The organism is Actinopolyspora biskrensis (genome assembly GCF_013408175.1).
Taxonomy (GTDB): domain Bacteria; phylum Actinomycetota; class Actinomycetes; order Mycobacteriales; family Pseudonocardiaceae; genus Actinopolyspora; species Actinopolyspora biskrensis.
In genome coordinates this window covers 458,160-573,502 of record NZ_JACBYW010000001.1, presented here as the reverse complement: position 1 = coordinate 573,502, position 115,343 = coordinate 458,160, and the positions used below count along the sequence as shown (strand labels likewise).

The following is a 115,343-nucleotide window of genomic DNA, read 5'->3' as shown; positions in this document are numbered from 1 at the left end:
GGACCTCGTCGCCGATCTCGCCGATCGTCGAAGCCGGCTGGATGTTCTCACCGCAGAGCAGGACTCCTCGACCACTGCCCGCACCGTGTTCTCGTGGTCGTACGACCAGCTCGACGAGCAAGCCGCACGAGCATTCCGGATGATGGGTACTCACCCTGGCCATGACCTTGACACCCATGCCTTCGCAGCGCTCATGGGAACCTCCCCTCGCTCGGCGAGCCGTCTCGCGGACACGTTGGTGCGCGCCCACCTGGTTGTTGAAGTCGGGACGGGGCGTTTCGACATGCACGATCTGCTGCGGGCTTACGCGGCAGAGCTCGCCGAGGAACATGGCAGCAGCGCGGAGCGCTCCGAAGCGCTGCACCGGTTGTTCACCTACTACCTGCATGCAGCGGACAAGGCTGACAGGATCATCACGCCACACCGCTACCGGATTCCGCTCGATGGCGAACCACCGTCGCTGCCAGAACTTGCGAGTCATGCTTCGGCGCTGTCGTGGTTGGATTCCGAACGGCACAACGTGCGGGCGATGTTCCAAATGGCGGGGCCCGATGTGGAACCGAACTTGTGGCAGCTCGCCTACACCCTGCGCGGGTACTACTTCCTCACCAAGCAGTGGAAGGATTGGGAGCAGACCCACGAAGTCGCCTTGGACAGCACCCGTCGAGACGGGAACCAGTACGCTGAGGCACAAACTCGCAACAACCTCGGGCTGGCTCTGCTGGAGCAGGGGCGTTGGGATCGCGCGGCTGAGCACTACGAGAAGGCCCGGGAGCTGTTCGAGGTGGTCGGGGACGTCCACGGGGTGAGCAATGCGCTGGCCAACCGGGCCACAGTGCTGCACTACCAGGGCCACCACGAGTCAGCGCTGCGGGAGAACGAACGTGCACTGAGCTCCTACGAACGAACAGGGTCGACCCGCAATACCGCGATCACGCTGCGCAGCATGGCGCTGGTCGAGGTCGATCTCGGGCGCTTCGGCCAGGCCGTCGTGCACCTCCAGCGTGCCTTGGAGAAGTTCCGTGAACTCGAACTGCACCTGGACGCAACCATGGCTCTCAACGGCCTCGGAGAGGTGCACCACGCAGCGGGCAGGCCCGCCGAGGCACAGCATGCTCACGAAGAGGCGCTCGCGCACAGCGTGGAGTGCGGCAGCCAGTTCGAACGAGCTCGCGCTCGCCATGGTCTCGGCCGCGTGGCGAGGATTCGAGGACGAACTGATGAGGCGATGGTGCAGTGGGAGCTGGCTCTGCAGGACTACACGGTGCTGGAAGCGCCGGAAGCGCGCCGGCTCGAGCGTGAGGTGGAGCAGATGCGTTCTGAACGGATCATACCGTGGCAGCGACAAAGCACTCAGCCTGATCAATCACGCCGGGATCGCACAGTGTAGGCCCGATCTCCGAGAACCCCGGTTGGGATTCCCGGGGCGGGCGCGGGAAATGCCTTTGCTTGTGAGCGCAGTGACAGCTCTGGGCTGCGTTGTCGACCGACTTCCCGTCCTGCAAAACCGCGTACGATCGTTTTGCCCCCGGCAGTAACGCAGGGGTGTCAGCGGTGCACCAGGCCTCACGAGACCGGATTCGCGTCCAGGAAGAACGAGCCGCGCACCCGACGACTGACCGTCGACCCCAATCGGCACGAACCGCGGAGACCGTGGACCGCTTTCGGGCCGACGGCGGCCCCACGAGACGTTGCCGAGCTGAACCACCTCCGAACTGGGCCTCACCGTCGCGATCGTGGCCAAACAAACCGGGTACACCCGATCCACTGCCCTCCCCACCTTGCCGACGACTCGGGAGAACGCGCCTGCCCGTGTGGCAATGTCCGCCCAGCCGCTGCTCGAGGCCGGTGCCAGCAGCAGCGTGCAAGTATCCGCCCCTGCCCAGCCCTGATTCCGGAGGACCGCACATGAACGCCTACCAGTACGTTGATCCAGGTCCGACACCACCGGCCTCGTCCGCTGCGACGACGAAGGTGATGCGCAGGATGCGACGCCGCGACACCGGCCCGGAGCTGCGGCTGCGCAAGACGCTGCACCGCCGGGGACTCCGGTACCTGGTCGACGTGGCGATCCCCGGTGGGAACAGGCGCAGACGAGTCGACGTCCTGCTACGCGGACCACGGATAGCCGTCCTCGTGGACGGGTGCTTCTGGCACTCGTACCCGGAGCACGGCCTCCTCCCGAAGAGCAACCGCGATTGGTGGCGGCGCAAGCTGGAAGGCGTGGTGCGACGCGACCAGGACACGGACGCCGAGATCACCGCCACAGGGTGGCTCGTCGTCCGCGTGTGGGAGCACGACGACCCCGAAACCGCCGCAGGGCGGATCGAACGACTGGTCAACGAGCGAAAACGGGGCACGCATTCTTGATGTTGCACCAGAAGAAAACTTGGAACAAGTCCCGGTTCCCCAGATCCGTGCTCGATCCCCGCCGACAACGGGTCGACTCCAAGGCGCCCCGATCGGCACCCGTTCTCGCCTCGAACACTCACACGAGTTCGGGGCAAACCGCAGGGACTTGTACCCACACGGTGTCGGAGGGGCGAGCTGCGCACTATCCACCTGGATCCAGGTATCTGAAGGCGGATGACACGGCGGCCGTGTGTTCACGTTATGTGAAGCTTGCAGGCTTATCAACGGCACGCCCTTCGTCCCACTACGTTTATGCTGGTCTACGACCAGTAGCCAACGCATCGTCTTCTGAGATTTAGCCATCAGCACCCGCTACTCAACCGATGTGGCATACTACGAATCGTAAGGATGAGATCAAACTCTCAGCTCACTACGGTGTAGCTGAGCAATGGAGGAAACATGGCGTCAAGTGGCACCGAGACATTAGTCCGCACTATTTTTGACCAATGGCGCGAAACTAATGTTTCAACGATGGGCAAAGATGACGCATGGGAGGTATTTGTTTCGTGGCTATTGCTAAAAGAATACAATGTCACGTTAGATGACGTGCAGGACGGAGTTGTAGACGGAGGTAATGATGCAGGAATAGATTCTGTCTACACTTTACTGGAAGACACTCTGCTGCAACACGATTCTGACATAGTAGAGAAAAATGATGTCGCAAAGGAATATCGAGAGGGGCTCAACCTAGAACTCCATATCGTACAAGCTAAGAATCGAAACGCATTCAGCCAAAACGAAGTTACTAAACTCCAAAGTATTCTTCCGCAGGCGCTTGACTTGAGTCAAGAATTGAGCGAACTAAAACGAGAGATTCGAGAAGAAACACGAGAACGCCTAGAAATATTCCGACAGACACTCACCAATTTACTTACGCGCCGACCAAACTTGTCGATTAAGGTATGGTTTGCATCACGTGGTTTAACTGACAATATAAACCCAAATGTCACAGATAGAGCCAAACGACTCAGAAGAAACCTGGAGGAAGTCCTACCAAATGCGCGAGTAAATGTAGAATTCACCGGGGCGGGCGAGCTATGGAAGACATACGATAGCCGCTCTCCTGACACTTTGGATCTCCATTGTGATGAAATCATGACCAGCGGGGAATCATATGTTGCATTGGCCCCGCTTGAAAATTACATATCTCTCATTTGCGAACCCGGGTCAGATTTTTCAGTCCGCCGTCACCTCTTCGATGCAAATGTTCGTGATCACCAGGGAAACGTTGCTGTCAACAAAGAGATCATGAGCACCCTTGAAGATCAATCGAGCCCCGAATTCTGGTGGATGAACAACGGGGTTACGATATTGTGCGATGAGGCACATAGCGTCGGAAAAAGATTCGCATTGAAAAACATCCAAATCGTCAATGGGCTTCAAACTTCTTACACGATTGCAAGCTGGTTCAAAAAAATAAATGAATTGGATGGAGATAGTCAACCTTTGCAGGAGGCACGAAACCGCAAAATTTTGGTTCGCATCATTGTGGCCGATAATGATATAGTGCGCGACCGGATAATACGGGCAACTAACCGACAGACACCCGTTGCTGATGCTTCGCTACGGGCTACCGATAGAATCCAGCGTCAAATCGAACGCTATTTTGAATCTAATGATCTCTTTTATGACCGACGAAAAGGGTACTACAGGAATCTGGGGAAGGATCCTGGTAAAATTATCAGCATTTCGTACCTAGGGCAGGCTATGTACGCTATCGCCTACGGTAAGCCGGAGGTTGCGAGAGGAAAGCCTAACTCGTTGCTTGCCGAGGAGGCGCGATATAAACAAGCTTTCGATCCTGGCGCAGGACTTCAAATCTTCTACTGGGTTGCTCAAGTGTTGAGGTCAGCGGACGCGCATCTGCAGTCTGTTTCTCAGGCACGGTATCCTGAGCGACGCTATTTGGCTCCTTTTGTCGCGTATGCCGCGGTAACGAAGGAACTTGGCTATGCTTCGAATCATTGGAATAAGCTATCAAATCTAGTTGAATCAGGAAGGAAATTTTCAGGGGACGAAATCGAGGAAGCGGCAAGGCTCGTGAAGGATAGCCTGGACCGGTTTACTGAAGTAAACAGCACCACCGCAGCGGATGCAACAAAAAGGCAAGCATTTACTCAACACCTAGCTGAGGACCTGACTAAATAGCATTCTAGCGATCCGGATGGAATTCTCTCTGGCACAAGGAATACAACCGGCCCTCGCCGGCGAATGGTGCCGCATAGTGGGCAACGCGTTGGGGCTCCGCCAACGGTACCCAGCTTACATTGAAACCATTGCATCACCGGCTGACCTCCTACGGCAGGAAGTGGCCAGAGTCTCCTTTTCGGGGACCTTCCGGTTCTGGATGCCTTTCAGAGGGTCTCCGGCGGCACCAACGTTGAGGAGGTCGGGTGCCGCCGGACGATCGTGTGATCACTCGTCGACGGTTCGTTCCGCACGGTGTTGAGGCAGCAGATCAAGCATCATTAGCAAAGCAAATCCTCGAAGAGTTCGGCAAATACGCGGAGATTCGTCCCGGGGACAATGAATCGTTAACGCTAAGCCCCAGACATCTACAACTCCTGGCCTCAGGGCAGAGCCCGAAGAGACAACCGCTCGACACGATTCGACCGGCGACCGCGAAACTACCTGAAAGCATCTTCGTCCTGGGGTATCGACAAACTATTCGCATAGCCTTCGCCAGGGAGAACCTTGGGCAAACGATCGACACCTGCTAAGAGGGTGTCTTGATAGGTGATGTGGCGACGTCTACACCGGGCCGTGCTCGACGAGTTCGGCGCCGATGGCGAGCTCGATGGGGCCCGAGCGATCGTGGACGGGGCCAGCGTTCGTACGAAAAACGGGGATCTGCCACCGGGCCGAACCCCGTCGACCGAGGCAAAACCGGGGCGAAGTTGCACATCCTGACCGAGCCCGGCGGACTGCCACTGTCGGTGGCGGTCTCCGGGCCCAAACACCCACGAGATGAATGCCCTCACACCTCTCGTGCACGCGGTCCCGGAGGCGTTCGCCTCGCTGACCACGACGTCGCAGGCCAGCGAAGCTGCACGCAGACACAGGTTACGACTACGACGAACTACGTCACTGGCTGCACCCTCGGAACATCGTGCCGCGCATCGCCCGCACCGACGTCGAAGGATCCCTCACCCCACCACAGCACTGGCCTGCTACAAGAACATCCCCCAACGAGACGCACTCTAAATAACTCCATTTGATGCAAGGATTATCACAGTTACCAACACAGCAAGCACGCCCAACATGAAACCAACTAAACCAAACTTCCAACGTTGTTCGTGATCAACGTAAACTGGACGCTCACCAATGTCGATCAATTTAGATTTCTTCTCAATTTCAGCCACCACAGCCTTGCCAGCTGACTCGATTGATCCGTTGATATCAGAAATCGCGGAACGCCCCGCGGATTCAATTGAACTACTAATATCTGATATGTCAGGCGAGTTTCTAATCACGCTTGCGTAATCATCATTAAGCTGCTCCAGCTTTTGAGAAAAACTCAACAACTCACCTATATCTATCGATGATATTTTATCAGCTGCATTGATCATGGCATTCGAGTTTGACTCAAGATCCCCAAGATTCACTGACGCCTGGTGCAGCTGCGCGGATCCCTCCTCAAGAAAACTAAGCCTTTCTGATGCCATATAAAGCATTTCAATAGAATCTGAGTCAATATAGTGATTTTCGATTTCTTCAAAAAGACTGCGCAGCAGTTCTGCGGCACCCTCACTGACATCTTTTAAATCTTCCAAAGAGGCCAATATCTCATCTTTTGTGGACTCTGCTGCTGTTGTCAGCATCTCATTCAGACGTTCTTCAGTGAGACGATCAATTCCATCTATTTTACTTCTGATCCCTTTTTCGTTTTCCTGTTTCCATTCACGAAGCAACTCCTCTGTGTATTCATGCTCATTTGATTTTTTATCCACCCGCGGGTGGTGCCCCCCACAAAGAAGGATAAGGTTTTCGAAATCATCCCGATCGGCCTTACTTATGGGGCGATACCGAGGACCTTCAGGTGAAACTGCTACAATATGAGCAATTTGCACATTTTTCTTTTGAGTATTATCACCAAGAAAACTCACGCTAGGAATAGTGCAACCTGGATAGTAACATTTGAGACTAACTGCAAAAATTGCTGCTTCCGTCGCAGCGCTATAGCTACGATCTCCCATGAGAAGAACCTTTTCGCATCACCATATACACGTACAGTGCTGGTGATCATACCAGCAGAGATCAGCAGGTAGATAATATCAAAAAATGGGATGACAATGAGGGTGGATATAGAAACGAAGAGTCCTTGTGGGATCCACTCTTTCCGAGATCTCGAATGAGCACCGTATAACCAGCTGCCCTCCGCAGTTGTCCCGCGCCTCCGGCGATTCCTATACGGGACAGGCTTACTGGGACAGCGGCGCAAAGCTAGTGATCTGCAAAAATGCCCCGCATGTGCTGGTTGGCGGGAGACACTTTCCGGGTGTCCCAGCCGTCCCAGTCCCCCGGTACAGAGCACGGGGACGGCTCTTGAAGCTGGGACGGGACAGCGGGACACCTCACCGCGCGCTACGGCCGGAGACCGCCGTTACAGACGCCGCAGGCCGTCGAGGACGCGCTTCATCAGGGTAAGAGAGGGTGCGTAGAGGTCACCGCGGAACGCGGTCACGTAGCCGACAGGATCGCTTCTGACATGGTGCTTGCCGCTCGTGTTTCTCCTCGTTTGCGAGATCAACGGTGCTCGTCTCCGATAGTTTCGCGCATGAGCCGAGACAACTCTTCGAGAATTTCCACCAGCTCGCTCGCCTGCGCGGTGCTGTAGCGGCCACCGCTGATATCGTGCGCAGCGTCGTCGAGCAACCATTGTGCCTTGAGCATCGATATGGCGAGCACGGTTTTCGGCGGACATTCCTCCGCTGCTTCCTCGGTGGCAATTACCGTGCTCACCGTTCCGGCAGCTTCCGCAGCAGAATCATCGGGCACATCGCCGCACGAGGATGTAGGCGCATCATGTGCTTCGCCGAGTTTTGTTCCGCTGGCAGCTCCATCGGCAGTGGCGCCCATGACCAACATCAGGCACGGGACACACGGCGCACCCGGCATTGCTTGTTCCGTCTCCGGTACGGCACCGGGCTCGGCGACTTCTTCCACCTCCGTGGGGCTGAACTCATGGCGACACCACGACCACGTCCCTCCCCCAGCGGACTGATCCTCACAGTGCGCAACACGGTGCCGCTGCCCCGCTACACCGTTCCGGTACTGGAACCACCGCATCTTCGCGTCCACAATTGACCTCCACTCGCAACGGAACGCGGGCGGAGCCGAGAACCGAAGGGTGCTCACCGGCTCCGCCCGCGACCGGATGTCCGGCAGCGACGCGACAGAGGCGGAGAGCGCCGCTTCCGGACGATTCATGCGGACCGCTCCTGGCGCGGTCCGTGGCAGACTGACGACAGCCTGTCAGCGGCGACGGAGCACCAGAACGACTCGCGCACGACATCGCGACGACACGAGACCGACCGGACAGCACGAAGGAGAACGACAGTGCGGACTTTTCGGACCGTGCTCGAACAAAGAATCCGGGAACGCCGACAAACCCTCGAAGAGTTCGCCGAATACGCCGAGACGTTCGCCCGTGAGCACGGTGAGCCCGGAACACTTGGGCTACGTCATCTGCAACGTCTCGCATCCGGCCGCGGAACCGGCGGAAAGCCACTCGGCCCGGTTCGCCCGGCCACGGCTCGACTGCTCGAACGCATCTTCGACGAGAGCATCGACGACCTTCTCGCCGAACCATCGAACCCCGTGCCCTCCAGCGAGGTCACGAGCGGCCGTTCTCAGCTCAACGCAGGGCAACTCCCCAGCACCACAGGGACAGCCTTGCGGGAGCACTCCACGAACGCCGGACTGGAGACGGCCTGCGACTGGCTCGATCAGCGCGCGCAGTGGTCATCCCGGACAGCAGAGCAACAAGTACGGTCACAGCTCGCCCAGTCTCCCCCGACGGACCTGCACGATTGGCACGCGCAGCGGGCCAAGGTGGGCCGTAGCCAACTGGTCGACGCACTGTCCGAGTACTACGGACCCGTGGAGACACGGCGGAACACGTACCACGTGCGATGTGACGATCGCGGGATCGCGACCAGCATCCTCACGCGCCCGGACTGGCTCGACCTGGCGTGCCCACTAACTCCGGACAACGACCGATTGACGTTCACAACCACCAGCGACCACGCTGCTCCCGGCGAGTTCGATGCGACTCGCGCGGTGGACCGGCTCACCGAAGCAGCCGCCCTGGACGTGCAGGTCTCCAACGAGCCGCTGTACCGGTTGCTGGACATCGACATCAAGCCGGGCTCGATCGACGGCACGGTTTCCCTGGTCCCGTTCGTCGAGTACGCGCTGACGGCGGACCTCCTCGAAAGTGAGCTGATCAAGACAATCGGTTCCGACAGCGGCGCTCAACGGCACAACTTGCCGCTGCGCGACAGGTACCTCCCGGATCTCGCTTCGGTTCTCGACCTGCCCGGACGGCTCTGCGCGGGCGGCACACTCGCCCTGTGCGCCATCGCCCGCCCAGCCAGCCCCTACCGCGGCGAAGCCGACTACGCCTTGCTCGTCCAACAGCGTTCCAACCAGGTGATCAACGCCGCCGAGAGTCTGGCCGTGATCCCCAAGGGTTTCCACCAGCCGCTGAAGGAGTTCCGCGCCGACGCTTCGATCGGGGTAACCCTCCGCCGCGAGCTGGAGGAGGAGCTGTTCGGTCGCAGCGAGGTCGACAGCACAGCTGGTCCGCAGCGCATCGCGGCCCCGATGCATCCGAGCCGGCTGTCCGAACCGATGCGCTGGATCACCGAGCACCCCGAGTGCGTACGAACGGAGTGCACGGGGTTCGGCTTCAACCTGGTCAGCGGGAACTTCGAGTTCCCCGCCCTGATCCTCGTCGAGGACGAGGAGTTCTGGAAGCAGTACGGTGGACAGCTCGAAGCCAACTGGGAGACGGCCGGACTGCGCCTTTACTCCAGCGCGGACCGGGACTTGGTGAACGAACTGTTGTCCGACGAGTCCTGGAGCAACGAGGGGTTGTTCGCGATGCTCCAGGGAATCCGTCGGCTCGGTGAACTCGGGGACGAGCGGGTCGATCTTCCTGCCGTCGATCCGGCGATGCAGGCGTGATCAGGTCGAGGAGGGCCACCGGACGGTGATCACGACCGAATCGGTGAGGGCTTCCCAGAAGTGGTCGATCCCCGGTCCCCACACGACGTAGTCACCTTGCCGTTCCAGTGTGAAGCTGCCTTCGGTGAGCTCCAGGCGGAACCGTCCCTGAACCAGCAGCAGCAGAGTCGTTCGCTGGTCGTCGGCAGTCCACCCGGAACGCTTCTCCCCCGAGGCGTGGTGGCCCCACTTCACTTCGAGAGCCTCCGTGGCGCGCACGTCCTCGGGAGGGTCGATGAAGTGTCCGAGCAACCATCCCCTGGTGTCCTGCCCGTCGTCGGAAGCGTTCCCGCTGTGCCAGTTGGTGCCCACTACCGCATCTCCCATTCGACGTCCGGCAACGCAACTCTCTCACCACCGAGTTCCGACAACCGCCGGAGCCCCTGCAGGAACGCGAACAGCCCTTCGTTGCTCCAGGCCACGTCGTGCACCAGTTCAGTCAGCAACTCCCTGTCCAGGCTGGAGTACTGGCGCAGGTTCGACGACTCCCAGTTGGCCTCGATCTGCCCGCCATAGCGCTCCCAGAACTCCTCGTCCTCGACGAGGATCAGGGCGGGGAACTCGAAGTTCCCGCTGACCAGGTTGAAGCCGAACCCCGTGCACTCCATTCGCACCTGAGCGGCCTCGTCCAGCAGCCAGCTCATCGGCCCGGACAACCTGCTCGGGTGCATCGGATCGGCCTTGCGCTGATCGCCGACCGTGTTGTCGATCTCCTCTCGCCCGAACAGCTCCTCTTCCAGCTCGCGGCGGAGCGTGGCGCCGACCTGCGCGTCGGACCGGGGATCGGTCAACGGCTGGTGGAAGCCCTTGGGGGTGACCGCCAGGCTGCGCGCGGCGTTGACGACGTGTCCTGAACGCTCCTGCACCAGGAGAAGGTAGTCGGCTTCGCCGCGGTAGGGGCTGGCTGGGCGGGCGATGGCGCACAGGGCGAGTGTGCCGCCCGCGCAGAGCCGTCCGGGCAGGTCGAGAACCGAAGCGAGATCCGGGAGGTACCTGTCGCGGAGGGGCAGCGAGCCGGGTTGGGTCGCGTTACCGGACGCGAGCGCGTCGACCAGTTCCCCTTCGAGGAGATCCGCGGTCAACGCGTACTCGACGAAGTGGGCGATACCGACCGAACCGGAAATCAGTCCCTTGCTGATGTCCGTTCCGAGGAGCCGGTACAGAGGCATGTCGACGAGTCGGGTTCCCAGCGTCAGGGTCTCGGTCAATCGTTCAACGGCGTGTTCCGCGGCTTCCGCGTCCAACGATCTGCTGGAATCCATCGCGGCTTGGGTGACGGTGAGCCGATCATTGGCCGCGACCAGTGAAGCGTCGAGATCCAACCATTCGGGGCAGGTGAGGACACTGCTGGTGATCCCACCATCGCGACCGCAGGTAGCGCCGTAAAGGCCATAACTTCCGGTTGTGTCGCCGTAGTACTCGCTCAGGGCTCGCGCGATGTCGCGTTGGTTCACGCGTCCGCGTCGCTTTCCGCGATCCTGCAACGAGTGGGCGTTCTGACCAACCAGCCTCGCGGCGGTCTTCCGACGAGCCGTTCCCGGTTGCCAACCGGCCTGGCGGTCGAGCCAGTCCAGCGCGGCGACGATGTTCTGATCAGAGCTGAGTCGCTGCTCAGCCTCGGTTACCGCTTCGTCGCGCTCCCCGTCGCTTCGAGCGCGCTCGTCGTCCGATGAGCCGGACGTGAGGGCTGCGAACCGCTCCCTGACCGACGGGGAGGCTTGTTCCAACGCCGTGTCGAGAAGTTGTTGCATCTCGGACTTCGGTCGCAGATTCGGCTTCTGATGCCACGTGGCAACCGTCCTGACGGCGATTCCCAGGCGTTCCGCGAACGACTCGTTACTCAGCCGCGAAGCGGCCTGTAACGCGCAGGCACTACGTCCTGTCCAATCGCTCGTCTGCTCCATGCCTCACGCCTCCACAAATGCGTCGTGCATCGAATCTGCACCGCTCGTGCACCGGAATTGCGTCGTCGATTCATGGGGATCAACGCGAATGTCGGATGAAATCAATGGCATGGAAAAAGCCAATTCCGACACAGAAGCAAAACCGGCGCTATCGAGTCGTTCGGACATGCTCGACCACCGTGTTCAGGTCGGCTCTCAGACCGTCCACGCGCTCGGTGAGTTCGGACAGCCGTTGTTCGATCCCGTCCAAACGAGCCCTGAGGGCGTCATCGTCGTCCTCGGGTTTGTCCGGTTCGGGTGGCCTGCGTCCGTGCAACACGGCTTCGAGGTGCTTGGGATGCCAACCAAGCGTGACGGACAGCGACTCCAACGTCCGCTGACTCCGACGCCGTTCGACCGTGTGGTGCTGGATCTCCCGGACTATCGCTTGCGAGACCAGGGAGCGATCCGCGAGTTCCCGTTGACGCCACCCCAACGCTTTTACGCGCTCGTCGATGGCCGCGGCGACTGCCGCCCAGTCTTCTGACACTTATTCCTCCGCGCTCCGCCTCAGCGCCGAGGCTAACGGTTCTCTTCCAGCTCCACGTAACGACATTTCATTCATCGCCCCGTGGATCACACGTCATTCCACAAGCACGCTGAAATCAGCGGAAAATCGCTGAAATCATCAACCAGCTAAGGATTCTCATGCGTTTCGCCATGTCCGAAGTCAGGCGTTCGGACTGCTACACGATCCGAGAAGTCGCCCTGATCCTCGATGTCGATCCCTCACGGGTATCGCACGCGATCCGAGCCGGGAGCCTCCGCGCCGTGCTGCGGAGCGGTCGGCTGCTGATTCCGGCCAAGGCGCTCATGCAGGCACTCGACGGTCCGACCGACGGCGGGGAAACCAGCACCGGAAGCAACCGACGGTCCGGAGGTGGTCTGTGATGACGAATTCGTACGACGACCTCCGACTGATCGGCATCGCGTGGCGGTTGGACCGGCTGCGCTGGGTGCCACGTGCCGCACTCACCGAGCTCGTCCAGCGCGACGGTTCCTGCATGTGGCCCTCGCCCGCGAATGAGCAGCCACCGGGCCACGAGCACCCCCTCACGGACGCGGAACTCGCCGCACTGCTCTGCGCGGGCTGTCCGGTGCAGGACGAGTGCCTGGAGCTGGAGTTGCGCGCGGAGGGCGAACACACGCTCGGGGTTTGGGGAGCTCTGTCCCAGGACGACCGCCGAGAACTCCATCCGCACTGGCTCCGCCGTGGAGAGCGCGCCGAGGACACCGAAGGAGGTGATGCGTGGTGACCGTGCACCTGACCCCCACTCAGGTACTCGCCGCTCTCGGTGTCCTGCTGACCCTGGTGTTGGTGCTGGTCCTCTCCTGGCGCTTCAGCGTGCGGGCCGCCCGACGAGCCGCGGACACCGCCCGGACCGGTACGCGCCTCATGTCGCTGACCGGGCGAACGGCACTCACCGCCGCGGGGATCGTGGGCGTGCAGTGGACCGTGATCACTCACCCCGGGAACACGACGTTGTTGCTGGTCGTGCTGGGACTACCGGCGGTGATCGCGTCGTACACGCTCACCCGAGCTCTGACGGTGCTGACGGAGGAGACCCCTCGTTCGAGGCGTGATCGACGATGAGCGAGCAAGACAGGAGCCTTCGCACCACGACCACCTCCGCGGAGATCGAGCCGCACGTGTTCGAAGGCGAGCTGGTCGAGGACGCTTCGGGGATTTCGGCGTCGAGGCTGTGGCGGCAATTCGTGAATCGGTGGCAGCGTTCATCACGCGTACCGGCAGCTCTGAAGTCACGACAGGCCGCGAAACAAGCGGTTCAGGATGCCACGGCGTTCGCGCTGCGAGCGCCGTGGCGGTTCACCACCACGGCAGGTCGGGGACTGTTGGCGGCCGTACGCGGTTGGCGTCGGTGGGTTCGGGTGCACGACTACCGGGAGGCCGCCGAGCACTCGGAAAAGCTCGCCGACAAGTTCACCGAGATCCGCGCCCTGACGCTGTTCCGCTGGAAGGTCACTGTGGCCGTGACGATCACGGCCGCCGTGCTGGTCGCCGTGGCCGATCTCGTCTACGGCTCTGCAGCGCTGTGGATCACGGGGAGCTGTTGCGCGGTCGCGCTGGCGTTCCTCGGTCGTCGCAAGGACGGATCACCGGGGCGGAAACCGTCCCTGTCCGGACCGAGGACCTTGGCTTGGACGATGGATCCGCAACTCCTCGTCGATGCCTTCCGCGACGCGAAGTTGATCGGCAAGGACGAATCGTTGCGGCTGGTCGAGCGAGCCGCGCACGACGGAGCGGGGTGGGCGGTCACCGTCGACCTCCCGGCTACCCGCAAAGCCGCCGATGCGATCAAGAACCGGGAGGCGCTGGCATCGGCGCTGGCCGTGGACGAGATGCAGCTCATCGTTGAGCGGGTACGCGGCCGCGGCGGGCACGCGGGGCGGGTCTTTCTCTGGATCGCCGACGAGGACCCGTACTCGGGACCGCCTGTCCGCTTCCCACTGCTCGACGCGAAACGGTGGGACGCGTGGCGCCCGATCCCGTTCGGGCAGGACGCGCGGAACCGGCGAATCGACCTGCAGCTGGTGTGGACGTCTTTGGTGGTGGGCGCGATCCCACGACAGGGGAAGACCTTCGCCGCACGGCTTCCGGCCGCCGGACTGATCCTGGATCCGTACACACGGCTCTACGTCTTCGACGGCAAGGGCGGCAAGGACTGGGAGGCGGCCGGGGCCGTCGCGCACCGCTTCGTCTGCGGTGACGAACTCGAACACGTCGAAACCGTCCGTGACCGTCTCGTCGAACTGGTCGCCGAGGTCCAGTCCAGGTTCACCAAGATGTCCGCGTTGGACGACGCTGTCTGCCCCGAATCGAAGATCACACCGGGCATCTCCCGAGATCCCGAGCTCGGAATGCCGATCACCGCCGTGATCATCGACGAGGTTCAGGTCTACTTGGAGAACACGACGCGGCAGGACGTGGGCGGAAAGAAGACCACGCTCGGCGCCTACATCACCGACCTTCTCGCCTACCTCGCCCGGAAGGGACCGGCGGTCGGGATCGTGGTCGTCCTCGCCACCCAGCGGCCGGATTCGAACACGATCCCTCCGCGACTGCGCGCCGTGCTCGGTTCCCGGTTCGCGCTGCGCGTCATGGACTGGCGGGACTCCAACATCGTGCTCGGGGAACAGATGAACACCCGCGGCTACGACGCCTCTGGGCTGCTTCCCAGACACAAGGGAGTCGGCATCCTCCGCCCGGACTCCGAGTCCGACACCGGCTCCGAGTTTCTCGCCGTGACCGTGCAGACCTACTACATGGACAATGCCGAGTGGCGGAGCATCTGCACCCGCGGCCGAGCGCTCCGCGAAACCGCCGGAACCCTGAGCGGACACGCAGCCGGGGACGACAGCCTCCAAACCGTCGACCAGAGCAGCGTCGTCCAAGCTCTCGGCAGCGACACCGGCGCAACCGGCGGCTGGAGCGGACGCGAGTCCCTGGAACTGACGGAACCACTGGCCTCCGTCGTGAACTACCTCGGTGGTGATCTCGATCCCGGGGTACGTGAGTTCGTCCCCACCGCCGAGCTGACCGAGACGCTCGACGCGGAACCGAGCACGTTCGCCCAGCGGATGGGTGAGCTCGGCTGTCGACCCGTCCGGCATCGCGTCCAGAACGAGGACGGCGACACACGCCGGGTGCGTGGTTATCTCACGGCCGAGATCCGCGCGGCCGTCGAACGTGCGGCGAACGATGAAATCAGCTCTCCTGACGACGGGGACAGCGATCCGTCATGAACAGCGCTGATCGAAAGGAGCAATCCCCAACTGTTCACTTACCGGAGGAACTTCCTGTACTCACCCCGGCGAGAAGCCGCATACTGCTTGCCGTGCTGATCGAGCTGACCGAGACGCAGCTACCGCACGAAAGCACGGAGGAGGGATCACATGACCGCTGATATCAGCCAAGACCCGTGGGCGACGCTCGATGGCCTGCTCGGCGTCGAGGTCGCCGAAGCCGCGGACACCGGTCTCGGAGCGGTGGCCTTCTACGGCCGTTGTTCCACTGAGGACAACCAGGACCCGGAAACCTCGTACAACTGGCAGCTGAGCAACGCCCGCAAGTTCGTCGAGCCGCTCGGCGGAAGCGTGGTCGCCGAGTTTTTCGACATAGGACAGTCCCGTTCCGTGCCGTGGGAGCGACGCGAAGAGGCCGGACGACTGTTGAGTGCTCTGAAGGACTCGGACCGGGGATGGGACGCGGTGGTCGTCGGGGAGGGGACACGGTGCTGGTTCGGCAATCAGTTCTCGCTGATCGCCCCCAAGTTCGCCGCGCACGGGGTGGACCTGTGGGTCCCGGAGCTGGGTGGCAAGTTCGACTCCCACAACCCCTCGCACAAGATGCTGATGAGCGTGCTGGGCGGGATGAGCGAGTCGGAACGCCAGCACATCCAGACCCGGGTCCGGGCCGCGATGGATGCCCAGGTGCTCAACGAGGGGCGCCACCAGGGAGGCCGGGCTCCGTACGGGTACGTCGTCGTCGACGGTGGTTCTCACCCCAACCCGCGCAAGGAGTCCGAGGGCTACCGGCTGCGCGTGCTGGCCGTCGACGAGTCCGCGGCCGAGGTGGTGCGCCGGATCTTCGCCGAGTACCTGTCCGGTCAGGGTGATCGGGCCATCGCCAACGGCCTCAACCGCGAGGGCGTCCCCTGCCCCTCGGCACAGCGGCCGAGGCAGAACCGGCACCGGCTGGCCGACGGCTGGCAGGCCAGCACCGTTCGCGCCATCCTGGACAACCCGCGCTACACCGGCTACGCCTTCTTCGGACGCTGGACCAGGCACGAAACCCTGCTCGACCCCGACGACGTCGCCGCCGGGCACGTGACCCGCTTCCGCCGCTCCCAACCGGACCGGGTGGTCCGCTCCCGACAACCGGCCCATCCGGCCCTGATCACCGTGCAGGACTTCACCCAAGCACAGCTGCTCCGCCGGTCGAAGTCGACCGGCGGACTGCGGACGGCGCGGAAAGCCGAGCGCGGCGGGCGGCCCACGAAGCGGACCTATCTGTTCCGCGGTCGGGTCCGGTGCGCGCTGTGCGGCCGCAAGATGGAGGCCAGTCCCCGCAAGCACGCGATGTACTACCGGTGCCCGGCCCGCACGCTCGCCCCGAGCTCACCCGCTCTGGAGTCCCATCCCCCGGCGGTCTATCTCCGCGAGGACATGATCCGCGACGAGATCAACGGATGGCTCGCCGACCTGTTCCACCGCGACAACGTCACCCGAACCGTGAAAGCGCTGGCAGCCTCTCAGGACCAGTCCGGCGCGTCCAGCAGCCGCGAGGCCGCGCAGAAACGCGTCACCGACGCCGAGACGCGGATCCGCCGGTTCCAGGAGGCCATCGAAGCGGGCGTGGACCCCGCGGCATTGGCCGAGACGATCAACGAAGCCCAAGCCGAACGAGCGGCGGCCAAGGCCGAACTCGACGCCACCCCCACGAGCAGCGCCCTGAGCGAGGCCGAGATTCACGCACGGATCGACTCACTCGGAGAAATCGGCCCAGCACTGGCCAACACCAGCCCGGAGAAACTCGCGAACCTGTACACAGCTGTTTCCCTGCAGATTCGCTACCAACCCGATGACCACGCGGCCGACGTCACCATCGAGCCCGTGGGCCGGGTGAATAGTAAGGGTGTCGGAGGGGGGACTTGACCCCTCCATCCGGGGAAATTTCCCCACCTTGGGGAAATCATACCGAGACCGTAACAGATCACCGGCCTGGCGCACACGAGGAACACCGCTTCCGAAGTCGAACGCTGTGTGCTCGTACGTCGACACCGTGGGCTCAGCACCAGAGGTGTCCGCTGTGGAGAATCCGCTGCCGTGGCGGAATCCTGCGAAGGTCTCGGATCACTTCCGGGACTCGGCCAGAGGATGCTCCTCGCCGGTGAGTGCCGCCAAGGCGGTGGCGATATCGGCGAGATCGGCACGAATATACGTGGTGGTGGCACTGGCGTGACTGGTATCGGTGTGCCCGGCCCAGGCACGAGCGGTGGCGTAGCCGAAGTGGCGCTCCACCCACGTCAGCGTGGTGTGCCGCAGCCAGTGAGTGCTGATCTGCTGGGTGGCCACCCACGGCAGATGTTGCCCCAGTCGGCGCCACAGGTGGTCATAGCGCCGCCGCGTCAACGGTTTTCCCGAGCGATACCGCAGCAGAGCATCACCGGAAGCCTCGGCACCGCGCTGCTCGGCGTGCTCCCGCAGATGCCGCATCAGCGTCGGCGAGACAGGCTGCCAGCGCACGGTATCGTTCTTCTCCCGCAGCAGGACCACACACTGATCCGGATCCAGGTCGGCCGAGGTCAATGCCAGCGCGCCTCCCCTGCGGCAGGCGGTTTCGGTGTGCAACCGCAGCAACAGCGTGTCCAGCATCGGATCGTTGCCGGTCTGGCCGGCCACCCGGTTGATCGCGGCCATGCTCTCGTCCGACAACCCCCGCCGCGTACTCGGCAGCCGCCGGGGCTTTCGCACCCGCAGGGCCGGGTTGTCCGCCTCGTCGAGCAACCCGTCGGCCACCGCGTGACTGTAAACGCACCGCAACGCCGCGATCAGATGCTCCACCGCGCAACGACCGCCCCGGGTGTTGCGCCGGTGCACGACTTGGCCGCGAACGTGCTCGGCGAGCCGGCGAATCTCCGAAGGAGTGGGTTCATCCAGTCGACGCTCTCCCCACTCACGTACGACCCGATTCCAGTACGATCGATACGCCCGACAGGTCCCCACCGACACCGCCTCGGCCACCCGGGGGACGTACTCGGCGAACACAGGCACCGTTTCCCGCTGACCTCGTACGTTGACGAGCTCCTCCGGAGAAACGCCCATCCGGGTCAACACCAGCCGCGCTGCCTGAATATCAGCCGACCGACCACCGGCGTCCGGGCTGAGAGCATCGCCCGAACTCACAACGCCTCCCCCGACTCCTGACCGTTACAGGCGGCATGATGGCGCGCGAGCATCGCCTCCACCGTCGACATCGTGTGCACGATGAGCACCCCGTACTCGGCAGAACCCGCCAACAACACACGATCCCCAGGACGAATCGCGCACCGCTCACGCAGCAAGCTCGGAATCGGCACTCTCCCCCGTTCGGCAACCGCGAGCTCACCGTCCACACAGCTCCGCACGATCACCGCGTTCCGCGAACACCACACCCGAACACGGTCACCGGTTCGCCACCCCAAAGCCCGCAGCACACCACGTTCACTCACCCGGCCACTCGCATCAACGGCCGCGATCCCGTAGGTCATCGAGGCCGTACCGGTCGACGACAACGCCGCCACCGGAAGCCGCGGGACCCGACCACCAATCGGTCTTCTCACCGGAACGAGGCCCTCGACAACACACTCCGCTCGGGACTTCGACGACACGACATACCCTCCGCAGCACACTCGCTATCGCGCCCCTGCGGGTTCACCATGTCCGCAACGGGACCAACCACGCGCCGAGCGAGCGTGCCACACGCCCTGCGGCCACGTCCGATTTTGCTCCGGAGACCACCATCAGTTCCGCGGAGCCTCTCCGAGGCTCACTAGCATCGGTTCGAGCCTCTGCTGCCGGTATGCGCTGCCAGTAGACAGGCCCGAAGCCGTTGTTGCTCGCTCAAGAGTGTAAGGAGGCCGTTCGTGTGATCCACCGGCGTCCAGAGAGATGAGCTGTGCAGAAGCTGTGATTCGGGCCGAGCTGAACATGCCGAGCGGGGCAGCTGTTCTCGACATCGCGGACTCTCCCACATCCGCATAGAAAGGACAGCTCGATAACCGTTCCCTTCGCGGTCAAGCGAGGCACAACCGGATCGAAATATCACCTGATCTGCAACGACGTCAGTGCTTCCTTGACAAGGATACTTATTAACGACGCTCATCCGGTCCTGCCACCAGACCGCGTAGCAGCCAGAGTTCACACGCTGCTCGAGGCCAACACGACCATGCGGCTACACGAACTACGCCTTCGCTGGCAAACTAATCGTCGATGCCTCTCCCCGTATCTTCCGACGTCGCGACAAGTAAGCACCCCACAAGATCACAAAACGGTAACGCACTCTAATTTTCCTAGCACAAAAAGGGGTTTCCCCGCGTGAGCGGGGGTGAGTCCAGGCGGGACTTGTGCCGCTCCATCAGGTTGTCGGTTTCCTCGCGTGAGCGGGGGTGAGCCCAGCACGGCCACGTGCGCCCGAGTCAGCCCGAGGATTTCCCCGCTCGCGCGGGGGTGAGCCCCGACCCAGAGCTGGAACTCACCCCCCAGGAGAGAAGTCCCCGCGCGAGCGGGGATGAGCTCCCGGGTTCGACGCAGGTGCGGCACACGTAGGAGAACTCCCCGCGCGAGCGGGGTGAGCCCATGTCCAGGCACGTCGGCAACACCCATAGCTCGAACTTCCCGCGCGAGCGGGGTGAGCCCTCCATGGGAACGCCTTCTGACGACAGGGTTTAGAAGTCCCCGCGCAAGCGGGGGTGATCCCCGCAGTTGTACACGCCGCTAGACCTCCTCATCGGTTTCCCCGCTCGCGCAGAGGGTGAGCCACCCTAGCCCGGTCAGCGTCGGCGTAGTTGTACACACGAGCGCCCCCGGAACTCCGCGGAGCTCCGGGCACTCTTTTCGCATGGGGCCGTTGATTCAGAGGGCGAGGTAGCCCTGCTGCCACTGCACCGTGGTGGGGCGTGTCCCGGTGTGGGTGTATTCGGTCAGGGCCCGGCGGACGTCGGTTTGGGGGAGTGAGGCTGAGGCGGGCAGGAGGTCGGGGCCATCGCAGGCGAACACCAGTTCGGGGGCGTCCTCGGGGGCGTGTGGGTTGAAGGTGTCCAGTACCTCGGCGGTGCCGATCCAGGTCATCGCTGCCCATCCGGTAGGCGGGTGGGAGGCCACCCGAAGGTAGGCCGGTGGGAACAGGGCTCCGCCCTCGTCACGGTCGGAGCGTGCGGGCCGGTCCCAGGAGCAGACGATGGTGGTGCGGCTGTAGTCGGTGTTCTCAGCGAGAACGAGGTTGAGCAGTGTTTCGACCTCGTCCGGGGCGCTGGCTGTGTGGGTGCGCTCGTCTTGATCGAAGAGCACAGTGACGACGGTGGCAGTGTCGATGGTGGTTATGCTTGTCCCTCGATTCGTCGTGGCTGGGTGGCTCCCGGGTTCCCAGACGTCCAAGACGGACCCGCGGGGCAGGATGGTGCGGATCGCTTTCTCACAGTAGAGATCACCCCAGATGGTCTCTACTCGTAGAAGTGCGCGGGGTCGAGCAGGCCGATCGGGATGCGGGCGGTGGTGGTCGTGGGGTGGGCATCGTTCATGCCGCGCAACACCAGGGCCAGGCGGGGCCGGTGATCGAGATGGCGTGCGATGTCGAAGAACACGGCCAGGATGTGCGCGCAGGGACGTTTGCGGCTCCGGCAGCTGCAGGTCGCGGTGATCGAGCCCTGTTCCGGCCCGGGCGTTTGTCCGTTGTGAACGAGGGCGGTGTGGACGGCGTCGGACAGGTCGTCGGAACCACCGGTAGCGACGCGTTGGGCATACTGCAACTGATGTTCGTTCCAGGTGGGCATATCCACCCGCACCTGGTGCGTGCCGTTGTGCTCTACGGTCGCCGTGATCTGGGCCACCGACGAAATCCGCTGGCCTGCGACGACGGATCTTGACAAGACGGGGTTCACCACGCCAATGAAGATTGTTTCCCGTCGTGCTGGTCAGCGGGGGTGCGGACATCTCTCACCGCCGCCCGGAACTCGTTTCCGATATCGCTCGGTCACGCCCTGCCAGCTGTTCACGGAAGGTCTGCCTCGCAGCGGCCAAATCTTCCGTGGCGGGGGGACGGCATGCGCCGGGAAGGGGTCGCGTGGCCCGCGACTGTGGGCCGGGGGCTTGCTGGGGGTCACGGGGAGTGGCAGTGGGTTGCTCCATGTAGGTGACATCGCCTGATTCGTGATCGCGCTGTCAGGGCTCCTTGTGATGATCGTCGCGGGTGGTGGTGCCGTGGGCAAAGGAGCAGCCGCATGACCCAGGCTCGGTGGTCGATGTCTCCGGAGGCTGAGCTCGACACGGGCATGGTGGCGAGCTTGGACGACTTGCTGAAAAACGTGCTCAGCACTCCGGAGATCCTGGAGGCGCTGGACGCGGCGCGTCTGAACCGATACGAGCTGCTGGAGCAGATCCTGCACGATCGGTCGTTTCGGGCGCGGGCGTTGAGCATGTACGAGCCGGTCGAGAAGCGCCGCCAGCAGCTGCGGGAACACCGCGAGCTCAAGCCTTCCTGGGGACTGCAGGACTGGCAGCCCGAACGACGCCACTGGCTGATCGTGCTAGCAGCGGGGTTACTCCCGCCGGTTGCGATAGGCGTTCTGTTCGGCGTTGTCTGGTCGGCGCCCCTGTGGATATGTTTCGGGCTCATGGCAGTCTCCTACTGGGCAGAACTACGTATCCGGCCGCTTTTGGAGCTAGCGAATCTGCCACAGGCCACCTGGGAGCGGCTGCAATGGGGGCGCCGACGGCAAGCGTTGCAGCTCGGGGTTCCCGTCCGGCGGTTTCGGTGGAAGCAAACCGTCCGGGATGAGCTGATCCTGCCGGAGGTGCGCGAACGCATCAACGACAGCCATGCTCCCTCGTTCGAGCATACTCTCACCGTGCGCGACGCCGCGGGTCTGCAGTCGGTCGACGAGGTGTCGTTGCTCATCCGCACCGACTCCATGAGCACACTCTTGCGGGAGTTGCGGCGCCCGCAAGTGGGCGCCATCGCTCTGGCCGGCCAACGCGGAGCCGGCAAAACCACGTTGATCCAGGCGCTGGCTGGAGACATGGTCGGCGACGACGAACCACCACGGCTGACGATTACCGTGGGCGCACCTGCCCGCTACGAGGCGCGGGATTTCGTGCTGCATCTGCATGCTCGGGTCTGTCGCGCCGTCCTGGACCATCTGACTGCCCGCGGCGATGCGGACCACATCAGCGCCGAGCACCAGCGCTGGCAACACCTGCGAGGCCAAGTTCGGCGCCGTCATGACGCGAGCACACTGCTGCGCCGGCTCTGGCGGGGGCTGCGCTGGGCGGTGCCACTGCTGGTGCTGGGCTGGCTGCTGTGGTACCGCGACCTGGCCAGTGCGGTGGATCACTACGTCGCCGACGTACGGCTGCTGCACGCCGCGGGGGCCAACAATGCCGACTCGCCACAGTGGTCTGCTCGGCACCTGCTCGCCCTGCTCGCGGTGACCACGGGCCTGTCCATCGCCGTGGTCAACGCCCTGGGGATTGTAGCGATCCCCCTGGGCAAGATCCTCTGCGCGCAGGGGCGCCACATCGTCCAGTTCGGCAGACAACTGCGCTACGGCTGGCATTCCTCAGGCGCTTCCCGGGCGGTGGGTACCGCGGTGACCCGCGTGTTCGTCGTGCTCGGTATGGAGTCGTTCACCCCACGGATCCGGGCGTACACACCCAAGGCCCAGAATCCGACAGCAGAGAATCGGGCCTTCGATGCTGATATCGCTGCGCTGCGTAAACTCGCCGAAGATCAGCTCCGTCGCGTGCGCTACCTGCAAACCCACACCTCCGGTTGGTCCGGAAAACTCAGCACAAGCAAAGGCGCGGAAATCAACTGGAACCGCTCGCTCCAGCATGCCGAACAACCACTGACACACCCGGAACTGGTCGACCAGCTCCGCGCCTTCCTCGAACGGACTGTGGCGGTACTGCGCGAGACCGGGGACATCGAGGGGCTGGTCATCGCCATCGACGAACTCGACAAAATGGCCAGCCCAACCCAGGCCCACGACTTCGTCAACGAGATCAAAGGCATCTTCGGCATCGCCCACTGCCCGTTCGTCGTGTCCGTCTCCGACGACGCACTCACCGACTTCGAACGTCGCGGCATCCCCGTCCGCGATGCTCTCGACAGCGCCTTCACGACCATGATCTCCGTGCCGCCGTTCACACTGGACGAGTCCCAACGCTGGCTCAGCCGCCGCGTCATCGGCCTGCCGCTGCCGTTCATCGGCCTGTGCCACTGTCTGTCCGGTGGCATCCCCCGGGAGCTCAGCCGCACCGCTACCGCCCTGCATGACCGCATCGACAGCGCAAAACCTCCTCACCTGGAGGAGGTAACACATCAGCTGGTCACCACCGACCTGAGCGCCAAGATCCGAGCCTTCGCCGCCGCGAGCCAGCAGCTCGGTCCCGCAGCCGATGTCGACACCGTCACCCTGACCCTGCACACCAGTTCCTGCGACACCGCCGACGACATGATCGTTCTGGCCACCCGGCTCCTCGAGGTCGTCGAGACCGAGCCCACCGCTGGACTGACGCAACTGCGCTGGCACGCAGCCAGTTATCTCTACTATTGCGCCACCGTGCTCGACATCTTCGACGCCGACCTCGACGAGCCGACTCTGCAAACCAGCTGGCAGCCCGGACCAGGAAGCCTGAGCCAACTCGCCGCTGCCCGGCAAGCCCTGGCAGTCACCCCGGCATGGAGCTGGCAACTACTCACCACAGTGCGCAAACACTGGTCGCTGCCCCTGGCCGACGAAACCGACATCCCAGCACCGATTCCTGCCAATGAAGGGAACTCCATGAGCAGCACCCAGTTCAACACCACACTGATTGAACAGTGGCCAGTCACCAACACCGCGGCTACCTACTTGGGCGCGGCCGAAGACCGCAGATACCACCGGCACCTGGGTACGCAGTTCACCGCGATGGTGGTGCAGGATTGGCGACACGCGGATGGGGCCACCGTCGCGTTTTGTTGGCCCATGCCGGAAATGGAACCGGAGCTGGTCGACATTGCTGACCGGTTCCCCGGCCGAGATGCATATGTGCTGGTCAACGGTATTTTTTGGGGGTCGCATACGCCGGAGCTGCGTGCCACGACAGGGCAGCATCCTGAACAGGACGACAAGGAAGTGGAATGGTCCGCGGTCGCCACCGCCTTGGGTCGATCCCTGCCGTTTTGGCCGTTCTCGCTGCGGATCCCGCAACTCATTCTGGACTGGAAACCCGGTGACGAGCCCGTGTTCTACCCGCCGCACCTGTCGATCAACGTCGACGAAACGGTGCTGCTCCGCATGGCCACGCTCTACCCGGCCGGGCACGCGGTACACCGCACCCTGATCAACGCGGTGCAGGCCGCCCAATACGCTGACATCTCCGACGAACGACTGCTGCGCGAACGTCTCGACGACGGAGGGATCAGCAGCCACCACATTCACCTCGCCGCCGAGCCAGTCGAAACCCCGAAGGTCGAACTGGACGACCTGCCTGAGCACGAGCGCCGCGATGCGTGGCGCCAGATACTGCAACGGTCCGACAAACTCGCAGTCGACTGCGTCCACAATACCGCAGACATGCCAATCAGCGTGCGCGCGGATTTCCCGCACATCTCCACCATCACCATCCCCCACAGCAAGTGGGGGGAAGAGTTCCTCACCCGTCTCGACGCGGTCACCTACCGGGCCGTGTTCGTCATGCTCGACCCGGACAGCGCAGACACCCTCTGGATCGACCCGCTCAGCGACACCCCTGTCACGATCGATCCCAGCGGTGCGGAAGTACGTGCACTGGCGCCCTACCGACTACCCTCGTCCAGCCCCTTGGCTGAGCTGATCCTGGACGGCGACATCTGGGTACGCACCGAAAACGGAACTCTCTATCCCGCACCCCACGACGACTACCATGGCCTGTCCTGGGGGTACGGCGGCTCCGGGCCCACAACCCTCGCGGTGCTCGCGGATCGGCTCCTCGACGACATCACCGTCCCCGGCGCCGACCTCGGCCACAACGACCACCACTCACCCGGCTTGCAGGAGCTCATGCAACACCTCTGGCCCGACGGAACAGTATTGACCCGAGCACAGCTCGAAGACGTACGCAACGCGACCAGCACATAACCCCGAGACAAGCACACCGATTGTCCGCCGCCCCGGGCAGAGCAATGCCCCCATTTCGGGAAGCTCTGCCCGATCGTCACGTCCAAGCGCGACGAAACATTGTGTCGGTCACCCAACACCGATTATGTCGTCGGCCCGATCTGGCCGGGCCGTATTTCCACGCTGTGGATGTGATCGTGACGCGCCAGCGACCGTGCTTTGGGCAGCGCCGGATCCGGCCGGCTCAGTGAAGTGGGCTCGGCCAACGCCACTGGAGCATCGGGCACACCTTCGCCTGGCTGAGCGGCTACCGTCGACTGACTCTGCGCTACGAAAACCGTGCCGACCTCTTCACCACCTTACTCACCCTCACCTGCTACAAAAACTCCCCATATGAGACACCCTCTTAGAAGTTGGAGCCAGTCGTTGATGGCGACGATGGTCGCGGTGTCTTCGTAGCGGACGGCGAGTTTGTCGTATCTGATGACCACGGCACACTGGTGAATGTTCCCGATCTCGCTTCTGGCTCTGAGGCCGCGTATCAGCCAGTGTTCAGACGCTGCTACGAGACCAGCACGCTACACGAACCACGCCATCGCTGGCAGACTGATCACCGATGTTCCTACCCGCACCTTCCGATGTCACGGCAAGCGAGCGCCCTACAAAATCACAAAACGGTAAACCACTCTGATTTTCCCAGCACAAAAAGAGAAGTCCCCGCGCGAGCGGGGGTGAGCCCTCGTCGAGTCCGCCCGGATGCGGGTTGCTCTTGAAGTCCCCGCGCGAGCGGGGGTGAGCCCGCGCCCACCGCCGGCGGGAGCGATCATCTTCGGAAGTCCCCGCGCGAGCGGGGGTGAGCCCCCAACTGATCTTGGGCTGGATCTTGCCCATGCGAAGTCCCCGCGCGAGCGGGGGTGAGCCGCAGCCTGGTAGTGAGGCGTGGTCGAAGGTTGTGAAGTCCCCGCGCTAGCGGGGGTGAGCCCTCTGGGGGTGTGAGATGGGGCGCGTGCGTGAGGAAGTCCCCGCGCGAGCGGGGGTGAGCCGTGGCTGACCGCCGCGGCCGAGCAGGCCCGCATGCTGCTGGGTTTCCCCGCTCACACGAGACGACTAGACTCACCGGGCGCTGCAGCTAGCAGTTTCCCGTGGTGGGAAACCGCTCGAGGACGTGCCAGGTGTAGTGGTGATCGGCGCGGGTGAGTTCGACCAGGCGCAGCTCAGTGATGGTGACCTCGACAGGAGGCAGTGCCCGTGCCCGGCGCACAGAGCGAATGATCTCCTCCGGTGACTGCACCCGATTGCTGTAGGCAATACCCACATGGGGCCGGTACATCCGCAGCGGGTCGATGTCGGCATGGCCCGAGGCCGTCGACACCGCGCGATACACCCCAAGCAGCGGAGACCACGGAGCAACGCTGAACCGCACAGCCCCCGGAGAACCGGCCAACGGGATCAGTTGCAGACGAAACGGCTCGACCCCACGGCAGTGTTCCCCACGGCCCTGGCCGCGGCCCGCAACGTCGGCACGGGCACCTCATCGACATAGCCCAGACGGCGCACGGTCAGGTGCAGACTCTCCGGCGGAACCAGATCGAGCCCTTCCGCGGGCAGCAGCTGCTGACAACGCCGGCTCAACGCGCGGGCCGGTTCCTGCTCGTCCAGGGTGATCATCCAGTGATAGGAACGCCGGTGTGGACGGTCCCAGTGGCACAGCATCCGCTCGACTCGCTCGAACGCGGCCTGATCGTGGACCGCGATACCAACCGGATCCTCGTGATCTTCCGGTGGATCGGCCGGGAACATCGAACTGTACGAACTACCCACACCGACCAGCCTGACCCGCACCCGCTGCTCATCCGTCACCGGGTTGGCCCCCAGCGACATCACACACCCGAGGACCTCTCGTTCCGCGGCCCACAAGTAGCGGTCCGGCAGCGGTCAGCTGCACACCTTCGAATCACGGCCCTCCCCGATGGTGGATGTCGCGGTGCTCGGTCATCACCCGGTATCCGGCGTGGCGCAGCGCGTCCGAGTAGCGTTCGGCGACGGCCACGCTGCGGTCGTGCCCGCCCTGGCATCCGAACGCCATCGTCACCGCGCGACTGTCCCGTTCCCGCGCGGCGCGGATCAACGGATCGACGACATCGAGCGCGGAGCGGAACCAGCCCTCCACCTCGAGGCGTGTGAACACCCACTCCTGCACCGACTGATCCCGGCCGGACAGGTCTTTCAACTCCGCTGTGCGGAACGGGTTCGGCATCCAGCGCACGTCCATCACGAGGTTCGCCACGGGAGGATCACCGTGGCCGTACCCGAAGGACACGACGTACAGCACCGGCGGGACGCTCATGCCGCACCTTCCTTCCGCATCCGTGCCTGCCGCACCAGCTCCGGCAGTCCGGCGAGCTCTGGAACCGACCGGAGTTCCACAGCCTCGTGCGGATACCCCAGACGTGCGGCCGTGTCCCGAACGCGCTCTGCGGTGGTCCCGTTGATCAGCAACGCCCATGTGCCGCTGTCGTGCACGACTTCGAGAGTGGTCGTAGCGACCTGGTACAGCGTGCGTGGCGGGTCTTCCCAGCTCCGGAATCCGTTGACGGCTCGCACCGAGCGATACACCGCCTCGGGATCGACGTCTCTGATGACGGCGCGCCAGCGGTGCGGCTCATTGCCCTGCTGTTGCTGGCTCATGGTGTCGGCTCCTTGTCGATGGTTGGTATCTTGTGGGCTGTCCAGAGTTGACGAGCGGTGTGCGCTCATCGGGATATGTTTCCGATGCTGGCCGCACCGTGCGCGGCCGCACTCCTCATTCCCAGGGTGATCTCAGGAGGGGCCAGCGGCGCAGCTTGTTCAACAACGCGCCGAGATCGTCGGGATCTGCGGATCGAACCGCCGTGGCCGCGCGTCCGGGAAAACCACGGAAACGGTGCTCGGTTCGTGAGCTCGGCGCTATGGCCTCCGCCGGCATCGCTGAACCGCGCCGGTGCGCCGACGCCCTGTGCCCGTTTGTCTCGCACAGCTCATGCCGGTCCGCGGCGACGGCGAGGCATGTCCCGAGTCAGGCTGTCGGGGCGATGTCGACGGCCTCGGCGCGAGCACGTTGGCACAACGAGCACACCTGCCGCGGTGGCTCCCTGTCGCGGGGTGGTGTGCGCAGGTGCGCGGTGCCGCACAGCGACAGCAGCACCACCTCCCGCCGCATCGGGGAGGTAATCGTTCCGGGCATGGTCACCGGTATCCCGTCGCGGAAGCGGGGATAGTGCGCTCCCCGGCCGGTTCGTGACGGACAGGCGGTCTCGGCGGTGAGTTCGTCGAGCGGCATGGACATGGGCGAGCTCCATCGAGAAATCACGGACGGGCCGGCTGCCGCCCGCACCGTCCCGGTCGGGGGGCGAGAGCGAGCACGAGCGGCAGCCGACCTCTCCCCGGCAGCTACAGGGGTGAACTGCCGGGGTCCACCCGCCGTCGGCGACGGACCCCGTTGTCCGTCGCCGACGGCAGGAACCTGTGGGGACAGACGCGCCTCGCCGAATCCGTGAGACGCGTTCGGCGGTGCGGGCCCGTTCGATCCCGTCGGCCCTCGAACCACAGCCCGAGGCCGATCGCGGCACCGAACAACAGCACGGACCCCGCCAACCTCGTCCTGACTGGCCCCAGGACAAGGCCGACCATGCTCACTTCGGGGTGACCGCGTGACCGGGCGGACGACGCGGCAGGGCCGGTCCACAGCAGCGCTGCTGTGGGGCCGATGAGCGTGGCGCGGGGGTTCACGGAGCAACCTTTCATCGCATGTGCGATTTGCTTTGTCGCTTGCCGCTGAGCGTATATCCGAAAGTGCAAAACGACAATGCGATGAGTGCGAGAACTTTGAATCCGACGTGCTCCCGGCGCACACGGGAGTGGGAGGATCACCCCATGCCAACCCCGACAGTGCGACGGCTCCAGCTGGGCAACGAGCTGCGACACCTGCGCGATCGAGCCGGGCTGGAACTGACCGATGCCGCCGAGGTGATCGAACGGAGCTGGAGTGTCGTCTCCAAGCTGGAACGTGGCCTGACCGGCATCCGGCAGAAACCTCTGCGGGAACTGGTCACCTACTACCGCGACCACATCGGCACCCGCGACGACGGGACACCCCGCGACGGCGGTGAGCCGATCGATCCGGAACAGTTCTGCGAGCTCAACAAAGGTTCGGAGAACCGCGGCCGATGGCGCGGGTACCGAGCCACGCATCCACAGCACTTCCGGATCGCGGTCGACCTGGAAGCCGATGCGCAGGCGATGGAGATCTACCAAACAGAGGTGGTCTACGCACTGTTTCAGACCGAGGAGTACATGCGGGCGATGTTCGAAAACGTCCGCTACGGCGACGAGGAAACCGAGCAGCGCATCAAAGCCCGGCTGGAGCGGCAGCACGTCCTCGACAAGGAGGACGCTCCGGAGATCACGGCGGTGTTGTCCGAGTCCGCGATCCGACGCGTCTACGGCGACTCAGCGATCATGCACCGGCAGCTGCGGCATCTCGCCGAGCTCGCCGAACTGCCGATGGTGCATCTGCACATCCTGCCGTTCACCGCGATCCCGGCGATGGCCAGCTCGTTTCCGTTCGTGCGCTTCCGTGTCCCGGCTGCGGGCACGAACGCTCCACCCCTGGAGTTCGTCTATATCGAGCAGTACAACAACGGGGACTACCTCGATGGGGTCAACGACGTGGCCACCTACAGTGGGTTGTGGAACGGGCTGCTGGGAGCAGCCCTCGACCCGGTGGAGTCGAAGGACTTCCTGCTCCGGGTCGCCACCGAATTCGCATGATCCACACCCGAAGGAGCGGCAAGCCATCATGATCTCGATGGACAACATCACAGGCTGGCACAAGTCCAGCTTCAGTGAGCCCAGCGGCAACTGCGTCGAGGTCGGCTACGCGCCAGGACACGTCGCCGTCCGGGACACCAAGGACCGCTCGAAGGGCGCGCATGTCTTCACCGCCGACGCATGGACCTCCTTCCTCTCCAACGTCAGGGACGGCAAGTTCGAACTCTGAACGCGTAAGCACCAGACGCCCTCGGTGACTCCGCCCGTCACCGAGGGCGTCACTCGTTTGGACGATTGATCACTTCTTCTTTGGCCGACAGCATCGAAAGTGCGCTAAGCATGTTCGTAGCGCACTTTCGTTAAAACCTGAGGGGTTCGCCCCCGCTGTCCCCAGAAGGAAGAGGTGCCCCATGGCCGCAGCACTCGCGGGCGAGACGGTCGAGGACGTGTTCGAGCTGGATGTGCAGGTCACGACCGAAGAGGTTCCGTTTCGGGAAATGGCCTGCCAGACCGACGACGGGTGTGACCACACCTGCGAAAAGTCGGCCTGCACCACGACTGCCTGAGCACTTTCCCTGCCCCGGGGTAGGCACTGTCCAGCCCCCGTCTTCTCGGCCACGGAGGTGGGGATGCCTACCCGCGGCTACGCACACCACGGGACGGGGGTGCAGCGCGCCTCCGCCCGCACCACCACCGACCTGCTGCCCCTGCTCGGCGGCAGCGACAACGTCGTCACGGTCACCCACTGCCTCACCCGACTACGCCTGACCCTGGCCGACCACCACGCCATCAACGACACCGCACCGCGCGACCACCCCGCGGTACTCGGACGCCTCCACCGAGACAACGCCCTCCACCTCATCGTCGGCCCCGCCGCAGCCGTGCCCCTCGCCCGCGCCTGCACCGAACTCCTCACCGACCACGCGGAACAACCGCAGCATCGAGTCGACAGACTCGTGACCGAACAGCACTGGGAGAGTGATCACGTGACTACACAAAGAGATCAGGCGCAGGATCTTCGCGAGGCGATGGTGCGCCAGCTGCAGGACTGGGGCGACCTGCATAGTGATTCGGTCGCGGAAGCGCTGCGAACGGTGCCGCGGCACCTGTTCGCACCGGGCGAGTCGCTGGAGGACGTGTATGCGGCGAACCAGGCTGTGGTGACCAAGCGGGACGAGCAGGGGTTGGCCACCAGCTCGCTGTCGGCCACCCACATCCAGGTCACGATGCTGGAGCAGGCTCAGCTCCAACCGGGAATGCGGGTTCTGGAGGTCGGCAGCGGTGGCTACAACGCCGCCCTGCTCGCCGAACTCGTGGGCGAGGCCGGCACGGTCGTCTCGCTCGACATCGATGGCGACATCGTCGAACGTGCCCGCAGCTGCCTGCAGACTGCCGGCTACGAGCGGGTCAGGGTGGTGCACGGGGACGCCGAGCACGGACATGCGCCGGAGGCGCCGTACGACCGGATCATCGTCACGGCCGGCGCGTGGGACATCCCCCCGGCCTGGATCGAGCAGCTCGCGCCGGGCGGGCGGATCGTGGTCCCGCTGCGGATGCGGGGGCTGACTCGGTCGGTGGTGTTCGCCCACGACGAGGACCACCTGGTCAGCACGGGATATCGCCTGTGCGGGTTCGTTCCGATGCAGGGTGCCAGCGCCCGCGAGGAACGCCTGATCCCGCTCGACGGGTCCGAGGTGGCGCTGCGGGTCGAGGAAGAGCAGCTGCTCGACGTCACCGGATTGCAGAAGTCGTTGCAGCAGCCACGATTGGAGCGTTGGCCGGACGTCGAATTCAGCTACCCCGATGAGACGCACTTTTGGATCGCGACGCAAGCGCCGGTGTTCGGTCTGCTCGCGGCACGGCAAGACGCGATCGAACGCGGTCTCGTAACTCGGTCGGCTCAGCGGGGCGTGCCGACGCTGATCCGCGGAGCGTCTTTTGCCTATCGCACGAAACGGCCTCTCGAGGGCGGCGACACGTTCGAGAACGGCGTGTACGCGCACGGGCCCGAGGCAGAGGCTGTGGCCGAGGACTACGTCGAGCTGTTGCGGCGCTTCGATCGCGATCTGCGCGGCGGTCCCGGCGCGCGTATCGAGGTGTTTCCCGCTACGCGGCCGACCAGTGAACTCCCCAGGGGACGCGTCATCGAGAAGAAGCACACGCGTGTCGTCGTCTCCTGGCCGGGAGCGCGGGAGCTCTGACCGACAGGGCCCTGCGGCAACCACGATTGCCGAATGATGGAGGTTGTGTTGACTGTTTCCACCGACTCCGAGGTCACCGTGCCGGGAGTGGCCGAGGCCAACGCCGATGTGGGGGCCGAGTCTCCTGCTGTCGAGGACTTCGACCTCGATATCCGCTTCGCGGAGTCCGGTCCGATCGTCGAGGAGCTCATGCGGCCCACCGATGACGGATGCGGCCAAACTTGCGAGTCGGCCTGCATGCAGACCTGCCCGTAACCCGGGTTGACGGTGACGAACCAGTGGTGATGTCGGGTGGCGGGGCGTTCTGCGTCGCCACCCGGCTTTCTTCTTTGGGGTGCAGTTGTACAGGATGGTTGACGCCGCTCTCGTTCGGGCGGCAGTACTTCCCCACGCTGTGGACAGCGTCGCCTGGCCGGATCTGACCGGAAGTACGGATGCGCACGTGCGGCAGTGGTGTTCGTGGTTACGGCGGGTGTGGGCGGTTGAGGAGTTCGCGGTGGCCGTGGAGCTGGCCAGCCCGGTGCTGGCCGGTCGTGTGCGTGCGATCTGCGCGGGCGAGGAGCAGCGTGTCCGCGAGGTTCGTCGCGCGACGAGTTCGATGATGCGGTATCTGCTGCGTGCCACCACTCGGGCGACCCCGTTCGGGTTGTTCGCGGGGGTGGCCGCCGCCCGGTTCGGCCGCGCCACGACACTGCGCTGGGGCGACCGGCATCGGGCGGTGGCGCGGGTCGATGCGGAGTGGTTGTCGGCGGTGCTGGCGGAGCTGGAGTCCGATCCGCAGCTGTGTTCCCGGCTGTTGGTCGTGGCGAACTCGGCGGCCGTGGTCCGCGACGGCAGGATGGTGCTGAGCTGGCAGCGCCGCTCCGACGAGGCCACCGGGCTGGGGGAAGTCTCGGTGCGCCACAGCCGGGTGGTGCGGGCCATCATGCGGGCCGTGGCCGCGCCGATCCGGGTGTGCGAGGCGGCCGAGAAGGTCGCGGCCGCGGTCAACGCCTCCGCCGCCGCGGTGGAGCCGATGCTGGCGGCCCTTGTCGAGCAGGGATTCCTGATCACCCAGTTGCGGCCGCCCATGACGGTCACCGACCCCCTGGCCCACGTCGTGGCGGCGCTGGACGAGGTCGAGGCCGACACGGCGGCCGGGGTGTCGGGGCAGGTGGCCCAGCTCCGTGCCATCCACCAGGACGTGGTGGGGCACAACACCGTTGGCGCACCGACCCGAGCAGACCAGCGCCGCGCCGGGCTATCGCGGGCGATGACCCGGCTGACGCCGAGCCAGCGGCCGGTCGGGGTGGATCTGCGGTTGGACTGCGACCTGGCCCTGCCGCAGGGGGTGGCCCGGGAGGCCGAGGCCGCGGCCGCAGCGCTGGTGCGGCTGGCTCCGGAGCCGTTCGGAACCCCGGCGTGGCGGCAGTACCACGGTCGGTTCCTGGAACGGTACGGACCACGAGCGGTCGTGCCGGTGGCCGAGCTGGTGGCCGATACCGGACTCGGTTTCCCCTCCGGTTACCGCGACTGCCCGTGGGACGCACCGGAGTCCGCTCCGGCCACGGAGCGGGATGCGGAGTTGCTGGCCCTGGCCCAGCGAGCCGCCTGGGAAGGCCGTACCGAAATCGTGCTCGACGAGGCCACGATCAGTCGTCTCGAGAGCACGGGGACGAGGGAGACAGCGGTCCAACCGCACACCGAGCTGCGCGTGCAGGTGCGGGCCCGGACGCGGGACGCCCTTGATCGCGGCGAGTTCGAGCTGGCTCTGGCCGGGGTCTCACGCTCGGCCGGAGCCACCACCGGCCGCTTTTTCGACCTGCTCGACGGCGAGGACCAGCAGCGTGCGGCCGCGGCCTGTGCCGAACTGCCCACAGTGTGTGCGAACGCGCGCCCGGCCCAGATCTCGGCGCCGGCGCTGTATGCGCGCACCGACAACGTCGCTCGCAGTCGGCAGGTGCTGCCCGCGGTGGTCTCGCTGGGCGAACACCGCGAGTCGGGTCACGACGTGGTGCCGTTGGACGATCTCGCCGTCACCGCCGACGCCGAACGGCTGGTGCTGCTGTCGCTGTCCCAGCAGCGTCCGGTCGAACCGGTGGGCTTCAACGCGGTGGAGATGGTCGGCCACGCGCATCCGCTCGTGCGGTTCGTCACCGAGCTCAGCACCGCCCGTGCCAGGCCGTGCGTGCCGTTCTCGTGGGCAGCGGCGGCTCGGCTGCCGTTTCTGCCCCGAGTGCGCTACCGCCGCACGATCCTGGCACCAGCGCGGTGGCGGTTGGAAGCAAGCGACCTTCCCGGTTCCGGGGCCTCGTGGCAGGACTGGATGCAGGGCTTTCAAGCGTGGCGGCAGCACTTCGCCGTGCCGGAGCTGGTCTCTCTCGGTGACAGCGATCAGCGGATGCGGTTGCACCTGCACACTCCGGCGCACGTGTCCCTGCTGCGCACCGAGCTGGAACGCACGGGAGAAGTCACCCTGCGGGAAGCACCGGCCGACGAGGAGCTCGGCTGGTTCGACGGGCACGCCCACGAGGTGGTGATCCCGCTGGCGACCACCACCACGGCCGCCTCACCGCCGAGGTGGTCGGCCCAGCACCTCGACCGCGAGCACGGGCACCTGCCCGGCAGCGAGTCCTGGCTCTACCTCAAGCTCTACGGGCACCCCCACCGGCAGAACACGGTGCTCACGAATCATCTGCCCGAGCTGCTGTCGAGCTGGGACACCGCGCCGGAGTGGTGGTTCGTGCGCTATGCCGACCCGGATCCGCACCTGCGGCTGCGGATCCGGACCGGCCAGCACGACGAGAGCGCCCCTGCTCTGGCCAGGGTCAACACCTGGCTCACCCAGCTGCGCCAACGGGGGCTCGTAGGCCGCGCCCAGGTCGACACCTACTGTCCCGAAACCGGCCGGTTCGGCGCCGGAACGGCGATGCGGGCCGCCGAGTCGGTCTTCGCCGCCGATTCGAGCGCGGTGCTCGCCCAGCTGCACGCTGTCGAGCACCACGACGGTGCTCGGCCGCTGGCTCTGACCGCGGCGAGCATGGTCCACCTCGTGTGCTCGTTCCACGACGATCCGGCCACCGGAATGCGGTGGCTGATCGAGCACGCCCACACCCCCTCGGGCCCGGCCCCCGAGCGAGTCCTGCGCGAGCAGGCACTGCGGCTGGCCGAGCCACGCGAGGACTGGGCCGCGGTACGCGCCCTGCCGGGCGGCGAGGACCTCGCGGCCGCCTGGCACCGGCGTCGGACAGCGCTGACCGCCTACCGCAGCGCCCTGACCGAGTCCGGGCACCGCGAACCCGCCGGCGTGCTGACCGACCTGCTGCACCTGCACCACGTGCGCATGACCGGCGTGGCGCCCGAGACCGAGCGGACGTGCCTGCGCCTGGCCCGCGCCGCCGCTCTGAGCTGGACCGCCCGCACCCAGGGAGCCCCGTGAACACCCTCAACACCGTCGACGTCCTCGCCGCGGTCGATGAGCTCGCCGAGCCCCTTTCCGACCCGCACACGCTCTACCCGCACGGCGGCGTGGGCCGCACTCGGCCGCAATCGCTGCTCGGCGGCGCGGTCGGCCTCGCGCTGCTGCACCTCGAACGTGCCCGCAGCGGCCGCGGCAGCTGGGACACCGCCCGCGCCTGGCTGACCGCGGCCGCACGCGAGGAAGTCTCCACCGGCCGCAACGCGACCCTGTTCTACGGGGCACCGGCGCTGGGGTTTCTCACCCGCTCGGTCGCCGACGATCCCCGCCGGTGTCCCCCCGTGCTGGCCGCGCTGGACAGCAAGACCGTCGAGCTGACCCGGGCCCGTCTCACCCTGGCCCACGCGCGTCTCGACCGGGGCCAGCGCCCCCTGCTGGCCGAGTTCGACCTCTTCCGGGGCCTGGCCGGGCTCGGCGCCTACCACCTGCGCCACCACCGCCGGCACGCCATCACCCGCGCCGTGCTGAACTACCTCGTCCGGCTGACCGAACCCCTGCCGTCCACCTCGGACGGCCTACCAGGATGGTGGACCGAGGTCTCGCCCAACGGAGAAATCACCGCCGATTTCCCCGGTGGGCACGGCAACATCGGCCTGTCCCACGGCATCGCCGCACCGCTGGCGCTGTTGTCCCTGGCCCTGCTGCGCGGTGTGGCTGTCGACGGCCAGCGCGACGCGCTCGAACGGATCTGCAGCTGGCTCGACACCTGGCAACAACCGGGCCCCTGGTGGCCCGGAGTGATCAGCCGCGCCAACGTCGAGACCGGACAGATCGATCCCTCCCAGCGGCAAGCGCCGCGCTGGTGCTACGGCACCGCCGGGCTGGCCCGCGCACTGCAACTCGCCGGGATCGCCACCGGCGACACCGCCCGACAACGCACCGCCGAGGCCGCGATGCTGGGCCTGCTGCGTGACCCCGACCAGCTCGACCGCGTCACCGACACCGGCCTGTGCCACGGCCTGGCCGGAATCGGCCAGACCGCCTGGCGCATGGCCGCCGACGCCGACACCGGCGAGATCACCGGCGAACTGCCCCACCTGTGCCAGCGGCTCCTCGCACGGCTGTCACCACCCCCGTCGGATCCCGAATTCCTCGACGGATCCGCCGGTATCGCGCTGGCCCTGCACACCCTCGGCACCCACCAGGATCCGCACACCGGCTGGGACGCCTGTCTGCTGCTGGCCTGACCCGACAAGGAGCCATCGCGTGACCCCGTCCTGGCGCCAACTCAACGTCCGATTCGACGACTGGGACACCGTCGAACACACCGCGGTGACCCACCTCGGGCCCGCCCTCACCGAAGCCAGCCACGCCGGACTGATCGAGGCCTGGTTCTTCACTCGCAAAGCCGAACAGGTCCCCGATAGCCACAGCGGCCTCGCCCCGCGCGAAGCCACGCTCCCGTGCTGGCGAGTGCGCATCCAGGCACCGGACGAGGACACCGCCTCCGAGGCGCTCGCCCTCCTCCACACGCACTTTCCCCGGGCCACGCCGGTCATCTACGAACCCGAGGTCCACGCCTTCGGCGGAACCGCCGGCATGGCGCTGGCCCACACCCTGTTCCACCAGGACAGCCACCACGTCCTGACCTACCTCAACCATCTCGGCGCCGCGGAAGGGATCGTAGGGCGCCGAGAGCTGGCGATGCTGCTGTGCAGCCGTCTGTTCCGCGCGGCCGGGCAGGACTGGTACGAGCAGGGAGACATCTGGGCCCGGATCGCACAGAACCGTCGCCCGATCCACGAGCTCCCACCGGAGACCGTGCACGCGCTGCACCCCGCGCTACGTCGCCTGATGACCGTCGACACCGCGCAGCTGGCATGCGACCCCACCAGCGACCTCGCCGTCGCGGCGGACTGGTTCACCGCCTTCGACGACGCGGGCACACAGCTAGCCCGCTTGGCCCGCGAGGGCGTCCTCGAGCGCGGGCTGCGCGCCGTGCTGGCCCACCACGCCCTGTTCGCGTTCAACCGCTTCGGTCTCAGCCCGGCCAACCAGACCCTGCTCGCCCACGCCGCGGCCACGCTCGTCTTCGACTGATCGGACCCCCGCGATGCCTCTCTCCAGCAACGACCACCTCCACGAACGACTCGCCTCGTGGTTCCCGCTCCTGCCACGGCCACGGCCCGCCTGCCGAGCACTCACCGAACGCGTCGACGAGATCAACCACCTCGCCCACACCGCCGCGCACGGCCCACCGGAACAACGCATCACCACCGCCGCCGAAGCCTGCAACAAGGCCGCGCTCATCCTCAGCGACTGCGGCCTGCCCGACCGCGCCCACCAGCTGTGCCGGCGACAATTCGACCTCTTCCACGCCCACCGGCCGCTGGCACCGACAACGGCCAAACTCGCCCTGCAACCCCTGGTCAACCTCGGCCGACTGCACATCCGCAACGGCCACGGCAACCGTGCGCACCAGCTGCTCACCCACGTCTACCAAGCCCTGCGCACGAGAACGGCGACCACGATCGACGGTCGGAACATCGACCTCACCGACCTCACCGACGATCACAGAGCAGCACGAGGCGACCTCGTCCGATTCCTCTGGACAGTGCTGCTGGCCGACGGCACCCGAGCCCTGACCCGAGCCGGACGATGGAACGACGCGCTCGAACACCTCGAACGCCACAAAGGTATCGGCGACCGCATGCTCGACGGCAGACAAGTCGCCGTCCTCACCCGCATCGTCAACGACGACCACGAGCACGCCCTCGACCTGCTCGCACACAGCTCCACCCCGGAAACGTGGGAACAAGCCGTCGCGTCCTACCTCACCACGCTGTGCCTGACCACCGCAGAACGCGACACCCAACCAGCTGACACGGACATGGTCGAGCGCTACCTCGCACTCCCCCACCAGTCCACACCACCGGTGTTTCGCTGCCGCCTCGGTCTATGCGTACTCGACCTCACCAACCACACACCAATCACCACCGACATCATCCGACAAGCCATCACCGCGGCAGACGCCTACGCCGCCCACGACGTGCTCACCCACCCAGCCTGCGCGCAGAACATGTCCGACACCGACCAGCGCGCGCTAACCCACATCATCACCACCGCCGGCCTCCACCACGGCGAGGAAGCACCAGCCGAGCCCCTCACCGAACTCACCGACGCGATAGCCAGAAGCGAAACCAGCCTGGCTCACGCACTCACACGACAACAGTCAACTCACGACCAGCCCCGAAGGAACTACCCCAGCACGACTGCCCCACAACCACGGGGCGGACTCGGCGATGACCTGGCCGGACCGACAGACACGGCAGAGGCAGCGCCGCGAGGGATGCCTCGCTACTAAGACCGTGAAACGGCAGCACGTGGCAAATCCACCCTGGGAGCTGACGTCACTTCCCCGCTCGTCAGCCCTGGGACACGTCTCAGCGACTACACAGCCGTGCCCCGTGACTGGAGAACTGTTGAACTTCTTCTACGACCCCGCCGAGTTGTTCGCCTCGACCGCCCCGTACGACGCCCGCTACCGACCCGGCTAGATGTCGTTACCAGGGCCGACAACGGGCAGCTCGCCCAGTTCACAGACGTCTCCCTCTGCCACGGGTGGGCGGGGCTGCTGCACACCACCTGGCGCATGAGCCAGCACGCCCCGCGCCTCCGCGCGCACCTGCCGATGCTGATCGAACGACTCACGAACCGGCTGGACGAGCACTCCTCACCGGGGGCGGGCCTGCTCACCGGAGAAGCAGGAGCCCGGCTGGCGCTGCACACCGCCACCACCGATCAGGTCCCCGTCACGCGGTGGGATGCCTGCCTGCTGCTGGACGGTTGACACGACGAAGAAGCGAGGAAGGGACACGATGAACACCGAGGCCACCGCCGCATCAGCCGAGGAACTGCGTGCCCGCATGGTCGAGAAAGTCCGAGGAGACGGCTTCGCGACGAACCCGCGCGTGGAACGCGCGCTCCGGCAGATGCCCCGCCACGAGTTCGTCCCCGAGGCCGACCTCCAGACCGCCTACCACCCGTTCGAAGCAGTCATCACCCACCGGTTCGCCGACGGCACCTCCCTGAGCTGCGCCAGCGCCCCGTTCGTGGTGGCGATGATGCTCGACCAGCTCGACGTGCACCCCGGTCACCGCGTCCTCGAGATCGGCGCGGGCACCGGCTACAACGCCGCACTGCTGGCCGAACTCACCGGCGACTCCCAACTCGTGACCACCATCGACGCAGACCCCGAGGTGACCGAGCAGGCACGCCGCAACCTCGACGCTGCCGGACACGGCCACACACACGTCGTCACCGGCGACGGCACCCACGGCGCGCCCGAGAACGGCCCGTACGACCGGATCATCGCCACCGTCTCCCCCTGGGACATTCCCCCGAGCTGGTGGCAGCAGCTCACCCCCACCGGGCGGATGGTGCTGCCGCTGCGCTGGCGCGGCCAAACCCGCGCAGTGGCGCTGGCCGAGCGAGGCGGAAAGCTCGTCTCCGATGGTGTGGAGCTGTGCGGCTTCGTCCCCCTGACCGGGGACACCGAAGGCGAACGAACCGCGCCGATCACCGACGACGGCACCGTGAGCCTGCACTGGGACCGCGACCAGCCGATCAACTCCGCCAAGCTGCGTGGCGTGCTCGACACCCCGCACACCAGTCGCTGGTCCGGGCACATGATGGTCGCCAACGAGCCCTTCGACGGGATCTGGCTGCGGCTGACCGCCGAAGACAGCCGCACCTGCCGCATCAACGCGCACCCGAACGTGCCCCGCGAACTGGTCGCCCCACTGGCACCGATGCGCTCCCCCGCACTCGCCGACGGCGAGTCGCTGGCCTACGTGACCCAGCACCGGCACCGCACCGAAGAAGGGTCCCGCTGGGAACTCGGCGCGATCGGCCACGGACCAAACGCAGCCGCACTGGCCGACCGGCTGGTCGAGGTGATCGGACACTGGGCACACGCCCGCGAGCAGCGGCCCACCCTCATCGCCTACCCCGCGGACTCGACAAGCACCGAGCACGATCACGGCGCCACCATCGAGAAGCGCCACAGCCGAGTCGCCGTCACCTACGCTCCCGAACCCGACCAGCTAGCGGAGGACCACCGGCACTTCTGACGACTCCCCCGCCGATCCCCTGTCGATTCCAGACCCGAAGACGCCTCCCGCACTCGAGGACCCCACTCACGAGACAGGGCCCTGCACAGCGGCTCCCCCGACCACGCTGAGTTCCGGGCCTCTCCGAGTGCCACACCCGCCGAAGACCTCCCCGCCAGCTGCACGGGTTGCTGCCCACCACCGCCGACAGGCACGCGAAACGACTTCGCCACCACCATGGCCAGCCCCGCCGCGAACATCCCGCCGACTCCCGGAGCAGGCTCCTTCGCCGCTGCGACACGGGACATCGGGGAGGCAGCGGCGCACAATGAGGAGCAGACGAGATGACCAACCGCAGCGCGGGCGCACTGACCTCGGCCGATCTCGGTGCGCGAGTTCGCATGATTCGGCGGCGACGCGGACTCGGTCTGGAGGTCGTCGCCGGGCTGGCCGGGATCTCCAAGAGTTACCTGAGTCGCTTGGAGTCCGGGCATCGCCAGTTCGACCGGCGAGGTTTGATCGAGGACCTCGCCAGCGCCCTGGGCTGCTCGATCGCGGACATCACGGGGGCTCCCATGGCGTCGTCCCACGACGATCACGAGCAGACGCACGATGCTCTCGCCGAGATCCGGGCGGTGCTGCACACCTACGACGCCGACGACCTCCCGGACGTGGCCCCCAGACCGTTGTCGAAGCTGGTGCACACCGTGGATGCCGCCAACGCGGATTGCGCGCAGGCCCAGTACCACCGTGCGGCGCGGGAGGCGGCCACTCTGGTGGCCGAATCGCAGGCACAGCTGTGGACCAGCTCGGCAGCCGATCGCCGTACGGCCGTCCGCGCGGCAGTACTCGCCTGCTTCGTCGCCGGAGTGGTGTCCAGCCGAGGAGGCAACATCGACCTGGCGGCCGCGGCGGCTCGACGCGGCCACGATCTCGCGCAACGCGGCGGCGATCCTGGCCTGGCCGGCTTCGCCCGCTGGTACTGGTCCCTGGAACTGACCAGCACCGCCGCCCGCACCCGTGCCACGACAGTGCTGACCGAGGGGATCACCGAGCTGTCCCCGACGGTGCGGTGGTCGAACACCGACACGCTGACCGCCGAGATGACCGGGCTGCTGCATCTCCAGCTCGCTCGTACCGCCGCCCGGCAGGGCGACGGCGAGCAGGCCCATCTCCATCTCGACGAGGCCGACCGGATCGCTGCCCACACCGGCGAACAGGACGGGATGCGTCAGCATTTCGGCCCGAGCAACGCGGCCGCCTGGCGACTGAGCACCGGCATCGAACTGGGTGAGGGCCCGCGGGTCTACGACGAGGTGATGCGCGCGGGGCTGGACGTGACCGCGCTCGGCAGCCGAGAACGCGCCTCGTCGATCCACTTCGACCTGGCCCGGGCACTGACCCAGCACGACCGAACACGTGACGCCGAGGCCGTCCGACATCTCGATGCCGCCGACCGCATCGCCCCGCAACGGCTCCGCCCCGATCCCCTCGCCCGTGAGCTCATCGCCCAACTGACCCGTCGAGCCGCGCGGCCCTCGTGGGAATTGACCAGCCTGGCCCGTCGCTTCGGTCTGCGGTGAGGACGTTGCCAGCGTGGCAACTCCACACGAGCAATCATGCTTAGCGTGATCACCATGACACAGTGCGACGTCACACCACTCCACCTGCCGTCGGAGTCCACCTGGACCGACGCGACCGGTACAGCGCATTACCGGGACTGCTCCGACGAGCTTGAACGCACTCTGTGCGGACTCACCGTGTCCACTCCGGACAAGCCCACCCACGCCGTGCTCGGCTGCGACGAGTGCGTCCGGGCCGACATCACCCGCTATGCCCGGGCACACCTGTGCGGGGTGTCCTGCCGTGACTGACGCGGCCCCGCACCCGTCCGAACTGCCGCAACGGGAACCGCAGACCTCCGAAGGAGCACAGCTCGACCGGCGGCTGTCGTGGTCCGGGCAACTCATCGAGCCAGCCACACCGTGCACCGATGTGCACCTGCTCATCCGCGTCCGGGACCTCCTACGAGCACAGCAGTAACAAGAAACCGCACACCTCGCACACCGGAAATGCACTCGCCTCCGTCCTCCTCCCGTGGCTGCCCATACCACCGGTCACCGGCCACAGCGACCGAACCGCTGTCCCCTCCACTGCCCCGCAGGAACGCCACCTCGCGACACAACACTGGCGGCCTCGACCGCCTACCCACCTGGAACAACAACTCTTCTCCCCCAACAGCCGTTCCCCAGCGGGGTGAGGCGCCTGCTGGTGGTGTTGACCATGGAGCAGCGGACGATAGCTTCATGGCATTCGGACAGACGTTCGTAGCCGCAGAAGCTGCGGCAGTGCTGGTTGGTCCAGCCCCAGGAGCTTTCGACGACCCCATCGGCGCAGGAAAACGATGGAACCAGCTTGACCAGCGATTTCGATGATAGTCGCGGTGTCTTCGTGGTAGACGACGAGTTCGTCGTACCTGACGACCACGGCACGGTAGTGGTGCAGTGTTCCCGAGTCACCCGGCCACGAGATCCGCGTAGCAGCCAGTGTTCACATGCTGCTACGAGACCAGACGGCCATGCTGCTACACCAACCGCGCCATCGGTGGCAGACTGATCGTCAATGCCCCTACCCGCAGCTTCCGACGTCACAACACGCAAGCACCCCACAAGATCACAAAACGGTAAACCACTCTGATTTTCCCAGCACAAAAAGGGGATTCCCCGCGCAAGCGGGGGTGAGCCGACCGGCGGCGGGAACTCCGGCAGCTCTGGCGAGGATTCCCCGCGCAAGCGGGGGTGAGCCGGCGACTCCGTCACAGCTTGAGCTGTGACGGGAGGATTCCCCGCGCAAGCGGGGGTGAGTCTGGCGCGCCCTGAAGGTAGGCACGACGTACGTGGGATTCCCCGCGCAAGCGGGGGTGAGCCCGTAGTTGAGGCGTGAGCGGTTTTCCGTGCTCCGGATTCCCCGCGCAAGCGGGGGTGAGCCCGTCATCCGGCCGTTTTCGTCCCACCATTCCTTGGATTCCCCGCGCAAGCGGGGGTGAGCCGAGTTCCTGGTCCTCGCCCACCGGGCGGGCCTCGGATTCCCCGCGCAAGCGGGGGTGAGCCCCGCGGGCGTTCGGTCTCCTGGCGGGTCGTGATGGTTTCCCCGCGCAAGCGGGGGTGAGCCCTGCCGGTGCACGATCACCGTCAACACCGAGACGGATTCCCCGCGCAAGCGGGGGTGAGCCCCCCGAGTCCCGGCAGGACTGGGCAACCACCCGGGTTTCCCCGCGCAAGCGGGGGTGAGCCGGGCCTGTGGGACGGCATCAAAACAGTATTTCAGGTTTCCCCGCGCAAGCGGGGGTGAGCCGGCATCCTCGCTTTCGGTTACGGCACTCCGAGCGGTTTCCCCGCGCAAGCGGGGGTGAGCCCCGCTCACCAGCGGTGACGAGCATGGTGTCGATGGTTTCCCCGCGCAAGCGGGGGTGAGCCCGCGCCGAGTCGTCCGATGTGGTGGTGGATTACGGTTTCCCCGCGCAAGCGGGGGTGAGCCCAGACCGGCGACACCACCGACGCCGCCGGCACGGGTTTCCCCGCGCAAGCGGGGGTGAGCCTGGATCCGGGGATGCCGTTGTTTACGAGCTACGGGTTTCCCCGCGCAAGCGGGGGTGAGCCTAGCAAGGACTACGCCGAGCGGATCATCGAGCTGGTTTCCCCGCGCAAGCGGGGGTGAGCCCAGCACGAGCTCGATCCTGTTGAGCGCGGCCCGGGGTTCCCCGCGCAAGCGGGGGTGAGCCACCGCAGCATCTCCTGCAACAGCTCCCGCCACGGGTTTCCCCGCGCAAGCGGGGGTGAGCCGGTGCCTTGACCATCCGGACGATTGAGCTGCCCGGATTCCCCGCGCAAGCGGGGGTGAGTCCCGGCCAGGGTGGGAACAGCAGTGGCCGCTCCGGCTTTCCCCGCGCAAGCGGGGGTGAGCTCACCGGACGTAGCAGTGGCGGGACACGATCGCCGGTTTCCCACGACCTTGTCGAGGACTCGTGCTCGATAGCGCGCCCCGTTGCCAGAAATCACTTGCTGGATACCGGAAATGCCGTGCGCAACGAAGGAGCCCCATGTTCGGGCGAACAATGGGCAGTGCGGCCCTTTTTATCGGGTAGGTTCTGGTGGAGGCCATTCGCGAGCAGCCGTCCACAGCGATGTGCCGGGTAGCTACCGCCCAGCATGACGGTCCTGATCGGCTCCTCGTCCGCGAACGAGCCATCCTGCCCCGTCACAGAGATCACTCCGGTCTGCTTGACGTCCACACGAACCACGTAACCCGGTTCGGGTAGGGCAGCGGCGGAAGACTTTCCTGAGGCCGGCGTGTTCTCGGCTGAGTTGATGCCTACGCGGGCCGGTCGTTCGCCTCAAGCCACGCGCGAGTTTTCGTTCGCTCGTTCCTCGCTACCGAAAACATCGCGCTCTGGCGGCTTGAGGCTTCCTCCCGTCCCGCGTCGAGTCGGCATCAGCCGAGAACACAATCACCGGCCACAGCAGGTCGGTTCTCCTGGAGGGGAGAGTATCGATGGACTCATCTTCACGTCCGCACGCGGTTCCCACCCACGCGGAATGGACCGGCCGGAAATGGATCTCCTACGACGGGCTGGACGAGGACGGTTTTCCTGTTTTTCGGGAGTACTGCCCGTCCTGCGGGAAAGAAATGACGATCAGCGTCAACGGACGCTGCCGGGACTGCCATGAAGCTCACCTCCTTCCCGTACCTGAGGACGGGCTGGACGATACGAGCGAGTGCTGGTCGGACATCTATCTCGGGCTCAGCGACGAATAGGACCAGGAACGGCCACCAAGCCGATCCATCCCGCCCCGAGCACGGTCGACTGCGGCCGAGCTGATCATCCGCTTATCAGACCCAGATCCCGACATTCCGGGAATTTCCTGCTCGAAAACCTAGCCCCACGTGGAAATCAGAAATCTCTGTTCCGCATGCGCCACACCACCCCGACCGATTTTCACGCAGTGAAAGTCGCCTCAATCGCGCCCGTAGTTCCGGAATCCACGAGGTCAGCACCGGCGTGAGGTCACCGGTCGATTCCCTACTGCCTGCACAAACAACCGAGTGACGGAGGAAACCACCATGTCCACCGAATCGACGGCGCTCACCGAAATCCTGCGGGTCACGTTCCAGGCATGTGCTCCCGTATTCGAACAGATGAGCTGGAGCGAAGACGAGATCCGCACGGCTCAGCAACGTCACCCGCACGCCGCGGACACACTCCATCACAGCTTCACGCTCCTGCGCCCGACCAGCGAGCGGATGAACACCGAGTTCGTCTACCGGGGACACTGCCGCGAACTGCTCGACCGGGTCGCGACCGGCAAGGACACCCGTCCCGGCACGGCGGCCGAAATCGTCATCGCCCTGTGTGGCGTGGCGATGGCCACGCCGATCAACACAGCAGCCGAAGGGCTGGTCTTTCGCATGTGGGCAACGGCGTTCCCCGAGCAGTCGGAGATCGACACCAACCGGCAACACCGCGAACGACTGCACGGAGCTCGCATCGACGACGCCGAATCCCTGATGCGCACCAAGCTCACCGTAGCCGATCGTGCGCTCGGACCGATCGCATGTTCCGGTCGGCACCACGGCGAACGGGTCACGTGCACCTACGCCGCACAGCCTCTCCCGCGCGACCCCGGTTCCGCTCCTTCCACACCGGCCACAGCGTGAACTTTCCACCTCACGTCGGGAACGGCCACGAGCACGTGATGGCGCTTCCCCGCGGTGGGGCGGACTCGATCAGCCGCCCCACCACCTTCGGTGCGTATCCGATCGAAAGAGGATTCCCATGCCCCAGCAGCACGAGACGATATCGCAGGCCAGTACCGACAGCAGACAAGCACGGAGCGATCCCGAGATTCCCTCCTGAACTGTATTTGGGCTGCGGAACAACGACTGCCCCGACGAGACGCTGATCGCCGGGATCATCGCCGGTCGGGTCAGCTGTCAGGACGCTGACCCCGGTGAGGAGGGCGGCTACCAGCGGGTGGCCACATCCGTGGCCGCTGAGGATGCCGACGAGGCCGAACAGCTGGCCCGGGAATTGTTCGAGGCCGCCCGCAACGACGGCTGACCTACTGGCGACTCGTCGAGATGACCTCGGCACGGCTCGATGTGCTCGGCTGGGCGGTGCCGCATGCTGCCCCTGCGCCGGGGCTGCACGAAGTGCCTCCCACCGAGCACCAGAGCCACGCCGGAAGCGACGCGTGCGAGACCGACCGACTCCGCACGACCGGAAATATCTGTTTTCCGAGCGAAAGAGAACCTCTTCCCCCAGCAGACTAGCGCAATACCCCACCACAACGTGCTGGTGGATGCGCACCTCGTTCCTGCTTGTTCGCCGGGGCACGCCGTCACGCGTGTCCCGGCGTTTTCTTCCCGAGGAGCCCATGATGGACGCTGTCACGAACACGCTGGCCGCGCTGTTGAACGTCGCCGATGAGCACGACGAGGCGATCATCCGCCGGAGGGCACGCCAGGCTCAGCTGCTGTGGGCCTGCCGGTGCCGCCAGGACAACCCGCGCTGGTGGCACACCTGCGACGGGTGCGGTTCGGCGCTGGATGATGTGTGCACCTCGGGCATGCTCGATGCCACCGACGGTGCTCGCGGGGTGAGTCACCACCACCGCTGCGACACCGTCAACCAGGACGGGTATCGCTGCACCCGTACCGCAGGGCACCTGGGACGTCAGCACGTCGCCGGCAACGGCCGGGCCGTGCTCGCGGTATGGGACTGGCACCACGCCGTCGAGGTGTCCACTCCGGAGGGGGCGGCGGTGCTGACCGTGGTGCACATCGAGCGCTCCGTTGACTGCACCCCCACCAGCCAGTTCATCACGCTGGGAGATCGGGCCGTGGTGTGCAGCCGCGTCGACGGTGATACCGATCGCTACACCGTGTTCGAACGCGCCCACGGGCGCCACCACCGCTGGCACCCGGTCGCGACGAACCTGCTCGCCGCCGAGCTGCCCGACTGGCACACCCACCACACCTCGAGCAACGCCACCAAGCCCGCCTGGTTCGAAGCCTGGCTCGACAGCATCGTCCGAGCTGAGAGCCATCCTTCGTCCACATCGGAAGGGCCGGACCACTGAACACGAGCACCGCCGGAAGCGCGGACAGGCTCGTTCGCCCGGACGGGCAGGTGGGTCGCTGTTCTACGGCGGCCCGCTCCAGGGCGCACCGCTGCACGCGCGCTGCGCCTGAGCCCCGAGGCTTCGCCACCACCGTTAAGCCCGTTCTCGGCCGCAGCAGGCAGCGACGTGGACGCCGGCGGGCCGGGACGTGCCGGTGTGCTCGGTGGAGCGGTGCGCACTCTGCCCCACCACCGGGCCGGGGCAAGCGCTGAACGGAGCGCGCTTGCCCCTTGCCCCGGCGGTGGGGCGTCACGAGTGCGCTCCACCGAGGCACGCCACATCCGCCTCGCAACGGAGCGTCGTTGCCGTCTCCTGCGGAAAGAGCCCGCCATGAGCTACTACTCCCTGCCTGCCCGTACAAGCACCGGCGCGAGCGCGGTCACCGTGGGCTGGCACCGCCTGTTCGCCACGTTCGTCATCCACGTACAAGGCGCCAACAAGGCGACTCTGGTCGACCGCGGCGATCCCTACGACCGGATCACCGACCCGCAGGTCGTGGTGACAACCGCCCACCAGTGGGCACTCGTCCCACCGGACCTCGCCGACGAACTGGCCGCAGCGCAACATCACTGCTTCCGCTGAAACGGCGCCACCGGCAGCACACAGCAGTGCCTGCCGGCTCGGCCGCGTGTCGACGGACCCGTGCCGTCGACGCGCGGGCGGGAACCGACCACCCCGCCTCAGTACTTCCGAACGAAAGAGGATGTCTCATGGGTTTCGACATGTTCGTGCAGGGCATTACCGGCCAGCACCCGCACCGCTACCTGCGCCGCTCCGTCTTCAGCATGCTGGCCACTAGTCAGCACATGGTGGATCTGGGCATGGCGTTCGCCAGCGACAGGCCCGAATTCCCCGACTCCTGCCACCTGTCCGGTGAGGACTTCTCCGAGGAGGGCTCACCGGTTACCGAGCAGGCCCGGACGTACCTGGCCCAGCTGGAAGAAACTCTGTCCGCCCACGGCGGCAGCGGCACGGGGATCCCGCTGCACAAGTTCGACTCCAACGACGGGTGGCACGTCACCGCCGCCGAATGCGCCGCCGCAGTGCAGGCCTACGAGCACACGATCGCTGACGGGGCCGCGCATCCGGACGAGTTCGCCGACGACGTGATCCCGTTCCTGCGCACCGCCGCGCGGTGCAACGGGTTCCGCGTGTACTGACCCAGCGCATCACCCCCGACCAGACGGCTTCGGGCACGGGCAGGGCTCGTCCGACGCTGGGTGTTCGCACGCCAGCACGACTGCGGCGAGTCCTCCCGAGACCAGCCATTCGTCCATGTCCACTGCGAACTCGCGCCTCGTCCTCCCTGCGGGGACGGGGTGCTGTGTCTCGACTCCCGAAAACCACAGGAGGTTTGCATGCTCGCCCGAATCCTGCGCCGAGTCCGCCGCACTGGCTCACGCGCAACCACCGTGGAATCCGCAATGGAGTCCGAAAGCTCCGGGACGGAGCCCGTCGATGCCCCGCGGGCACGGGTATTGGCCGAGCTGGCACGCCTGTGCCCGTCCTACTCCAGCGGCGGCGCGTTCCGTCCGATGCTGCGCGTGCACACCCCGGTCGGTGAACTGCTGCACCCGGTTGAACGCGGCGTGCTGTACCAGCTCCGCAACCAACTCGTCTCGCCCTACGCCTCCCATCGTCCGCGTAGCTGGTCGGCCGACGAGATCGAGTCCGTGATCACCCAGTTGCGGCGTCTGGCCGAACTCGACCACCCCGCCTAACCCCTTGCACGCGAGTCACCCCCGCACTGTTGTCCGACGAAAGCAGACCGGCGCGGGCCGCCTTCCGACAGCCTGCCCGCGCCGGGTGATCTCACAGCAAGGAGAGACCATGCCCGGGTTTAGCACACAGCGACTACTGGGACCAGCCGTACTGACCGGGTGGCTGGCCACCACCGCCTGGCTGTGTCGCACACTTCGGCAACTGCACCAGGCCCGCCGCGACGACCTCACCGGGCTGCTGACCCGCGCGGCCTGGTACTCCCGCGCCCGACGAAGGCTCGGCCCGACGGCCGCACTCGGGCTGCTCGACGTCGACGGGCTCAAACCCGTCAACGACCGGCACGGACACGCCGCCGGCGACGAGGTGCTGCGCACCATCGCCGCTCGCCTGACCACCGCGCTGGGCTCAGGAGCTCTCCTCGGCCGCCTCGGCGGTGACGAGCTGGTCTTCCTCATGGACACCACACCGTCGCAGCGGCACCTCGACGTGCTCGTGGCGGAGTTGACCCGCCCGATCCGGCTGGCCGACCAGGACACCACGGTGCGCGTCGGCATCGCCCTGGGTGTGGCACCAGCCGCCCGACGAAGCGAACAGCACCGAGCCTGCGGACTGTCGGCCGCGCTGCGCACGGCCGACACAGCCATGTACCGCGCCAAAAAACACCCCGAGCGCACCTGGCTGTGGGCCACCGAGGCAGCCTCCCCGCGGTCGAGCTGACTACCCCCAGCACCGCGCACCGTCCGTCGCCGTGACGGCGTGGTGACACCGCCCCAGGACCCCGCCCCGACCAGCACGTCTGGTCGGGGCCTTTTCACGCCCGTGCGGGCCGGATCCACGACCGCGTCCGCACCGATCTGCTACTCCGAGTGAGAGGAACTTCTTCCGATGACCACCGTGAACAACGTCAACTTCGACGCCCGCACCGATCGGGCGAGCCTGCTGCAGGCACTGCGCACGGTCGGCATGGCCACCTGCCGCACGCTCCCGGTGCCGAGCCTGGCCGGAGTGCTCATCGAGACCGGCGAACACGGCCTGCACCTGAGCACCACCGACCACCAGTGCTCAGCACGCACGCACCTGCCGGCCCAGGTACGTGCCCCCGGTCGGGTGGTGCTCGACCACCGCGAGGTGACCACCCTGGTGACCGCACTGGGCAAGGGACCCTCCGCCCACGAGGCCGCCGACGCTGCCGGTGGCCCGGAGAACGACCGGCCCGTGGGAGCCCGGCCCAGCTGACCTGGCCGCAGCCTTCCCCAGCCCGGCGGCCGCGCAGGGCCGGCCGGCACAGCCATCGACGTCCCTGCGTGCTCACCGGCGGTCTGATCGCCCGCCCACCGTCGCCGGCGGCGGTGGGGATGGTGCGGACCTTGCTCGCACACCGGCGCCGCCCAGGGCACACTACGACCACGGAGGAGGAATCCCATGTCGTCGGCACCGCAACCGCCCCCCTTCCGGGTCTGCGGGCGGGGGCAGACACCGCGTCTGATGCGCCGCGCGCTGCACACCGCGCTCGCGGGCCATCACGTGGTCCCGCTGTGGCCGCGCAGCAAAAGAGCCGTGTTCTCCGACTGGGAATCGGCCGCCACCACCGACCCCGCCCTGATCCGGGAATGGTGGTCGCAACGGCCCTACAACATCGGCATCGCCTGCGGGCCCAGCGCCCTGCACGTGCTCGATCTCGATGACGCCCACGGGCAAACACCCCCACCGGAATGGTCCGGCACCACGGGCGGACAGGACGTGCTCGCCCGAGTGAGCTCGGCAACCGGGCAGCCCTACCCCGACGACACCTACACCGTGACCACCCCGAACCAGGGGCGGCATCTGTACTTCCGCGCCCCGGCCGCACCGGAACTGCGCTCCACCGTCGCCCGCTTGGGCTGGCGGATCGACACCCGCGGCGCCGGGGGCTACATCGTCGCCGCCGGCTCCGTGCTCCCCGAAGGCTCCTACCGGATGACCAACCCCGCACCGATCGCGCCGCTGCCGGGATGGCTGGTCGAGGCCCTGAGACCACCACCCCCACCGGAGCCGGTGGAACTGAACCTGCCGACTACTCGAGCCGGGGCGTACGTGGCCGCGATCGTCGACGGTGAAGCCGGCGCCGTCACCCAGGCCAACCCCGGCCAGCGCCACGACACCCTGCTGCGCGCCGCCGGACGACTCGGCCGGTTGGTCGGCGGCGGCGACCTCGACGAGCACACCGCCCAGCAGGCACTGCGCACCGCAGCAGCCGTGCACATCGGCCACGACGGGTTCACCGACCGCGAGGCCGACCGCACCATCCACGACGGACTGTCCTGGGGCAGGAACCGTCCCCGCCGCATCACCGCCCCGAGCGAGTAGCCAGCCCCTCACTCGCCCACCACTCGCCTCTTTCCCGGCAGTAGCAGCGCGTCGCGTCCCGTGCGTCCACAGAAACCAAGGAGGACTCGTGTATCCCCTCAACATCCACCAGGCGCTGGCGACCGAGGAGGTGTACCTGCGGGTGCGCCGCGACTACCGCGACCCGTTCTCGGAATGGACCACTCGCCGTGTGGAGAGCATCGCCCCGCTCGAAACGGTCCACGACCCGAACGGCTGGTGGCACCTCGTCTTCGCCGACGACCTGCCCCTGCCCATTCTGCTGACCCCGGCATGGGCACATTACACACGCGTGGAGACCCCCTCTCCAGAGGAACGCGCCCTCTACCGGCGCCAGCACGAACTGAGCCGTTACTCCCTGCCCTGCTGAAACCATGAACAGACGGCATCGACCGAGCACCGCCTCCTGGTGCCGCTGGAGCGGTCGAGGTGCTCTCTCACCTCCACGTCATGAGCTCGCCGCGCGTGGTGCCAGGCGGGGGCTTCGTGCCGCGGGGCTGTCGATCGCCGCGGAGTCCATCAGGCCGCGTCAGCTGGAGCAAGGGCGCCTTCGGCGTCGCTAACGCGATGCGCTGCGCGCACCCGTGCTCCAGCAGCCACGTCCTGATCCGCGCGTCCCAGATCGACAGCCCTTCGGGCACGCACCCGATCCCGGATCGGGGCAGTACGTGCCCGGGCATCGGCGCGATCCGAGAACACCGACTCATCGAGGAGGCCCCTCATGACCGGAGAACCCCAGCCCACCGTGGTCGGCAACCTGACCGCGAACCCGGAACTGCGCTTCACGCCCTCCGGCGCCGCGGTGGCGAACTTCACCGTCGCCTCGACGCCGCGATTCTACGATCGCCAGGCGGGCGAGTGGAAGGACGGCGAGGCGCTGTTCCTGCGCTGCAACATCTGGCGACAGGCCGCGGAGAACGTCGCCGAGACCCTCGCACGCGGAATGCGCGTGGTGGTGCAGGGGCGGTTGCGCCAGCGCTCCTTCGAGACGAAGGAGGGCGAGAAGCGCACCGTCGTCGAGATGGAGGTCGACGAGGTCGGCCCCAGCCTGCGCTACGCCACCGCCCGCATCACCAAAACACCTCGCTCACACACCATCCCCGGTGACGAGCACGGGCTCTCGTCGTAGCGGAATCCATTGACCACTTCGGGCAGGTCAGGCCGGCAGGTCGGACCTGCCTTCTTGCGTATCGATTCGTGTTTGGAGGAAACGCATGTCTCTGCATGTGGTGATCACGCGCTTCGACAACATCATCGACGACCCCCAGTCTCGCGTGCTCTGGCGGGAAACACATCAAGGTGTCGATGCACTGCGGACATTGGAAATCCTTGCTCAGGCTTGTTACAACGTCCTCGCCGAGGAGACCACAGTCGAAATCACGCAAGAAGCCACCGGCCGAGCTCTTACTCGCAACCAGCTGATCCGGGTGGCCTATGCCTGCGCAACGTCGCCGACCACACCTCACTCCTACCGCGAGCGCTTCGCGGCCTGGTTCTGCCTGGCCCTCGGAGAAATTCTGTACCCCTGGGACGACGGAGCCCCGTTTCCCGACCCACCGCTGCAGTACTGGGACCAGGCCGCCTGCTGGATGCTACAGGAACTCGGCCCGGCCGTTGCGCCGTGGCTGACCGAGGCCATAGAGGAAGCCTATCCCGGCGGCAGTGTTCTTAGCTCACTGGTCTCACAGCATGCCGCCGACCCCGTTCCTCCTGATCCCGCGTGCCCCCACTACCGACACCAACGCCACTCGGTGACTGCGTGGGCTTGATTCGGCACCGGTCGAGAACACGCTCACCCACCTCAGGAGGACAAGGACGATGCTGAGCTCGATACCACCGGGCGCCCACGGCGACCCGTACACGCACTACTACGAACGACCTCCGCTTCCGGACAACGCCCACTGGGGACACGCCCCGAGCCACCACGCCGGTGAGTACGTCTACCCCGGCCGGGCGGTGCTGATGCTGCCGGGCCGCCCGTGGGCGGAGTCCCCGGAGCGCTGCACCAATGCCGATCCGCTCGCCAACGATTGGTACGGCTACGACGGCGAGGCCACCATTCTCGTCTGCCGCCGCTGCGGTCTGGACGTGACCTGACCCCGCACCTCCACCTACCGGGCCCGGCATCGGCCGTGCTCATTCCGCTGAGCACAGCTCATCCCGCGCCGGGAGTCATTCCCTAAACCGGTTCCCCGCCTCAGCGGGCAACGCATCGCTCACCCCACGGGCCAGCTCCACACGTGAGGTCTCCCGACGTGGAGCCCGGCTTCTCGACCCAAGGAAGAAGACACCATGGACATGCTCAACAACGTCTCACTGTCCAACTCGGCGGAGCTGCTGGCAGCAGTCCCCCACATGCTGGGGTTCTATCCGGCCGACTCGCTGGTACTCAGCACACTGCACCATCGAGACGACACCACGCAGCTGGGCATGACGCTGCGCGTCGACCTCCCCAGCGCGACACACGCCCACAAACTCGCCGAGTCCCTGCTCACCGGACCTCTCGGAGAGCGTCCCGCCGACGCGGTGGTCGTGTTCCTCATCGCCGACAGCACCACCGACCTGCCACATACCGAGCTGGTCACCACGTTCTGCGACACGCTCAGCCAGTCCACCATCAGCACGGCCGACGCGCTGTGGACCCCAACGATCCGGGAAGGAACCCCGTGGCGGTCATATCTCGACCCCGCTCGCTCCGGCACGCTTCCCGACCCCGCGATATCCCCGCTAGCCGCAGCACAGGCAGTCCGTGGCGCGACAACCTGCCCGAGCAGGCAGGACCTGCACACCATCATCGCCGCTGAGGACTCCGAGGAGGTGCTGTCCGCGAAACTCGCCGGGCTGCGACCAGAATCCATGCATGCCCAGTCGACGACGCTGCCCCAACGCATCCACACCGTCGGGGAGGCGCTTCAGGCCACCGCCGCCGGGAAGGAGCTGTCCGAGGACCAGCTGCTGCGAGCGCTGATCGCCGTCACCGACACCCGCGTCCGCGACCTCGCCCTGAGCGCGGCACTCGGCGACTGGAGCCAGGCCGCCGACGAACTCTGGCGAACGCTGATCCGCAAAGCCCCCACCCCGGAAAGGGGCGAAGTCGCCCTCCTGCTGGCTGTCCACGCCTATCTGCGCGGCGATGGCCCCTTGGCCAGAGTCGTGCTGGAAAACCTCGAGCACTCCCAGCCCGAGCACCGGCTGAGTGTCCTGTTCCACCAGGCGCTCGACCGCGGCATCCCACCAGCTGAGCTGGTCACGCTCGTCAACGACGCGGCCCGCGGCATCCTCGACGAGCTCGGGTGGCACAGCAACCCCTTCACGTCCTGACCCCGGGTCTGCTCCTCGAACTCGACACGAGGAGCAGGCCCTCCCGCACCGCGACCAGGGAAACGTGGACGGTGGCGGTGTGCGCACGTCCCCGGAACTCGAAAGGCGTGCGCACACCACCCCAGCGCGACAGGGACAAACGCATGGTGAACTCTGCTGCTCGTGCCCTGCTGCACTCACGAACGCTCCCGGACGAGCACCAAGGACGCTCGGCGACATGCGACAACGGCGCCACCCCACGTCCGGGCGACATCGAAACGGCGGCAGCCGAGCACGCCGCCGCAGTGACGGAGTCTCCTCGATCACGAGGCCCCACCCGCTCGTGGTGTTCATCCGGTTGTGCGGAGTCACTGGGTTCGGTGTGTTCCTCGGCCTGTCCATCGCGGGTTTGGTCGGGATCATCACCGGTCGCGCGTTCACCGACGGCACCGCCTGGCTGGCCGGGGTTCCCGTGCTCGCCGCGCTCGGGGCGGCTGTCGGAGCCACCACGGCATGGTTGACCCGCCGCTGGTTCTTCCCCTCGATGCCGCGCCGTTGGCTGCTCTTCGCCTCTTCCGGTCTGCTCGTCCTACCGCTGGCGACCGCTGTCGGCCAAGGAGAGGTGGTCAGCGCAGTAACCTTTCCGAGCACGGCTCTCGGCAGTATCACGACCACGATCCTGTGGCGGCGCGGCTGCCGCCGAAAAGTCGCCCTGGCCCAAGCGTCCCCGCACCAACGTCTCGACCGACGGTAAGCACCTGGGCCTCAAGGCCTCAACGATCCGGGGATTCCGGCAGTGAGCCGAGCCGGAGCAGCGCGAACGCGTCGAACAGTCACGCGCCCTGTGCCTCGTCATGCGCGGTAGGAGCTGGGACGAGGTCCGACTGTGCGCGGTGCTGCTGACCAGCGTCCTCGGTCGGCTCAGCCCGTTCCCCTGCCCCATTGGCTGAGATCTCGTGGTCAGCCGTGGTCTCCAACCGGGGCTCCGCCCTTTCCCTCTCATCGTGGTCGGACGGCGGATCGGTGTCCGTACCCGCGGAGAGGGCCTCCCGTCCGGAGGCGATCAGCCGCCGGGCCTGCTTCTCCGAGTCCAACTCGAGCAGCTCGGCCACCTGCTCCACTGTGCGGCCGCCGCCCTCGTGGAGAGCCAGGGCCGCCTGGGCCTGCTTGGTGTACTCGCCGACGACTTTCTCCTCGGAGTCGGCACGCAGTTTGTCAATCTTGCGCTGGTAGACCGCGACCTTGTCCTCGCACCGAGCCTGCTCTGTCGCGATCGCCTCACCGGCTTCGACGAACTGGCGCAGCGCGGTTTCCACCCGTTGTTCCCGCGCGCGCTGCTCGGCGAGTTGCTCCGCGTTGCGCTGCCGCGCCCGCGCCAGCTGCTGACTGACCCTGGTGGAGCGCCGACGACGAGTGCTGCCTGTTCCGGCGGTGGGCTCACTCATGACCTCTCCCTCCCGACGGTGCGACGTCAGTGACAGGCTAGTCAGCACCACAAGTAAGGTCGCCCGTCTCGAGGGAGGCTGCTGCTGATTCGACGGGCCTTCCGCCAAGGAGAGCACACAGTCAGGGCGTGCCCGGCCGAAGCCGGACACGCCCCTGCGTCGCCGCGGAAGCCCCGCAGGACTTACCACCGCATGGATGGCTCCGCCAAGACCGCGTCGACACCACGCCCGGCGTCGCGTAAGGCCCGTTAGTGCCTGTGCCGCCGGACGCATGATCCAGCATAGCCTCCGGTGCCGACACCCAGTGATCCTGGCCGGACAGCCCTGCCAGCTTCTCCCACCCATGTCCCGCGTGGCCGTTGCCGTCAGGATCGGTGAACGAGCGGGTGTGCCGACCGCCAGAGGCGTGACCAGGTGCCGGGTCGCCCTGACAGCCACGGGACTGCCCGCTCTCTCCCTGGCCCTTCGCGGCCGAATTGTCGTGGCGCGCGGAAACGTCGTGTCAAGGACACCCACAATTTTTTCCCGTTTCGATGACATGCACACATTCCGCACACCTCGGAAAAAATCGCGGGACCCGACCTTGACACGACAACCCCGCGCGACGAGAAAGGCCTGTGCGAAGGGCCGAGGAGGGAACGGTCAGACACAACTATTCTCATTATTGTTTTTCATGGATAGACCCCTTCAAATTCGCCAAACATGCAGCGCACGAACCTATTACGCCAATTCGAGGCCATGCAAAAACAACACAATACGCCCCTCGCAAATGTTGCCATTGCTCACAAATTAAGCTAGAATTGAAATTGCAATGAAGCTGGGAACCGCCAAGCCCGGCGAACGCGTAAAACCGTTAGCGAAGGATTTTTCTCATGTCGCAGTCCGGCACGATTTCCGAATCCGTTTCCGCCGTGGCCGCTCTGTTGCGTGCGGGCAACGTGCGCAATGCGCGCCACCAATGGCGCGAGACGCTGACCGAGGCTGACCCGCGCGAATGCGCAGTGTTGGCCGAATGCGGCCGCATCCTCGCCCAGTACCCACGCACTGCCCCCGCTCAGTTGCGCGAACTGTGGAAACGCAGCGACGAGCACGCCCGCGCTGTGATCGAAGCATGCGCACCCGCACCGGACGAGCACCGCCAGCGTCCCGAAGCCGAATCCGACCGCACGCCCCGGTGGAATCGGCGCAACCGCTACCAGGCCCCGCGCGACCATCGCGAAACGGTCGACCCCGAAGCGCGGCGTTCCCGCTCCGAACGCCGCGCCCGCGCCCGCCGCGTAGCGCGCGAGGAATCCGCCACCGTGCACGACTACCTGGACACCCGCGCCGGAACCAACGACGCCCCTGACCGGGGCAGCCAGCCCGACGGCTACGCCGTCGATCACGACGAGTTGGCCGTCTACCCCGACGCACGCGACAAGGAACGCCGCGACCCCCGCGCCACGCCCGCCCGCGAAGGCGAGCGCTGTATTGCGCTCGCCTGCAACCTGGTCACGAGCCACGCCGACGCGCACCAAGGAGATGGACTGTGCGAGGAGTGCCGAGAAGTCGGACGCCCAGGACTAACCGCACCGACAGTGACAGCACGGTGTGCCTATATCGCCGAGTACTACCCCTACCCCACGAAACACTTGCGGGAACTGTGGCAGCACAGCACGCAGAACGACCGTGACGCGATCACCCGGTGGGTAGCCGAGAACATGCCCACCGAACACGCCAACTCGCACGAGCTCAGCCCGTGCGAGCACTGCGGCAACTACCGCAGCCCGCGCGATACCGCCCACGTCAACGCCGACGACGGAGCCTGTCGACGCTGCCGCGCCGACGCCGCAGCCACCCCGCAACCCACCGCCGCTGTGAGCGCCTAACCACCCGCGCCCGCCGCGCCAAGGTCCCCCGGTCACCGACCGGGGGACCCTTTGCTGTTCACGCCGCGCCCGCCGCGCCAAGGTCCCCCGGTCACCGACCGGGGGACCCTTTGCTGTTCACGCCGCGCCCGTGCGCACACCAGCCGCACCCCTGCGCCGCCGTCCCGACCACGCCGCGCCCGTTCGCACACCCCTCCCCTGGGATAGCACCTCTTGCATTTCCCCAACCTCCGGTTCTGAATCGCATCAGATGCACCGGGGAACCCCTTCGCGAGCACCTACCTTGAAGAAGGCAACTGGCACGGACATGTCGTCTGGTGGGGTGCGTCGTGATCGCGGTGCGCAAGCTCTCGCCCAGCGGGCACGAATACCTCACCGGCAGCGTCGCGTGCGGCGACCGCGACCTCGAACCCGGCGAAGCGTTGTTCGACTACTACACCGCCCACGGGTACCCCGCCGGTGAGTGGTTCGGTTCCGGAGCGGTCGCGTTGGGTGTCTCGGGCGAGGTGACCGCGGCGCAGATGAACGCGTTGTTCGGCGAGGGACGACATCCGAATGCCGATCGCATCGAGGCGGAGAGGATCGCCGAAGGTGCGTCGAAGGACGACGCGCTGGCCGAAACCAAGTTGGGCTATCGGTTCCGCCAGCACAGTGGTGCCGACGAACTGCGTCGTAAAGTCGCCGAGGCCTACAAAGCGTACAACCGAGAGCACGGCCGTCCGGTCGACGCGGCGATCGACCAGGAGACTCGCACGCGGATCCGACAGGGCGTGCAGAAGCAGGCCTACGCTGAGGCACACGACGGCCAACATCCCGACGACGCCGAGCTGCACCGGTGGTTGGCCGAGCAGAAGCGGGAGCAGAAAGACGCCACAGCCGGATACGAGCTCGTGTTAGCCCCACCGAAGTCGGTCAGCGTGGTCTGGGCGCTGTCCGATGACAACACCCGCGAGCTGATCGCCGAACTGCACCGCCAGGCGGTGCGCGACACGCTGAGCTGGTTCGAGAACAACGCCGCATTCACCCGCAAAGGTGACGGTGGCTATGCTCAGCACGACTCCCGGGGCATCACCGCCGCGCTGTTCGAACACTGGGATTCGCGTGCCGGGGATCCGCATCTGCACACCCACGTACCGATCAGTGCCAAAGTGCAGGGCCCGGACGGGAAGTGGACCAGCTTGGACGGGCGCACGGTGCTGGCCGCGTCGGTGACCACCTCGGAGCACTACAACTCGCGGTTGCGGGACCTATTCCGCGAACACGGGGCGAGTTGGAGTGAACGTCCCCAGGGCGGTTTCGACCTCAAACGTCCCGTGTGGGAACTCGACGGGGTCCCCGATGACCTGCTGGCCGGGTTTTCCCAGCGGGCCTCTGATGTGGAGGCCGATCGTGCAGCACGCATAGTCGACTTCCGTCGCGAACACGGCCGTGAACCCGGTCCGAAGGACATGCTGGAGATCAGCCGGCGCGCGCAGTACGGCACGCGTGAGGCCAAGCAAGTGCCCCGCTCATTGAGCGAACACGTGCAGCGTTGGCGCGTACAGGCCGAGGAGATGGTCGAAGAGAGCACGTTGGGCGCGGCGCTGAGCCGGCGAGTGTTCCCCGGCGGTGGTGAGCACGTTGCCGAGGTCGATGTCTCCGAGCTGGCCGCGCGCACCCTGGCAACGGTCTCCGACCACTACTCGCACTTCAACACGTGGAACATCGAGGCCGAGGTGCACCGGCAGACAGCGCATCTGCGGGTGGAAGACGGCAGCCGCGAGCAGCTCGTGGACAGGGTGGTCGAGGCGGTCCTGGCGGATCCCGACACGGTCTCGCTGCAACCTCCGCCCGCAGTCGAGGAACCGTCCGAGCTGCGCCGGGCCAGCGGCGAGAGCGTGTTCGTCGAGCACAACGCGCAGCGGTACACCACCCACCGCACGCTGCGCGAGGAGTCGGCTCTGGCCACGTGGGGACGGCGGCGTGACGGGGTGCGCATCAGCGACGAGACGGTGCAACGTGCGCTCGGCCGCGCGCGGCTCAATGCCGGGCAGCAGCGCGCCGTGAGCGGGTTCGCCACCTCCGGGCGTCGAGTGCAGCTGCTGCATGCCCCGGCCGGTGCGGGCAAAACCACCGCCATGCGGGTCTTCGCCGACGCGTGGCGTGCCGAGGCAGGCGAGGTTTACGCGTTCGGCCCGTCCGCCCGAGCGGCCCAGGAACTGGGGCGGTCCCTGCGGGCACGCCCGCACACCTTGCATCAGGTCACCACGGCGATACGACTCGGCACGGCCGACAAGGTGTTCCCGTTCACCCGTGGCGACGTGCTCGTCATCGACGAGGCCGCCATGGCCGGTACGCACACGCTGCACGACGTGGTGCGCTACGCCCTCAACCGTGGTGCCGACGTGCGGCTGGTCGGTGACGACAAGCAGCTCGCGGCCGTCGAGGCCGGTGGGGCAGTACGCTGGTTCGCCCACACCAACGGGGCGCTGCACCTGCGCGAGGTCGTGCGTTTCGCCGACCAGCAGCAGGCGGCGGCCTCGTTGAAGCTGCACTCCGGAGATCCGTCCGGGTTGGACTACTACTTCGAGCAGGGCTGGGTGCGGGAAGGGAGCCGGGAGACGATGCGCGAGGCCGCCCATCGCGCTTGGCGCGGCGACCTCGACGTCGGACGCCCGTCGCTGCTGATCGTGCCCGCCAACGAGGACGTCGTCGCGTTGAACCGCCAGGCTCGTGAACTACGTTTGCAGCGCGGCGACGTCGATGGAGATCGCGCGGTGCGGCTGCACGACGGAACCGCGGCCGGCAAGGGCGACCTGGTGGTCACTCGCCGCAACGATCGACTGAAAACCCTGTTCGGCGGCAAGGACTTCGTCAAGAACGGTGACACTTGGCAGGTGCAGACCGTGCGGCGCAGTGGGGCCCTCAAGGTCCTCCACCAAGCCAGTGGCGGCAGTATCGTGCTGCCGACCGACTACGTCGCCGAAAACGTCGAACTGGCCTACGCGACCACCGTGAACCGCAGCCAGGGCATGTCGGTCACCGGCGGTTCGTCACACAGTCTCGTTCCGCAGGGGCTCTCCCGCGAACAGCTCTACACCCAGAGCACCCGGGCCGAACACGACAACCGGCTCTACGTCGAAACCGTCCAGCACACCATCGACTCGCACCGGGAAACACCACCCGAACGCACCGCCCGCGGGGTGCTCGAGGCCGCGCTGCAGCGCTCCTCGGCCGAAACGTCGGCCACCGAGCAGCTCCGCGCCTGCTTGGGCAAAGCGGAGTCGTTGCGCACCCTGGTCGGGCATCACGACTACGTGGCCCACCTCGGTGCCGAGGAGCGTATCGAGTCCGTGCTGACCGAGCACATCCCTCGACTGCTGGACCTGCCGGCCATGCCGGCGTTGCGACAAACCGTGCGCACCGCCGAAGACTTCGGCTGGCAGGCCGAACATCTCGTTCCCGCCGCCCTGGCCCAAAGCTCGCTGGACGGTGCCGACGATCCCGCCGCGATGCTGCAGTGGCGCCTCGAACAGCGTCTGCTGAACGAGCAGCCACCACCGCGCAGCGCTGATCCCACGATGGCTCAGATCAACCGGTGGCGCGGGATCGTCGAAGTGCACGCTGCGAACGCCGACGTCGAAGAACCCTCGTGGATGCCGGTGTGGCGCCGCGCGGCCGCGGCCACCGCGGACGGACTCGACGCCGAAGCCGCCCTCGACACCACGGCTGTGCAACTCTCCCGGCGCCCCAGCAACGATCCCGTACCCGCCTGCGACTACGCGGCCGACGTACTCGCCGCGGCGCTGGACGAACAACGCGCCGACGGAGCCGGATGGCAACCCGCACTGCCGTGGATGGCCCGGCCCGACTTCACCGGTCTCAGCCGGGAGGTGACCGACTACGCGCGTCAGCTCAACACCGCCGTCGAACACCGTCACCGCGAACTGCGCGAGCAAGTCATCGCCGACCCGCCGCGCTGGACCACCGCACTCGGGCCGCGCCCGCAGGACCCTGCTGCCGCCGAAGACTGGGACCACCTGGTCGGGCTGGCCGCGGCCTACCGCGAGACCTACAGCATCACCACCGACGACCCCGCCCACCCGCTGGGCGAGCAGCCCGGTAGTCAGGGGTTGCGCGCCCACGCTTGGCACGAGCTCATCAACCAGTGGAACCCTGCCGAACTCCGCTCCGCTGTCGAACTCGGTGGTGACAGCACCACCAAGCTCGACCCGGTGGAGCGGATCCGCGCCGAATTCGACGCCGACGAGTTGTCCATCGCCGTCGCGGGCACCGACACTGCCGACACGGCACTTCGCACCGAGGACTCGCTGGCGGTGCTGACCGAGCGCCACCAGCGACTCACCGACACCTTGTTCGACACCGCCACGCAGCACGCCCTGGTCGAACACGCGCCCACCGCACTGGACCAGCCAGCCGAGCCCGCGCTGCGGACCGTGCTGCGCCGCGCCCAACGCGACGGGTGGGACGCTGAGCGACTCGTCGAGACGACCGCGGCCCAAGGAGACCTCGACGCGGTCGCTGATCCGGCCGCTGTGCTGGCACGCCGCATCGAGTCCCACATCGCCGACCGTCATCCCCCGGCCCGCGTGACCGAACCCGACGAGGAGCAGATCCGGCGGTGGCAGATCCTGACCACCTACGCAGCCCCCGATCTGACGGTCACCGACCCAGCCTGGCAGCTGGTGTGGCGCCACGCCGCCGCAGGAGCCGCCGACGGGCTCGACGCCGACGCAGCCGTCTCCACCGCCGCCGAACAACTGACCTACCGAGCCGACGACGACCCCACCGAGGCACACCGCTACGCCGCCCAGCTCGTGGTCGACCAGCTGGACGAGCAACGCGAGCAGAACGCCGTCGACGTACCGGTGCTGCCCTGGCTGGCCAATCCGCACCACACCGTGCGCGCCGCCGATCCCGAACTCGCCGAGCAGCTCGAGCAGGTCACCGAGGCCGCACACGCCCGCCTGGCCGAACTGTGCGAGCAGGTCTCGGCCGAACCTCCTGACTGGACCTCCGGCCTGGGGCCGCGGCCCGATGAGCCGGTCGCCGCCGAGCACTGGGACGAGCTCGCGGGCCTGGCCGCCGCCTACCGCGAGACCTACAACATCCGCAGCACCGACCCCGACACGCCGCTGGGTCCGGAACCCGGCGGGCAGAACGCCAAGGCCGAAGCCTGGCGAGTCATCACCGACGCATGGAGGCAGCCCGTGAGCATCCCGAACGACAACGACCATCCCGACGACACGCTCGCCCGCCTCGAAGCCTTGCGCGAAGCCGTGCTCGACAGCAGCGAAGCCTCCCACCACGAGCAGCTCAAGTGGCGTGCCGATGACCGCGACGACGAAAGCTCCGACGAGCACTACCGCTATGACGACGATGAGGGACTCGACCAGGACAACGACCTGCAGTCCGGTCTGGGGCTCTAAGCCACCGCGGCGAATTCGACGATCAACGACGCTCGCAGCACCCGGCACCACCGCCGGCCAATTGGACGTGCCCGTGACATACCGGCCGTTTCCACTGCTCACAAACCATTTTGCGTTTTTCGCCCCAAACGATGGTGGTGGTCGTGGCAAGATCCAATGAGTTGATCAAGGATGAGCGCAGTGGCCCGCACCGAGCGGCGGAACAGTCCACTGGTTCGGAGGGTGGTCGAATGGGTTCTGAAACGTCGTACCTCCCGGTTACGGCGGCGTGGGCGAAGGCCGGCAACACGTCCGAACCCGTACCGCACCCGTTGGTCTGCCATCTCATCGACACGGCAGCGGTCGCCCATGAGCTTTACGAGGTGTTGCTCGGCCCGAGTGTGCGTGCCGAGTTGGAAGCGGGATTACGTCCGCTGGGACGGCCACGTTCGGTCGTGGCCGTGCTGTGCGGGCTGCACGACCTCGGCAAGTTGTCCCCGGCGTTCCAGGCATTGCGGCACGACATAGCCGCGGCCCGTTTCTCCACCACTGGAAGTGTTCCTGTTCTACGGGCTTTGGACTACGCGGAAAAGAGACACCGAGCCACACCGGAACGGACGGACCTTCCCCACGGCGTGGCCACCGCGGCGCACATGGCGGACCGTTTCCGCAGGATGGGTGTCGCGGGTGAGACAGCCGACGAGATCGCTTCGGTGATCGGCGGACACCACGGGACCTTGCCACAACGTGCGGAAATCCGCGCGGCCCAGCGCAAGGCAGGAGACTTGGGAACGGGACCGTGGCAGGTGGCTCGGGACGAGTTGATGGACACCGTCGCGTCCCTGTGGGACTGCACGTTCCCGGCCACGGGCTGCACCGAAGTCGCGCTACCGCATCCGGCGGGTGTCGGCTTGGCCGGTTTGACGACGATCAGCGACTGGATCGCGTCGAACCAGCGGTGGTTCGAGGCGCACCCCGATGTGTCGGACCTCGCCGAGTACCGGGCAAAGGCAGTGGCGACCGCTCAGCAAGCCATCGCCGAGCTGGGCTGGCAACCGTGGCGCCCCACTGATGTGAGCTGTGCGGGCATGTTCCCCGAACCCGCTCCGAACAGTCTGCAACGGACCGTTGAAGAGCTCGTCGCCGACTGCGACTCCCCCGGCATCCTCACGATCGAGGCTCCCACCGGAGAGGGCAAGACGCGGGCGGCTCTGCAAGCAGCCGCCACGCTGGTTCAACGGCTCGGCCTGTCCGGCATGTACATGGGCATGCCGACGAAGGCCACGAGTCGACAGGCACGCGGCGAGATCGATGCGCTGCTCACACAGCAGGGTTCATCGCTGCGGGCGAATCCCGTGTACTCCGGGGCGACGGCCGAGCGGAGTCCCCACGGGCCACGTATCGAGGTGCGCGAGGTCGGTGTTGATGAGCCGTCGCGGGAATCGGACGGCGCATCCGCCGACTCATCGGCAGAACCCGACTCCGAGACCGGAAGCAACGAAGTCCACGAGTGGTTCGCCAAGAAACGTGGGTTGGCGGCACCGATCGGAGTGGGCACGATCGACCAGGCGCTGCAGGCGGTGATTCGCTCGCGGCACAACTTCCTGCGCATGTCGTGCCTGAGCAGCAAGGTGCTCGTCGTCGACGAAGTGCACTCCTACGAGACGTACACCTCCACGCTGCTGGACCGGTTGTTGTGGTGGTGTGGCCGGTTGGGCATCACGGTCGTCCTCCTCTCCGCGACCCTGGCGGCCACCCGGCGCGACGAACTGATCGATCGATGGCAGTCCGGTCACCGCAATCCCGCTTCTGCCCCTGAGGAACTCACCGCTACCCAGCCTGGCGGATGGCAGGTGACGTGGGCGGACGGCACCGGTCGCAGGCCGCCGAGGGAGTTCGGGGTCAGCGAGCAGAACCCCCTCGTGCTGAAATGGATCCACGAGCGGTCCACCACCTCCCGTGATGACTCCAGGGATCTCGTCGGCTGGTTGCGCGAGAACATCGAGTCGGAAGGCTGCGCCGCGATCATCCACAACACGGTGGCGCGTGCGAAACGGACTTTCGAAACGCTGCAGACCGAGTGCGCCGGCTGGGAAGAACCACCGGAGCTGTTCTTCCTGACGGGCCAGCTCGACGCCAAGGACCGAGCAGAACGCGAGCAGATCCTGCAGGCCAGGTTCGGAGCCGAGAGCGAACATCGCCGTGGCATCGTCGTCGGTACGCAGGTGCTGGAACAGAGCCTGGATCTCGACTTCGACATCATGATCACCGATCCGTGCCCGGTGGACCTGTTGCTGCAACGCGCCGGTCGACTTCACCGGCATTCGCGCTCCGCCCGCCCCGTATCCAAGCGCATGCTGGGACTCATCGATCCCCGACCACCGGCGAACGCGAAGCAGAAAGCGAAGCGGAAGTACCGGTTTCCGGAGTCCGCCGTGTACCGGCAGTACCTCAAGATCTCCACAATGGAGGCCGTGGGCGCGAACATGACGCTGGACATGCCCGCTGCGGTGCCGAAGCTCGTGCAGAAGGTCTACGTCGAGGAAGTTCGCCCGAACGAGGAAGCGCGATACGAACAATGGGACGAATCTCGGAAGCGCTATGAGCGCACCGACCACGTTGACACCCACGAAGGAGAAGTCGCCGCGCTGCCGATGTCGATTCCCGGGCAGAGCCTGAACGAGTTCACCCGCCACACGACCAACCCCAGCCGAACACGCAAAGAACGCGGCAGGAAAGAGCAGCAGCCATGAGTCCGGAAGACGCTCCCGAAGCCGACGAAGCCTCCGATCCCCCCATCGAAGCGGCGATCAACGTCGTCCCCGTGTGGCGCGTCGATTCCGGGGAACTCCACAGCCGAAGAGGAGGAATCGTCGACCCGGAGGCCGAGACACTGGACGAAGAACTGGTACTTGCACTGGCGGATTCCGTGGTCACCCTCTCTGCTCCGGTGGACCTGTCACCTCGTGCGCTGACGGTGCTTCGCGAGCAGCTGCCACTACCGCCTGCGTTCGATCGTTCCGGCTCGCTGCGCGGCCACCAGCTCCTCGAACTCGACGCACAAGGTCGCACGGTGGTGGACGAGGTGACCATCCACCACCACACGACCTTCGGGCTGCTGGTCCGGGATCGTGGAAGATCGCTGGAGTAGCGGCACCGGTTCCGCTCCCCAGTCGGGGGACATCGTTACACGGCCACACCCCCGGAGAGCACACCGATGACGAGCCAAACAACGACCACGAGGACCATAGCTTGTGTCAGGGACAGGTTCAGCTGGACACACACATCAGGCCGCCCGTGAGGACTGACGTACTCGAGGTTTCGCACACGTGCTCCTTCCAATACCGCAGAAGATCCTCTCCTGATCTTGATGTGCAAAGCTACTGGAAGCCGCAGAACGAGTCAAGCAGGTACGCATAAGTATCATTCAGCAATGGAGATGGGCACCTTGGTAGGCTTATGCATGTTCCCAAGCAGCCTTGGGGTGACTCGCAGGTGCGCATCGCACGAGTTATTTCCCCGCGACAGCGGGGGTGAAGGTGGCGTGCCGTGGCACTCGCCGACTCGAAGCCACGGCACGCAACACCGGCCCACGAGGCACTCCTCGCTGAGTCCGGCCGACTCCTTAAGGAACAATCCGTGAAGTTCGACCTGCTTACCGAACCGTGGCTTCCGGTGGTCACGCTCGATGGCGCGCACACCGAGGTCAGCATCCGGGACGTATTCACCCGGGCGCACGAGCTGCGTTGGCTGGAGGGGGAAACGCCGGTGGTGACCGCGGCGTTGCACCGGATGCTCCTCGCCTTCGCCCACCGCTGCTACGGGCCCGAGGACGCCTCGGTGTGGAAGCGACTGTGGACGGGATCGTCGCTGCACGAGCGCTCGGAGGACGAACGGGCCTTCGAGGATTACCTGGCCACCGTCGCCGACCGGTTCGACCTGTTCCACACGACGCGTCCGTTCCTGCAAACTCCGGCGCTGAGCGAGAAGGCTTGGGGAAACGTCACCCAGCTATTACCGCACAGGGCGACGGGCAACAACGCGACGCTGTTCGACCACACGACCACCGCTGACCGCGTAACCCTGTCCCCGGCCCAGGCCGCGCGGTGGCTGGTGACGCTGCAGGCGTTCGACGTCGGCGGACTGAAAACCCCGTACCGCGTGGACAAGTCCTCCGAAGCCGGTCTCGCCAACCGGTTCGCCACGACCCTGCTCGAGGGCTCAACCCTGCGCGAGACCCTCCTGCTGAACCTGCCGATCTACCATCCTCATGCGGGTTATCCGCGGCCGACTTCCGCCGCGGACTGCCCGACGTGGGAGTACGAGCATCCGCCGGGACCGGAACCGGACAAACAAGGACGTGCCCCGAACGGCTGGACGGACATGCTCACGTGGCCGTCGCGCCGCGTGCTGCTGCACCCCGCGCACACCGACCAAGGGGTGCGTGTGGACGGTGTGATCATCACGCCGGGTACCAGACTGCGCACAGAGCTGACGGACTCCGAACTGATGGCCGCCTTCCGGTACAAGACCAAGCGACAGCGCGGCAAGGTCGTCAAAACCGGCCAGGCCCAGCCCGTCGTGCTCGAGGAGCTGCGCGGCGTCTGGCGCCACGCACGTGAACTGCTCGTCGGCGACTGGGAGAACGCGCACCGCGAGCGCCCCCGCACCATCGAACACGTGGCGGAGATGGCCGCTTCGGACAACATCGCCGCCGATGCGGTGTACACGCTGCGCGTGTTCGGACAACAGCTCAATCCCCAGGGCGGGGCAGTTCATGCTTGGCAACAGGAGACGCTGCCCGCCCCCGTGGCGCTGCTGCGCGCGGACCTCCGTCACGAGGCCGTGGGTGACCTGCTCGGTCTATCCATCGGGCTGGCCGATGACGTCGGCGACGCGCTCAAGAGACTGGAACGCGATTTCGCCACGGCACTGTCCGGAGAGACACCGGCTAAACGCCAATTGCTGGCGCAGTGGTACTGGCCTCGGTTGTCCGAGCCGTTCGGCGATTTCCTCCGGGATCTGGGGCGAGCGTTGAACAACGATGATGCCGGTACCCAGCAACAGGAACTGCTGGATGCCGCAGGGCGCTGGAAGAAACGCGTCCAGAGGACTGGCGAGAACACCGCCGATCAGTGGGCTGAGGACCTACCACGACGCGGAGCACGCCAGCTCCAGGCACTGGCGAAGCCTTTGAACGACTTCCAAGGCCTACTCGACTGGCTCTGCCGAACCTTCGACGCGAACACCGCGCGGTACTACGACCCCAGCAAGGAGGAGAATGACTGATCAGGGACTCCAGAATCGACAAGAACGGTTCATCACCGAGCTGCGACGAGAAGCCGCGAACCTGTCCGCTGCGGAGAACCACCTGGTCCGTCAGGCCAGAAAGCGCTTGGCGGAGCTGCGCCGAGGCGTTGGCAGATCCTACCCCGCGCCGGCCGCGTACGACCTCGTGCTGCAGTACGATCCGCCGGAGACTCAGGAGCAAGCATGGCTGCTGACCGCAGGCCTTTTCGCGCTCCACCCGATGAAAGAAGCGAGCGGCAGCCGTTCGCTCGGCAGCTCCCTGGGGCAGCTGCACGGTGTGGGTGCCACTGAGGCGCGGTTGCGGCAACTCGCCACAGTCGACCAAGCTCGGTTGCCACACTACTTGCGACAAGCCGTGCAGTTACTGCGGTCGCACGATGTAGGAATCGACTACCTGAGACTGCTGCGCGATCTCTGCGTGCTCACCAATCCGAAAGTGGACACGCACAAACTGCGGCTGCGTTGGGTACGAGATTACTACCGCACCGTTCATGCCCGAACCGGTAACTCCTCGACGAAAGGAAAAGCAGCGTGATTCTTGAACTGCACCTGTTGCAGTCGTTCCCGACGAGCAACCTCAACCGGGACGACATCGGACAACCCAAATCCGTGACGTTCGGTGGCGCGGTCCGCGGACGTGTCTCCAGCCAGTCGATGAAGCGCTCCGCACGAGGTTTGTTCCAGCGCTACGGCCTGGACAAGCAGGAAACCGGACTGCGCACCAAACGGCTCGTCGAGGGCGCCGGGAAGATCATCGACAATGCCGAAGAACCCAGCGCAGAAACCCAGGCGATCGTCCGCGAGGGCATCCGCAAGCTCGGCTTCGAGGTCGATCAGTACGACCTGACCGAGTACCTGCTGTTCGTCGGTCAAGGTGCTCGGCAAGAGCTGGCTGATTACTGCCTGCGCAACTGGGACACCTTGTCCAAGGCCGCCGCAGGCAGGACGGATTCAGGCAAAACCGACAAGGTAAAACCGACGCAGGGCGACCTCGCGGAAGGCCGGCGCATCCTCAACGCCGAACGGGTCGCCGACGTCGCGCTGTTCGGACGGATGGTCGCCGACAACAAGGACTTCAACGTCGACGCGGCCAGCCAGGTCGCACACGCGATCTCCACGCACGCCGTGGCCACCGAGTTCGACTTCTACACCGCTGTCGACGACCTCAAGTCCGATGACGAGGCCGGGGCGGACATGATCGGCACGGTCGACTTCAACGCCGCCTGCTACTACCGCTACGCCAACCTCGACACCGAACAGCTCACGAAGAACCTCGGCGGCGACACCGAACTCACCGCGCGAGCAGCGCGCGCCTGGCTCCACTCGTTCATCGCCGCCCGCCCCAGCGGTAAGCAGAACTCGATGGCCGCGCACACCATGCCGGAAACCCTGCTGACCGTGGTGCGCGACCACGGGAGTTGGAACCTCGCCAACGCGTTCCTCAAGCCCGTTCAAGGCACCGAGCTGATGGCAGACTCGACCAAGGCGATGCTCGAGCACTTCGCCACACTGCGCCGCTTCTACGGGGACGAGGAGATCCGCAGCGTCACCGGCTCCGCGCTCTCCTGCGAACTGCCGACCCTGGACCCCGCTGATCAGGCCGCCTCCGTGGAGGAACTCGCCGAGCGGACCCTCACCGCAGCGACGACATGACGGTTATGACGACAAGGACGCTCGCACTGCGGATCGACGCCCCCATGCAGTCCTGGGGGATCCGGTCCGAATTCATCATCCGCGACACCGAACGAGAACCCACCAAATCGGGCATCGTCGGCCTCCTGGCTGCCGCGCGGGGGAACGCGCGTCACGAAGAAACCGCCATCGCTGAACTCGCAGGCCTGCGCATGGGGGTGCGCGCGGACCGGGAAGGACTGGTGGAGCGCGACTTCCACACCGCGCAGAACGTGCCCAACACCGAGGGCAAGGGGCACCGCACGGTGATCAGCAACCGGTACTATCTCGCCGACGCGTTGTTCCTCGTCGTGCTGGAGGGAGATCCGGCGCTGCTCACGGAACTCGAGCAGGCTGTTCGTAGACCGCACTGGCCGCTGTTCTTCGGCCGCAAGGCATTCGTACCGGCCAGCCCGCTCGTGGCCGCTCCCGAGGAGCAAGCCAACCGGGGGACGGGGCTCTTCAGCCACTCACTGCCGGACGTGCTGCGCAGCCATCCGTGGCTGGAAACGCGCCGTGGGGCGCGGCAGGAAGCAGCCGGTTCCGACGAACACCTGCGAACTGTGGTCGACACAGAGGTCACCGATCCGGCGGCGGAACCACGTCACGATCACCCCCTCTCGTTCGACAGAGATGATCGGCGGTACGCCACGCGTGCCGTCCGCACCGGTGAGGTTCCCGTGCCTCCGGAATCAGCCGATGGAGCTTCCCATGTTTCTGAGTAAGCTTCCCGTCAATGTCGTTTCCAGGAAGTTTCGCCGCGACATAGCGAACGTGCACGACATGCACCGGACCGTGATGGATGCTTTCCCGAGCACCGACCAGTCCGCGGCCCGTAGCGAACACGGCGTGCTGTGGCGCTTGGACCGCACGACCCAGGGGTACGTGCTGTACGTGCAGAGCCGAATCCAGCCGAATTGGGACAGACTACCCGAGAACTACCTCTCCGAACGTGGGAAGGTGCGGTGTCTGCAGCCCGTGTTGCAAGCCATTCGCGCCGGGACAGCGTTCCGATTCCGGATCGTGGCAAATCCGACGCGACGGCTGAAACCGCAAAACGACTACCGCAACGACGGGAACCGCAAACACAATCGTCGTGTGCCGTTGCACCGGCCGGACGAGCAGACTTCGTGGCTCGTACAGCAAGCAGAACAACGCGGATTCGTGCTGCCAGCTGCGTCCACGGGCGAGCCGGATGTCACCGTCACGCCGCTACCGGATCTCAGCGGACGTCAAAAGGACACGGCCGAAGGTACGCAATCCCCACGTCATAACAAGATCACGATCGCGCCGGTCCGATTCGACGGGCGCCTCGTCGTGACCGACCCAAACCAGCTAGTACAAGCGATCAGCGACGGCATCGGCCCTGCCAAAGCCTACGGGTGCGGTCTCATGAGCCTCGCCCCGGTGAGCAACGGCGCAGGGAACGACTGAACGAGAACGGTTCCCCGCGCGACAAAGCACGGGGAACCACGTTTCAGAAATAAACCGCGGTCACAAAAAGGGTTATTATAGCCACTTAACTAATTGACAAAATCAAACAAATACTCCTGACATCAACTCAACGTCCCAGTCCGCCCGAAGACAGTCACGTCACCTTCTCTACCAACAGAAAACAGCGCTATACCATATCAAATACAGATCAACAACGCCGCCGAGCAATCGATTGCGATAGTTCCAACTCATTAAATACGATCACACTCATCGCCACACCGCTCCACAAACAACCCCTCTTCTTAAACTCCAGCAAGACAAGATAAATTCCCCACACAGGTGAACATTTTCCGACTAAACTTGACGCAGAACATATCGGATATATTCAACGGATTGCCAATCTTATTGACTACGAGACCGAAGTGTTGATTACTTCCCGGGTGAGCAATCTTCGCACGGTCTCGGAGCTGGCAGGTTTGTCGGCGGGTACGAGTCCATTGCGTCGCCACGCGACGAGTAGTTGTTCGCGTTCCCGGGGTGTTGTACCGCCGCGGATACCGTGCTGGTCGGCACGGGGTTGGGTGAGTTCGTCGGCCAGGCATTCAGTGCGCACCGGGCATCGGGCGCAGATGGTTTTCGCGTGCCGACGCCGCCAGTAGGCCTCGTGGCCGGATTCGGGGCGATCGTCGGGGCCGTACCACAGTTCGATCGGAGTTCCCGCGCACGCGGCATGCTGTTCCCATCCCGGTGTCGAGGAGGCAGAACTGGTCATGTTGGTCATCGCCGTGCCGTGTCGGTGGAGGTGGCACCGACGGGCTCACCCTCGCGCGGCGGTGGGCGCAGAAGAACCTTATGGAACTCGGGCGTCCTCTGTGGAGAATGCACGCGCCACCCACTGCGGTGGGTTTTCGCCTCGTACATGGCGAGGTCGGCGCCGGCCAGAGCCTCGTTCAAGGTCGGGGCCGGAATAGTCACTGTGGTAATGCCCAGTGAGACACCGACGCGCAGCGGCCTGCCGAGGTCGGGCACCGTGATCGGCGCGGTCAGCGCGCTCAGCAGTCGATCCAGCTGATCGAGGTCGGACAGCCGGGTGACGAAGGCCAGCTCGTCCCCACCGAGCCGTCCGGTAACCGCCGCGGTGCCGAGTTCGGCCTCCAAGCGCCTGGCGACGGTGCGCAGCACACGGTCGCCGGTGTGGTGGCCATGGGTGTCGTTGATCGGTTTGAACCCGTCGAGATCGAGCAGGCCGACAGCATTGGCCTTGGTCAGTGTTCTGGCGGCGGCTGCTTCGAATCCTGTCCGGGTCAGCAGACCGGTGACCGGGTCGCGGTGGGCACGTGCGAGCTGGCGGGTGCGGCTGCGAAGTCGGCAGGCTGTGACGGCCCATCCGGCGGCCGCGGCCACGGTCGCCGTGCCCAAGGTGGCCGCCGAGCGTGACGACCGGCTGGTCAAGGGGGTCGACATCCATTCGCAGAGGTGCATGACGGCTGCCTTTCGACGAGTTAGACGTTGTGCTGCTGGACCTCGTTGTCTCCGGTCGGGATCGTGTCCGCGTCCGTCGAGAACCGGTCGGTGCGGGCTGGCGTTCCGCTGTCGCGGTGGCGGCCGTCGAGACAGTGGGAATGAACCCAGTCGGTCAGCCGCGCGGCGAAGCCGGGCCGCCATTGGTGGTGCCAGTACTGGGCGTCGCGGACGTTGGCGGTGGCGCCGATGTTGGCCCGGCGCCAGGAGTAGGCAAGCGTGGCCACTTCCATAGCCAGTGGCGGGTGGGCGCGCCAGCAGTCCGGAATCGGTCTGGCCGGCCCTCCGGACAGACCGACGTAGGTGATGTTGAACCAGGCCACGAAGTTCTCAACAGTCCACAGTGGGCTGTGTTCGTCGTCGCGGTGCCGACGGTCCTCGGCCGCTGCGGGCGGGGTGAACACCACCCAGGGGGCGGGCTGATCTTCGACGGGGTCGTTGTCCTCGGTATCTTCGAGAGCCTCGATTCTGTCGTCGAGAGCCCTGACTCGGGTGGACAGCCCGCTGGCCACATCGGTGAGGGTGTTGACCTGGGCTTGCAATTCCCGCAGTGTGCGCGCGGGCTCGGACTCCCGGGAACGGCCGACAGTGATGTCCTCCTCGTCGTCGCTCATGGCGCTCTTCCCTCCTGGCAAACGGGTGTGGTGCTCGGCTGTGTCGGGGTGTTCAGCGCGTAGCCCTCCGGGGAGACGGCAGCCTCACCGTTGCGCACGGTGTTCACGTCGGCGGAGAGTTGTTTCCAGTCGTGGCGGCGGGTGACATCGACGGTGCGGGCGAGAACGGGCTTGAGGTGGCGGTGGAAGATGAGCACGCAGCCACGGTCGATGGTGCGCACGGCGCCGGGACGGTAGGTGGGCACGGTCTCGGTGCCGATGGAGGTGCGGCCGGTGCCCAGCAACCCGTCGGACTGCTGTTGGTAGCGCAGCCGTTCGTGGTGATCGGCGATGGTGGAGATCCATTCGAGGGTGGTCGGATCTTTGACCCCACCCCAGAGGGTGAGCGTGGTGGTGTTGTCCAGCAGTTGGCGCCGCCCGGCTTCCTCGTAGAGGATGTCCAGGTGCGCCAGCGACTGGGCGGCCCAGTCGATGCGGACCCCGCGTCCGGCCGAGTCGGCCAGGATCTCGGGAAGCCGCGGGATCGGGGTGGCGTCGAAGAGTTCGTCGAGCACGTTGGTGGCCGGTGGGTCCAGCCGTCGGGAGGGGCAGGTCAGTGCCCTTTCCTGTTCGGTGGTCAGGATGTCCTCGACCAGGGCGGTCAGGATCGGGCGGACCTGGGCGGCCTGGTGTTCGCCGGCGATCAGGAACAGGGAGCCGTGGTTGTCGATGAAGCTGCCGGCGTCGAACTCCTGACCCGGTTCGGGACTGCACAGTTGGCGCAGCTGTGGGTCCAGCCAGGGTTCGATGACGCGGCGTACGCTCAACCACACCGCATCCGACGTTTCGGCGACCATGCCGATCTCGGCTCGTAGGTTGTCGGCCAGCTCAGGAAAGCCGGAGTGGCGCAACAGCTCGACCGGCTCCTGGTCGGGCGGTTTGGTGATGGCCCAGGTAACCAGGTCCCCCACGCCGCGGTCGTCGTGGGCGGCGGCGATCAGATAGCTCTGCACGACGGTTTTGGCGCGTTCGCGGAAGATCTTGTCGTTGCCGCCGACGCTCTCCAAACCGACCGCGGCGGCGTCGACGAGGGTTTCGGCTCGTCGGCGGGCGACGGTGAACTCGGTGCAGCCGGGGATCGGAGAATATCGCACTCGGGCTGGCCAGGACACCTCGCCGGTGGTGTCGAACACCAGCACCGGGCCGGCCTGCTCGCGGCGGGTGCGGGCCAGGGCGGCGAATTCCACCAGGTCCGGTTTGGTCGTCGAGCACAACAGCGCGCCCGGGGCGGCCAGGGCTTTGTGCACCAGGTCCGTGCGTGATTTGCCCGACTGAGTAGGAGCGAACGCGCCGGTCGGGTTCTCCAGCGGAACATACAGGCGCTGGCGGTTCGGCCCGCGGTGCAGCGGGACGGCCAACTCCTCCAGCGGGGCGCGACGCCGCTCGCGTGAACTCAGCCCTGGGCGGGTCCAGCGGGCGGTGCGGCGGGCGGCTTCCGGCGAGAGCTCGCGGCGGATGTCCTCCCGGGAAGCATGCCCCGGTGCGGAGGGACCGAATCGGTGCCAGATCAGCACAATCCCCGTTGTCACCACGACTGTCCCCGTAGCCAATATCGTCACGGTGACAATCCAGTACAGCCCGGCCCGCCCGTCCAGGGCCATCTCCCACGGGGTTCCGAGTCCGGCAGCCGGATCTGTCGGGTGGGCGAACACGCCGAGCACTCCGTCAAGCCAGGCGTCGAAGCCGGGCATGCTCCAAGGGCCTTCGGCCAGCGCGGTGGCCACAGCGGCACCGGTCATGAGTCCGGCGGCCAGCGCCAGCAGCAGGCCGAGTCCGGAAACGAGCAGGCCCAGCAGCATCAGGTCGCGATCGGCTGCCGGTGACGGACGACGATGTGTGCTCATGTCCGGTTCCCTTGCTGCGCAGTCGGTTCGGCGACACGGCGGATGGCGACGATCTCGCCGCGCCACGCGGACAGCTTCTCGAGGACCACCCCGGTGTCCGCGTCATAGGCGTTGACGATGAGCCCGTGCCCGGCGTAGATCCCCACGTGTCGGGGGTTGCTCGGCGAACCGAGCGAGCCGGGGATGAACACCAAATCTCCGGGAGCCAATTGGGCGACGGAGCCCACCACGCGTCCGTCGTGGAGCTGGTTGGTGGTTCCGGCCGAGACAGCCACACCGGCATGTGCCCAGGCGGCCTGGGTGAGCCCGGAGCAGTCGAACGCATCCGGTCCTTTCGCGCCCCACACGTACGGCGCGCCGAGTTTGCTCAGCGCGTATTTCACGGCCGCGCGACGGCGCGGATCGGCCGGCAGCTCGAAATCGTCCGGAATCTTCTGCGGATCCAGTGGCGTAGTGGAGCCACCCTGATCGGAGCAGCCCAGCGCGGCCTGCTGCGTCGGGCCATCCGTGTTCGACCCGGACTCCGGTGGTGGATTGTTGGGCCCGCGCCAGAACTCGTGCGTCAACGCGCTGGCCGCGGGCTCCTGCGGGGCGTAGCGATCGGGATAGGCACTGCGCTGCACCGCCTGTTGGGCTCGTCCCGGCGGCATCGAATACCACCCGTCGAGGGCGACCAGGTGGTCGAGGAAGGTGTTGGTGGCGTAGACGGGGTTGAGGATCTGTTCGCGGGTTCCCCAGCCCTGGCTGGGACGTTGCTGGAACAGCCCGAGGCTGTCGCGGTCACCGTGGTCGAGGTTGCGTAGACGACTTTCGACGATGGCGGTGGACAGGGCCAGCACCGCAGCTCGTTGTGGGAGCGCCCGGCGCAGGACCACGGTGGTGATGGTGCGAGCGTTGGTCAGCTGTTCGGAGGTCCAGTGCCGGTCACCGACTTGTTGGGCCGGTCCTCCAGGACCGCCGGTGGATGTGCAGGCCCCCGCGAGAGCAGCCGCACCGCCTGTGACGGAGATCAGGGCCATTCCGATCAGGGCCAGTGGCAGCACCACCAGCATCGCCAGCGGTGCCGCGATGAGTCCGATTTTGCTGCCCATGGTTCAGCCCTCCCCTGCACCGCGCAGTTGGGCGTTGGTGTCGAACGCGGTCTTTTCGGTGCGGGAGAGCACGGTTTGGACCTTGTAGCCGGGGGTGTTTTCGAGCTTCCACAGCGCTCGCCCGGTGCGTTCCATGCACCAGCCGGTGGTCACCTCGGATTCTTTGTCGGAGAGGGCGAAATCCTCGGCCAACTCGTCGGCAACCCGGGTGCTTTGCCCGAACAGGATTCGCGTGCTGCACAGCGCCAGCAGGTCCTTGGCGATGGCGACTTCCTGCGAGCCGGCGCTGCCGACGGAGAGGAAATCGCTGGGTTTGTGGCCGACGAGGACCTGGATTTTCTGCTCGGCTCGCGAGAGCCGCAGGTCCGAGTCGACGGCTTGCACGGCTTTCGAACCCAGTCGCATTTGGCGCCAGACCTCGTCGCGCACCACGATGCGGATCTCCCCGTCGTCCTGCAGGTCGGTGATCATCGACGACCACGAGCCCAGGCAGGTCAGTGCCACCGCCACGGCCTGATCACCGCGGCCGCGCAGCCCCGAGAGGTCCATGGACTGGATCGGGGCCTGCCAGTCCAGGTCGAAGTTGGTGGGCTCGTCGAACAATCCGGCCAGCGGGCCGGTTACCAGGTTGGCCAGCGCGTCGGTGATCGGGCGCAGCGTGTCGAGGAACTGGCGCCGGTCGGCGAAACGGGTCTCGCGCCAGAGCTGCTCGTCCGGATCGGCCAGCTCGCGCTGCACGTCCGGGATCGTGACCGGCCGCAGCCGCGTGGTCCCGTCGGCGACGCCGAGCAGCCGGCGCAGCACCCGGGCCAGCACGGCCTCGTCGGTGACGGTGGGCACGTACCCCTGGGCTTCGGCCAACGCGACGAGGAGTTTGACCCAGCGGGCCAGCAACCCGTCGAGCTCTTCGCGCTGGCGCTCGATCGACCAGGACTCCCACCAGCGCGCCAGTGGCCCCAGATCCAGCGCGTTGAGCCGAGCCGGTGAGCCGCTGCCCAGCGCGATCGGGGTGATGCCCAGTGCGCGCAGCAGGGGTGAGTACTCGCCCTTCACATCACCGGAGATCAGCGTTTTGGTGCCGAACAACATCATGCGCAGCAAAAACGCGACCACGGTGCTGCTTTTGCCGCGGCCGGGTTCGCCGAAGACGACCATGTTCGGATTGGTGGCCAGGCCGCGCAGCACCCATTCGATCGGGTGGGCGTAGAACGCGCTGCCGGACAGCGTGTCGTAGCCGATGCGCGCCCCCACGGCCGGGATCCCGTTGGCGGCCAACAACGGGAACAGGCCGCCGATCTCGCTGGTGGTGGCCTGGTACACCGTCATCGGCGCTTCGACCGGGGACCAGCCATGTCCGGCACGGGCCCGGCCGCGACGGGGAGCCCGCGGCCGGTTGATCCGTTGCCCCGTGGAAGAGCGTGGTTCCTCTCGGGATGTTCTGGGGGCGCGCGGTGGGGTCTGGCCACCGTCGCGAAGCAGCTGCGCGGCACCGCGCCGCCGAATGCGGGTCACAGGAGACCTCCTCGTGAGCGGGGTAGGCCGATGCCCACCGGTAGGCAGGCGGCCACGAAGGAACTGTCCTGGGCGAGATCGAGCCGCAGCAGGCGGAACCGGCCGGCGGAGTCGTTTTCCAGTCGGGCGGCGTGGTCCTCGATCTGCCGGTCGGCCGGCGCGGTCACCGCCGCGACAGCGGAGTAACGCACGATCGAGTGACCGGCGGCCACGGCCTGCTCCTGCGCCCGCGCACCGCCGGCTTCCCGCTCATCGACCGCCGAGGCGGAAAATCCCTTGCTGGCCTTGTAGTCGCGCATCACCCCGGAGCGGAACCGGTAGTTCTGCACCGACTTCGAAGCCGCCCGAGCGCCCATCACCTCGTAGTGGATGGCCACGCACCGCCGTTCCCCTGCGGATTTGACCGCCAGCAGGGGTGACAGCGAGCCGAACACGGTCCCGGATTCGGGCATGAGCACGCTGTAGGACACGGTCGAATAGGCGTCGTGGTCGTAGTGCCGCCACCCCGGAGAGGGGGCTTGGGTCGGACCGGCCGCGGCCTTCGGCAGCCCGTCGACGCCGTCGCCGGTCAACTGCCCGGCCCGCAACACCGCCGAGCTGCCGGGGTTGAACCCGGTGCGGATGGACTCGGCCAGAGCCCCACCGGACAACCACTCCACGCTCTCGGCTCCGAGGGCTTTGAACGGATCCTCGAGTCCGTCGAGCACGCGGTAGAGCACCCGCGCGCGGCCCTCGACGCCCCCTCCCGCGGCCGCGGCGGGTTTGCGCAGCGCGTCCTCCGGGCCGGACACCGTCACGAACACCTCGTGGCGCACCGAGACCGAACCGATGCTGCGGTCGAGCTCGTCGACCGCCTGCCGGGTCAGATCCGGCGCGTCGGCGACATCGTGGCGGGCACGCCACACCTCGTACTCGGTGCCGTCGTCGGGCACGGTGCGTACCAGCAGCGACAGCCGGTCGACGACGTCGCGGTGCCCGATCGACAACAGCAGGGTGCCCAGTCGCGAGGCCAGCCGGTCACACTGCTCGGCCGAGAGCATGCCGACCCCGGAGTGGGTCAACCGCGCGGTCGCGCCCCACCTGCCCTCACCGGTGTCGTGGATCAAACACACCCGGCCGTGATCCTTGAACACCGGACCGTCCGGAAAGGACACCCGCTGCAGCACACCGGGCAGATCCGGCTCGTCCGGATCGACCGGATCGCCGGCGGCGACCCGAGACTGCCACCGGGACCAGCCCAACGCCGTCCCGAGCTGGTACAGCAGCAGATGCACCAGCCACCGCAACGCGGGACGGCCCCGCACCGGAACGACCACGAGACAGGTCCCTGTCCCACAGGCCGCGGCCAGGATCAACGCCCGCAGGAACTGCCCGGCCGAGAGGGTCCACAGCACCGGCACCGCCAGCGCGAGGCAGGTCAGTGCCTGCCACGGGGACAGCCCCATGATCCAGCCGGGTTTCTCCCGGCGCGCCAGTCCCCGATACATCCGCACACTGCTCATCAGGTGATCACCGCCGCATCCGCTGCCTCATCGGTGGCAGCGGCACCACCGGCACCACCGCCACCGCTGCCACTGCTGCCGGAACCACCCCCGCCTCCGCGGGGGCCACCGCCCCGGGGACCGTTACCCCCGCGTGGAGTTCCACCACCGGGATCGTCATCACCGCCATCGGGGCCACCACCGTGCTCGGGCGGCTGCGGCGGGGGTTCCTCCTCGCCGGACGGAGCGGTCTCCGCTGCGGTGCTGCTTCCCGCGGAGGAGGTGTGTTGCGGACCGATCCCGTCCGAGGCGGTCACCTGCCCCCGATTGGCCGCAGGAGGCGGCGAGGAGGTGCTCGTCGCTGCTGAGGAGCTACTGTCCGAACCGGACTCCGAATGTGAACCGGCTCCGCTCGTTTCGGCCGACGCCCCGGTTGCGGAAGCACCCCCACCGGTGGTGCTCTCACTCCCACCGGAGGTGTCACCACCGATGCCGTAGCTGGCGCCCTCGCCCTCGGCGTAGTCGGCCATGGCATGGTCGAACCGGAGGGTGTTGGCCGCTTCCTGGGCCCCACCGCCACCACCGCCGGCTTCGGAGAGCTGACCGGCCCCGCCACCGGACGTACTGCCGGCATTGTCACCGGGGCTGGTCAGCTTTTGAATGCCTTGCAGGGCGGGGTTGCCGTTGCCGTAGGAGGCCATGCCCACGTTGGTGCGCAGCGCCACTCCGGCATCGCTTCCGGGATCGACGAAGGCGAACAGTTTGAACACCGCGAACGGTGCCGCCAGGGAAATCATCAGTACACCGGTTCCGGCCAGCAGGCCGGACAGACCTTTCGACCCCCCGGCGATGGACACGCCCAGCACCAACGTCAGTGCCAGCACGGGCTTCATGAGAATGCTGGCCAGCATCCACCGCAGCGCTTTCCAGTACCAATTTTTGGTCACATCGGCCAGCAGCCCGGCCGCAGTGATCGGGATCGTGGCCACCAGAATATAGATCGCAGCCTCGCGGAACAGCATTTCCAGCACGTAGCCGACACCGGTGGGGATGATGCCGAACACCGCGCACAGCCCCAGCACGTTGGCCTTGACGCTGTCCACGGCCCCGTCGGCGAATGAAGTGTGCTCCAGTGCGTCCTGGAAATTGGACGCCTGCAGCCCGTATTCGAGGATGCCGTTGGTCACCCCGTCAGCAGCGGCCAGAAACACGCCGACCATGCCCGTGGTCACCGCCAGAGCGATACCGTACTGCACCGGCCCACCGACCAGCCGCAGGAAGCCACTGCCGCCACGCAGACTGGTCATGGCAAGCTGCCAGAAGAACAATCCCAGCGCGATGACACCGGACAACCACAGCATCATCGGCCACAGAATCGAGATCGGTTCGGTCGTTGGGTCCACCACGAACACCGAGAACCGGTCGGCGAGTTTGAAGGCTTCCCGCAGAATCATCAGGCTGGCGTCCCAGACCGCCTGCATCGCCTGCTCGAACGCCGACGAGAACATGTTCTTGAGTTTGGTTCCGATCGAGTTACCGAGATCGTCGAACGGCCACACCCACAGCGGCCATCGCATTAACGCTCCTTGATCGGTCGGTAGTCGGCTCGCACCGCCGCGCTGCTACCCGGCCAGGCGCTCGGCGCTGCGGCGGGCAACGGTCCCGGCGAGATCCGCCAACGTCCCTCGACGTGGCGCAGGGCTTGGCAATCGCCCACGCCTGCGGAGATCGTCCGTCCCCTGTGGTCCACCGAAAACTGGCCCAGCACACAGGCCACGACATAGCGCTCGTTGTCGGTGGTGCCCTTGATCTGGCCATGGGTGGCCTCGTATCCCACCCGCAGATCCGGCACCGACCCGGTCTCCTTGAGACCAGCGCTGCTGCGCATCGACGTCAGCAGGGAATACAGCCCGGTGCTTTCCGGATTCGGTGCACCGTCCAGGGCGAGCTCGCGGTATCCGCGGGCATAGACGCCCGGATCTCCACCCCGCATCGCCGTCTCGTCCAGCGCCGCGAGCTGGGCCAGCGCGCCCCGCGGGGTGTCGGGAAACCCGGTGGGAATCCACTGCCCCCGCGTGCGTTCCGGGGCGGGGAGCGTGATCGGTGGGCCGGCCCGCTCGGTACTCAGCGGGTGAGGTCGCGCGGCCGCCGGCGGCAGCTGCGCCATCTCCCGCGCGGCCAGGCTCTGCTGGGCGTCCACGTTCCAGTTGCCGCTCTCCCGGCTCGGCTTCGAGGACGGTGTCCGCGGTGTCGGGGAACTCGGAGCGGACCTGTCTTCGGTGATCGAGCGTGCGGTCACCAGTGCCGCGATCAGCACCAGCACCGCCAGCGCTCCCAGTACCGCCGACAGTCCCAGTCGGGCGCGACGTTGCCGATGTCGTTGCTGTGCCGAGGCCCGCATCGTCAGACCCCCGCGAAATGACTGATCAGCTGGTAGCCGATGCCGTACAAGATGCCGCCTCCGAGGGCGCAGAGCATCATGACCACGCCGACTTTGCCCGCCCGGTGGTGATCGACCCATCGACCGCCGGCCCAGACCAGCACACCGACGAAAAATCCGACCAGCAGAGCCACCCCGGCTCCCCATTTGATGTTGCCGACCACACCGAGGATCTGATCGGCACCGGGAGGGGCTTCCGGTCCCGGATTGGGGATCTGGGCCAGTATCGGCATCAGGGCCTCGAAGTGCTGAATCATGCTTGGGATTCCTTTCTGCTCCGGCGCGCGGTGGCACGCCGAGAGGACGCGGGAGCGCTGCCAGCGATGAGGTTCCAGCGGCCCAACAACGACATGACCGCTGTCCGCAGCTGTTTCGGAGTCGGTTCGTCGGTGACACCGGACAGCTCCGTCGTCGGGTCGTGCGGCACGAACACCGCCTCGTCGAGCAGTGCCGCCACACGCCGTCCGGCTCCACCGGGGATCCCCGCGGGCCATTTCTTGGCACCGGCGACCACCAGTTGTGCCGGTGGTGTGATCGCTCCCGTCGCGTTCCACGTCTCCAGCCGAGTCAGCACCTGTTCGGTGTGCAGCAGGCTCGGACGCGTGGCCCGGCACACCACGATCGGACGAACGGGCGGACTCCCCGTCCGCATCCACGCACCGGATCCGGCCAGCGGATGCGTGGCCATCCGCCAGGCGTCGTGGCCGATGTCGACGATGGTGGCGTCGATCGACCCGCTGGTGGGTTTGAAGAATCGGGGCGGCGGCACCATACCCGGTGTGAGCACCGGTAAGTCGGTTTCCACCCGTGCGAGCAGGATGTTGTCGTCGCGCTGGGATTGTCGGACGCGCACCGACTCGTGCGGACCGGGCAGCACCGGACCTTCCGCCGCCGCGGCCGTGGCCAACCCCGACCGGGGCGGTTCGGCGGTGTCGACCAACAACACCCGTTGCCGCAGACTGCTCAGAGCATCGGAGAGCACTGCCGCCACGACCGAGGCTCCCGCGCCGGGCGAACCCGACAGCACCGGAATCACTGCCTCGCCGAAACCGGACCAGTCCGCTGTCGCGTCGCTGAGCGGTGGCAGCCCTTGCCGTTGCACCGCGGCCGCACTCGTCGCGGTGGCCGATGTGACCCGTTGACCTGCCGCAGCACCCTGACTAGCCGTGGTGAGCTCTCCGGCTTCCACCGCAGCGACCACATCGGCTGTGGGCAGGTCCTGCCAACTTCGGCAAGCCAGCCCCGTCAACGTCCGGTCGCAGTGCTCAAGCTCGCCAGCAGCTTCGGAATCGCGATCGACCCGCTCGGTGGTCATGAAGTCGTCACCTCAACAGTGCACAAGATCAAATTCGGACCGAGTAGCAACTTCGTAGAAATAAAAACGAACTCGAAACAGAAGAACACGAAGACAGCAGAAAAGGCCGTCACTCACTAAAGTGTTCACCCGTCAGCAAACGGGACACTATGTCTTCGACAGGGTCGCTCTCGCAGTTCTTGCTGTTCAGGTTTTCGTCGATCAGCTCTTGCCGGTCGGCGGAACACACTCCGCCCCATATCCCCCAGCACATCTCGGTGTTCAGCTCGTGAGTGACTCCGAGAGTCAGGCACTCGGTCCGCACCGGACAGTCGGAGCAGGCTTCACGCGCCTGCCTGCGCTGGATAGCACGGGCCGATGGCCCCCGTGGCTGCTCTCGGAACCACGCATCGGCATTGTCCGTCGAGACGCAGGTTCCGTATTGACCGACCAGTTTCATGAGATCACGCAACGACATAATCTCCGAATGAACTCCACAGAAAACAGATCGCACCCCACATGAGCCCAGAAAAACGGAACTCTCGGGGAAACATCACAGCAAACAAAGCAGCACCAAGCGATGCCGAATAGCACCGATCAAGAAAACATCATCTTGACCAGGAGCGTCCTGACCTCACAATCAGAAAAATACCGAAATTCCTCCGCAACGACACGCACCTTCCCTGATTTTTCGAACACAGGAACGATCCAGAGGTGCGGTTGTTCGCTCTTTTCTCCTCTCATCGAGCAGAGCGTTGATTGTTCCTACGCCGTGTTCGACCGACCTGGTGATCGAAACACCTTCTGTTGACGGGTCTCCGACGAACCGGACAGCAGTCAGCCCTGACTGTCCACTGCTGTATTTCTGCTCCCAGGGAAGCACCGCTCCGGACGGGCCATATCGTCGAGAGCTCTTGTCCGGTATCCTTGACAGTGCAACCTTGAGAGTAGGAACCCTCGACAGGGTTGTCAAGTTTAGTCGACAGTTGATATTGCTGGTCAGGCTTTTACGACACCCTCGCGAGAGGTGGTGAGAACAGTGACCGAGCCCGGGGCAAACGCGGCGGGGGATACGTTCGCCACCAGACTGAGCCGACTTTTCAGCAGCGTAAAGCGTGACGACGGCACCTCGTACGGCAAACCGGAGGTGGCCGAGTTCATCGGAGTGTCGCGAGGGTACCTCTACGACCTACTGAAGGGTAAGAACGAGCCGAGCCACTCCGTCGTGGTCAAACTCGCGGACTTCTTCGGCGTCGAACTGGAGTACTTCGCCGACACCGAACGCGGCCGTGACCTCAACCAGCAGTATGACCTGTTGGCGAAGCTGGGCGAGCAGAACGCACGCCACATCGCGGCTCGTGCCAGCCAGCTCTCACCGGAGCAGCTTCGCAGCGTGATGGAGTTCATCGACTTCCAAGCTGGCCGCTCCTCAAAGGACCACCCTTCCGAGTGAACCTCATTTCGCTGACGTGGGGCTTCTCGTTGTTTTATGGTGAGGCCATCCTTGGTCTAGACAACTGAACACGTATTCAAGGTCCTTTCGATGGCCATGCCGCGTTACTGGTCATGCTGGGTGCGGCAGGGAAGTAGGGGACGGTGCGAGCACGTCAGGGAATGGTCACGGTCGACGAGGCGGAGCTCTATTACGAGATCCGCGGTAACGGCACTCCGCTGCTGATCATTCAAGGGGGTTTGAGCGAAGCGGGCACCACGGAGCAGCTCGCCAACGAGTTGGCCGCGCACCACCAAGTGATCTCCTATGATCGTCGTGGTCTGTCGCGCAGTTCCCTTCCGGACGGACAGGCGAAGACACCGGTCACGATGGCGACCCATGCCGATGACGCGGCAGCGTTGCTGAATGCGGTGACGGAGCAGCCCGCCCACGTCGTCGGCCCCAGTATCGGCGCGGTCATCGGGCTGTCCCTGGCACTGCGACATCCCGAACGCGTGGCGAGGCTGGTCGCTCACGAGCCGCCGATGCTGTCGCTGGTTCGGGACCCGGTTCAGGAGTCCGGGCTGGACGAGGTCGCCGCACTCGCCGAGCGGGACGTGCACGCCGCGATTCGGCACTTCGTCACGTTCAGCGGTAACGAACCGCCCGTCTGGGAAGAGGGAGCCCAAGCGGGGGATCAGGTCGGTGACACCGCGGCGAACCTGCGGTGGTTCTTCGCCCACGATTTCCCCGCCGTCCGGCACGCTCACCTCGATCTCGCGCAATTGTCCTGTTCCTCGGTACCGATCGTCCCCACGGGTGGTGATCACGGCCGCGAACGGTGGGAATACCGCTGCGCCGAACAGCTGGCCCATCACCTCACTCACCGACTCGTCGAACTCCCGGGTGGGCACAACGGTCTGGTCAGTCATCCCCGGGCCAGTGCGGCCGCGCTCCGGACACTGTTCACGGAGGTCGGGACATGACCGACGAAGCTCGTGGATGGCGCAACGATCTCCACCTGCGACGCGGAGTCCGTCGTCTTCTCCGCGAACTCCGTCTGGACGCACCGCTGGATGTCCCCCTGCTGTGTGACCGGCTGGCTCAGCGCAGACATCGCCCCATCAGACTGGTGCCCTATCCCCTGCCCGTTCCCGGGGTGTTCGGGCTGTGGATCGGCACGGCCGATACCGACTACATCCTCTATCAGCGCGACACCACCCCCGCCCATCAAGAACACATCATCCTGCACGAAATCGGCCACATCCTCTCCGAGCACGGCAGCGACAACAGCGATGCCGACGTGTGGAACCACCTGTTCCCCGACATTCCGCCCGAAATGATCCGCCGCGCACTACGCCGGGACGACTACGGGCCCGCTGCCGAGCGGGAAGCCGAAATGGTGGCCACCGTGATCAAGGAATGGGCGAGCCTGCTCGACCATCTCCAGTTTCCCCAGGGCAGGCGCGATCGGTTGAGCAACGCGTTCGACGACCACCAAGGGTGGCTGTGATGCTCGGGCCCAACCTGCTCATGTGGACCGCGGCCGTGATCGCCGCAGTATGGAAAACCTCCCAGCTGATCCGCCTCCCGAACGATCGGGGCTTGCGGGTGGTCACCCTGTGCACGGTCCTGGTCGCTGTGGCCCTGTCGGCCCAGCTGGCCGTCAGCATTCCCGGCCTGGCGGGGATCTTTCCCAGCCACTCACCGAAACTGCTGCAGAACGTGCTGCTGACGTTCTTCTTCGCGCTGCTGATCGTGCTGCTGCGTTCCAACCTGGCCCCCACCACTGCCACCCGACAGGGCTACGGAGAGATCGCGCTAGCGGTCCTGACCAGCACCGGACTGATCCTCGCCTTCGCCACCACCGCCCAACAGTGGCGCGGAACCAGCTACCCCGAAGCCGGTCAGTACCCCGGGGTGCTGGCCTTCTACCTCATCGGCAACCTCTACCTCAGCTACGCCACCGCCCGCGGCGCCTGGCTATGCCGAGCCTCGGCGAGGCAGACCTACTCCGGTGCCCGTCAGAGCCTGACCGTGGCCGCCCTCGGACTCACCGCATGCCTGCTGGGAACACACCTGCCCCGCGTGCTGTCCACCACCGGCCGACTACTGCTGGGCACCGACCCCGTCCCCGCAACAGCACACTGGACACCACCCCTGCTGGCCCTCGGGATCAGCGTCTTCTTCCTCGGCATCGGCTACCCCGGCATACGCACCGGCATCACCACAACCCGACTGTGGATCACCATGCGCCGCCAGCACCGGCAACTCCGCCCCCTCTGGGCAGCACTGCACCAGCACTTCCCCACCATCGCCCTATTCACCCCACCCCCACCACACCGCGAAGCCTGGCAACTCCGCCACATGCGACTGCGCTACTACCGCCGCATCATCGAATGCCGCGACGGACTCGTCTGCCTCAGCCCCTACCTACCCGAACCCATCCACCCCGACCACACCCCCGCACACCAAGCACAACTCATCCACACCGCACTCACCAACACCACCCCCACCCACACCACCCCGCCCTCGATCATCGCCGCACCAGCCACCACCGACACCCACGCCGACACCCACCAACTCCTCGCCCTCGCCCACGAATACGCCCAACTGACCAACCCCCACACCACCAACACAACAACCCCGTAAAACGAGCACTGCGCGAATCGCTACAGTCCACCGACACGACGGCGGTCGACGGTAGGATCCTTTGTCGTGACACGGTGGCGGTTTTCGAGGGCGCGTATAACGCTCTCGGTGGTTTTAGGAATCATCGCTCTGATCATCGGCACCACCCTTGCTCAAGGGCTGGATACGGGGAACAATCTCGCTGGCATCGTTGGTGGACTCTCCGGCGCCCTCGCACCGGTATTGCCGCTCATATCACTGAGCAAATCGAGCTCGGATGCACACGATCTGGATGATCGGCTCGCAACAGCGGTGTGGAACGAATGGGCGCAGGCCATCGAGGAGCGGAAGCTGCTGCATCCGCAGCCGCTGCCGGTGCGGTGGCGTCGTTCGCAGCACCCCGTAGCCGGCCCGGTCTCCGCTGCTACAGGCAGCACGTCCACCGGAGCCCGATTCGATCCGCTGCCCGGATTGGAATCTGTGGACCATACACAGCTAGAGGAAGGGGACGCGACTTCCCTACACACCGTGTACGGAGGTTTGGGATCGGGCCGGCTGCTGTTACTCGGCCCGGCCGGATCTGGAAAGAGTGCAGCAGCGATTCTGCTTCTTCAGGATGCGCTACGCTTTCGCTATCAAGCCTCTGTGGAGGCTCGGGAACGGGTGCCCGTTCCGGTGATGTTCACGTTGCACGGCTGGGATCCCACGATCGCTGTCATCGACTGGTTGGCCGACAAACTCGTCGAGAGCTACCCGATATTCCGCAACCACGATCATGCCACTGATATGTTGTCCACTGGCCGGGTGGCCGTATTGCTCGACGGGCTCGACGAAATGCCCGAACACACACGTTCCAACGCACTCACGGCCCTGGCCGGTGTCCCGTTTCGATTAGTCATTACCAGCCGTATTGACGAAGCACTGACCACCGCTGAAACAACGATCCTGGCCGGAGCCGTAGCCCTCGAGCTACAGCCCATCCCTCCAGACAGCGCCGCCCACTACCTCCTGGCAGACCGTCCAGCCCCACCTCCGACTGCCTGGCAGAATCTTGCCGAGCACCTCACCGCGGATGACTCGGACAGTGCTGTCCACCAAGCACTGGCCAACCCGTTGACGCTGAGTCTGCTCCGCGATGTCTACAACCCCGCCGACCCTGTCGACAAGCTCCTCGACACCACCCGTTTCCCCACCGCCACCGACATCGGCAACCACCTGCTCGATCACACGATTGACGCCGCCTACACACCCCGTCCGGGACAGCCACAACCTCCCTACACGATCAAGACCGCTCGCAACGCTCTGGTATACCTCGCCACCCGAATGACCGCAGCGGAAACCCACGACTTCGCCTGGTGGAATTTTCCCGTCGTAATCAGTAACAATCCCATAATCACATCACCCATGCAGCCTCAACGATTGAGACTGGAACCCCGCAGACTCGCAGTCGGGCTCGCGTTTGGCCTCATGGGCGGGCTGGCAGGCGGAGGCATTATCGGGCTTGTGCTCCTGCTCATATTCGGGATCACAGACGGATTCGTGACCGGAGTCGTAGCCGGACTCGTGGACGGACTAGCCCTCGGACTCGCACACGGGCTCGGAATCGGGCCTACGGCTGAGCTGTGTCGGTCACATTTGGTTGATCACGATTTCAGAAGCCCCTCCATACTGTGGAGACAAGACCGGAACAGCATAATCACATTAGCAATCTTAATCGGCCCAGGAACAGGAATCGCAACTGGAACCATAACAACACTTACTTTCGGATTCGCAATCGGAATTATTTTTGGGATTTCATACGGACTGTTTTCCATACTCATTACATTATTGTCCAGTCCCTTTGTGATTGTAAAATTATCTTACATTAGACTCTCGAACAAAAACAGCATTCCTCGCAACATGATCAGATTTCTCGAAGACGCCCGCGCACGGAGGCTGATCCGGACAGTGGGCCCCCTCTACCAATTCAGCCATACCGCTCTCCAGGAGAGACTCGCTTCTGAAAGAATCCGCTCAGCGGAACCATGATCAGACTCCTACGAAGACAATAGGGTTCCCACCTGTGCTGGAGAAACATATCGCTCCTGAGCAAGTTAGGAGGAGAGTCAATAACGAAACGTGCCTTGTGGGCAGCCACTGTCCTATAGCTCGCAGCGAGCTCGTAGGGGCTTGTGTTCTGCTCGAATCCGCCCGGATACGCATGCAGGGAAACGACGAGACCGGCCGGATCGCCCCTTGAGGGCGGAGTAAGTTGCCGGAGCCTCGTGGGCCGGTCGGTTCCACGGTTCGTGACTTGTCCGGTTCTCGGAGGGGCCTGCGCTGCGGAGTACGGCGTTCGTAGTGTGCTGTCCAGAGTCTTCATCAACTGTGCGACGCGGTTCTTCCCCGCGGGAGCACGGGGGTAGCGACGAAGAACGTCGATCAACACGGGCGTGGTGCGCTGACGCGCCCGCCGGATCACCGCCTCCGCCACCGCGGGATCGTCACCGGCGCGCAGCTCGGCAGCTCGGACCGCGTGCGCGCTCGCACGCAGGACGTGGCCGAGCTGGCTCGCCCGCGCGAGCGGATGCAGATAAGCCGCCGCGGCCGCATCCCCCGCGGCACGACCGGCGTTGCAGACGTCTGCTCAGCGGCGGCTCCCGCCGCGCGGTGCGCCTCCAGAGCGGCAACGCGCTGCCACGTCGACCACACAGCACCACCGGCGAAAGCCCGCGCGGCCTCCACAGCAGCACGCGGCCGCCCATCCCCGGGACAGACCTCCTCGAAGACCGCGAGAACGTCGCGCACACTGTCGAGCGCGTAACGCGCCACCACCCCAACTCCCCCACGGTCAACGCGACATCACCCGAAGCGCTCGACACGCACTCCAAGCCCGTCCCCGGCGGACAGGAGGGCCTGCCCACCATCCGCGATGACGAGCAGACCCTCACGCGTACCGATACCCGGAACACCGGTCGGTGTGTCCTGGAAAGGACCGGCGGACTCTAGCCCGCCGGGACCAGGGGGTGTTCCTCTCCGGTCAAAGCGGCCAGGGCTGCGGCGATTTCGGGCAGCCCCGCGCGGACGTAGGTGGCCGTGGCCCCGTCCTGGCCCGCGTGGTCGGTGTGGCCGGCGTAGGCCCGGGCCACCGCGTAGCCGAAGTGGCGCTCCACCCACGTCAACGTGGTGTGCCGCAGCCAGTGGGTGCTGACCTGCTGGGTGGCCACCCACGACAGGTGCTGTCCGAGCCGGTGCCACAGGTGGTCATACCGGCGATGCGTCAACGGTGACCGATTCCGGTAGCGCAACACCCTCCCGTCACCGGAGGCATGCGCACCCCGCTGATCAGCATGCTCCCGCAAATGCCGCATCAACGTCGGCGAAACCGGCTGCCACCGCATCGCATCATTCTTCTCCCGCAGCAGCACCACACACTGATCCGCATCCAGATCAGCCACCCTCAACGCCAACGCACCACCCCGACGGCAGGCCGTCTCGGTGTGCAACCGCACCAACAACGCATCCAACGCCGGATCATTACCCGTCGAGGCGGCCACCCGGTTCAGCTCCGCCACCGGCTGCTCCCCCAACCCGCGCCGCGTACTCGGCAACCGACGCGGCATCGCCACCCGCCGGGCCGGATCCTGCGACTCCGACAGGATCCCGTCGGCCACCGCGTGCCGGTACACACACCGCAACGCCGCGATACAGTGCTCCACCGCGCTGCGCCCACCCCGGGCGTTGCGCCGCAGCACCCGCTGGGCCCGCACCTGCTCAGCCAAGTGCTTGATCTCCGACGCGGTGGGCTCGTCCAACCGCCGAGAACCCCAGAACTCGAGTACCCGTTTCCAGTACGAGCCATACACCCGCCTGGTCCCCGCCGACACCGCCTGCTGCACCACCGGCACATACTCGGCAAACGTCGGCACCACGCAGGACTCCGCCGCGGACCCCACCAGATCCTCCGGCGCCACCCCCATCCGCGCCAACACCAACCGAGCCGCCTCCAGCTCCGACGGAGCGGGACCAGCGTTGCCGGAGTGTTCCACTCGATCACTCATCGAGGCTCACCCCCAGCACGGCCGCGTGCCGCTCGGCCAACGCCGCCTCCACCACCACCGGCGGGTGCACCAGCAACACCCCCCGCTGCGGCGATCCCGCCAGCAGCACACGATCCCCCGCGCTGATCCCGCAGCGCGAACGCGCCCGCGCCGGAACCACCACATACCCCGGCCCGGAAAGCCCGTAGAGCCCGTCCGGGTGGGCCCGCAGCAGCACCGAGCCCGCGAGCACACCGAGCTCGCACCGCTGAGCACGCCCCCAGCCCAGCGCGGCCACCACCGCACGGTCACCGACCCGGCCCGAGGCATCCACCCGGCCCATGCCGAACACCCACGACGACACCCCGGCAGACTCCGGCACCTCCGCCAGCGGAAACGCACGCGGCCACACCCCATCAGCCACCGAACTCCGGGCGGAATCACCACGCCCAGCACCGGGAACCACCGCGGACACGACCGACTCACCCACGCCGACCACCACCCCGGCGGCCACAGCACGGCCCACGCACAGCCAGCGCGTCAAGACATGAGAAAAAGCGGCACCCATGGTGCCGCGCCAACAAACCTTCGAACCTCGCACATCGGGGAAATTTCCCCGGACAGGGTGTCGGAGGGGGGACTTGAACCCCCACGACCATTAATAGGTCACTAGCACCTCAAGCTAGCGCGTCTACCGTTTCCGCCACTCCGACGTGCAGCCCCGGGCCGCTCAATGCCGCCCTCACTGCGTTGTGACACCACAATAACTGATCGGTCCGACCCCCCGTTAACTCCCCCCCTTCTTTGCCGTAAAGATGATAGAAAGACCAGGTGAGCGCACATGTTGATCCTGAAAAAGACGGCTCGGAGACCACCGACCCGGGCCTGCGGCGCGCCGAGGACGAGGTCGTCGATCTCGCCGGCGAACTGATCCGCTTCGACACGACCAACACCGGCGACCCCGCCACGCTGAGCCCGGAACGTCCCGCGGCCGAGTACGTAGCCGAGAAACTGGGCGAAGCGGGCTTCGAAACCACCTACGTGGAGTCCGGCGACACCCCCGGACGCGGCAACGTGATCGCCCGGCTCCCCGGAGCCGACCGGCAACGTGGCGGGCTGCTGGTGCACGGTCACCTCGACGTGGTCCCGGCCGACCCCACCGAGTGGTCCGTGCACCCCTTCTCCGGGGCGGTCCAGGACGACTACCTCTGGGGCCGCGGCGCGGTGGACATGAAGGACATGGTCGCCATGAGCCTGGCCACCGCACGCCGACTCAAACGCGACGGCATCACCCCGCAGCGCGACCTGGTGTTCGCCTTCCTCGCGGACGAGGAGGCCGGAGGACTGCAGGGGGCCCAGTGGCTGGTCGACCACCGTCCCGAGCTGTTCGAGGGCTGCACCGAGGCCATCAGCGAGGTCGGCGGCTACTCGGTCACCCTCGGCGACGGCGTGCGCGCCTACCTGATCCAGACTGCCGAGAAGGGTATTCGCTGGCTCAAGCTGCGGGTCCGCGCCCGCGCCGGGCACGGTTCGATGGTGCACGAGGACAACGCGGTCACCCAGCTCGCCGAGGCCGTGGCCCGGCTCGGCAGGCACCGCTTCCCCATCGTGATCAACGACAGCGTGCGGGAGTTCCTCGACGGGGTGACCGAGCTGACCGGGTGGGAATTCCCCGCCGACGACCTCGACGGATCGATCGCCAAGCTCGGCAATCTCTCCCGCATCATCGGCGCCACCGTGCGCGACATCGCCAACCCCACGATGTTCAACGCGGGTTACAAGGCCAACGTCATCCCCTCGGTGGCCGAGGCCTCTGTGGACTGCCGCGTCCTGCCCGGACGCGAGGACGCCTTCGACCGGGAGCTCGCCGAGATCCTCGGTCCCGATGTGGAACGCGAGTGGGTCGGGCTGCCACCGGTGGAAACCCGCTTCGAGGGACAACTGGTCGAGTCGATGAGCAATTCCCTGCTCACCCAGGACCCAGCTGCCCACACCCTGCCGTACATGATGTCCGGCGGCACCGACGCCAAATCCTTCAGCAGGCTGGGAATGAACTGCTTCGGATTCGCCCCGCTGCGCCTTCCCCCCGAACTGGACTTCTCCGCTCTGTTCCACGGCGTGGACGAGCGGGTGCCGCTGGACGGTCTGCGTTTCGGCACCAGGGTGCTGGACCACTTCCTCCGAACGGCCTGAATCGGCGGTACGGACCGGTCGCACGGCGCCGCTCCCCGCGGCGCCGTGCCGTTCCGGCACCGGCAGCCCAAGTGTGATCGACTCGTGGAACGAGTCCCCTACTTCTGGGAGGTGGTCCCGGATGCGCGCGGACACCGAAACCGCCGAGGGCGAGCGGACACTGCCCCACTGGATAGCGACCTATCTGGAGCACCTGCAAGCCAGGAAACTGGCCGAGAACTCGCTGCGCTCCTACCGCCGCGACCTGGACTCGATCGCGGGCGAGCTTGCCGAGGTCACCGGTCACGACACGGCCGAACTACCCCTGTCCGGGGTGACGGCGCAGTCACTGCGCTCGGCCTTCGCCCGCCACGCGGCCACCCGTTCGGCCTCCTCGGTCACCCGCGCCTGGTCGAGCTGGAACGGCTTCTTCCGCTTCCTCGTGATCGAGGGTGCCACCTCGGGCAATCCGATGCCGGTGGTCCCCAAGCCCCGCACCAAGGACACCACCCCGAAGCCGCTGGACGGCGAGGAAACCCCCGAACGGCTGCTGCGGCTGATCGCCCAGGGAGCGCGCAAGGCCCGCGACCCGTGGCCGGAACGGGATCTGGCCGTGCTGGCCACACTGCTGTGCACGGGGCTGCGCTCGGCGGAACTGCTCGATCTGACCGTGTCCGATCTGGCCGGACGGCGCGGTGAACGCAGGTTGCACGTGCGCGGCAAAGGCGGCACCAACAGGTCGATACCGGTGGACGAATCGCTCGAGAAGGTGCTCGACGACTACCTGGAGACCAGGGGTCAGCGGTTCGGACAACGTCTCCCCGGAGCCGAGCCCCTGTTCGTCAACCACCGCGGCGAGGCACTGCGGCGGGGCGGGTTGCAGTACCTGGTGCAGCAGTCCCTGCGTGCCGCCGGGGTTTCCGACCGCGTCCGGCGTGGCGCGATGGTGCACGCGTTGCGGCACACCTTCGCCACCCGACTCGCCGAGGACGGTGCCAACGCGACCGAGATAGCGAAGCTTCTCGGACACGCTTCGATCAACTCCAGTCAGTCCTACATCGACGTCACCGCTCGTGAACAGCGCCTTTCGGTACGGGCCAACCGCACGCACCGGGTACTGGGGGAGCTCAGCTCACGCGAACGCACCGAGTGAGGGGCGTTCACCCGCCCCAGCGGCTTGGCTCCGCGACCAACGCCGAGACGACTCCGTCGAAATCGGCGATCAGCAGTGTCTCCCCCAGTACGTCGTGTCGGTTGCGCTCCAGCACCGACCCCCCGAGGTCGTTCACCCGTTCCGCGGCCCCGTCGAGCTCTCCGACGTTGAAGTAGCACAACCACCCGACGTTGCCGTCGGACTCGCGGGGAACCGTCCGCGCGGCGATCGCCGAGTCCCGCACCGTGTAAGTGGCTTTCGGGTCGTCCTCGCGCACCGACCAGGTCAGTGACTCGCTCCAGAACCGATCCGCCGATTCGGCCAGTGCCGTGTGCAGTTCTATCCAGCACGGTTCACCGCGACGGGGCCGGGGCGCCCAGGGGCCGTGCTGCGCACGGCCTTTGACCATGCTGGCGAACGTGTCCTCCGGGCCGGTGAGTTCACCGTTCTCGGGGGCCCCGGCGAAGACGAGGTGCCACTGCGGGAGGTGCGAAGAGTGGCCGGGGCGAACTCTGGCACATCTGCGTTCGCCGACCCAGCAGTCGAGTCCTTCCTCGGAGCGCAGAACCGTCCAGTCCAGCAACTTCCGGTAGAAGTGGGTGGTCGCGTCGGGATCGGGAGTACGTAGCTCGGCGCGGCGCAGGCCGTAAACCGCTGAGTTTGGAGGCAACTTCGTAACTTTCTGGCCGGACCTGGAGCGACCGGACGTCTCCTGCCCGCGCGGGCAGCACGTTGATCACTCTTTCGGGGGTAAATTCGGCGTATTATCCTGGCTTGTCTCGTGAATCACAACAATACTCCACTCGGGTGCAGGTTCAGGACCTTCCAGGGGATCAACGGATACGTTCCAGATCACGCGCGCTGTCGAGCAGCTGCTGGGCCAACCCGTGCACCTCGTGCTGCTGGGCCCCTTCCCGCGCCGCGGTGGCAATGTCCTCGGCCGCGCACCGCAGCTGAAAGAGTCGATCCTGCAGATCGTCCAGCTCCTCCGCCGACAGCACGACCGCGTCCTCGGGAAGTCCACCGCGCTGAACCGCGGCCCGACGCTCGTAGGCCCGCTGCCTGCAGGACTGCGCGCAGTACATCCGCGGGCGTCCGACGCTGCCCGCTCCCGGTATCCGACGACCGCACCACGAGCAGTGCCGAGGTGTCCGGCCGCGGGTGCCGAGCGATTCGAGGTCTGACGTTGTCTCCACGCTGCACCACGCTAGTCCGAAACAGGCTCATTTGCGGGCAGCCACGCCGAAAAAATCCCCGTGTCGTTCGGATTCCGCGCACGAACCGGCCCGATTCCGCTCCCGGCCACCGGACGATAGGGGCTTCGCCGCCGCGGAGGCCGGGGCGCTCCGGTTCCCACCCCCGTGCCCGCACACGCGTTCCACGCGAGACATTGGAGCGGTGTTCGGCTCCTTCCCACCGCTGTCCCGGAACCACCCCTTTCTGCGGGGCCCGCATCCACGTGCTTTCGCCCACAGGGGTTGGCACATCGACGACCTCGCGGGCATGGAGAACTCCCTCAGCGCCTTCCGGCGCGCTTGCGCGGAGGGATACCGGTACCTGGAAACCGATGTTCACTCCACTTCGGATGAACACGCCGTGGTGCACCACGACGCGGACCTCGGACGAACCACCGACAGCGCGGGGAGCATAAGCGAACAGCGCTGGTCGCGGGTTCGTTCCGCGCTGATCGCCGGACGAGAGCCGGTGTGCTCGCTGGACCAGCTCCTCGAGGAACTGCCACAGGCGCTGATCAACGTCGACGTCAAGGCCGATTCGGCCGTGGTGCCGACACTGCGCGCGGTCCGCCGGCACAACGCGTGGCACCGGGTCTGTCTGGCCGGTTTCGACGACAGACGTCTGAGGATGTTGCGGCGCAACGGGGAGTTCAGGCTGTTGACCTCGATGGGGCCGGAATCGGTGGCCTGCGTGTGGGCGGGCTCGCACCCGGCCGCGCGTCCCGTGACGGCCCTCGCGCGGTCCGTTCTGGTAAGTGGTGCGGCCGCTCAGGTTCCCCGCACGCACAGTGGCCTTCCCGTGGTCACTCCCCGGTTCGTGGAACTGGCGCACCGCTGGGGCGCCGAAGTGCACGTGTGGACGGTGGACGACTCCGCGGAGATGGCGGAACTGCTGGACCTCGGTGTGGACGGTTTGCTGACGGACCGCCCGGACGTGTTGCGCGAACTGCTGCGCACCAGAGGACAGTGGCACGAGCGTGCGACCTCCCACGCCGGCCCCCCGGTTCCCACGGGCGGGAACGCGGATCGCTGAGTGCTCGCACGCGGGACCGGTTCCCCCGTCCGCCTCCCCGGAGCGGAGCCCCGTCGCACCGCGCGGGGGAGCGGTTTTGAGTGAAACTACGCATTGCTCCGTCCAGCGGTGGCCGAGAAAGGTGCTCGGCGTAATCGACACAGCCGCTCACACCAGGACGGGAGCGCATGACTGCCAACCGTGCGGAAGCCGCACCCGAAACAGCTCGGCGCAGCGAGCACCTCGGTTGGTGTTGGTACGACTGGGCCAACTCGGTGTTTCCCACATCGATCACCACGGTGTTCCTGTCGCTGTACCTGACCGATGTGGCCGCCGAGGCCGCCGAGGCCGCCGAGGCCCGCAACGGGGCCGACGCGTGCCCCGGGGGCGACGCCCTCCGGCGCTGCGCCGTCGAGTTCCTCGGCTGGAGCTTTCCGGCCGGTTCGCTCTGGGGGTACCTGCTGTCGCTGGCCGCCGTGATCCAGGTGCTGGTGCTGCCGTTGACCGGGGCCCTCGTCGACCGCACGGGCAACAAGCGGAGGATGCTCGCGGTCTTCGCGTTCGGCGGCGCGACGGCCACCGCTCTGCTCGCGCTGACGAGCGGGCAGAGCTGGCGCCTCGGTGCGGGACTGTTCGTGCTGGCCAATGTCTGTTTCGGCGCTTCGGTGGTGGTGTACTACTCACTGCTGCCGGAGATCGCCACCGCCGACGAGCGGGACGCCCTGTCCGCGCGTGGCTGGGCCTTCGGCTACCTGGGCGGCGGAGTCGCCCTGGCCGGCCACCTCGTGCTCTACACCGGGCACGAGACGCTGGGCATCGGCCAGGAGACTGCGGTTCGGTTGGTGTTCGTCTCCTGCGGGCTGTGGTGGGCGGTTTTCACGCTGCTACCGCTGGCGAAACTGCGTGATCGCGCTCCCGCCTCCGGAGCGACGGGGCGCGCGACGCTGGGCTCCGGGTTCCGCCAACTGGCGGCGACCCTGCGCCAGGCGCGGCGGTTACCGCTCACCCTGGCCTTTCTCGGTGCTTACATGATCTTCACCGACGGGATCAGTACGGTGTTCAAGGTCTCGGCCCAGTACGGCAGCATCGAGCTGGGGCTGAGTCAGGACGTGCTGATCACGACGATCCTGGTCGTCCAGTTCATCGCCTTTCTCGGCGGCGTGCTGCACGGCCGGGTGGCGGCCGGGATCGGCGCCAAGAGAACGATCATGATCAGCCTGTCGATCTGGGTGGTGGTGTTGATCGCGGCCTTTTTCACCCGCGAGGGCGAGCCAGGGCAGTTCTACGGAGTCGCGGCGGGGATCGGTCTGGTCCTCGGAGGCACCAACGCGCTGTCCAGATCCCTGTTCAGTCAGATGATCCCGCGCGGCAAGGAGGCCGAGTACTTCTCCCTGTACCAGGTGGGCGAGCGGTCGACCTCGTGGCTCGGCCCGCTCGTCTTCGCGGCCGTGGGGCAGGCCACGGGGTCCTTCCGGCTGGCGATCATCTCCCTGATCGGTTTTTTCGTCCTCGGTCTGGCGCTGGTCTCTCCGATCCCGGTGGGCCGTGCGATCCGCCAGGCGGGCAACGAGCCCCCCGAAGTGCTGTGAGTGCGAGCACCGGCTCGGATCCCGCTCGGCCCCGGTCGGCGGGAATGTCGGCGCGGTGCAGCGACGTTGACGGGTCTGAGTGGGCAACGCCGGGTTCGCCCCGGCCCCACCGCCGTGGGAACCTGTACTGCTCACTCGGAACGGTGTTCTCGAGTTTGCTCCGTACGTCGCGGAGCCGGTGACTGCTCCATGTCGGTGACACTGGCCCCCGGTAAGCCGTGCTGTGGCATATTCCAGTACCTTCCGTTACCACCGAAGTGGAAACCGGCATGAACACGAAGAGTGAAGTCAGACTCGTTCGCCACTACGACGGAGGACGTGATATCGGTCCCATTCACACGTGTGGCCACATATGTATTTGGCCTCGGTGACGGGTGCTCTGGCACTATCACCCGTTCGGACGCACCTGTGGGTTACAAGAGTGAGAACGCGTCACGAACGTTCCGCCTGTGCATCTCACGGGTAAGTCAACGCTGTTGACGAGTGAATGCCGTCACCGACGGCAACCAGAAGCCCCGAACCGGGAACAGACGACGCGTCCCCCGTCGTTGCACTCGGTGAGCAAAGCCGCCCGGAAAACCCGGGCCGAAGCGAAAGGAACCGTCATGGCCGACCGCGTTCTGCGTGGCAGCCGGCTCGGAGCGGTTAGCTACGAGACGGACCGTAACCACGACCTCGCACCGCGCCGGACGGTGCGCTATGCCTGCTCCAAGGACCACGAGTTCGAGGTGCCCTTCTCCGACGACGCCGAGGTCCCGTCGACCTGGGAATGCCGTCTGCACGGCACCGAGTCGAAAATCATCGACGGCAGCCAGCCGGAGCAGAAGAAAGCCAAACCGCCGCGCACCCACTGGGACATGCTGCTGGAACGCCGCAGCGTTCCCGAGCTCGAAGAGCTGCTCAACGAGCGGCTGGAGGAGCTGCGTTCCCGCCGCAGCCGGTCCGGCGACAGCTCGAACTGACAGCTCGCACGCACTCGGGCGCCCGGACTCCCTCCGCGAGTCGGGCGCCCGAAACGTTCACCGGCCCCTCAGCCACGCCCACGGGCGAGGGAACGCATCCGGGCACGAAGTGAGTTCACCCTTCTGCGCACCCCCCACTTGGTGACCCGCAGCAGCGCCTCCCGGACTATGGAGCCGCTCATCTTGGACTCGCCGCTCTCCCGTTCCACGAACGTGATCGGGACTTCGACGATCGAGCTGCCCGCCTCCACGGCACGCATGGCCAAGTCCACCTGGAAGCAGTAACCCTGCGAGGCCACCGCGTGGGTGTTCACGCTGCGTAACACCTCGCTGCGATACACCCGGAACCCACCCGTCAGATCGTTGATCGGCACTCCGAGCGCCCACTTGGAGTAGATGTTGCCCCCGCGGGAGAGCAACGAGCGGTACCACGGCCAGTTCACCACGCTGCCGCCCGCGACGTAACGGGATCCGAGCACCGCGCCCGCCCCCCGGGAGCGCAGCGCCTCCAGCAACGCGGGCAGCTGCTCCGGGGCGTGCGAACCGTCCGCGTCCATTTCCACGATCACCTGGTAGCCCCGTTCCAGGGCCCAGTCGAATCCCGCGACGTAGGCAGCGCCCAACCCCGCCTTCACGGTGCGGTGCAGTACGTGCACCCGCTCGTCGGCGGCGAGCTCCTCGGCGAGCTCACCGGTTCCGTCCGGGCTGTTGTCGTCGACGATCAGCACGTGCACGTAGGGCACGGCATCGTTGAGACGACCTACGATCGGTCGCAGGTTGTCCCGTTCGTTGAAGGTCGGAACAACCACCAACGTGCGCGGGTGCTCTCCGGAAACCATCGGTTCCCGCGGCTCAGCCATCCCTGTCTCCTCGCCTGCTCACCGCCGCTCCGGCGCCGCTGTTGCCGCTCCCGGACGCGCGCCCTTCGTTCACGATCGCCAACGTGGGGATTCACCCGCCTCGTCTCGCACGGCGTCCGCGCAGCGTGCTCAGCACCATCGCGAGCACCCCCAGAGCGGCGACTGCCCACGTGACGTACTCCCCGATGCTCGTGGCCGGGGTCGTCGAGGAACGCAGGGGGACCTCGTCGACGATCGTGTCCGCCGTGAACAGATCCGTCCGCCGCGCCACGCTCCCGTCCGGCCGCACCACCGCGCTGACCCCGCTCGTGGCTGCGACGAGCATCGAACGCCCGTGCTCGACGGCACGCAGTCGCGACATCGCCAGCTGCTGGTAACTCATCTCCGAACGCCCGTACCAGGCGTTGTTGGTCGGCACCGCGAACAGGTTGGCCCCGGACCGCGCCGCCCCGCGGAAGACGTCGTCGTAGGCGACGTCGTAGCAGATCCCGACACCGAGCCGCGCGGGCCCCGCGCTCAGCACGCCCGGATCGTCCCCGGCGACCATGTCCCGATCGAAGCGCCGCACGAAGGGGCTCACCGCTCCGGCCACCGAGCGCAGGGGGATCTTCTCGGCGAAGGGAACCAGATGCTGCTTGACGTACTCCTCGCTCGCTCCTTCACCAGGCCCCCAACGCACGATGCGGTTGCTGAGCCTGCCGGCCGAGTCCGTGGCGAGGCCACCGACGATCACGGGGACGCCCAGCCTTTCCACGACGTCGCGCAGTGCCGGGTCCCGCCGCTCGGCCCCCCACGAGCCGACCTGCTCCGGCAACACCACGAAATCCGGGCGTGCGACCCTTCCGGCCTCCACGTCGGCGACGAGCTCGCGCGCGGCCCGGACGTGGTTGGCGTACAACTGCCGGTCCCGATAGAGCAGGTCCAGGCCGACGTTGGGGGCGTTGCCCTGTACGACCGCCACCCGGGCCGTACCCGATTCGGCCGCCGTTCCCAGCGTGGGAGTGACCGCCAGCCCCAGCACCACCGGCAGCAGGGTCCCCGCGACGGGGACGGCCAGCCCGCGCAGCGGTCCCGCGCGCTCCGCTCCACCGGCGGAGTTCCGCCCGGCGCGCACCAGGCGCGTCAGCCCGCGCACCAGCTCTGCCAGTGCCGTGCCGGTCAGTGCCACGCCGAACCCGACCAGAGCCGTCCCCCCGATCGAGGCCAACGGCAACAGCGCCCCGCCGGTCTGGGTGAATGCCAGCCGTCCCCAGGGAAAGCCCCCGAACGGCAGCGCGGAACGCAGCAGCTCCGCCGCGACGAAGACGGCCGATTGCCACACCGGCGCCAGCGGCAGCCTTCCGGCGCGCGCCATTCCCGCCCCGGCGAGTCCGAGGAAGAGCGCCTCCACCAGCCCCACGCCCAGCCAGGGCCACGGACCGAACTGGCCGCCCAGGAAGTCCAGCAGCCACCCGAGCAGCGGCAGCATGTAGGCCAGGCCGAGCACGAAACCGTATCCGAAACCGGCCCGTCCGCGCCGTCCACGCACGACGAGGGTGAACACCGCCAGAGCCACCGGCGCCAGCCACCACAGGTCGCGCGGGGGGCTCGCCCAGTACAGCAGCCCGCCCGCCGAGGCGGCCAGCAACGAACGCGCGAGCATCGCGTACCGCCCCCGGTCTCCGCCGAACCGGGACAAACGCTTCCACGCGCCGGGACGCTCCCGGTTTTCCGGGTTCACCCTGGAGGTAACCAACGATCAACCTTCGTCACTGGGGATTCCTTACAGCAAGACCCGCTCGGTGCTCGGACACCGAGTCACTCACTCCGCGTGGACCGAGCACTCCGGCCACGACGAACCGTTCTGCAAGGCACCGACGAGCGGTCGGCCACCTCGAACGACGGCGCACGCCGCGAAACCGCCCCGACCGGCCGGAGCCGGAGCGGGCCACCCCGTCCCGGAGGTCCCCGCACGCGGCCGGCCCCGAGATCAGTCCTCGTCCCCCGGGTTCCGTTGGTGGATCGTCTCCCCGCGCAGCACCGTGCGCAGGCAGCGCGGCAACCTCGCCTGTGGAGAGACGTCGGGTAACGCGGGCACCCCGGATCGGGGATCGGTGGACCAGCGGCGCACCCTGGTGTCCTGCCCGGCGGGAACCAGCTCGTCGACGCTCCACACCGCGTACGTGGCGGGAGCTCCCGGCACGAGCGTGCCGGTCACCCCGTCGTCGGCACCCGCCGCACGCCAACCGCCTCTGGTGTGCGCGTTGAACGCCGCCCGCGGGGAGATCCCGAACCCTTCGGTGCGGTGGTGCACGGCCGCTCGGATCGCTTCCCACGGACCCAGTTGGGTGACAGGGGTGTCCGAGCCGAACGCGAGCACCAGCCCACTCGAAGCGAGCTCGGAGAAGGGATTCAGCCGGGCACCGCGCTCGGCGCCGAGCCGGCTCGCGTACATCCGCGTGGTGCCTCCCCAGGAGGCGTCGAAACAGGGCTGCACCGAGGCGGCCACCCCGTACTCCGCGAGCTCCGCCGCGAGTCCGCCGTCGATCATCTCGAGATGCTCCAGCCGGTGCCTGCCGCCGGCCAGCGCGGGAGTTCCGAGCACCCGTGCGGCGCGCCGGAACCCCTCGCCGACCTCGGCCACTCCGGCGTCGCCGATCACGTGGAAACCGGCCTGCACACCGTTGCGGGTGCACTCCACGAGATGTTCGGCTATGGCGTCGGCGTCCAGGTACAGCACTCCGGAAGTTCCCGGCGCGTCGGAGTACGGTTCGCGCAGCGCTGCGGTACGCGAACCCAGCGCCCCGTCCACGAACAGATCACCGCCGAGCCCGTGCACCCCCAGCTCCCGACCCTTCTCCAGCGCACCGAGCTCACCCCAGTAGCCGACGACCTCGGGGACCCCGCCCCGTTCGGAGAGACCGAGCAGATCCGCCAGGTCGTCCGCGCCGGAGATGTCCGGTCCCGCGCACTCGTGCACACTGGCGATCCCCCTGGCCGCCGCGTGCCGCAGGAACGCGGCCTGGGCCTCCCTGCGCTGTGCCGCGCTCAACGACTCGCGTGCAGCGCTGCGCGCGTGGTGGTGAGCCACTCTGGTCAACGGACCGTGCGCGTCCCACCCCTCGGCACCTCTGGCGAGCGGGGCCCGCTCGATCAGGGCGCTGGAGACGAGCGCCGAGTGCACGTCGATGCGGGACAGGTACACCGCCTCCCCGCGGGCGGCGTCGTCGATCTCGGCCCGTGTCGGTGGACGCTGCTCCGGCCACCAGCTCTCGTCCCAGCCGTGCCCCCACACCAGTCGGCCCGGGTGTTCGGCGACGTAGTCCCGCAGGGCGTGCAGGAATTCTGTCAGCGAGGCGCATCCGGTGAGATCAAGCCCGTTGAGCAGCAACCCGCTCGAGGTGGCGTGGACGTGGGAATCGACGAACGCGGGAGCGACGAAAGCACCGTCCAGGTCGACGATCTCGGCTTCCGGATGCAGCGCACGACCGACCGTGTCGGTGCCGACCCAGGCGACCGTCCCGTCTTTGACGGCCATCGCGGTGGCATCCGGGTTACCCGGCGAATAAATCCGCCCGCCGAGCAAGAGCGTGGTGTCGGACATGTATCGGACCTGACCCCTGTAATTCACCGTCGCGTGTGCAAACTGCGCAAAACCGGCACCGACCGTCGTTCAGCGCGCTCCGGCCGCGTTTCGGAGAAGCCAGCGCGGCTCGTCGCCGTCGGTCACGATCGCCGGGAGTAGCTTAACCCGCCCCCTGTCGTCGATCGACACAGCCGACCCGCTCAGCTCCCACCACGCTCACGCCTCTCGTCGGCGGAAGGATCGGAAGTTTCCTGACCAGGCAATACGGTGCCAGAGGACCCGGAGCTCGGTTCGTCATCCTCGGTGACCGACACCACCTCGCCGTCGATGACGTCACCGTCCCGGTTCCCCTGGGAGCGCCGGTTGCCGTCCGCGGGGGGAGTTTCGGTGAACGCACCGGGGCCGAAACCACCCGTCCCGGACGCGTTCATCCGCTCCCGCATCCGCTGCTGCATGCGCTGCTGCTGCCGTTCGGCGCTGCGCCGCAGCCGCTTGCGCAACAGCGCCCTCGTTGGCGGGAGCAACAGGACCAGCCCCGCGAGGTCGCTGACCAGACCGGGAAGCAGGATGAGCAGCCCACCGCCGCCGATCAGCATCCCGTCCGAGATCTCACGTTCGGGGGGACGCCTCATCCGGGTTGCCTCACTGAACTCGCGCAGGGCCTTGCGACCCTCCCTGCGCAGCAGCCACGAACCGATCAGCGCGCCGGCGAGCAGCAGTCCGATGGTGGGGAGGGCCCCGATGGCCTGCCCCACGAGGATGAGAACGCTGAGCTCAACGGCGACACCGACGAACAACAGGACGAATACGGGCACGTCGCGCTGGCACCTCCACTAGGGGGTTGTTTCCCGGACAACGCTCGAAGAGCCGAATTTACTCCCGGACACGCTTACATCCTCGGATTCGGGGTTCCCGGGCACGGAACCGCCACCAAATCCCGGCCGACACCATGCCGCCTCCCTCGCCCCGGGCCATAAACTCTCCACGTGATGCGAACGCGCTTGGCGAAACTCCTGACCCTGTTCCTGGTCGGCAGTGTGTTCGCGCTGGTCCTACTGGTCAGCGACCGACCGGTGCCCGTCCCCCCGCAACCGGAGCCGGACCTGCCACGTGCCGTGGTCACAATGGGTGACAGTACCCTCTCCGGCGAAGGAACGGGAAACTACGTGCCGGGCACGGACGGTCGGAACGGCAACTGGTGCCACCGCTCCCCCGAAGCCGTGGTTCACCAGCTCTCCCTCCCCGCTGACGTGAAGCGGATCAACCTGGCCTGCTCCGGTGCGCGGGCGAGTCAGGTGGGACTGGACCCGCGGGGGAGTCCTCCGGAGGGTTCCCAGGCGCGGAGACTGGCCGAGCTGACCGAGCGCTACCGGATCACCGACATCGTGGTGGCCGTCGGTGCCAACGACGATCCCGACTTCGTCGGGGTGCTCAACTCCTGCGTGAACGCCTGGGTCGGTCAGCAGGAGGGGGGATGTTCGGAGCGGCTGCGCGCGCAGTGGCCGCGCAGGGTCGACGAGATGCGCCCCAAGGTCTCCGAAGCTCTCTCCGACGTGCGGAGCGTTATGCGCAGGGCGGGCTACACGCGCGGGGACTACTCGCTGGTGCTGCAGTCCTACGCGTCCCCCGTGGGGCCAGGAATCCGGTCCGACCTCCAGGACCTGTCCGGTTGCCCGCTGCTCGGCTCGGATGTCCGCTGGGTCCGGCGCACCGCGGTCCCCCAGCTGTCCGAGGGGCTCCACGAAGTGGCCCGGCAGAACGGCGCCGCCTTCCTGGACCTCTCGCGGGCCGGGTACGGGCACGAGGCGTGTACCGCCTCCTCGCCTCCGCCCGATTCGGAGTGGTTCCGGCGGCTCGCCGTGGACTGGAAGGCCCTGGAGCACGAGAAGCGGGCCCCGCACGCGATGCAGGAGTCGTTTCACCCGAACGCGCGGGGTTACGAGCGCATCGCCGAGTGCCTGAGTGAGTTCCTGGACAGCGACCGGAACACGGCGCGGTGCGTGCCGAACGGGCAGGGCGGGGTGCGCACCACGACCGCGGAACGGGCGTCCGGGGACTGACCGGTGTTTTCCGCTCGGGGTGCCGTTACGACTCACAGCGGAACCTCTCGCGGGCTCGTGAGCGGTCGTCCCGACCTCGGGAAGCGGTTCACCCGACCAGGAAGGCCTTGACGAACAGGAAAACGGGTTTGGTGCTCAGTTCCGCGTAGGCGTCGGGGGACAGCTCGTTGAGCTCCGGCAACGGGTGGGGTTCGTCGACGGTGTGCACCACGAAACCGGCCCGGTGCAACTGCTCGAAAACCGCAGAGAGCGGCCTGCGGTAGAAGGAGACCGAGACCTCCTCGCCTCCGACCGGCCAGGTCTCGGAAACCAGCTCGGTGCGCAGGTAGTCCGGCCTGCCGAACCACTGCCAGTCCGCGGCCGGGTGGTGCACCGAGAAGACCAGTTCCCCACCGGTGACCAGGCAACGGTTGAGCTCGCCGAGAAGCGGTTCCCAGTCCGGCAGGTAGTGCAGCACCAGGGAGGCCACGGCCAGGTCCACACCGGCCGTGGGAACCGCGTCCAACGGTTCGGAGAGATCGCCCACTTCGAACCTGGCGTGTTCGCCCAGTCTGCCACGGGCGAGCTCGATCATCTTCGGCTCACGGTCCACCCCCAGTACGGTGGCGCCGCGTTCGACCAACTGCTCGGAGAGAACGCCCGCGGCGCACCCGAGGTCGAGCACGTGCTTGCCGCGCACGTCGCCGGCCAGCTCGAGAACGGCCGGGCGGTCGTAGTAGGCGTTGGCCGGGCTGTGCTCCGAATGCCGCGCGTAGGCCTCCGCGAACTGGTCGTAGACCGTATTACGTGCCACCCGACCACGGTATTCGAATCTCGGTCCGTCTTCACAGCGAGCGGCACACCGCCCGCGGGCATCGCCGTTCCCACCCGGCACGGCGGACACCGTCGTCCTGCGGTGTCCGCCGTGCCGGGGCACCCCGCCTGTCCCCACCCGAGCGCGGCGCTCCGGCAGGTCTCAGAGCTCGGGCGCCCTGTTCTCGAACGGCGTCGAGAGCACCACGGTGGTGCGGGTGGAGACCTGAGCCGCTTCTCGGATCTGCCGGAGCAGGTCCTCGAGAGCCAGCGGCGAGGCCACCCGCACCTGCAGGATGTAGGACTCGTCCCCCGCGACCGAGTAGCACGACTCGATCTCGGAGAGGTGCTCCAGCCGCTGTGGGTAGTCGTCCGGCGCTGCCGGGTCGGTGGGGGTCAGCGATATGAACGCCGTCAACGGCAGCCCGATCTGTTCCCCGTCGACCCTGGCCGTGTAGCCGCGCAGCGCCCCCCGTTGCTCCAACCTGCGGACACGCTGGTGCACCGCCGACACGCTGAGCCCGACCTTTTCGCCCAGTTCGGTGAAGCTACAGCGGCCGTCCCGCAGCAGTTCCCGGAGGATCGCACGGTCGGTGGCCTCCAGCTCGGAACCCTGCGCGGCGTTTCGGTCCGTCACGTCGGTAGCACCACCAACTCGTGCGGCTGGTTGTTCACGCTTTCCACGCCCTGCTCGGTGACCACGACGATGTCCTCGATCCGCGCACCCCAGTGCCCCTGCTGGTAGATCCCCGGTTCGATGCTGAACGCCATCCCCGGTTCGAGGGAGATCTCGTTGCCACCCATGATGTAGGGCTCCTCGTGCACGTCCAGGCCGATGCCGTGCCCGGTGCGGTGCACGAAGTAGTCGCCGAATCCGGCTCGCGCGATCGGCTCGCGGGCGGCGGCATCCACTTCGGACGGGGTGGCGCCGGGGCGAACGGCCTCCACCGCCGCTCGTTGCGCGGCCTGCAGCACCCCGTACGTCTCCCGCACGTCGGACTCGCGCGGTTCCCCGAGCGAGTAGGTCCTGGTGCAGTCGGAATTGTAACCGCCGGGAATGGGCCCGCCGATGTCCACGACGACCACGTCGCCCTCGTGGATCACCCGCTCGGAGAGCGCGTGGTGCGGGCTGGCCCCGTTCGGTCCGGACCCCACGATCACGAACTCGGCCGCGGTGTGTCCTTCCTCGACGATCGCCCTGCTGATGTCGGCACCGACCTCGGCCTCGGTGCGGCCGACGCGCAGGAACTCGCTCATGCGGGCGTGCACCCTGTCGATGGCCGCGCCCGCGTCGCGCAGCGCCTGGATCTCGGCGGCGTCCTTGCGCATCCGCAGTTCACGCAGCACCGAACCGGCGAGCACCTGCTCGGCGTCCGGCAGGGCCGAACGCAGCGGCAGCGTGTGCAGCGCGGGCATGGCGTCGGCCACAGCCACCCGCGAGGGAGACCCGCCGTCCCTGCTCAACAGATCGGCGACCATCCGGTGGGGGTCCTGCCCGTCCACCCACGTCGCCATCTCCATCCCCAGTTCCCCGGCGGGCACTTCGGCGTAGCCGAGCTCCTCGAGCTTGGGCACCACGAGCACGGGCGGGGCAGCGCTTCCGGCCGCGGGGAGTACCAGGCAGCTGAGCCGTTCGAAGGACTCGCCGTCTACTCCGATGAGGTAGCCGAGGTCGGATCCCGGCGAGATCAGCAGCGCGTCGATGTCCGCGCTGGCAGCCGTCTCGGCAGCGCGCTGTAGCCGCGCCGAGAGAACCGTTGGGTCCTGCTTCATTGCACCGGTGGACATGGCTCAACCCTAAGGGGTCCTCCCGGAAGCGCGTCGAACGGAGCTCCCGCGGGACGAGCCGGGGGGCGGCACCGGGGCGCCCGACGGGAGGAGGAGGCAGGAGCCCCGGCACCGACACGGTCATCATCCCGTGCCCGCGCACCGGCGCACACAACACCGGGATGACGAAAGCCGTAACTCCTCCCGACCGGGAGGTTCCGCCGAGCGGTCCCGGGCGAACCGCTCGGCGGAGGAACCGTGGCGGAGCGGTTCACCCCCGACGCGCTGTCCCGCGGTCGCGTCAGCCTCGTGCTCGGGCGGTCTCGGGCGGTCGAGCTCTTTCCAGCTCGGCCCGAACAGCGACAGCAGCAGAACCGCCGCGTAGCTCAGGCTCGTGCACACCACCGTGCCGCGCAGCCCCACGCCCAGCCGGTCCCGGCGCAGGTAACCGAGCCCCGCGGCGAACTCGCGGCGCAGCCCCGCGCGCTCGCCGCCGTCCACCGCGGGCAGCCTCCACAGCGCGTACAGCACCGCCACCGCGGCGAGCAGCACGAAGCCCCACCACAGCACGGGGCTGCGCGCCACCGGCCCGGACAACGCCCGCGCGGACACCGCGCTCACCACCGCGAAGGGAGCCACGTAGTAGGAGAAGAGCGGGTGGAAGAGCGCGGACGCGGCGAGCCCCCGGCGAACGCTCCGGCCAGCGCGAAGGTCAGCAGCGTCACCGGAAGCCGCACCCGGGAGCAGATCCTCTCCGTCAGCACGGCGACGGGAAGCCCGAACAGCAGCACCGAGGGAGCAGAGACCCCGGCCGTCACCGTTACTCCCACGAGCACCTCGCGGACCTCGGTGCTGCTCATCCATCCGAATCGCAGGGCATCCGCCGTGCCCAGCAGGAAGAAGAACCCCGGCACGACGAGCAAGGCGTTCTCCGCTCGACACGAGAAGTGGTGACCCGCACACGGGCTCGCCCCACGGGCGGGAGCTCATCCCCGTTCCCACGAGCATTCGCGGGGAAAGCGCCGACCACGAGTTCCGGGATCAGCTCGCCGGTTCGGCGTCCAGATCCGTGCTCAGCAGCGCGACCAGCTCGTCGAGGACGGAATCGGCCTCCTCGGAGTCCGCGGCACCGAGCTCGACCTCGTCACCGTGCTCGACCCCGAGGCCCATCAGTCCGAGAACGCTGGCAGCGTCCACCGGTTCCCCGGCGGCCCCGTCGGTGACCTTGGCGATCGTCACGGGCACGGGCTGGGCTGCGGCCGACTTGGCCAGCAGGGCGGCGGGACGGGCGTGCAACCCGACTCCGGAAGCGATACCGACACGACGTCGCGGCATGATTCGACTCCGTTTCCACTGTGTTTTCCGTTCCGCGGACGCGCGCTCAGGCCGCGACCGGCGACTCGACGGATTCCGAGCGAACGTTCTCGGCAGCACGCCGCCCGAAGGACTTGGCCACGGTCACGAGCAGGGCGGACAGCGCCACCCCCGCCACGATCGCGAGTGCGTACAGCGCCGGAGAGCCCACGAGAGGCAGGACGAACAAGCCCCCGTGCGGGGCGCGCAGCGTCACGCCGAACATCATGGACAGCGCACCGGCGCCCGCTGACCCGACGATCATGGACGGGATGACCCGCAGCGGATCGGTGGCGGCGAAGGGGATCGCCCCCTCGGTGATGAACGAGGCGCCGAGCAACCAGGCGGGCCGGGCGCTCTCCCGCTCGGCCGCCGTGAACCGCTTGCTCCGCAACGTCGCCGCCAGGGCCAGCGCCAGCGGCGGAACCATGCCCGCGGCCATCACCGCTGCCATGATCTCCAGCGCCGTCTCGCTGCCCGTGGTCAGACCGCCGACCGCGAAGGTGTAGGCGACCTTGTTGATCGGACCGCCCAAGTCACAGGCGATCATTCCGCCGAGCAGCGCTCCGAGCAACATCGCGTTGGCCCCGCCGAGACCGTTGAGCCAGTCGGTCAGCGCGGTCATCACGGCGGCTATCGGCCTGCCGAGCACCACGAACATCAATACGCCCACGATCAGGGTCCCCAGCAGCGGCAGCACCACCACGGGCATGATCCCCGCCACGGCCTTCGGGACCCTGACCCTGCGCAGTCCGGCGACGACGGCGCCCGCGAGCAGTCCCGCCACGAGCCCGCCGAGGAAACCGGCTCCGACGGACATCGCTGCCGCACCGCCCACGAACCCGGGAGCCAGGGCGGGCCGATCGGCCATCCCGTAGGCGATGAAACCGGCCAGCACCGGCACGAGGAACTCGAAGGCGGCCGAACCTATCTGGTTCGCCAGGGCGGCCCAACTGGTCAGGGTGGCCGGATCGAAGTGCTCGGTGACGTCGGGGGCCTCGGTGATCCGGTAGCCGCCGAGAGCGAAGCTCAGCGCGATCAGCAGCCCGCCCGCGGCCACGAACGGGATCATGTAGCTCACGCCGGTCATCAACCACTGGCGGAGCCTGGTGGCCGAACCGGTTCCCTCCGCGCCCGCAGTCGCGGACTCCGCGTGGTGCTGCTCCTCCGCGCGGTGGGAGTCCTCCTGCTCGGACGCGGGGACCGCGGCACCCCGCTCAAGCAGCTCGGCGGCGTTCTCCACGGCCTGCTTGACCGTGCCCTCCACGATCGGCTTCCCGGCGAACCGGTCCCGGTCGGTCACCCCGACGTCGGCCGCCAGGACCACCGCGTCCGCCGCACGGATGTCCTCGGTGGCCAGCGGGCTCGACCCCGCCGAACCCTGGGTCTCGACCGAGATCTCGTCCCCGCGTTCGGCCGCGGCCTGCTCCAGCGCCTCGGCGGCCATGTAGGTGTGCGCGATGCCGGTCGGACAGGCTGTCACCGCGACGAATCTCATGGCGTGACCTCCTCGCGAACGTACTCCGCCACCGCGGCCGGGTCGTCGGATTCGGTGAGGGTTCGTTTGAACTCCGCCCGCACGAGCCTGCGCGCCAGCGCGGCCAGCACCGACATGTGCTCGGAATCGCCGCCCTGCGGCGCGGCGATGAGAAAGACCAGGTTGGCCGGTCCGTCCTCGGCGCCGAAGTCGACTCCTTCCTGGCAACGCCCGAAGGCCAGCGTCGGCGCGGTCACCGCTTCGGACCGGCAGTGCGGAATGCCGATACCGCCCTGCATCCCGGTCGACATCTGCTTCTCCCGCTCGGCGACGTCGGTGAGGAACCGTTCCAGGTCCGTCACACGCCCGGCGGTGACCAGCCGCTCGGCCAGGCTGCGCACGGCGGCCTGCTTGTCCGGGGAGCGCAGGTCGAGATCGACGAGGTCGGAGGTGATGAGCTCGTTGTTCACAGTGTCACTCCATCGAGATGGCGGTATTCGTCCACTTCGGTCACCCGGACCGACTCGACACGCAGGTCACCCGGGGAGGGCATCCGGCTCCCGGAGAGTTCGACTCCCGCGGTTCCGTAGGCGACGGCGTGCCGCAGCGCTTCCGGCCCGTTCGCGCCTGCCAGCAGGAAGCCCGCGAGTGCCGCGTCCCCGGCGCCGACCGTGCTGCGCACCCGCCGGGCCCGGCTGCTGGCGTGCCAGCAACCACGCGCCTCCACCAGCACCGCCCCGAGTTCCCCGAGAGTCACCAGCACGGCGCCGACGTCGTCCTGCCGCACCTCACGGGCGGCGGACACGACCTCTTCCACGTCGGACAGCTCACGTCCGACCAGTCCGGACAGTTCGGACAGGTTCGGAGCGAGCAGGTCGGGAGCCGCCCGCCGGGCCTCGGCCAGCGGGGTCCCGGAGGTGTCCACCGCGATACGGGCCCCCGCCGACCGCGAGGTACGCACCAGTGCGGCGTGCAGGTCCTCCGGGCAACCCGCTGGAAGGCTTCCGCAGGCCACCACCCAGTCGGCCCGCGCGGCGAGATCGCCCAGCCTGCTCCGCAATCCCTCCAGCTCGCCCCTGTTTAGCGCGCTGCCGGGCTCGTTGATCTTGGTCGTCGTCCCGTCCGGCTCCAGCAGCGTCAGGTTGGTTCGGGTGGCACCTTCGACCGGAACCTCGACCACGGACACGGCCTCGGGAGCCAGCAGTTCGGCCAGACGGCTGCCTTCGGCTCCCCCGGTGGGCAGCAGCGCGACGGCACTGTGATCGGCTGCGGCCAACGCGCGCGCGACGTTGACCCCTTTACCACCGGGCTCGAGCAGGGACCGTTCGGTGCGGTGCACCGCACCGCGTTCCAGCTTTCCGAGCGCCACGCTGCGGTCCAGGCTCGGGTTCGGGGTGACAGTGACGATCATGCCAGCACCACATCCGTTCCGGCCGCACGCAGTTCCTCGGCGGCGTCCGGGTCAAGACCGCTGTCGGTGACCAGCACGTCGAGTTCGGAGATGCTCGCGAACCGGCTGAAGTGGTCGTGGCCGTACTTGGTGTGGTCGGCCAGCAGCACCCGCTGCCTGCACGCGCGCACCATGGCGGCCTTGACCGCCCCCTCGGCGCTGTCCGGTGTGGTGCATCCGCGATCGGCCGAGAAACCGTTGGCCCCGAGAAAACCGAAGTCGAGGGTCAGTCCGGCGAGAACGTCCCGGGCCCAGGACTCGACGGAGGCCAGGGTCGTGGCGCGCACCCTGCCCCCGAGCAGGTGCAGATCGCAGTTGCCGCGGTGGGCCAGCTGGTTGGCCACCGGAAGCGAGTTGGTCACCACCGTGAACTCACCGGCGGGCAGCATCCCGGCCAATCTGGCCGTGGTGGTTCCCGCGTCCAGCAGCAGTGTCCCCCGTTCCGGCACCCGCTCCAGTGCCGCGCGGGCGATGCGGTCCTTCTCCGCGGACGCGGTGGTGTCCCGCTGCGCCACCTCCGGTTCGAAGTCCAACCGCTCCAGTGGAATGGCGCCACCGTAGACCCGCCGCACGAATCCCTGGCGCTCGAGAGCCCCGAGGTCGCGCCGGATCGTTTCCGGAGCGACGTCGAGCTCCTCGGATGCCGTCGCGACATCGATGCGCCCCTCCTGACGCAGCCGCTGCGTCAACAGTTGCCGGCGCTCTGCCCCATACATGCCCGTTTTCCTCCGATTGAGGTTTGATATTGCCTGATTCTGCCCGTTATTGTGGTGTTGTCAATACCACATTCACTTCCGAACCGATCCAGCCGGCCGCACGCGCAGCCATCCCCCGCCGGACGCGCTCGAAGCACTTCCGACAGCAGGGTCCGTTCGGCTCGGTGCTCAGCCAGCGCGGGGTGCGTGGGTCGAGCGCCCCGCAAGGCGGCGGGGCACGTGGCGCAGTCGACCACTCGAGGCGCCCCGCAACACGGCAAGGCGCCGGATCGCGCGCCGGCCGACCGGTTGCGGCAAAGTTCCGCTGCGAGTTCCAAGCGGGGGCCGGGTGCCGGGACACCGCGCACGTGCCAAGCTGAACGTCGTGCAAACCCCCGTTATGCTCGTCGACGCCGCAGGACTGTGGTTCCGCTCGTACTACGCGCTGCCCGAATCACTGACCGCCCCGGACGGCAGTCCGGTCAACGCGGTACGCGGTTTCTGCGACACGCTCGCCAGACTGCTCACCGAGCGCTCCCCGGGACGACTCGTGGTCTGTCTGGACAACGACTGGCGTCCCGAATTCCGCGTGCGGGCTCTGCCCTCGTACAAGAGCCA

General features: G+C 66.7%; 106 protein-coding genes, 1 tRNA gene and 2 CRISPR repeat arrays (2 of these 109 cut by a window edge). Of the genes, 61 read left to right on the top strand and 46 right to left on the bottom strand.

Annotated features, from left to right (window positions below; genetic code table 11):
- The 3 genes from FHR84_RS02625 to FHR84_RS02615 form a co-directional block, all read left to right on the top strand.
- Positions 1–1,390: the 3' portion of an ATP-binding protein gene (locus FHR84_RS02625; RefSeq protein WP_179533792.1), read on the top strand. The gene continues 821 nt to the left of window position 1, outside the view; only the last 1,390 of its 2,211 coding nucleotides appear in the window; its start codon lies beyond the left edge, outside the window; it ends in the stop codon at positions 1,388–1,390.
- Positions 1,391–1,908: 518 nt separating this feature from the next.
- Positions 1,909–2,370 (top strand): very short patch repair endonuclease, encoded by a 462-nt coding sequence (locus FHR84_RS02620; RefSeq protein WP_218861878.1) that lies wholly within the window; start codon positions 1,909–1,911, stop codon positions 2,368–2,370.
- 441 nt (positions 2,371–2,811) lie between these two features.
- Entirely contained in the window at positions 2,812–4,560 is a 1,749-nt protein-coding gene (locus FHR84_RS02615) for an AIPR family protein (protein ID WP_179533791.1), read from the top strand.
- A 1,052-nt stretch (positions 4,561–5,612) separates the two neighbouring features.
- Here the strand turns inward: FHR84_RS02615 and FHR84_RS02610 are convergent.
- A complete protein-coding gene (locus FHR84_RS02610; protein WP_179533790.1) occupies positions 5,613–6,608 on the bottom strand; it encodes an HNH endonuclease signature motif containing protein in 996 nt (331 codons plus the stop codon).
- A gap of 550 nt (positions 6,609–7,158) precedes the next feature.
- Complete coding sequence (locus tag FHR84_RS02605; RefSeq protein WP_179533789.1) at positions 7,159–7,578, bottom strand: hypothetical protein; 420 nt, start codon at positions 7,576–7,578, stop codon at positions 7,159–7,161.
- Positions 7,579–7,971: 393 nt separating this feature from the next.
- Between FHR84_RS02605 and FHR84_RS02600 the strand changes: the two genes are divergently transcribed.
- Complete coding sequence (locus FHR84_RS02600) at positions 7,972–9,603, top strand: transcriptional regulator (RefSeq protein WP_179533788.1); 1,632 nt, start codon at positions 7,972–7,974, stop codon at positions 9,601–9,603.
- Here FHR84_RS02600 and FHR84_RS02595 read toward each other — a convergent pair whose 3' ends face one another.
- Positions 9,604–9,954 (bottom strand): signal peptidase I, encoded by a 351-nt coding sequence (locus FHR84_RS02595; protein ID WP_179533787.1) that lies wholly within the window; start codon positions 9,952–9,954, stop codon positions 9,604–9,606.
- Positions 9,954–11,393, bottom strand: a complete 1,440-nt coding sequence (locus FHR84_RS02590; RefSeq protein ID WP_218861876.1) for a hypothetical protein — start codon at positions 11,391–11,393, stop codon at positions 9,954–9,956. The genes FHR84_RS02595 and FHR84_RS02590 overlap by 1 nt, the downstream gene beginning before the upstream one ends.
- 241 nt (positions 11,394–11,634) lie before the next feature.
- On the opposite strand from FHR84_RS02590, the gene FHR84_RS02585 reads away from it, so the two are divergent.
- The 6 genes from FHR84_RS02585 (at position 11,635) to FHR84_RS02560 (ending at position 17,261) form a co-directional block, all read left to right on the top strand.
- Positions 11,635–12,072, top strand: coding sequence for a hypothetical protein (locus tag FHR84_RS02585; RefSeq protein WP_179533785.1), 438 nt, complete (start codon positions 11,635–11,637; stop codon positions 12,070–12,072).
- Positions 12,073–12,233: 161 nt separating this feature from the next.
- Positions 12,234–12,476 (top strand): helix-turn-helix domain-containing protein, encoded by a 243-nt coding sequence (locus tag FHR84_RS02580; protein WP_179533784.1) that lies wholly within the window; start codon positions 12,234–12,236, stop codon positions 12,474–12,476.
- Positions 12,476–12,841 carry a WhiB family transcriptional regulator gene (locus tag FHR84_RS02575; protein ID WP_179533783.1) on the top strand — a complete coding sequence of 122 codons (366 nt, stop codon included), beginning with the start codon at positions 12,476–12,478 and terminating at the stop codon, positions 12,839–12,841. Before FHR84_RS02580 ends, FHR84_RS02575 begins: the two co-directional genes overlap by 1 nt.
- Positions 12,838–13,179 (top strand): hypothetical protein, encoded by a 342-nt coding sequence (locus FHR84_RS02570; protein WP_179534381.1) that lies wholly within the window; start codon positions 12,838–12,840, stop codon positions 13,177–13,179. The genes FHR84_RS02575 and FHR84_RS02570 overlap by 4 nt, the downstream gene beginning before the upstream one ends.
- Positions 13,176–15,350 carry an FtsK/SpoIIIE domain-containing protein gene (locus FHR84_RS02565; protein ID WP_179533782.1) on the top strand — a complete coding sequence of 725 codons (2,175 nt, stop codon included), beginning with the start codon at positions 13,176–13,178 and terminating at the stop codon, positions 15,348–15,350. Before FHR84_RS02570 ends, FHR84_RS02565 begins: the two co-directional genes overlap by 4 nt.
- A 150-nt stretch (positions 15,351–15,500) precedes the next feature.
- A complete protein-coding gene (locus FHR84_RS02560; protein WP_179533781.1) occupies positions 15,501–17,261 on the top strand; it encodes a recombinase family protein in 1,761 nt (586 codons plus the stop codon).
- 198 nt (positions 17,262–17,459) lie between these two features.
- On the opposite strand, the gene FHR84_RS02555 is transcribed toward FHR84_RS02560, so the two are convergent.
- The 3 genes from FHR84_RS02555 to FHR84_RS02545 form a co-directional block, all read right to left on the bottom strand.
- Positions 17,460–18,512: a tyrosine-type recombinase/integrase gene (locus FHR84_RS02555; RefSeq protein WP_179533780.1), complete on the bottom strand. Its 1,053-nt coding sequence runs from the start codon at positions 18,510–18,512 to the stop codon at positions 17,460–17,462.
- 1,707 nt (positions 18,513–20,219) lie between these two features.
- Positions 20,220–20,654, bottom strand: coding sequence for an Imm1 family immunity protein (locus FHR84_RS02550; RefSeq protein ID WP_343075133.1), 435 nt, complete (start codon positions 20,652–20,654; stop codon positions 20,220–20,222).
- Positions 20,655–20,806: 152 nt separating this feature from the next.
- Positions 20,807–21,193 (bottom strand): SWIM zinc finger family protein, encoded by a 387-nt coding sequence (locus FHR84_RS02545; RefSeq protein WP_179533779.1) that lies wholly within the window; start codon positions 21,191–21,193, stop codon positions 20,807–20,809.
- Between the two features lie 390 nt (positions 21,194–21,583).
- Between FHR84_RS02545 and FHR84_RS02540 the strand changes: the two genes are divergently transcribed.
- Complete coding sequence (locus FHR84_RS02540; protein ID WP_179533778.1) at positions 21,584–25,465, top strand: hypothetical protein; 3,882 nt, start codon at positions 21,584–21,586, stop codon at positions 25,463–25,465.
- A gap of 689 nt (positions 25,466–26,154) precedes the next feature.
- Positions 26,155–26,488: direct repeats of the CRISPR family, unit length 29 nt; unit sequence GAAGTCCCCGCGCGAGCGGGGGTGAGCCC.
- Between the two features lie 85 nt (positions 26,489–26,573).
- Here the strand turns inward: FHR84_RS02540 and FHR84_RS21925 are convergent.
- From FHR84_RS21925 to FHR84_RS02520, 5 genes are all read right to left on the bottom strand, one after another.
- Complete coding sequence (locus tag FHR84_RS21925; RefSeq protein WP_343075132.1) at positions 26,574–26,867, bottom strand: 2'-5' RNA ligase family protein; 294 nt, start codon at positions 26,865–26,867, stop codon at positions 26,574–26,576.
- A gap of 26 nt (positions 26,868–26,893) precedes the next feature.
- Positions 26,894–27,325, bottom strand: a complete 432-nt coding sequence (locus tag FHR84_RS21920; protein ID WP_218861870.1) for a 2'-5' RNA ligase family protein — start codon at positions 27,323–27,325, stop codon at positions 26,894–26,896.
- Positions 27,326–27,398: 73 nt separating this feature from the next.
- Complete coding sequence (locus FHR84_RS02530) at positions 27,399–27,791, bottom strand: RapZ C-terminal domain-containing protein (protein ID WP_017975661.1); 393 nt, start codon at positions 27,789–27,791, stop codon at positions 27,399–27,401.
- Positions 27,788–28,132 carry a hypothetical protein gene (locus tag FHR84_RS02525; RefSeq protein ID WP_179533777.1) on the bottom strand — a complete coding sequence of 115 codons (345 nt, stop codon included), beginning with the start codon at positions 28,130–28,132 and terminating at the stop codon, positions 27,788–27,790. Before FHR84_RS02525 ends, FHR84_RS02530 begins: the two co-directional genes overlap by 4 nt.
- Before the next feature lie 367 nt (positions 28,133–28,499).
- On the bottom strand, positions 28,500–28,769 hold the full coding sequence (locus FHR84_RS02520; RefSeq protein ID WP_179533776.1) for a hypothetical protein: 270 nt from the start codon (positions 28,767–28,769) through the stop codon (positions 28,500–28,502).
- Between the two features lie 587 nt (positions 28,770–29,356).
- On the opposite strand from FHR84_RS02520, the gene FHR84_RS02515 reads away from it, so the two are divergent.
- The 14 genes from FHR84_RS02515 to FHR84_RS02450 all read left to right on the top strand — a co-directional run bounded on the left by FHR84_RS02515 (position 29,357) and on the right by FHR84_RS02450 (position 43,005).
- Entirely contained in the window at positions 29,357–30,253 is an 897-nt protein-coding gene (locus FHR84_RS02515) for a helix-turn-helix domain-containing protein (protein WP_179533775.1), read from the top strand.
- A gap of 37 nt (positions 30,254–30,290) precedes the next feature.
- Complete coding sequence (locus FHR84_RS02510) at positions 30,291–30,482, top strand: DUF397 domain-containing protein (protein ID WP_245695568.1); 192 nt, start codon at positions 30,291–30,293, stop codon at positions 30,480–30,482.
- Positions 30,483–30,663: 181 nt separating this feature from the next.
- Positions 30,664–30,819, top strand: a complete 156-nt coding sequence (locus tag FHR84_RS02505) for an FxLD family lanthipeptide (RefSeq protein ID WP_179533774.1) — start codon at positions 30,664–30,666, stop codon at positions 30,817–30,819.
- Positions 30,820–30,882: 63 nt separating this feature from the next.
- The gene (gene fxlM / locus FHR84_RS02500; protein ID WP_179533773.1) at positions 30,883–32,454 is read left to right on the top strand and encodes a methyltransferase, FxLD system; all 1,572 of its coding nucleotides are present in this window, start codon (positions 30,883–30,885) and stop codon (positions 32,452–32,454) included.
- 48 nt (positions 32,455–32,502) lie between these two features.
- Positions 32,503–32,709, top strand: coding sequence for an FxLD family lanthipeptide (locus FHR84_RS02495; RefSeq protein ID WP_246300094.1), 207 nt, complete (start codon positions 32,503–32,505; stop codon positions 32,707–32,709).
- A 94-nt stretch (positions 32,710–32,803) separates the two neighbouring features.
- A complete protein-coding gene (locus tag FHR84_RS02490) occupies positions 32,804–35,872 on the top strand; it encodes a lantibiotic dehydratase (protein WP_179533772.1) in 3,069 nt (1,022 codons plus the stop codon).
- Positions 35,869–37,098, top strand: a complete 1,230-nt coding sequence (locus tag FHR84_RS02485; RefSeq protein WP_179533771.1) for a lanthionine synthetase LanC family protein — start codon at positions 35,869–35,871, stop codon at positions 37,096–37,098. The genes FHR84_RS02490 and FHR84_RS02485 overlap by 4 nt, the downstream gene beginning before the upstream one ends.
- Before the next feature lie 19 nt (positions 37,099–37,117).
- Positions 37,118–37,951 carry a thiopeptide-type bacteriocin biosynthesis protein gene (locus FHR84_RS02480; RefSeq protein WP_179533770.1) on the top strand — a complete coding sequence of 278 codons (834 nt, stop codon included), beginning with the start codon at positions 37,118–37,120 and terminating at the stop codon, positions 37,949–37,951.
- 13 nt (positions 37,952–37,964) lie between these two features.
- Positions 37,965–39,215 carry a hypothetical protein gene (locus FHR84_RS02475; RefSeq protein WP_179533769.1) on the top strand — a complete coding sequence of 417 codons (1,251 nt, stop codon included), beginning with the start codon at positions 37,965–37,967 and terminating at the stop codon, positions 39,213–39,215.
- A gap of 288 nt (positions 39,216–39,503) precedes the next feature.
- Positions 39,504–39,701 carry a hypothetical protein gene (locus FHR84_RS02470; RefSeq protein ID WP_179533768.1) on the top strand — a complete coding sequence of 66 codons (198 nt, stop codon included), beginning with the start codon at positions 39,504–39,506 and terminating at the stop codon, positions 39,699–39,701.
- 28 nt (positions 39,702–39,729) lie between these two features.
- Complete coding sequence (gene fxlM / locus FHR84_RS02465; protein ID WP_179533767.1) at positions 39,730–40,983, top strand: methyltransferase, FxLD system; 1,254 nt, start codon at positions 39,730–39,732, stop codon at positions 40,981–40,983.
- A gap of 323 nt (positions 40,984–41,306) precedes the next feature.
- Complete coding sequence (locus FHR84_RS02460) at positions 41,307–42,545, top strand: helix-turn-helix domain-containing protein (RefSeq protein ID WP_179533766.1); 1,239 nt, start codon at positions 41,307–41,309, stop codon at positions 42,543–42,545.
- Positions 42,546–42,590: 45 nt separating this feature from the next.
- Positions 42,591–42,836: a hypothetical protein gene (locus tag FHR84_RS02455; RefSeq protein WP_179533765.1), complete on the top strand. Its 246-nt coding sequence runs from the start codon at positions 42,591–42,593 to the stop codon at positions 42,834–42,836.
- Positions 42,829–43,005: a hypothetical protein gene (locus tag FHR84_RS02450; protein ID WP_179533764.1), complete on the top strand. Its 177-nt coding sequence runs from the start codon at positions 42,829–42,831 to the stop codon at positions 43,003–43,005. Before FHR84_RS02455 ends, FHR84_RS02450 begins: the two co-directional genes overlap by 8 nt.
- A gap of 676 nt (positions 43,006–43,681) precedes the next feature.
- Positions 43,682–44,926: direct repeats of the CRISPR family, unit length 25 nt; unit sequence TTCCCCGCGCAAGCGGGGGTGAGCC.
- Positions 44,927–45,016: 90 nt separating this feature from the next.
- On the opposite strand, the gene FHR84_RS02445 is transcribed toward FHR84_RS02450, so the two are convergent.
- On the bottom strand, positions 45,017–45,253 hold the full coding sequence (locus tag FHR84_RS02445) for a hypothetical protein (RefSeq protein ID WP_179533763.1): 237 nt from the start codon (positions 45,251–45,253) through the stop codon (positions 45,017–45,019).
- Positions 45,254–45,513: 260 nt separating this feature from the next.
- On the opposite strand from FHR84_RS02445, the gene FHR84_RS02440 reads away from it, so the two are divergent.
- From FHR84_RS02440 to FHR84_RS02370, 15 genes are all read left to right on the top strand, one after another.
- Positions 45,514–45,777 (top strand): hypothetical protein, encoded by a 264-nt coding sequence (locus tag FHR84_RS02440; RefSeq protein WP_179533762.1) that lies wholly within the window; start codon positions 45,514–45,516, stop codon positions 45,775–45,777.
- Between the two features lie 306 nt (positions 45,778–46,083).
- A complete protein-coding gene (locus FHR84_RS02435) occupies positions 46,084–46,677 on the top strand; it encodes a hypothetical protein (RefSeq protein ID WP_179533761.1) in 594 nt (197 codons plus the stop codon).
- Between the two features lie 722 nt (positions 46,678–47,399).
- Entirely contained in the window at positions 47,400–48,101 is a 702-nt protein-coding gene (locus FHR84_RS02430) for a hypothetical protein (protein WP_179533760.1), read from the top strand.
- Between the two features lie 372 nt (positions 48,102–48,473).
- The gene (locus FHR84_RS02425) at positions 48,474–48,725 is read left to right on the top strand and encodes a hypothetical protein (RefSeq protein WP_179533759.1); all 252 of its coding nucleotides are present in this window, start codon (positions 48,474–48,476) and stop codon (positions 48,723–48,725) included.
- A 128-nt stretch (positions 48,726–48,853) separates the two neighbouring features.
- The gene (locus tag FHR84_RS02420) at positions 48,854–49,303 is read left to right on the top strand and encodes a hypothetical protein (RefSeq protein WP_179533758.1); all 450 of its coding nucleotides are present in this window, start codon (positions 48,854–48,856) and stop codon (positions 49,301–49,303) included.
- 264 nt (positions 49,304–49,567) lie between these two features.
- Positions 49,568–49,864, top strand: a complete 297-nt coding sequence (locus tag FHR84_RS02415) for a hypothetical protein (protein WP_179533757.1) — start codon at positions 49,568–49,570, stop codon at positions 49,862–49,864.
- 109 nt (positions 49,865–49,973) lie between these two features.
- Positions 49,974–50,582 (top strand): GGDEF domain-containing protein, encoded by a 609-nt coding sequence (locus FHR84_RS02410; protein ID WP_179533756.1) that lies wholly within the window; start codon positions 49,974–49,976, stop codon positions 50,580–50,582.
- A gap of 168 nt (positions 50,583–50,750) precedes the next feature.
- Complete coding sequence (locus tag FHR84_RS02405) at positions 50,751–51,101, top strand: beta clamp domain-containing protein (RefSeq protein WP_179533755.1); 351 nt, start codon at positions 50,751–50,753, stop codon at positions 51,099–51,101.
- A 186-nt stretch (positions 51,102–51,287) separates the two neighbouring features.
- Positions 51,288–52,211 (top strand): bifunctional DNA primase/polymerase, encoded by a 924-nt coding sequence (locus FHR84_RS02400; RefSeq protein ID WP_218861869.1) that lies wholly within the window; start codon positions 51,288–51,290, stop codon positions 52,209–52,211.
- An 88-nt stretch (positions 52,212–52,299) separates the two neighbouring features.
- Entirely contained in the window at positions 52,300–52,599 is a 300-nt protein-coding gene (locus FHR84_RS02395) for a hypothetical protein (protein ID WP_179533754.1), read from the top strand.
- 351 nt (positions 52,600–52,950) lie between these two features.
- Positions 52,951–53,358: a single-stranded DNA-binding protein gene (locus FHR84_RS02390; protein ID WP_179533753.1), complete on the top strand. Its 408-nt coding sequence runs from the start codon at positions 52,951–52,953 to the stop codon at positions 53,356–53,358.
- Positions 53,359–53,443: 85 nt separating this feature from the next.
- Positions 53,444–53,998, top strand: a complete 555-nt coding sequence (locus FHR84_RS02385; RefSeq protein WP_017975772.1) for a hypothetical protein — start codon at positions 53,444–53,446, stop codon at positions 53,996–53,998.
- 49 nt (positions 53,999–54,047) lie between these two features.
- A complete protein-coding gene (locus FHR84_RS02380) occupies positions 54,048–54,326 on the top strand; it encodes a hypothetical protein (RefSeq protein WP_179533752.1) in 279 nt (92 codons plus the stop codon).
- Between the two features lie 195 nt (positions 54,327–54,521).
- Entirely contained in the window at positions 54,522–55,550 is a 1,029-nt protein-coding gene (locus FHR84_RS02375) for a DUF4192 domain-containing protein (protein ID WP_179533751.1), read from the top strand.
- Between the two features lie 217 nt (positions 55,551–55,767).
- Positions 55,768–56,283: a hypothetical protein gene (locus FHR84_RS02370; RefSeq protein WP_179533750.1), complete on the top strand. Its 516-nt coding sequence runs from the start codon at positions 55,768–55,770 to the stop codon at positions 56,281–56,283.
- A gap of 79 nt (positions 56,284–56,362) precedes the next feature.
- Here FHR84_RS02370 and FHR84_RS02365 read toward each other — a convergent pair whose 3' ends face one another.
- The gene (locus FHR84_RS02365; protein ID WP_179533749.1) at positions 56,363–56,974 is read right to left on the bottom strand and encodes a hypothetical protein; all 612 of its coding nucleotides are present in this window, start codon (positions 56,972–56,974) and stop codon (positions 56,363–56,365) included.
- Between the two features lie 872 nt (positions 56,975–57,846).
- Between FHR84_RS02365 and FHR84_RS02360 the strand changes: the two genes are divergently transcribed.
- From FHR84_RS02360 to cas6e, 9 genes are all read left to right on the top strand, one after another.
- The gene (locus tag FHR84_RS02360; RefSeq protein WP_179533748.1) at positions 57,847–58,842 is read left to right on the top strand and encodes a hypothetical protein; all 996 of its coding nucleotides are present in this window, start codon (positions 57,847–57,849) and stop codon (positions 58,840–58,842) included.
- Between the two features lie 329 nt (positions 58,843–59,171).
- Positions 59,172–64,271, top strand: coding sequence for a MobF family relaxase (gene mobF, locus FHR84_RS22700; RefSeq protein ID WP_179533747.1), 5,100 nt, complete (start codon positions 59,172–59,174; stop codon positions 64,269–64,271).
- A 230-nt stretch (positions 64,272–64,501) separates the two neighbouring features.
- Complete coding sequence (gene cas3 / locus FHR84_RS02350) at positions 64,502–67,003, top strand: CRISPR-associated helicase Cas3' (RefSeq protein WP_179533746.1); 2,502 nt, start codon at positions 64,502–64,504, stop codon at positions 67,001–67,003.
- The gene (locus FHR84_RS02345) at positions 67,000–67,401 is read left to right on the top strand and encodes a hypothetical protein (RefSeq protein ID WP_179533745.1); all 402 of its coding nucleotides are present in this window, start codon (positions 67,000–67,002) and stop codon (positions 67,399–67,401) included. The genes cas3 and FHR84_RS02345 overlap by 4 nt, the downstream gene beginning before the upstream one ends.
- A 488-nt stretch (positions 67,402–67,889) precedes the next feature.
- Positions 67,890–69,539 (top strand): type I-E CRISPR-associated protein Cse1/CasA, encoded by a 1,650-nt coding sequence (gene casA / locus FHR84_RS02340; protein WP_179533744.1) that lies wholly within the window; start codon positions 67,890–67,892, stop codon positions 69,537–69,539.
- On the top strand, positions 69,532–70,095 hold the full coding sequence (casB, locus tag FHR84_RS02335; protein ID WP_179533743.1) for a type I-E CRISPR-associated protein Cse2/CasB: 564 nt from the start codon (positions 69,532–69,534) through the stop codon (positions 70,093–70,095). The genes casA and casB overlap by 8 nt, the downstream gene beginning before the upstream one ends.
- On the top strand, positions 70,092–71,213 hold the full coding sequence (gene cas7e, locus FHR84_RS02330) for a type I-E CRISPR-associated protein Cas7/Cse4/CasC (RefSeq protein WP_179533742.1): 1,122 nt from the start codon (positions 70,092–70,094) through the stop codon (positions 71,211–71,213). Before casB ends, cas7e begins: the two co-directional genes overlap by 4 nt.
- A gap of 5 nt (positions 71,214–71,218) precedes the next feature.
- The gene (gene cas5e / locus FHR84_RS02325; RefSeq protein ID WP_179533741.1) at positions 71,219–71,956 is read left to right on the top strand and encodes a type I-E CRISPR-associated protein Cas5/CasD; all 738 of its coding nucleotides are present in this window, start codon (positions 71,219–71,221) and stop codon (positions 71,954–71,956) included.
- A complete protein-coding gene (gene cas6e / locus FHR84_RS02320; protein WP_179533740.1) occupies positions 71,943–72,665 on the top strand; it encodes a type I-E CRISPR-associated protein Cas6/Cse3/CasE in 723 nt (240 codons plus the stop codon). Before cas5e ends, cas6e begins: the two co-directional genes overlap by 14 nt.
- Positions 72,666–73,074: 409 nt before the next feature.
- On the opposite strand, the gene FHR84_RS02315 is transcribed toward cas6e, so the two are convergent.
- From FHR84_RS02315 to FHR84_RS23445, 12 genes are all read right to left on the bottom strand, one after another.
- Complete coding sequence (locus FHR84_RS02315; protein WP_218861868.1) at positions 73,075–73,437, bottom strand: WhiB family transcriptional regulator; 363 nt, start codon at positions 73,435–73,437, stop codon at positions 73,075–73,077.
- Between the two features lie 5 nt (positions 73,438–73,442).
- Positions 73,443–74,117 carry a GGDEF domain-containing protein gene (locus FHR84_RS02310; RefSeq protein ID WP_179533738.1) on the bottom strand — a complete coding sequence of 225 codons (675 nt, stop codon included), beginning with the start codon at positions 74,115–74,117 and terminating at the stop codon, positions 73,443–73,445.
- A gap of 50 nt (positions 74,118–74,167) precedes the next feature.
- Complete coding sequence (locus FHR84_RS02305; RefSeq protein ID WP_179533737.1) at positions 74,168–74,800, bottom strand: hypothetical protein; 633 nt, start codon at positions 74,798–74,800, stop codon at positions 74,168–74,170.
- Positions 74,797–76,683: a type IV secretory system conjugative DNA transfer family protein gene (locus FHR84_RS02300; RefSeq protein ID WP_179533736.1), complete on the bottom strand. Its 1,887-nt coding sequence runs from the start codon at positions 76,681–76,683 to the stop codon at positions 74,797–74,799. The genes FHR84_RS02305 and FHR84_RS02300 overlap by 4 nt, the downstream gene beginning before the upstream one ends.
- Positions 76,680–77,774 (bottom strand): C40 family peptidase, encoded by a 1,095-nt coding sequence (locus tag FHR84_RS02295; protein ID WP_179533735.1) that lies wholly within the window; start codon positions 77,772–77,774, stop codon positions 76,680–76,682. Before FHR84_RS02295 ends, FHR84_RS02300 begins: the two co-directional genes overlap by 4 nt.
- A 3-nt stretch (positions 77,775–77,777) precedes the next feature.
- A complete protein-coding gene (locus FHR84_RS02290) occupies positions 77,778–79,100 on the bottom strand; it encodes an ATP-binding protein (protein WP_179533734.1) in 1,323 nt (440 codons plus the stop codon).
- A 182-nt stretch (positions 79,101–79,282) separates the two neighbouring features.
- Complete coding sequence (locus tag FHR84_RS02285; RefSeq protein WP_179533733.1) at positions 79,283–80,788, bottom strand: SCO6880 family protein; 1,506 nt, start codon at positions 80,786–80,788, stop codon at positions 79,283–79,285.
- Positions 80,788–82,344, bottom strand: coding sequence for a hypothetical protein (locus FHR84_RS02280; protein ID WP_179533732.1), 1,557 nt, complete (start codon positions 82,342–82,344; stop codon positions 80,788–80,790). The genes FHR84_RS02285 and FHR84_RS02280 overlap by 1 nt, the downstream gene beginning before the upstream one ends.
- Complete coding sequence (locus FHR84_RS02275; protein ID WP_246300093.1) at positions 82,344–83,168, bottom strand: hypothetical protein; 825 nt, start codon at positions 83,166–83,168, stop codon at positions 82,344–82,346. The genes FHR84_RS02280 and FHR84_RS02275 overlap by 1 nt, the downstream gene beginning before the upstream one ends.
- A 2-nt stretch (positions 83,169–83,170) precedes the next feature.
- Entirely contained in the window at positions 83,171–83,464 is a 294-nt protein-coding gene (locus tag FHR84_RS02270; RefSeq protein WP_179533731.1) for a hypothetical protein, read from the bottom strand.
- Positions 83,461–84,522 (bottom strand): hypothetical protein, encoded by a 1,062-nt coding sequence (locus FHR84_RS02265; RefSeq protein ID WP_179533730.1) that lies wholly within the window; start codon positions 84,520–84,522, stop codon positions 83,461–83,463. The genes FHR84_RS02270 and FHR84_RS02265 overlap by 4 nt, the downstream gene beginning before the upstream one ends.
- A 109-nt stretch (positions 84,523–84,631) precedes the next feature.
- Complete coding sequence (locus tag FHR84_RS23445; protein ID WP_179533729.1) at positions 84,632–84,961, bottom strand: WhiB family transcriptional regulator; 330 nt, start codon at positions 84,959–84,961, stop codon at positions 84,632–84,634.
- 579 nt (positions 84,962–85,540) lie between these two features.
- Between FHR84_RS23445 and FHR84_RS02255 the strand changes: the two genes are divergently transcribed.
- From FHR84_RS02255 to FHR84_RS02235, 5 genes are all read left to right on the top strand, one after another.
- Positions 85,541–85,954, top strand: a complete 414-nt coding sequence (locus FHR84_RS02255) for a helix-turn-helix domain-containing protein (RefSeq protein WP_179533728.1) — start codon at positions 85,541–85,543, stop codon at positions 85,952–85,954.
- A 143-nt stretch (positions 85,955–86,097) separates the two neighbouring features.
- Positions 86,098–86,919 carry an alpha/beta fold hydrolase gene (locus tag FHR84_RS02250; RefSeq protein WP_343075131.1) on the top strand — a complete coding sequence of 274 codons (822 nt, stop codon included), beginning with the start codon at positions 86,098–86,100 and terminating at the stop codon, positions 86,917–86,919.
- Entirely contained in the window at positions 86,916–87,446 is a 531-nt protein-coding gene (locus tag FHR84_RS02245) for a hypothetical protein (RefSeq protein WP_179533727.1), read from the top strand. The genes FHR84_RS02250 and FHR84_RS02245 overlap by 4 nt, the downstream gene beginning before the upstream one ends.
- On the top strand, positions 87,446–88,585 hold the full coding sequence (locus tag FHR84_RS02240) for an MAB_1171c family putative transporter (RefSeq protein WP_218861867.1): 1,140 nt from the start codon (positions 87,446–87,448) through the stop codon (positions 88,583–88,585). Before FHR84_RS02245 ends, FHR84_RS02240 begins: the two co-directional genes overlap by 1 nt.
- A gap of 108 nt (positions 88,586–88,693) precedes the next feature.
- Positions 88,694–90,592 (top strand): NACHT domain-containing protein, encoded by a 1,899-nt coding sequence (locus tag FHR84_RS02235; RefSeq protein WP_343075130.1) that lies wholly within the window; start codon positions 88,694–88,696, stop codon positions 90,590–90,592.
- 429 nt (positions 90,593–91,021) lie between these two features.
- On the opposite strand, the gene FHR84_RS23075 is transcribed toward FHR84_RS02235, so the two are convergent.
- The 4 genes from FHR84_RS23075 to FHR84_RS02220 all read right to left on the bottom strand — a co-directional run bounded on the left by FHR84_RS23075 (position 91,022) and on the right by FHR84_RS02220 (position 93,296).
- Positions 91,022–91,351, bottom strand: coding sequence for a putative immunity protein (locus tag FHR84_RS23075; RefSeq protein ID WP_343075158.1), 330 nt, complete (start codon positions 91,349–91,351; stop codon positions 91,022–91,024).
- Positions 91,352–91,548: 197 nt separating this feature from the next.
- Positions 91,549–92,604, bottom strand: coding sequence for a tyrosine-type recombinase/integrase (locus tag FHR84_RS02230; RefSeq protein WP_179533725.1), 1,056 nt, complete (start codon positions 92,602–92,604; stop codon positions 91,549–91,551).
- The gene (locus tag FHR84_RS02225; RefSeq protein WP_179533351.1) at positions 92,597–93,127 is read right to left on the bottom strand and encodes a hypothetical protein; all 531 of its coding nucleotides are present in this window, start codon (positions 93,125–93,127) and stop codon (positions 92,597–92,599) included. Before FHR84_RS02225 ends, FHR84_RS02230 begins: the two co-directional genes overlap by 8 nt.
- 82 nt (positions 93,128–93,209) lie before the next feature.
- A tRNA-Leu gene (locus FHR84_RS02220) sits at positions 93,210–93,296 on the bottom strand.
- 118 nt (positions 93,297–93,414) lie between these two features.
- Here FHR84_RS02220 and FHR84_RS02215 point away from each other — a divergent pair.
- Together FHR84_RS02215 and FHR84_RS02210 are read left to right on the top strand one after the other, a co-directional pair.
- Positions 93,415–94,776 (top strand): M20/M25/M40 family metallo-hydrolase, encoded by a 1,362-nt coding sequence (locus tag FHR84_RS02215; protein ID WP_179533724.1) that lies wholly within the window; start codon positions 93,415–93,417, stop codon positions 94,774–94,776.
- Positions 94,777–94,897: 121 nt separating this feature from the next.
- The gene (locus FHR84_RS02210) at positions 94,898–95,908 is read left to right on the top strand and encodes a tyrosine-type recombinase/integrase (protein ID WP_179533723.1); all 1,011 of its coding nucleotides are present in this window, start codon (positions 94,898–94,900) and stop codon (positions 95,906–95,908) included.
- Between the two features lie 7 nt (positions 95,909–95,915).
- Here FHR84_RS02210 and FHR84_RS02205 read toward each other — a convergent pair whose 3' ends face one another.
- Entirely contained in the window at positions 95,916–96,578 is a 663-nt protein-coding gene (locus FHR84_RS02205) for a VOC family protein (RefSeq protein ID WP_179533722.1), read from the bottom strand.
- A 163-nt stretch (positions 96,579–96,741) separates the two neighbouring features.
- The gene (locus FHR84_RS02200) at positions 96,742–97,104 is read right to left on the bottom strand and encodes a hypothetical protein (protein ID WP_179533721.1); all 363 of its coding nucleotides are present in this window, start codon (positions 97,102–97,104) and stop codon (positions 96,742–96,744) included.
- A gap of 202 nt (positions 97,105–97,306) precedes the next feature.
- On the opposite strand from FHR84_RS02200, the gene FHR84_RS02195 reads away from it, so the two are divergent.
- From FHR84_RS02195 to FHR84_RS02185, 3 genes are all read left to right on the top strand, one after another.
- Complete coding sequence (locus tag FHR84_RS02195) at positions 97,307–98,176, top strand: glycerophosphodiester phosphodiesterase family protein (RefSeq protein WP_179533720.1); 870 nt, start codon at positions 97,307–97,309, stop codon at positions 98,174–98,176.
- A 167-nt stretch (positions 98,177–98,343) separates the two neighbouring features.
- Positions 98,344–99,744, top strand: a complete 1,401-nt coding sequence (locus FHR84_RS02190; RefSeq protein WP_179533719.1) for an MFS transporter — start codon at positions 98,344–98,346, stop codon at positions 99,742–99,744.
- Between the two features lie 605 nt (positions 99,745–100,349).
- Entirely contained in the window at positions 100,350–100,706 is a 357-nt protein-coding gene (locus FHR84_RS02185; RefSeq protein WP_142077404.1) for an RNA polymerase-binding protein RbpA, read from the top strand.
- A 68-nt stretch (positions 100,707–100,774) separates the two neighbouring features.
- Here FHR84_RS02185 and FHR84_RS02180 read toward each other — a convergent pair whose 3' ends face one another.
- From FHR84_RS02180 to FHR84_RS02165, 4 genes are all read right to left on the bottom strand, one after another.
- Positions 100,775–101,566, bottom strand: coding sequence for a polyprenol monophosphomannose synthase (locus tag FHR84_RS02180; protein WP_179533718.1), 792 nt, complete (start codon positions 101,564–101,566; stop codon positions 100,775–100,777).
- A gap of 91 nt (positions 101,567–101,657) precedes the next feature.
- Complete coding sequence (gene lnt, locus FHR84_RS02175; protein ID WP_425489852.1) at positions 101,658–103,208, bottom strand: apolipoprotein N-acyltransferase; 1,551 nt, start codon at positions 103,206–103,208, stop codon at positions 101,658–101,660.
- 327 nt (positions 103,209–103,535) lie between these two features.
- Positions 103,536–105,149 (bottom strand): amidohydrolase family protein, encoded by a 1,614-nt coding sequence (locus FHR84_RS02170; RefSeq protein WP_179533717.1) that lies wholly within the window; start codon positions 105,147–105,149, stop codon positions 103,536–103,538.
- Between the two features lie 182 nt (positions 105,150–105,331).
- Entirely contained in the window at positions 105,332–105,946 is a 615-nt protein-coding gene (locus FHR84_RS02165) for an FxsA family protein (RefSeq protein WP_179533716.1), read from the bottom strand.
- A gap of 174 nt (positions 105,947–106,120) precedes the next feature.
- On the opposite strand from FHR84_RS02165, the gene FHR84_RS02160 reads away from it, so the two are divergent.
- Positions 106,121–107,191, top strand: a complete 1,071-nt coding sequence (locus FHR84_RS02160; RefSeq protein WP_179534373.1) for a GDSL-type esterase/lipase family protein — start codon at positions 106,121–106,123, stop codon at positions 107,189–107,191.
- Positions 107,192–107,279: 88 nt separating this feature from the next.
- On the opposite strand, the gene FHR84_RS02155 is transcribed toward FHR84_RS02160, so the two are convergent.
- The 10 genes from FHR84_RS02155 to FHR84_RS02110 form a co-directional block, all read right to left on the bottom strand.
- A complete protein-coding gene (locus FHR84_RS02155) occupies positions 107,280–107,984 on the bottom strand; it encodes a methyltransferase domain-containing protein (protein WP_179533715.1) in 705 nt (234 codons plus the stop codon).
- A 162-nt stretch (positions 107,985–108,146) separates the two neighbouring features.
- On the bottom strand, positions 108,147–108,620 hold the full coding sequence (locus tag FHR84_RS02150; protein ID WP_017975813.1) for an Lrp/AsnC family transcriptional regulator: 474 nt from the start codon (positions 108,618–108,620) through the stop codon (positions 108,147–108,149).
- Positions 108,617–109,771 (bottom strand): M24 family metallopeptidase, encoded by a 1,155-nt coding sequence (locus tag FHR84_RS02145; protein WP_179533714.1) that lies wholly within the window; start codon positions 109,769–109,771, stop codon positions 108,617–108,619. The genes FHR84_RS02150 and FHR84_RS02145 overlap by 4 nt, the downstream gene beginning before the upstream one ends.
- A gap of 123 nt (positions 109,772–109,894) precedes the next feature.
- Positions 109,895–110,371 carry a hypothetical protein gene (locus tag FHR84_RS02140; protein WP_179533713.1) on the bottom strand — a complete coding sequence of 159 codons (477 nt, stop codon included), beginning with the start codon at positions 110,369–110,371 and terminating at the stop codon, positions 109,895–109,897.
- Positions 110,368–110,673 carry a hypothetical protein gene (locus FHR84_RS02135; protein WP_179533712.1) on the bottom strand — a complete coding sequence of 102 codons (306 nt, stop codon included), beginning with the start codon at positions 110,671–110,673 and terminating at the stop codon, positions 110,368–110,370. The genes FHR84_RS02140 and FHR84_RS02135 overlap by 4 nt, the downstream gene beginning before the upstream one ends.
- Before the next feature lie 118 nt (positions 110,674–110,791).
- The gene (locus FHR84_RS02130) at positions 110,792–111,085 is read right to left on the bottom strand and encodes an HPr family phosphocarrier protein (RefSeq protein WP_179533711.1); all 294 of its coding nucleotides are present in this window, start codon (positions 111,083–111,085) and stop codon (positions 110,792–110,794) included.
- 46 nt (positions 111,086–111,131) lie between these two features.
- Complete coding sequence (locus FHR84_RS02125) at positions 111,132–112,601, bottom strand: PTS fructose transporter subunit IIC (RefSeq protein ID WP_179533710.1); 1,470 nt, start codon at positions 112,599–112,601, stop codon at positions 111,132–111,134.
- Positions 112,598–113,050, bottom strand: coding sequence for a fructose PTS transporter subunit IIA (locus tag FHR84_RS02120; protein WP_179533709.1), 453 nt, complete (start codon positions 113,048–113,050; stop codon positions 112,598–112,600). Before FHR84_RS02120 ends, FHR84_RS02125 begins: the two co-directional genes overlap by 4 nt.
- The gene (gene pfkB, locus FHR84_RS02115; protein ID WP_179533708.1) at positions 113,047–113,991 is read right to left on the bottom strand and encodes a 1-phosphofructokinase; all 945 of its coding nucleotides are present in this window, start codon (positions 113,989–113,991) and stop codon (positions 113,047–113,049) included. The genes FHR84_RS02120 and pfkB overlap by 4 nt, the downstream gene beginning before the upstream one ends.
- Positions 113,988–114,746 carry a DeoR/GlpR family DNA-binding transcription regulator gene (locus FHR84_RS02110; protein ID WP_179533707.1) on the bottom strand — a complete coding sequence of 253 codons (759 nt, stop codon included), beginning with the start codon at positions 114,744–114,746 and terminating at the stop codon, positions 113,988–113,990. The genes pfkB and FHR84_RS02110 overlap by 4 nt, the downstream gene beginning before the upstream one ends.
- A gap of 364 nt (positions 114,747–115,110) precedes the next feature.
- On the opposite strand from FHR84_RS02110, the gene FHR84_RS02105 reads away from it, so the two are divergent.
- Positions 115,111–115,343 carry the beginning of a 5'-3' exonuclease gene (locus tag FHR84_RS02105; protein ID WP_343075129.1) on the top strand. 700 nt of this gene lie beyond the right edge of the window, so only the first 233 of its 933 coding nucleotides appear in the window; its start codon is at positions 115,111–115,113; its stop codon lies off the right edge, out of view.

Bases quoted from the DNA above. Each gene is read 5' to 3' on its own strand.
- FHR84_RS02620 (WP_218861878.1), top strand. From the start codon at position 1,909: ATGAACGCCTACCAGTACGTTGATCCAGGTCCGACACCACCGGCCTCG.
- FHR84_RS02615 (WP_179533791.1), top strand. From the start codon at position 2,812: ATGGCGTCAAGTGGCACCGAGACATTAGTCCGCACTATTTTTGACCAA.
- FHR84_RS02610 (WP_179533790.1), bottom strand. From the start codon at position 6,608: ATGGGAGATCGTAGCTATAGCGCTGCGACGGAAGCAGCAATTTTTGCA.
- FHR84_RS02590 (WP_218861876.1), bottom strand. From the start codon at position 11,393: ATGCAACAACTTCTCGACACGGCGTTGGAACAAGCCTCCCCGTCGGTC.
- FHR84_RS02585 (WP_179533785.1), top strand. From the start codon at position 11,635: ATGTCGGATGAAATCAATGGCATGGAAAAAGCCAATTCCGACACAGAA.
- FHR84_RS02580 (WP_179533784.1), top strand. From the start codon at position 12,234: ATGCGTTTCGCCATGTCCGAAGTCAGGCGTTCGGACTGCTACACGATC.
- FHR84_RS02575 (WP_179533783.1), top strand. From the start codon at position 12,476: ATGACGAATTCGTACGACGACCTCCGACTGATCGGCATCGCGTGGCGG.
- FHR84_RS02565 (WP_179533782.1), top strand. From the start codon at position 13,176: ATGAGCGAGCAAGACAGGAGCCTTCGCACCACGACCACCTCCGCGGAG.
- FHR84_RS02560 (WP_179533781.1), top strand. From the start codon at position 15,501: ATGACCGCTGATATCAGCCAAGACCCGTGGGCGACGCTCGATGGCCTG.
- FHR84_RS02540 (WP_179533778.1), top strand. From the start codon at position 21,584: ATGACCCAGGCTCGGTGGTCGATGTCTCCGGAGGCTGAGCTCGACACG.
- FHR84_RS21920 (WP_218861870.1), bottom strand. From the start codon at position 27,325: ATGTCGCTGGGGGCCAACCCGGTGACGGATGAGCAGCGGGTGCGGGTC.
- FHR84_RS02530 (WP_017975661.1), bottom strand. From the start codon at position 27,791: ATGAGCGTCCCGCCGGTGCTGTACGTCGTGTCCTTCGGGTACGGCCAC.
- FHR84_RS02525 (WP_179533777.1), bottom strand. From the start codon at position 28,132: ATGAGCCAGCAACAGCAGGGCAATGAGCCGCACCGCTGGCGCGCCGTC.
- FHR84_RS02520 (WP_179533776.1), bottom strand. From the start codon at position 28,769: ATGTCCATGCCGCTCGACGAACTCACCGCCGAGACCGCCTGTCCGTCA.
- FHR84_RS02515 (WP_179533775.1), top strand. From the start codon at position 29,357: ATGCCAACCCCGACAGTGCGACGGCTCCAGCTGGGCAACGAGCTGCGA.
- FHR84_RS02510 (WP_245695568.1), top strand. From the start codon at position 30,291: ATGGACAACATCACAGGCTGGCACAAGTCCAGCTTCAGTGAGCCCAGC.
- FHR84_RS02505 (WP_179533774.1), top strand. From the start codon at position 30,664: ATGGCCGCAGCACTCGCGGGCGAGACGGTCGAGGACGTGTTCGAGCTG.
- fxlM (WP_179533773.1), top strand. From the start codon at position 30,883: ATGCCTACCCGCGGCTACGCACACCACGGGACGGGGGTGCAGCGCGCC.
- FHR84_RS02490 (WP_179533772.1), top strand. From the start codon at position 32,804: ATGGTTGACGCCGCTCTCGTTCGGGCGGCAGTACTTCCCCACGCTGTG.
- FHR84_RS02475 (WP_179533769.1), top strand. From the start codon at position 37,965: ATGCCTCTCTCCAGCAACGACCACCTCCACGAACGACTCGCCTCGTGG.
- FHR84_RS02470 (WP_179533768.1), top strand. From the start codon at position 39,504: ATGAGCCAGCACGCCCCGCGCCTCCGCGCGCACCTGCCGATGCTGATC.
- fxlM (WP_179533767.1), top strand. From the start codon at position 39,730: ATGAACACCGAGGCCACCGCCGCATCAGCCGAGGAACTGCGTGCCCGC.
- FHR84_RS02460 (WP_179533766.1), top strand. From the start codon at position 41,307: ATGACCAACCGCAGCGCGGGCGCACTGACCTCGGCCGATCTCGGTGCG.
- FHR84_RS02440 (WP_179533762.1), top strand. From the start codon at position 45,514: ATGGACTCATCTTCACGTCCGCACGCGGTTCCCACCCACGCGGAATGG.
- FHR84_RS02435 (WP_179533761.1), top strand. From the start codon at position 46,084: ATGTCCACCGAATCGACGGCGCTCACCGAAATCCTGCGGGTCACGTTC.
- FHR84_RS02430 (WP_179533760.1), top strand. From the start codon at position 47,400: ATGGACGCTGTCACGAACACGCTGGCCGCGCTGTTGAACGTCGCCGAT.
- FHR84_RS02425 (WP_179533759.1), top strand. From the start codon at position 48,474: ATGAGCTACTACTCCCTGCCTGCCCGTACAAGCACCGGCGCGAGCGCG.
- FHR84_RS02420 (WP_179533758.1), top strand. From the start codon at position 48,854: ATGGGTTTCGACATGTTCGTGCAGGGCATTACCGGCCAGCACCCGCAC.
- FHR84_RS02415 (WP_179533757.1), top strand. From the start codon at position 49,568: ATGGAGTCCGAAAGCTCCGGGACGGAGCCCGTCGATGCCCCGCGGGCA.
- FHR84_RS02410 (WP_179533756.1), top strand. From the start codon at position 49,974: ATGCCCGGGTTTAGCACACAGCGACTACTGGGACCAGCCGTACTGACC.
- FHR84_RS02405 (WP_179533755.1), top strand. From the start codon at position 50,751: ATGACCACCGTGAACAACGTCAACTTCGACGCCCGCACCGATCGGGCG.
- FHR84_RS02400 (WP_218861869.1), top strand. From the start codon at position 51,288: ATGTCGTCGGCACCGCAACCGCCCCCCTTCCGGGTCTGCGGGCGGGGG.
- FHR84_RS02390 (WP_179533753.1), top strand. From the start codon at position 52,951: ATGACCGGAGAACCCCAGCCCACCGTGGTCGGCAACCTGACCGCGAAC.
- FHR84_RS02385 (WP_017975772.1), top strand. From the start codon at position 53,444: ATGTCTCTGCATGTGGTGATCACGCGCTTCGACAACATCATCGACGAC.
- FHR84_RS02380 (WP_179533752.1), top strand. From the start codon at position 54,048: ATGCTGAGCTCGATACCACCGGGCGCCCACGGCGACCCGTACACGCAC.
- FHR84_RS02375 (WP_179533751.1), top strand. From the start codon at position 54,522: ATGGACATGCTCAACAACGTCTCACTGTCCAACTCGGCGGAGCTGCTG.
- FHR84_RS02370 (WP_179533750.1), top strand. From the start codon at position 55,768: ATGCGACAACGGCGCCACCCCACGTCCGGGCGACATCGAAACGGCGGC.
- FHR84_RS02365 (WP_179533749.1), bottom strand. From the start codon at position 56,974: ATGAGTGAGCCCACCGCCGGAACAGGCAGCACTCGTCGTCGGCGCTCC.
- FHR84_RS02360 (WP_179533748.1), top strand. From the start codon at position 57,847: ATGTCGCAGTCCGGCACGATTTCCGAATCCGTTTCCGCCGTGGCCGCT.
- cas3 (WP_179533746.1), top strand. From the start codon at position 64,502: ATGGGTTCTGAAACGTCGTACCTCCCGGTTACGGCGGCGTGGGCGAAG.
- FHR84_RS02345 (WP_179533745.1), top strand. From the start codon at position 67,000: ATGAGTCCGGAAGACGCTCCCGAAGCCGACGAAGCCTCCGATCCCCCC.
- casB (WP_179533743.1), top strand. From the start codon at position 69,532: ATGACTGATCAGGGACTCCAGAATCGACAAGAACGGTTCATCACCGAG.
- cas5e (WP_179533741.1), top strand. From the start codon at position 71,219: ATGACGACAAGGACGCTCGCACTGCGGATCGACGCCCCCATGCAGTCC.
- cas6e (WP_179533740.1), top strand. From the start codon at position 71,943: ATGTTTCTGAGTAAGCTTCCCGTCAATGTCGTTTCCAGGAAGTTTCGC.
- FHR84_RS02315 (WP_218861868.1), bottom strand. From the start codon at position 73,437: ATGACCAGTTCTGCCTCCTCGACACCGGGATGGGAACAGCATGCCGCG.
- FHR84_RS02305 (WP_179533737.1), bottom strand. From the start codon at position 74,800: ATGAGCGACGACGAGGAGGACATCACTGTCGGCCGTTCCCGGGAGTCC.
- FHR84_RS02300 (WP_179533736.1), bottom strand. From the start codon at position 76,683: ATGAGCACACATCGTCGTCCGTCACCGGCAGCCGATCGCGACCTGATG.
- FHR84_RS02295 (WP_179533735.1), bottom strand. From the start codon at position 77,774: ATGGGCAGCAAAATCGGACTCATCGCGGCACCGCTGGCGATGCTGGTG.
- FHR84_RS02290 (WP_179533734.1), bottom strand. From the start codon at position 79,100: ATGACGGTGTACCAGGCCACCACCAGCGAGATCGGCGGCCTGTTCCCG.
- FHR84_RS02285 (WP_179533733.1), bottom strand. From the start codon at position 80,788: ATGAGCAGTGTGCGGATGTATCGGGGACTGGCGCGCCGGGAGAAACCC.
- FHR84_RS02280 (WP_179533732.1), bottom strand. From the start codon at position 82,344: ATGCGATGGCCGCTGTGGGTGTGGCCGTTCGACGATCTCGGTAACTCG.
- FHR84_RS02275 (WP_246300093.1), bottom strand. From the start codon at position 83,168: ATGCGGGCCTCGGCACAGCAACGACATCGGCAACGTCGCGCCCGACTG.
- FHR84_RS02270 (WP_179533731.1), bottom strand. From the start codon at position 83,464: ATGATTCAGCACTTCGAGGCCCTGATGCCGATACTGGCCCAGATCCCC.
- FHR84_RS02265 (WP_179533730.1), bottom strand. From the start codon at position 84,522: ATGACCACCGAGCGGGTCGATCGCGATTCCGAAGCTGCTGGCGAGCTT.
- FHR84_RS23445 (WP_179533729.1), bottom strand. From the start codon at position 84,961: ATGAAACTGGTCGGTCAATACGGAACCTGCGTCTCGACGGACAATGCC.
- FHR84_RS02245 (WP_179533727.1), top strand. From the start codon at position 86,916: ATGACCGACGAAGCTCGTGGATGGCGCAACGATCTCCACCTGCGACGC.
- FHR84_RS02240 (WP_218861867.1), top strand. From the start codon at position 87,446: ATGCTCGGGCCCAACCTGCTCATGTGGACCGCGGCCGTGATCGCCGCA.
- FHR84_RS02230 (WP_179533725.1), bottom strand. From the start codon at position 92,604: ATGAGTGATCGAGTGGAACACTCCGGCAACGCTGGTCCCGCTCCGTCG.
- FHR84_RS02210 (WP_179533723.1), top strand. From the start codon at position 94,898: ATGCGCGCGGACACCGAAACCGCCGAGGGCGAGCGGACACTGCCCCAC.
- FHR84_RS02190 (WP_179533719.1), top strand. From the start codon at position 98,344: ATGACTGCCAACCGTGCGGAAGCCGCACCCGAAACAGCTCGGCGCAGC.
- FHR84_RS02185 (WP_142077404.1), top strand. From the start codon at position 100,350: ATGGCCGACCGCGTTCTGCGTGGCAGCCGGCTCGGAGCGGTTAGCTAC.
- FHR84_RS02180 (WP_179533718.1), bottom strand. From the start codon at position 101,566: ATGGCTGAGCCGCGGGAACCGATGGTTTCCGGAGAGCACCCGCGCACG.
- lnt (WP_425489852.1), bottom strand. From the start codon at position 103,208: ATGCTCGCGCGTTCGTTGCTGGCCGCCTCGGCGGGCGGGCTGCTGTAC.
- FHR84_RS02170 (WP_179533717.1), bottom strand. From the start codon at position 105,149: ATGTCCGACACCACGCTCTTGCTCGGCGGGCGGATTTATTCGCCGGGT.
- FHR84_RS02160 (WP_179534373.1), top strand. From the start codon at position 106,121: ATGCGAACGCGCTTGGCGAAACTCCTGACCCTGTTCCTGGTCGGCAGT.
- FHR84_RS02145 (WP_179533714.1), bottom strand. From the start codon at position 109,771: ATGTCCACCGGTGCAATGAAGCAGGACCCAACGGTTCTCTCGGCGCGG.
- FHR84_RS02130 (WP_179533711.1), bottom strand. From the start codon at position 111,085: ATGCCGCGACGTCGTGTCGGTATCGCTTCCGGAGTCGGGTTGCACGCC.
- FHR84_RS02125 (WP_179533710.1), bottom strand. From the start codon at position 112,601: ATGAGATTCGTCGCGGTGACAGCCTGTCCGACCGGCATCGCGCACACC.
- pfkB (WP_179533708.1), bottom strand. From the start codon at position 113,991: ATGATCGTCACTGTCACCCCGAACCCGAGCCTGGACCGCAGCGTGGCG.
- FHR84_RS02110 (WP_179533707.1), bottom strand. From the start codon at position 114,746: ATGTATGGGGCAGAGCGCCGGCAACTGTTGACGCAGCGGCTGCGTCAG.